General features: G+C 42.0%; 97 protein-coding genes, 1 other RNA gene and 3 pseudogenes. 8 read left to right on the forward strand and 93 right to left on the reverse strand.

The genetic code is table 11. The features are described from left to right. Positions 1-51: 51 nt before the first annotated feature. From DWY37_RS11195 to DWY37_RS11205, 3 genes are read right to left on the reverse strand one after another with little or no spacing between them, the layout of a single operon-like run. Complete coding sequence (locus tag DWY37_RS11195; protein WP_118173225.1) at positions 52-960, reverse strand: radical SAM mobile pair protein B; 909 nt, start codon at positions 958-960, stop codon at positions 52-54. Next, a complete protein-coding gene (locus tag DWY37_RS11200; protein WP_118173226.1) occupies positions 948-1,637 on the reverse strand; it encodes a radical SAM mobile pair protein A in 690 nt (229 codons plus the stop codon). The genes DWY37_RS11195 and DWY37_RS11200 overlap by 13 nt, the downstream gene beginning before the upstream one ends. Then, complete coding sequence (locus tag DWY37_RS11205; protein WP_117841969.1) at positions 1,634-2,071, reverse strand: radical SAM mobile pair system MarR family transcriptional regulator; 438 nt, start codon at positions 2,069-2,071, stop codon at positions 1,634-1,636. The genes DWY37_RS11200 and DWY37_RS11205 overlap by 4 nt, the downstream gene beginning before the upstream one ends. 460 nt (positions 2,072-2,531) lie before the next feature. Between DWY37_RS11205 and DWY37_RS11215 the strand changes: the two are divergent. Continuing rightward, positions 2,532-2,657: pseudogene (locus DWY37_RS11215) on the forward strand (DUF6061 family protein); the annotation flags it as partial. A gap of 143 nt (positions 2,658-2,800) precedes the next feature. Here the strand turns inward: DWY37_RS11215 and DWY37_RS11220 are convergent. From DWY37_RS11220 to DWY37_RS11240, 5 genes are all read right to left on the reverse strand, one after another. Continuing rightward, positions 2,801-3,763, reverse strand: coding sequence for a carbohydrate kinase family protein (locus DWY37_RS11220; protein ID WP_118173227.1), 963 nt, complete (start codon positions 3,761-3,763; stop codon positions 2,801-2,803). Next, positions 3,747-5,111, reverse strand: coding sequence for an MFS transporter (locus DWY37_RS11225; protein WP_117841972.1), 1,365 nt, complete (start codon positions 5,109-5,111; stop codon positions 3,747-3,749). The genes DWY37_RS11220 and DWY37_RS11225 overlap by 17 nt, the downstream gene beginning before the upstream one ends. An 18-nt stretch (positions 5,112-5,129) precedes the next feature. Then, entirely contained in the window at positions 5,130-5,522 is a 393-nt protein-coding gene (locus DWY37_RS11230; RefSeq protein WP_117841973.1) for a VOC family protein, read from the reverse strand. Between the two features lie 9 nt (positions 5,523-5,531). Then, complete coding sequence (locus DWY37_RS11235) at positions 5,532-6,560, reverse strand: zinc-dependent alcohol dehydrogenase (RefSeq protein WP_117841974.1); 1,029 nt, start codon at positions 6,558-6,560, stop codon at positions 5,532-5,534. Positions 6,561-6,812: 252 nt separating this feature from the next. Beyond that, positions 6,813-8,021 carry an ROK family transcriptional regulator gene (locus tag DWY37_RS11240; RefSeq protein ID WP_330414784.1) on the reverse strand — a complete coding sequence of 403 codons (1,209 nt, stop codon included), beginning with the start codon at positions 8,019-8,021 and terminating at the stop codon, positions 6,813-6,815. 1 nt (position 8,022) lies between these two features. On the opposite strand from DWY37_RS11240, the gene DWY37_RS16490 reads away from it, so the two are divergent. Beyond that, positions 8,023-8,175: a DUF6774 domain-containing protein gene (locus DWY37_RS16490; protein ID WP_416390273.1), complete on the forward strand. Its 153-nt coding sequence runs from the start codon at positions 8,023-8,025 to the stop codon at positions 8,173-8,175. A 584-nt stretch (positions 8,176-8,759) separates the two neighbouring features. On the opposite strand, the pseudogene DWY37_RS11250 reads toward DWY37_RS16490, so the two are convergent. From DWY37_RS11250 to DWY37_RS11485, 48 genes and pseudogenes are all read right to left on the reverse strand, one after another. Beyond that, a pseudogene (locus tag DWY37_RS11250) lies at positions 8,760-8,852 on the reverse strand (cytidylate kinase family protein); the annotation flags it as partial. Between the two features lie 13 nt (positions 8,853-8,865). Next, positions 8,866-10,233 carry an MATE family efflux transporter gene (locus DWY37_RS11255; protein WP_118173228.1) on the reverse strand — a complete coding sequence of 456 codons (1,368 nt, stop codon included), beginning with the start codon at positions 10,231-10,233 and terminating at the stop codon, positions 8,866-8,868. Between the two features lie 230 nt (positions 10,234-10,463). Further along, a complete protein-coding gene (locus DWY37_RS15850) occupies positions 10,464-10,628 on the reverse strand; it encodes a hypothetical protein (RefSeq protein WP_158561519.1) in 165 nt (54 codons plus the stop codon). A gap of 18 nt (positions 10,629-10,646) precedes the next feature. After that, a complete protein-coding gene (locus DWY37_RS11260) occupies positions 10,647-11,900 on the reverse strand; it encodes an ATP-binding protein (protein WP_022244062.1) in 1,254 nt (417 codons plus the stop codon). Positions 11,901-12,186: 286 nt separating this feature from the next. Next, entirely contained in the window at positions 12,187-12,771 is a 585-nt protein-coding gene (locus DWY37_RS11265; RefSeq protein WP_147403592.1) for a hypothetical protein, read from the reverse strand. A gap of 224 nt (positions 12,772-12,995) precedes the next feature. Further along, positions 12,996-14,069, reverse strand: a complete 1,074-nt coding sequence (locus tag DWY37_RS11275; RefSeq protein ID WP_118544536.1) for an alpha/beta hydrolase family protein — start codon at positions 14,067-14,069, stop codon at positions 12,996-12,998. 62 nt (positions 14,070-14,131) lie between these two features. Next, on the reverse strand, positions 14,132-14,305 hold the full coding sequence (locus tag DWY37_RS11280) for a hypothetical protein (RefSeq protein WP_022244059.1): 174 nt from the start codon (positions 14,303-14,305) through the stop codon (positions 14,132-14,134). A 415-nt stretch (positions 14,306-14,720) separates the two neighbouring features. Next, entirely contained in the window at positions 14,721-15,584 is an 864-nt protein-coding gene (locus DWY37_RS11285; protein WP_243092122.1) for a C39 family peptidase, read from the reverse strand. 130 nt (positions 15,585-15,714) lie between these two features. After that, the gene (locus tag DWY37_RS11290) at positions 15,715-16,755 is read right to left on the reverse strand and encodes a zinc ribbon domain-containing protein (protein WP_118173230.1); all 1,041 of its coding nucleotides are present in this window, start codon (positions 16,753-16,755) and stop codon (positions 15,715-15,717) included. Positions 16,756-16,906: 151 nt separating this feature from the next. Continuing rightward, positions 16,907-17,644 carry a YdcF family protein gene (locus tag DWY37_RS11295; protein ID WP_118541438.1) on the reverse strand — a complete coding sequence of 246 codons (738 nt, stop codon included), beginning with the start codon at positions 17,642-17,644 and terminating at the stop codon, positions 16,907-16,909. Then, positions 17,641-20,124, reverse strand: coding sequence for a YfhO family protein (locus DWY37_RS11300; RefSeq protein WP_118544535.1), 2,484 nt, complete (start codon positions 20,122-20,124; stop codon positions 17,641-17,643). Before DWY37_RS11300 ends, DWY37_RS11295 begins: the two co-directional genes overlap by 4 nt. Before the next feature lie 2 nt (positions 20,125-20,126). Continuing rightward, a complete protein-coding gene (locus DWY37_RS11305; protein WP_243092123.1) occupies positions 20,127-22,025 on the reverse strand; it encodes an LTA synthase family protein in 1,899 nt (632 codons plus the stop codon). 83 nt (positions 22,026-22,108) lie between these two features. Further along, positions 22,109-22,666 carry an elongation factor P gene (efp, locus tag DWY37_RS11310; RefSeq protein WP_022244047.1) on the reverse strand — a complete coding sequence of 186 codons (558 nt, stop codon included), beginning with the start codon at positions 22,664-22,666 and terminating at the stop codon, positions 22,109-22,111. 159 nt (positions 22,667-22,825) lie between these two features. Beyond that, a complete protein-coding gene (gene rpiB / locus DWY37_RS11315) occupies positions 22,826-23,266 on the reverse strand; it encodes a ribose 5-phosphate isomerase B (RefSeq protein ID WP_022244046.1) in 441 nt (146 codons plus the stop codon). Further along, a complete protein-coding gene (locus DWY37_RS11320) occupies positions 23,263-23,775 on the reverse strand; it encodes a YqeG family HAD IIIA-type phosphatase (protein ID WP_118057229.1) in 513 nt (170 codons plus the stop codon). The genes rpiB and DWY37_RS11320 overlap by 4 nt, the downstream gene beginning before the upstream one ends. A gap of 12 nt (positions 23,776-23,787) precedes the next feature. Continuing rightward, complete coding sequence (locus DWY37_RS11325; RefSeq protein WP_022244044.1) at positions 23,788-24,327, reverse strand: hydrolase; 540 nt, start codon at positions 24,325-24,327, stop codon at positions 23,788-23,790. A gap of 89 nt (positions 24,328-24,416) precedes the next feature. Further along, the gene (locus DWY37_RS11330) at positions 24,417-25,079 is read right to left on the reverse strand and encodes a J domain-containing protein (protein ID WP_022244043.1); all 663 of its coding nucleotides are present in this window, start codon (positions 25,077-25,079) and stop codon (positions 24,417-24,419) included. A 28-nt stretch (positions 25,080-25,107) separates the two neighbouring features. After that, a complete protein-coding gene (locus DWY37_RS11335; protein WP_117698087.1) occupies positions 25,108-26,007 on the reverse strand; it encodes a DUF5685 family protein in 900 nt (299 codons plus the stop codon). Between the two features lie 25 nt (positions 26,008-26,032). After that, positions 26,033-26,428: a hypothetical protein gene (locus tag DWY37_RS11340; RefSeq protein ID WP_118087563.1), complete on the reverse strand. Its 396-nt coding sequence runs from the start codon at positions 26,426-26,428 to the stop codon at positions 26,033-26,035. 198 nt (positions 26,429-26,626) lie between these two features. Further along, positions 26,627-26,970, reverse strand: an RNA gene (gene rnpB, locus DWY37_RS11345) — RNase P RNA component class A. Between the two features lie 126 nt (positions 26,971-27,096). Further along, positions 27,097-31,842 carry a DUF5057 domain-containing protein gene (locus DWY37_RS11350; protein ID WP_118541432.1) on the reverse strand — a complete coding sequence of 1,582 codons (4,746 nt, stop codon included), beginning with the start codon at positions 31,840-31,842 and terminating at the stop codon, positions 27,097-27,099. A gap of 30 nt (positions 31,843-31,872) precedes the next feature. Continuing rightward, positions 31,873-34,029 carry a type II secretion system protein gene (locus DWY37_RS11355; protein WP_117698084.1) on the reverse strand — a complete coding sequence of 719 codons (2,157 nt, stop codon included), beginning with the start codon at positions 34,027-34,029 and terminating at the stop codon, positions 31,873-31,875. Positions 34,030-34,056: 27 nt separating this feature from the next. Continuing rightward, entirely contained in the window at positions 34,057-34,647 is a 591-nt protein-coding gene (locus DWY37_RS11360) for a pilus assembly FimT family protein (RefSeq protein WP_117841983.1), read from the reverse strand. Between the two features lie 7 nt (positions 34,648-34,654). Next, entirely contained in the window at positions 34,655-36,871 is a 2,217-nt protein-coding gene (locus DWY37_RS11365) for a hypothetical protein (protein ID WP_118544534.1), read from the reverse strand. 12 nt (positions 36,872-36,883) lie between these two features. Continuing rightward, complete coding sequence (locus tag DWY37_RS11370; protein WP_118541426.1) at positions 36,884-37,987, reverse strand: type II secretion system protein; 1,104 nt, start codon at positions 37,985-37,987, stop codon at positions 36,884-36,886. Between the two features lie 55 nt (positions 37,988-38,042). Continuing rightward, positions 38,043-38,810 carry a hypothetical protein gene (locus DWY37_RS11375; protein WP_117841986.1) on the reverse strand — a complete coding sequence of 256 codons (768 nt, stop codon included), beginning with the start codon at positions 38,808-38,810 and terminating at the stop codon, positions 38,043-38,045. Further along, the gene (locus DWY37_RS11380; protein WP_117841987.1) at positions 38,803-40,506 is read right to left on the reverse strand and encodes a pilus assembly protein PilM; all 1,704 of its coding nucleotides are present in this window, start codon (positions 40,504-40,506) and stop codon (positions 38,803-38,805) included. Before DWY37_RS11380 ends, DWY37_RS11375 begins: the two co-directional genes overlap by 8 nt. 77 nt (positions 40,507-40,583) lie before the next feature. After that, a complete protein-coding gene (locus DWY37_RS11385) occupies positions 40,584-41,342 on the reverse strand; it encodes a prepilin peptidase (protein ID WP_330416538.1) in 759 nt (252 codons plus the stop codon). 31 nt (positions 41,343-41,373) lie between these two features. Next, on the reverse strand, positions 41,374-41,838 hold the full coding sequence (locus DWY37_RS11390) for a type II secretion system protein (RefSeq protein WP_118541424.1): 465 nt from the start codon (positions 41,836-41,838) through the stop codon (positions 41,374-41,376). Between the two features lie 77 nt (positions 41,839-41,915). Further along, complete coding sequence (locus tag DWY37_RS11395) at positions 41,916-43,130, reverse strand: type II secretion system F family protein (protein WP_118541422.1); 1,215 nt, start codon at positions 43,128-43,130, stop codon at positions 41,916-41,918. A gap of 118 nt (positions 43,131-43,248) precedes the next feature. Then, on the reverse strand, positions 43,249-44,307 hold the full coding sequence (locus DWY37_RS11400) for a type IV pilus twitching motility protein PilT (protein ID WP_117841989.1): 1,059 nt from the start codon (positions 44,305-44,307) through the stop codon (positions 43,249-43,251). 20 nt (positions 44,308-44,327) lie between these two features. Next, complete coding sequence (locus DWY37_RS11405) at positions 44,328-46,022, reverse strand: GspE/PulE family protein (RefSeq protein WP_117698074.1); 1,695 nt, start codon at positions 46,020-46,022, stop codon at positions 44,328-44,330. Between the two features lie 223 nt (positions 46,023-46,245). Further along, the gene (locus tag DWY37_RS11410) at positions 46,246-47,940 is read right to left on the reverse strand and encodes a nucleoside kinase (protein WP_117698073.1); all 1,695 of its coding nucleotides are present in this window, start codon (positions 47,938-47,940) and stop codon (positions 46,246-46,248) included. Positions 47,941-47,968: 28 nt separating this feature from the next. Further along, a complete protein-coding gene (locus tag DWY37_RS11415; RefSeq protein ID WP_117698072.1) occupies positions 47,969-48,754 on the reverse strand; it encodes a Nif3-like dinuclear metal center hexameric protein in 786 nt (261 codons plus the stop codon). Beyond that, on the reverse strand, positions 48,751-49,545 hold the full coding sequence (locus tag DWY37_RS11420; protein ID WP_117698071.1) for a tRNA (adenine(22)-N(1))-methyltransferase: 795 nt from the start codon (positions 49,543-49,545) through the stop codon (positions 48,751-48,753). Before DWY37_RS11420 ends, DWY37_RS11415 begins: the two co-directional genes overlap by 4 nt. 3 nt (positions 49,546-49,548) lie before the next feature. Beyond that, positions 49,549-50,661: an RNA polymerase sigma factor RpoD gene (gene rpoD, locus DWY37_RS11425; protein ID WP_117698098.1), complete on the reverse strand. Its 1,113-nt coding sequence runs from the start codon at positions 50,659-50,661 to the stop codon at positions 49,549-49,551. A gap of 136 nt (positions 50,662-50,797) precedes the next feature. Beyond that, complete coding sequence (gene dnaG / locus DWY37_RS11430) at positions 50,798-52,579, reverse strand: DNA primase (protein WP_117698070.1); 1,782 nt, start codon at positions 52,577-52,579, stop codon at positions 50,798-50,800. 3 nt (positions 52,580-52,582) lie between these two features. Next, positions 52,583-53,590, reverse strand: coding sequence for a deoxyguanosinetriphosphate triphosphohydrolase (locus tag DWY37_RS11435; protein WP_022244023.1), 1,008 nt, complete (start codon positions 53,588-53,590; stop codon positions 52,583-52,585). Between the two features lie 159 nt (positions 53,591-53,749). After that, positions 53,750-54,928 (reverse strand): aldo/keto reductase, encoded by a 1,179-nt coding sequence (locus DWY37_RS11440; protein WP_118541418.1) that lies wholly within the window; start codon positions 54,926-54,928, stop codon positions 53,750-53,752. 2 nt (positions 54,929-54,930) lie between these two features. Beyond that, positions 54,931-55,173: a hypothetical protein gene (locus tag DWY37_RS11445; protein ID WP_118541416.1), complete on the reverse strand. Its 243-nt coding sequence runs from the start codon at positions 55,171-55,173 to the stop codon at positions 54,931-54,933. Positions 55,174-55,390: 217 nt separating this feature from the next. Beyond that, positions 55,391-57,529: a beta-propeller domain-containing protein gene (locus DWY37_RS11450; protein ID WP_118541414.1), complete on the reverse strand. Its 2,139-nt coding sequence runs from the start codon at positions 57,527-57,529 to the stop codon at positions 55,391-55,393. Positions 57,530-57,594: 65 nt separating this feature from the next. Continuing rightward, positions 57,595-58,104, reverse strand: a complete 510-nt coding sequence (locus DWY37_RS11455) for an RNA polymerase sigma factor (protein ID WP_117698066.1) — start codon at positions 58,102-58,104, stop codon at positions 57,595-57,597. Between the two features lie 352 nt (positions 58,105-58,456). Next, the gene (locus tag DWY37_RS11460) at positions 58,457-60,052 is read right to left on the reverse strand and encodes a potassium/proton antiporter (protein ID WP_117698065.1); all 1,596 of its coding nucleotides are present in this window, start codon (positions 60,050-60,052) and stop codon (positions 58,457-58,459) included. A gap of 78 nt (positions 60,053-60,130) precedes the next feature. Beyond that, a complete protein-coding gene (locus DWY37_RS11465; RefSeq protein WP_117698064.1) occupies positions 60,131-60,874 on the reverse strand; it encodes a DUF6062 family protein in 744 nt (247 codons plus the stop codon). 91 nt (positions 60,875-60,965) lie between these two features. After that, positions 60,966-62,300: a methyl-accepting chemotaxis protein gene (locus DWY37_RS11470; RefSeq protein WP_117698063.1), complete on the reverse strand. Its 1,335-nt coding sequence runs from the start codon at positions 62,298-62,300 to the stop codon at positions 60,966-60,968. A gap of 58 nt (positions 62,301-62,358) precedes the next feature. Next, on the reverse strand, positions 62,359-63,666 hold the full coding sequence (locus DWY37_RS11475; protein ID WP_117698062.1) for an alpha-amylase family glycosyl hydrolase: 1,308 nt from the start codon (positions 63,664-63,666) through the stop codon (positions 62,359-62,361). Positions 63,667-63,890: 224 nt separating this feature from the next. After that, a complete protein-coding gene (locus tag DWY37_RS11480; RefSeq protein ID WP_117698061.1) occupies positions 63,891-66,524 on the reverse strand; it encodes a heavy metal translocating P-type ATPase in 2,634 nt (877 codons plus the stop codon). 14 nt (positions 66,525-66,538) lie between these two features. Further along, complete coding sequence (locus DWY37_RS11485; protein WP_117698060.1) at positions 66,539-66,853, reverse strand: metal-sensing transcriptional repressor; 315 nt, start codon at positions 66,851-66,853, stop codon at positions 66,539-66,541. 459 nt (positions 66,854-67,312) lie between these two features. On the opposite strand from DWY37_RS11485, the gene DWY37_RS11490 reads away from it, so the two are divergent. Continuing rightward, on the forward strand, positions 67,313-68,656 hold the full coding sequence (locus DWY37_RS11490) for an MATE family efflux transporter (protein WP_117698059.1): 1,344 nt from the start codon (positions 67,313-67,315) through the stop codon (positions 68,654-68,656). 58 nt (positions 68,657-68,714) lie between these two features. On the opposite strand, the gene DWY37_RS11495 is transcribed toward DWY37_RS11490, so the two are convergent. The 3 genes from DWY37_RS11495 to DWY37_RS11505 form a co-directional block, all read right to left on the reverse strand. Then, entirely contained in the window at positions 68,715-69,410 is a 696-nt protein-coding gene (locus tag DWY37_RS11495) for a LiaF transmembrane domain-containing protein (RefSeq protein WP_118541412.1), read from the reverse strand. Continuing rightward, on the reverse strand, positions 69,407-69,868 hold the full coding sequence (locus DWY37_RS11500; RefSeq protein WP_117698057.1) for a LytTR family DNA-binding domain-containing protein: 462 nt from the start codon (positions 69,866-69,868) through the stop codon (positions 69,407-69,409). The genes DWY37_RS11495 and DWY37_RS11500 overlap by 4 nt, the downstream gene beginning before the upstream one ends. 93 nt (positions 69,869-69,961) lie before the next feature. After that, positions 69,962-71,530 carry a phosphate--AMP phosphotransferase gene (locus tag DWY37_RS11505; protein ID WP_118541410.1) on the reverse strand — a complete coding sequence of 523 codons (1,569 nt, stop codon included), beginning with the start codon at positions 71,528-71,530 and terminating at the stop codon, positions 69,962-69,964. A 283-nt stretch (positions 71,531-71,813) separates the two neighbouring features. Between DWY37_RS11505 and DWY37_RS11510 the strand changes: the two genes are divergently transcribed. Both DWY37_RS11510 and DWY37_RS11515 read left to right on the forward strand, forming a co-directional pair. Further along, entirely contained in the window at positions 71,814-72,056 is a 243-nt protein-coding gene (locus DWY37_RS11510) for a hypothetical protein (RefSeq protein ID WP_117698055.1), read from the forward strand. Between the two features lie 116 nt (positions 72,057-72,172). Then, positions 72,173-72,928 (forward strand): exodeoxyribonuclease III, encoded by a 756-nt coding sequence (locus DWY37_RS11515; protein WP_117698054.1) that lies wholly within the window; start codon positions 72,173-72,175, stop codon positions 72,926-72,928. 56 nt (positions 72,929-72,984) lie between these two features. Here the strand turns inward: DWY37_RS11515 and DWY37_RS11520 are convergent, their stop codons facing one another. From DWY37_RS11520 to DWY37_RS11530, 3 genes are all read right to left on the reverse strand, one after another. Further along, the gene (locus DWY37_RS11520) at positions 72,985-75,645 is read right to left on the reverse strand and encodes a sensor domain-containing phosphodiesterase (protein WP_117698053.1); all 2,661 of its coding nucleotides are present in this window, start codon (positions 75,643-75,645) and stop codon (positions 72,985-72,987) included. Between the two features lie 5 nt (positions 75,646-75,650). Then, positions 75,651-77,129, reverse strand: a complete 1,479-nt coding sequence (locus DWY37_RS11525) for a methyltransferase (protein ID WP_118541408.1) — start codon at positions 77,127-77,129, stop codon at positions 75,651-75,653. Between the two features lie 86 nt (positions 77,130-77,215). After that, complete coding sequence (locus DWY37_RS11530; RefSeq protein ID WP_117698050.1) at positions 77,216-78,004, reverse strand: peptidoglycan recognition protein family protein; 789 nt, start codon at positions 78,002-78,004, stop codon at positions 77,216-77,218. A 222-nt stretch (positions 78,005-78,226) separates the two neighbouring features. On the opposite strand from DWY37_RS11530, the gene DWY37_RS16300 reads away from it, so the two are divergent. Next, complete coding sequence (locus tag DWY37_RS16300; RefSeq protein ID WP_022244007.1) at positions 78,227-78,361, forward strand: hypothetical protein; 135 nt, start codon at positions 78,227-78,229, stop codon at positions 78,359-78,361. Between the two features lie 21 nt (positions 78,362-78,382). Here DWY37_RS16300 and DWY37_RS11535 read toward each other — a convergent pair whose 3' ends face one another. The 30 genes and pseudogenes from DWY37_RS11535 to DWY37_RS11675 all read right to left on the reverse strand — a co-directional run bounded on the left by DWY37_RS11535 (position 78,383) and on the right by DWY37_RS11675 (position 110,178). After that, entirely contained in the window at positions 78,383-79,765 is a 1,383-nt protein-coding gene (locus DWY37_RS11535) for an MATE family efflux transporter (protein WP_158575687.1), read from the reverse strand. Further along, positions 79,755-80,204 (reverse strand): winged helix-turn-helix domain-containing protein, encoded by a 450-nt coding sequence (locus tag DWY37_RS11540; RefSeq protein ID WP_117842012.1) that lies wholly within the window; start codon positions 80,202-80,204, stop codon positions 79,755-79,757. Before DWY37_RS11540 ends, DWY37_RS11535 begins: the two co-directional genes overlap by 11 nt. Positions 80,205-80,298: 94 nt before the next feature. Then, a complete protein-coding gene (locus DWY37_RS11545) occupies positions 80,299-81,591 on the reverse strand; it encodes a C40 family peptidase (RefSeq protein WP_118541404.1) in 1,293 nt (430 codons plus the stop codon). A 95-nt stretch (positions 81,592-81,686) separates the two neighbouring features. Beyond that, positions 81,687-81,854 (reverse strand): hypothetical protein, encoded by a 168-nt coding sequence (locus DWY37_RS15855; protein WP_158575688.1) that lies wholly within the window; start codon positions 81,852-81,854, stop codon positions 81,687-81,689. Positions 81,855-82,072: 218 nt separating this feature from the next. After that, on the reverse strand, positions 82,073-83,059 hold the full coding sequence (locus tag DWY37_RS11550) for a Gfo/Idh/MocA family protein (protein WP_118544533.1): 987 nt from the start codon (positions 83,057-83,059) through the stop codon (positions 82,073-82,075). After that, complete coding sequence (locus DWY37_RS11555) at positions 83,056-84,402, reverse strand: MATE family efflux transporter (RefSeq protein ID WP_117698046.1); 1,347 nt, start codon at positions 84,400-84,402, stop codon at positions 83,056-83,058. The genes DWY37_RS11550 and DWY37_RS11555 overlap by 4 nt, the downstream gene beginning before the upstream one ends. Before the next feature lie 27 nt (positions 84,403-84,429). Then, the gene (larC, locus tag DWY37_RS11560; RefSeq protein WP_118541402.1) at positions 84,430-85,782 is read right to left on the reverse strand and encodes a nickel pincer cofactor biosynthesis protein LarC; all 1,353 of its coding nucleotides are present in this window, start codon (positions 85,780-85,782) and stop codon (positions 84,430-84,432) included. After that, positions 85,769-86,524 carry a nickel pincer cofactor biosynthesis protein LarB gene (gene larB, locus DWY37_RS11565; RefSeq protein WP_117698045.1) on the reverse strand — a complete coding sequence of 252 codons (756 nt, stop codon included), beginning with the start codon at positions 86,522-86,524 and terminating at the stop codon, positions 85,769-85,771. Before larB ends, larC begins: the two co-directional genes overlap by 14 nt. Continuing rightward, positions 86,503-87,387, reverse strand: a complete 885-nt coding sequence (locus DWY37_RS11570; protein WP_117698097.1) for a phosphatidylserine decarboxylase — start codon at positions 87,385-87,387, stop codon at positions 86,503-86,505. The genes larB and DWY37_RS11570 overlap by 22 nt, the downstream gene beginning before the upstream one ends. A gap of 49 nt (positions 87,388-87,436) precedes the next feature. Beyond that, positions 87,437-88,121 (reverse strand): annotated as a pseudogene (locus tag DWY37_RS11575) (CDP-alcohol phosphatidyltransferase family protein). Positions 88,122-88,129: 8 nt separating this feature from the next. Next, positions 88,130-89,170, reverse strand: a complete 1,041-nt coding sequence (locus DWY37_RS11580; protein WP_117698044.1) for a lysylphosphatidylglycerol synthase transmembrane domain-containing protein — start codon at positions 89,168-89,170, stop codon at positions 88,130-88,132. Continuing rightward, positions 89,160-89,861 (reverse strand): phosphatase PAP2 family protein, encoded by a 702-nt coding sequence (locus tag DWY37_RS11585; RefSeq protein ID WP_158552031.1) that lies wholly within the window; start codon positions 89,859-89,861, stop codon positions 89,160-89,162. Before DWY37_RS11585 ends, DWY37_RS11580 begins: the two co-directional genes overlap by 11 nt. Positions 89,862-90,018: 157 nt before the next feature. Next, on the reverse strand, positions 90,019-91,377 hold the full coding sequence (locus DWY37_RS11590) for an RsmF rRNA methyltransferase first C-terminal domain-containing protein (RefSeq protein ID WP_117698042.1): 1,359 nt from the start codon (positions 91,375-91,377) through the stop codon (positions 90,019-90,021). Next, complete coding sequence (locus tag DWY37_RS11595) at positions 91,355-92,527, reverse strand: class I SAM-dependent methyltransferase (RefSeq protein WP_330408290.1); 1,173 nt, start codon at positions 92,525-92,527, stop codon at positions 91,355-91,357. Before DWY37_RS11595 ends, DWY37_RS11590 begins: the two co-directional genes overlap by 23 nt. Then, positions 92,527-93,039 (reverse strand): shikimate kinase, encoded by a 513-nt coding sequence (locus DWY37_RS11600; RefSeq protein ID WP_022243993.1) that lies wholly within the window; start codon positions 93,037-93,039, stop codon positions 92,527-92,529. The genes DWY37_RS11595 and DWY37_RS11600 overlap by 1 nt, the downstream gene beginning before the upstream one ends. 61 nt (positions 93,040-93,100) lie before the next feature. Next, positions 93,101-93,874 carry a type I 3-dehydroquinate dehydratase gene (aroD, locus tag DWY37_RS11605; RefSeq protein ID WP_117698041.1) on the reverse strand — a complete coding sequence of 258 codons (774 nt, stop codon included), beginning with the start codon at positions 93,872-93,874 and terminating at the stop codon, positions 93,101-93,103. Positions 93,875-93,889: 15 nt separating this feature from the next. Further along, complete coding sequence (gene aroE / locus DWY37_RS11610; protein WP_022243991.1) at positions 93,890-94,765, reverse strand: shikimate dehydrogenase; 876 nt, start codon at positions 94,763-94,765, stop codon at positions 93,890-93,892. A gap of 83 nt (positions 94,766-94,848) precedes the next feature. Beyond that, the gene (locus DWY37_RS11615; protein ID WP_117698040.1) at positions 94,849-95,142 is read right to left on the reverse strand and encodes a hypothetical protein; all 294 of its coding nucleotides are present in this window, start codon (positions 95,140-95,142) and stop codon (positions 94,849-94,851) included. A 227-nt stretch (positions 95,143-95,369) separates the two neighbouring features. Further along, on the reverse strand, positions 95,370-97,958 hold the full coding sequence (locus DWY37_RS11620; RefSeq protein WP_117698039.1) for a translation factor GTPase family protein: 2,589 nt from the start codon (positions 97,956-97,958) through the stop codon (positions 95,370-95,372). 41 nt (positions 97,959-97,999) lie between these two features. Continuing rightward, entirely contained in the window at positions 98,000-99,328 is a 1,329-nt protein-coding gene (locus tag DWY37_RS11625) for an AAA family ATPase (protein ID WP_117698038.1), read from the reverse strand. Positions 99,329-99,357: 29 nt separating this feature from the next. Then, on the reverse strand, positions 99,358-100,653 hold the full coding sequence (locus DWY37_RS11630; protein ID WP_118544532.1) for a vWA domain-containing protein: 1,296 nt from the start codon (positions 100,651-100,653) through the stop codon (positions 99,358-99,360). A gap of 48 nt (positions 100,654-100,701) precedes the next feature. Continuing rightward, positions 100,702-101,652 (reverse strand): leucine-rich repeat domain-containing protein, encoded by a 951-nt coding sequence (locus tag DWY37_RS11635; protein WP_117698037.1) that lies wholly within the window; start codon positions 101,650-101,652, stop codon positions 100,702-100,704. A gap of 53 nt (positions 101,653-101,705) precedes the next feature. Beyond that, the gene (locus tag DWY37_RS11640) at positions 101,706-102,989 is read right to left on the reverse strand and encodes a M14 family metallopeptidase (RefSeq protein ID WP_117698036.1); all 1,284 of its coding nucleotides are present in this window, start codon (positions 102,987-102,989) and stop codon (positions 101,706-101,708) included. Positions 102,990-103,265: 276 nt separating this feature from the next. After that, positions 103,266-103,697 carry a flavodoxin gene (locus DWY37_RS11645; RefSeq protein ID WP_117698035.1) on the reverse strand — a complete coding sequence of 144 codons (432 nt, stop codon included), beginning with the start codon at positions 103,695-103,697 and terminating at the stop codon, positions 103,266-103,268. A 12-nt stretch (positions 103,698-103,709) separates the two neighbouring features. Then, positions 103,710-104,327: a DUF3793 family protein gene (locus DWY37_RS11650; RefSeq protein WP_117698034.1), complete on the reverse strand. Its 618-nt coding sequence runs from the start codon at positions 104,325-104,327 to the stop codon at positions 103,710-103,712. 216 nt (positions 104,328-104,543) lie between these two features. Continuing rightward, on the reverse strand, positions 104,544-106,799 hold the full coding sequence (locus tag DWY37_RS11655; RefSeq protein ID WP_117698033.1) for an ABC transporter permease: 2,256 nt from the start codon (positions 106,797-106,799) through the stop codon (positions 104,544-104,546). 14 nt (positions 106,800-106,813) lie between these two features. Beyond that, a complete protein-coding gene (locus tag DWY37_RS11660) occupies positions 106,814-107,512 on the reverse strand; it encodes an ABC transporter ATP-binding protein (protein WP_118542162.1) in 699 nt (232 codons plus the stop codon). 189 nt (positions 107,513-107,701) lie between these two features. After that, positions 107,702-109,576 carry a heavy metal translocating P-type ATPase gene (locus DWY37_RS11665; RefSeq protein WP_118542160.1) on the reverse strand — a complete coding sequence of 625 codons (1,875 nt, stop codon included), beginning with the start codon at positions 109,574-109,576 and terminating at the stop codon, positions 107,702-107,704. A 10-nt stretch (positions 109,577-109,586) separates the two neighbouring features. After that, positions 109,587-109,805: a cation transporter gene (locus DWY37_RS11670; protein WP_117698031.1), complete on the reverse strand. Its 219-nt coding sequence runs from the start codon at positions 109,803-109,805 to the stop codon at positions 109,587-109,589. Positions 109,806-109,818: 13 nt separating this feature from the next. Next, positions 109,819-110,178 (reverse strand): ArsR/SmtB family transcription factor, encoded by a 360-nt coding sequence (locus DWY37_RS11675; RefSeq protein WP_117698030.1) that lies wholly within the window; start codon positions 110,176-110,178, stop codon positions 109,819-109,821. Positions 110,179-110,356: 178 nt separating this feature from the next. On the opposite strand from DWY37_RS11675, the gene DWY37_RS11680 reads away from it, so the two are divergent. Together DWY37_RS11680 and DWY37_RS11685 are read left to right on the forward strand one after the other, a co-directional pair. Beyond that, positions 110,357-111,295: a tyrosine-type recombinase/integrase gene (locus DWY37_RS11680; protein WP_117698029.1), complete on the forward strand. Its 939-nt coding sequence runs from the start codon at positions 110,357-110,359 to the stop codon at positions 111,293-111,295. A gap of 248 nt (positions 111,296-111,543) precedes the next feature. After that, complete coding sequence (locus DWY37_RS11685; protein ID WP_118544530.1) at positions 111,544-112,560, forward strand: D-alanine--D-alanine ligase family protein; 1,017 nt, start codon at positions 111,544-111,546, stop codon at positions 112,558-112,560. Here the strand turns inward: DWY37_RS11685 and DWY37_RS11690 are convergent. Continuing rightward, positions 112,541-114,988 carry a tetratricopeptide repeat protein gene (locus DWY37_RS11690; protein WP_118544531.1) on the reverse strand — a complete coding sequence of 816 codons (2,448 nt, stop codon included), beginning with the start codon at positions 114,986-114,988 and terminating at the stop codon, positions 112,541-112,543. The two genes, DWY37_RS11685 and DWY37_RS11690, sit on opposite strands and share 20 nt — an antisense overlap. Positions 114,989-115,343: the final 355 nt, after the last annotated feature.

Here is a 115,343-nt window from a genome sequence, read left to right on the forward strand (position 1 = left end):
GGAATTCCACCGGCTTGACTACACACCCTTAGCTGGGCGCACAACTGGAATTTAGCGATTTCTTTTTCCGGTATTCTCTGTCCCACGGATTTCCTCATGATAGAAATAATCTACGATCACCGGATGCCCCTGCGGGACTCTGCCATAAGGCATTTCATTATCCACAAAGGCACAATCATACTTCTTAGCCATTTTCTCAGCTTTTACTTCAAGTGCTTCAAAGTAGCTGCGATTATGCTTGTTATAGATCTCGTCGTAAAGTGGTACAAGATCAGGATATTTTCCGGCGATATAATCCATAATTGTCTTTTTGAAACCGCCTCGAAGATTGAGATTTTCGAGCCAGAACAGATCGCACTGATTCTTTACCCGCTCAAAGATTGCTTCAAAATCCGTGATACCGGGGAATACCGGGGATACGAAACAGACTGTACGGATACCTGCCTCATATACCTGCTTCATAGCAGTGATACGGCGCTCAATGCTCGAAGCAGAGTCCATATCGTTCTTGAAATTTTCATCTAGTGTGTTGATCGACCATGAAACGGTTACACGTCCAAGCTTCTTCAACAGATCAATATCCCGTACCACAAGATCCGACTTTGTGCAGATCAGAATATCTGCGTCACTGCCGATCAGCTGCTCCAGAAGTTTTCTGGTATTCCCGAATTGCTCCTCCTGTGGATTGTAGCCATCTGTCACAGAACCGATGACCACCCGCTGTCCGGCATATTTCTTCGGATTTTTAATTTCCGGCCAATGCTTCACATCAAGGAAAGTGCCCCATTCCTCCTTGTGGCCAGTAAAGCGCTTCATAAAAGAAGCATAGCAATACTTGCAGGCATGTGTACAGCCCACATAGGGATTGACCGAGTAACCGCCTACCGGCAGACTAGACTTAGTCATGATATTCTTTGTTTCCACCTCACGAATGAGGATTCCATTTATTACTTCTTCCATGATTTCTGTACCTCTAACACTTTATTAAATTCTTCCGGCATTTCCTGAATCATATTTTCATCCCCTATGATAGGGACAAGGTCTTCCTTCATAAACACCGGAATGCCGAGCTTATGTGCCTGGTCCGTCAGAGACCATGCCCATTCCGGCTCCGTATGAATCTTCCTGCTCTGAGCTCCGGTCATGGTGCCGACAACGATCCAATTGATTCCAGAAAGGTCAACTGTGCCGAGATCATCGAATAACGGCTCAAAGGTAACATGGTAATGTTTTGCTCTGACGTTTTTCCGAAGGGCGTCGATACGCCACCGTTCTGCTTTCCTCGTCACCGTAACGCCAAACCATGCGTTTTCCAGATCGGTATCAAAATCCAGCAAATCAGGTCGCTTGGTAAGGAACAGGAACTGATGCTGTGGATTTTCACGGATCTTTGCAAATACCTCGTCTCTCCATTCCGGCTTCCATCCAGAGAGATCGCTCATGCCGGTAAGAAGAAAGTTCTGCGGACGTTTCTTTTCCATCATCTTAAGCTTACCCGGAAAGAATTCAGGGTCAGCGAAATCATCAATCATATGCCAGCGTTTCACGTTGTTGCGGGCATAGCAATATGTACACCCCACTGTGCAGCCAATGACGATATTCATGTTCTGAATCTGATCTTTGATACAAATACTCATGACTTCTGCCACTCCTCAAGATTCTTTCTGATGCGGTCGAGGCATTCCTCAAACCGGGTAATTTCTTCCTCTGAAAAACCTTTGTAGTAAATACTGCCCATCTCATCAGATACAGAATCGTACTCTCCCTTTAAGGCATGTGCTTTCTCAGTCAGAAACAGGAGTGTTTTCCTTTTGTCCGTTTCAGACTGAACACGGCTTATCAGCCCTTGATTTTCCATTCTTTCCAGCATCGTAGTAAGAGATGTTATCGCTAATCCGCATTTAGTCGAGAGTGACCTGATTGAGATACCATCCTCCTGCCACAGCACATAAAGAATACGTCCCTGAGCTCCATTAAACGCATCAATATCCTTTTCACTGAGAATCTTCTCGAAAATCCGGTCTCCAAGCTGTTTTATTTTGGTGACAAGAAATCCTCCATTCATTTCCATACAAAAGCTCCTATATAGTAGTTTATTAAAAACATACTATATAGGAGCTTTATTGTCAAGAGTTTATATGTCTTAATAGGTAAATTCCGTTTTTTTCAATTCTCCAAACTGGAATTGAGATTTCACCTGTTTTAAGAGATTTAATAACTGTTATATTTTGTTATTAAATTCTCCGCAAACCCTTGAAAATACTGAATTTATCGCAGGTGAGCTTTCCCTTATTGTTTCCCTTGTATTATATCATCGCACCAGTGTTTACGAACTCTGATAAGGGCAAATACAAGGGCACAAGAGGTCCAGTGGACCTCTGCTCTGTGCCGACCGAAGCGGCAGCGGAGACCAAGAAATCTGATAACACATTATAACACAAAATGAAAGTGACATGGTGAACTGATTGAAATGCTTCTGATTTTTGTAACAAATGATTGATTGAATGATAAGGAGATAAAATACGACGAGAATAATATTTGCAGAATACAATCCACAGCTTAATAGTATTGATGTTTATATATCTGCTGGCTATATGCTCCGCATTGATTGTTGGGAATCAGAAAAGCATTTAAAGACTACACCAGAATCAGACTGTACATGGGGCGAAGAACACAGGGAATAAAACTTATCGTAATTTACATAAAATACAAGCAGGAGCAAATATCGAAAGTTGTCCTGCTTATATTTTTGTTAAAAATAGGGGCGTTTTTATAGCCCCAATTTTGTCATATACATTCATTATTTCTGCATAAATTCAAACACTGCTTCTTTTGTCGGAATCGCAGGGATGCCACCTCTCTTTTGCACACACAATCCAGCAACTGCATTTCCCAAAACAGCACACTTTTTGATTTCTTCCCATTTCATTTTTTCAACATTCTTATTCATGGAAAGGATACTGCATAATACGCCTCCCCAGAATGAATCACCTGCCCCAGTCGTGTCGACCGCATGTATCTGAAATGCTTTGATGATTTCTTTTCTGCTTTTTGTTGCCATAAGAACACCCTGTTCTCCCAATGTAATGGCTACCAGCTTTGGTCCCATAGCAAGGAGTTGGTCTGCGGCCTGCTCATAACTTTCGGCCTCTGTCAACAAAATACTCTCTTCATCCGATACCTTCATGACATCTACCAATTCTATGACAGATCTCATTTTTTTCACTGCATCCTCTTTGCTCTTCCAAAGAGACGGTCGATAATTCGGATCATAGGAAATAAATGCACCCGCTGCTTTTGCCATTTTTACCGCTTCAATCGTTGTACTTTCTGCCGGTTCATCTGTCAGCGATAATGATCCAAAATGAAAAATTCTACAACCTGAAATTAATGTCTGATCCAGTTCTTCTTTTTTTAACTGTGTATCTGCACCTGGTTTTCTTGCAAAAGAAAAATTCCGTTCTCCACTTTCACCGATTTCCACAAATGCCAACGTTGTAAAATAACCCGGGTCTTCAACAATAGCATCTGTATTGATTCCTTCCTTTTGCAATGTCTTCTTTAAAAATTTACCATGCATATCGTTTCCAACTTTTCCAATAAAAGATGTGCGATACCCAAAGTGGCTTGCAACGGTTAGAAGATTTGCCGGAGCACCGCCGGGATTCTGTTCGAACAATTTTCTCCCATCCTGACTGTGTCCTGCTTCCGTAAAATCAATCAGCAATTCTCCCAATGCCACGATATCAACTTTTTCTTCCATTTTTCAGTTCCTCCACAATCTCGTTATAACGTTTTTTATTTAACCGGTAGAAAAATAATACAACCGCAGTCACAATCCACAGTGCACCCGGAATCGTCGTAAATGCATGTTTCATAATTGAAAGTACAGCCGCATTCTGTGTCTGATTTGCAATATAGCCACATTTTCCAAGTAATCCTGCTAAAAGTGCTGTTCCAACTGCCATTCCGATTTTATTTCCAAGTGAAATAAATGCATACTGAAAACCATCATTTCTAAGTCCGGTTTTCCACTCCCCATATTCCACACAGTCTGGAATAATTGCATAGATTGCAGTATTAAATCCAGAGAAGAAAAACTGTGTCAGACCAGATAAAGCATAAAAAATAGCCGGTGATTCTTTGGCATTAAAGAAAAACATAGACAACATGGAAATTCCTGTAAATAAAGCAAAGAGAGATGCTGTTCTTCCTTTGTTATTCAACTTGCGGAATAATGGTTGAAAACAGGCTGCCCCGATGATAGAAGGAATAATGATGCACATCGAATAAGTTGTGTAGTAGGAGGCATTCCCTTCCACATATGTAAAGTAATACAGAATATCTGCGTTTCTACCGTACAGTGTAAATCCAAATAATATCTGTCCTGCCAATGCAAGAAGATATGGTCTGTTCTGCATAACCGCTTTCAACTGAACCTTTACAGAAATTTTTTCTTTTTCCGGAGTAATCACTGCCTCTTTCGTCTTCGCAAAGCAGAAGAAATGACAGGCTGTAAAAATACATCCATATATGACCGCAACCGTCAGATATCCTGTCTTTGCACTATGACTGCCGAATTTGCTGAGCAGTGGAACTGTGATAATATTTAACACACCAATTGCAATCATCGCTGCAACCGAACGGGATGTATTTATTTTTGCACGTTCATCAATATCCTGTGTCATAGCACCACACAAGGTTCCATATGGAATATTCACACAGGTATACCCCAAAACCAGCAGACAATATGTAATTACCATATAAATAATCTTTCCATTCTGCGGCCAGTCGGGTCTTGCCCAGAATGTCATAACAAGAAGAATCGCTGTGATTGGTGCCGCTACTAACAACCATGGACGGTACCGTCCCCATCTCGATTTTGTTTTATCTGTAAGTCCCCCGACGATTGGATCATTGATTGCATCCCAGAATCTTGAAAAAAGCATAAGTGCTGACACAGCCGCCATACTGATTCCGAACACGTCTGTATAAAATATCATCAGAAAATTACTGACAAACATCCAGCTGAAATTACATCCAACATCACCAAACCCATATGCAATCTTACTGATCAGCGGTACTTTTCCATTTTTGTTTTCGCTTCCCATATGTCCCTCCTGTTTTTATCAGAGTTTCTGACAGAACTCTATTCTTTCCTCATTTGGTCCCTTAATCATAAAAAACTTCACACCATTTTCCCAAAATGGCAGTTCTTCGATTCCGTCTGTGATAACTGTGTATTTTTCATTGCAGATTTTCTGATATATACTCTCAATGTCTTCCACATCAAGAGCAACATGCTGGTATGCACCGTCTGACATTGCCGCCTGCCCATTTTCAAAAGTCTCTATACAGTAATTTTTTATCTGTAAAAATGCCACTTTTTCCCCTGCTTTTTCATTATAAGTCTGCATAATTACTTCAAATCCAAGACCCCTATAAAACTCAACTGTTTTCTGTAAATCGTTTGTCGGAAGCCCGACATGGGCAACTCCGACAATTCCATATTTATTTTCCATACGAACTCCTTACTTTTCACTGACGTTGATAATTACTTTCATCGTTGTCTCGCGGTTATCATCAATATACTGGTATGCCTTCAGATAATCTTTAAAAGCAAATGTCTTTGAGATAAGCGGTTTCAAATGAACTTTGCCCTCATTTACCAGTCTGATTCCATCTATATAATCATCATGGCGGTACATCATCGTGCTCTTAATGTCAAGTTCGTGGTCATTTGCCACTGCAAGATCTACTTCTGCCATTCCTGCAAAAACAGCCACCAGTACAATCGTGCTTCCTTTTCTTGCATATTTAATTGCCTGTCCCATTGTGATATTGTTTCCGGCACAGTCGTAGATTACATCCGCCTTATCCGGTCCAAATGCTTCGATCATTGCCTCACCAAAGTCTTTATCTTTGGTATTCACACACACATCAATTCCACATTCTTTTGCCTTTGCCAGTCTAAGATCACTGATATCTGTGATCATCACTTTCGCTGCCCCCATTCCTTTTGCTGCCTGTGCTACAAGATTTCCGATCGGTCCCGCTCCAAGGACTGCAATATTCATGCCAGCCACATCACCCATCTGTTTTACACCATGAACTGCCACAGCAAGAGGTTCGATCATAGCTCCTTCTTCATAGGACATATCTTCTGGAATAGGTGTTACTTTAGATGCATCCACTGCAAAATACTCAGATGCTGTTCCTGTCGTTTGAAATCCCATTACTTTTAATTCCTCACAGAGATTATACTTTCCATGACGGCATGGATAGCAGTGTCCACAATATACCTGTGGCTCTATCGTCACCTTCTGTCCCACATGAAACTCTGTGACATTTTTTCCAAGTTCTGTGATCTCACCGGAAACCTCATGTCCCTGTGTTACCGGATATTTTGTAAACGGATGTTTTCCATGATAAACATGAATATCTGATCCACAGACACCAATATTCATAATCTTTACCAAAACCTGATTTTCCTTTACCTCCGGAACCGGAACCTCTCTGAAAATAATTTCTCCTGGATTTGTCATTACCTGCTGTAACATAATTGCTTCCTCCTTTTTTATATTGTTTTATTTTATGTTTTATTAAATGTTTTATTAAAGTAATTACATTATCATCCTTTAAACATATTTTGTCAATATATTTCTCTCAATTTTACGCATTGCACAATTTGCAGATATGCTTTTTGTATATATTTTCTAATCAACGCACAAAAAAACGGAAAGAAAACCTCACTTATCGTTTCCTTTCCGTTTTTTTGCTCACACTTCACTCTGTTTTCACACTATAATAATTTATATTTCCATCATATGTTCCGCAAAAAAATATTTCGCAGCTCCAACAGCCGACGCTTCTTTCCTGTACGAACAGTTCTTCAGGTATGAAACATCATGTTCAAAACCATTATATGCCATCACTTTTTCTCCCAAAGGTATCATATAATCTGAGAGTACACCTCCGACATCGCCCCCCAGTATGATATCCATATCATATGCCATCCGTAGATTTGATATCAAAACAGCAAGATGATCCAGATACTCATTCCATATCTGTAAAACCTTTTTATCTCCACTTTCAAGATTTTCCATAAATGCATCCAGCGACTGCCTGTTATCTTCCGTCAGTACACTTGCAGCACAATATGCATCCGCGCATCCTGATTTACCACAATAACATTTTTTTCCACCGGGAACAAGTATCATATGACCAAACTCTCCTGCTTTCTGGTTTTGTCCGCGATACAACTTTCCATCTATGCAGAAAGCACCGCCTAATGTATGATTCAAAGACAGATATATCGCATTGGGATACTTCTGCTTTTTTTCTGCAAGCATGGCTGCATTGGCATCATTTTCAAAATACACCGGCATTCCCACAGCCTGCTCTAAAAAGCGGAGACTATAGTTCTCTATCCCTAACGCGTGGGATTTTAAAACAATCCGTTCTTTCTGATCGATAATTCCCGGGATCGCAATACCAATTCCAAGCAGTGTCTCCTTCGCAGGCTCGTCTGCCAGAAAAGTTTCAACCTTTTGTGCCACCTCTGTACAGTAGGATAATTCTGCCGTAAATTTTAAACGGATGCGGTCTTTTTTTACGATCTCATCTCCAAGATTTACCAGTACCATTTCGATATGATTCGCAGTGATCAAAAGCCCCATTGCATGACAATATGACTTATTAATTCCTATACTTTTTGCCTTTCGTCCGCCTGTCGACGCATACTCGCCCACTTCTTCTAACAGTCTTTTCTCCAACAGGTCATTTACGTTTGCTAACACAGTCGGCATACTCAGATTTAATTCTTTCGCGAGCTCCGCTTTGGACATAACCGGATGATTCAGCACATAATTGATGACTTTTTTTCTTGCTATATTTCTTTTATCTTTATTTTCCGTTTTTTTGTCCTCTTTTATTAAATATTTTATAAAAGAATTATATGCTTTTTTATTCTGTTTGTAAAGGGACGATCCGTTAACGCTAAATATCTTATGGACAACCACTATGTCAAACTGTACAAATCTTTTTTACCTCTCCACAATTTCCTGCCAGTTGTCCGAATGCCTGTCGACCGATGAGCTTACGCTTCTTGCCGCAGACCTAGTGGTATTAAGTGATATGCTTGCAAATCTTGCTGCCCGAAAATCAGTCCTTTGATATGCTATTCTTGCTGTTCCATTTTTTACATATATCGTACCGCATTTTATAAAACCATTCTTTTCAATCAGCCTTTGCATAGTTTTATTATCCGCATGAGTATCTACCCTGATATTTAAAGAAATCTTTTTACAATAGTTTAAAGCACACGGAAACAAGCCATGTACCTGACCATCTCCGGCAAGCCTGTGAATCGTCAGATATGGTTCTTCATTCAGCCAGTTACCGCCCTCAATATGCTTATAAGTAGGTTCTGTACCATCAAACAATGCAAATACCCCGTGGATTCCATTCTTGTCATATATTACCTTACATGCATTTTTATCAATATCAGATTTTATCAGATCTGCATCCGGGTAAAAATGTCCCCATTGAGTCGGATTTCCGGACTTTATCATATAATCCTGTGCATATCTGTAAATTTTAATAATTTGCTCTAAATCTGCTATTTCAGCATTTTTCACATTCAGCATGCCTTTTATTTACCTCCACATTTTTCTTATGTTACCCAATTCTTCTGTCGTCAAGCAGCTACTCTTCCTCTGTATCATACTTCACTTTCCAGAAAAAGAAAAGGTACTGCAAAAATACAGTACCAAGTTTTTTGCCACTTCTTTCCCCATAAACCGTCCGCCGCTTCCAAACTCTCTGCTGATTGTAATGATTCTTTTTGCCATAGCTGACTCCTCCTTAACTTAAACTTTCCACTTTATTCTTCCGGATTCTCTTTAAAAATACATATCCCACAAGGCATGCAGCAATCTCTGTTATCGGGAATGCCCACCAGATTAAGGAAACGTCCATCTGTCCATTTCTGACTAAACTGGAGAAAACACCTGCCAGCGGTAATATGATGACAAGCTGTCTGAGCAGTGAAATCACAAGCGACTCCAAACCGCCGTCCAATGCCTGATAAATTCCCTGATATGCTACATTGATTCCGGCGAAAATAAAGCTGATAGAAATAATTCTCATGGCTCCGATAAAATATTCCCTTGACTGTCCTGCATTAAATAATGTTGCAAAAGCCCCAGGGAAAATTTCTGTAATCGCCACACCCACAATCATAAGCACAATCGTATAGATTAAGCCATATCTGATTCCATCCTGAATCCTCTTCTTGCTATGCATTCCATAGGCAAATGCAATAATCGGCGTGATTGCATCTCTAAGTCCAAAGGCAAGGAAGAGTACAAACTGCTGTACTTTATAGAACAATCCATATGCGGTCTGAGCCGAAGGACTGAATTTTAAAATCAGATTTATCACATAAACCATAATAGACATAAGCGCCTGTCCAATAATTGCCGGAAGTCCGATTGCATAGATTTCCCTGATAATTCTGCCCTCTGGTTTCATAAACTTTACACCATGCTCAAATTCCTTATTTAATTTTACATGGAAAATAAATAACAATGCTGCTGATACCACCTGTCCGATTACGGTTGCATAGGCTGCGCCCTTTACTCCCATTTCAGGAACCGGTCCGATGCCATAAATCATAATTGGGTCAAGAATAATATTTACCACTGCTCCCACAACCTGACCAATTGTTGAATAAATGGAACGCCCGGTTGCCTGTAACATTTTCTCAAATAGCGAGAAGGAAATAATTCCAAATGAAATCACACAGCATATTCTTAAGTAGCTTGTCCCCATTGCAATGACTTCCGCATCAACGGTCTGGGATGAGATGTATGCTTTTACTCCAAACATTCCAAACAGCAGACATACTGCATAAATAATCACTCCAAGAAATAAACTGTTTCCTGCAACTTTTGCAGCTTTTTTACTTTTTCCCTCTCCCAGTGTTCTCGCGAGAAGTGCATTGGTTCCCACACCGGTTCCGATTCCCACTGCTACCATAAGCATCTGAACCGGAAACACCAGTGTAAGTGCATTAAGTGCTGCCTCACTTCCTGATTTCATGTTTCCTACAAAGGCACTGTCTACAATGTTATAAACCGCCTGCAATGCCATAGATAAAATCATCGGTATTCCCATCTGCACCATGAGCTTATTTACCGGCATTTCCTTCATCTTGTTACTTTCTGCCATCTTAACTTAATCCTCCTTTTTCCACCTGCAGAAGCTGCCACTGGCAGCTTCTTACGGATATTTGGCAATATAAAAAGTGCGCACCTATCTTATAAGTTGGACTTACGCTGATAAGCTACACACTTTTTCATTGCATTATAAAATTACAAAAACGAGTAACAAAACTGGATTTACGCAATTTTGCTACTCGTTCAGAAGTCATTATATTTTTCTTTTTGGAAAAAGTCAAATTATTTTTCTCTCGTTTTATACTCATCCCATGTTCCACCATATATGCAATTTTCAACGTAAGCCATGCCTAAATTGTAACCTCCACTTACCTTTCTCATTATTTCCTTATCCAAAATCTCAAAGTACTTACTATTATTTATTTCGGATCTATCACCAAAGAACACTTATCATCTCCTTCCATACTAAAACTCCAAACTATCCTCATTGAGCAGAAAATATTTCATGCCCATGATCACAAAGCCTTCCTCATTTCTCCAAGGCTTTTTTGTTCCATTTACTATAACAATCTTCTTAAATGAATCCGGAATATTTCGGAGTGAATTAAGTTCCTGTGTTTGTTTTTCCTCAGAAGTCATATCATAAGCCACCTGAATGTAATATCTCTGACTGCCCTGGTTTACTACAAAATCAACCTCTAGCTGCTTATGAACTCTCTTTCCGTCACTATTCTTTGCAAATACATCCACAATACCAACATCTACATTGTAGCCACGCACAAGCAACTCATTATAAACAATGTTTTCCATAATATGAGTCGGCTCCTGCTGTCTGAAGTTTAGTCTGGCATTTCTAAGTCCTATATCCGAAAAATAGTATTTCAGATTGGCTCCTACATATTTTCTCCCCTTAATGTCATACCGGTCCGCTTTAGAAATCAAAAATGCCTCTGCCAAATAATCAATATGATTGGATATAGTTTTATTACTGTAATTGATACCTCTCTCACTTTTGAAAGTATTTGATATTTTTGTTGGATTGGTAGGTGCTCCTATGGCAGAAGCAAGAATGTCCACCAAAGTTCCAATCTCATCAACATTTTGAATTTTATTTCGCTCTACCACATCCTTGATATAAACATTGGTAAAAATATTTTTAAGATACTCAGCCTTCTGGCGTTCTACAGAAAATTGTGCCACTTGTGGTAAACCACCGTATATCATATATTCTTCCCAAGCATCATCATAATCTCCATCATAAGCCGCATAGAACTCTGCAAAAGACAACGGATAAATTCTTATTTCATCTCCTCTGCCTCTAAATTCAGTTACAATGTCACTAGATAAAAATTTAGAATTACTGCCGGTTACATACACATCAATGTTACTGATACGAAGCAAACTGTTCAGCACTTCCTCAAATCGTGGCATAAACTGTACTTCGTCCAAGAGCAGATAATACTTCCGGTCATCTTCCACCCGCTCTTTAATATGCTGATAACACTTCTTTGGATCTCTCAGTTCCTCATTTTCAATGCCATCTAAAGCAATCTCAATGATGTGGTCATTATCTATGCCACTCTCCAGTAAATACTTCTTAAACAACACAAATAACAGGAATGATTTGCCGCATCTCCTGATTCCTGTGATAATCTTAATCATTCCGTTATCTTTTCTTATCTTTAACTGTTCAAGGTATGAATCTCTCTTAATCTCCATAGTGTCACTCCTTATTTTTGTGCATTGCACGAATTTTGGTAATGTTATTTTACTACTAAATTATTTTCACTTCAAGAGCCATTACTATTTTTTGTGCATTTGCACTTTTTTATGTAATGATTATAGATAATATGCAAAAAGGATACCTACACCATGTCCTGTAACACGATATAAGTATCCCTTTGCTTGATAACTACAACACATATAAATAGACTCTCAGAGATTAATCAATTTTTTCCAAAAATCTATAATTTGACGGGTATTCCAAACACCACAAATCTTCTCCTTATGGAATATCCAAAGTATGGTTTTCGCTTTTGGTATAATATTGTGTTGCTTCCCGATTCCCCATTCTAACAGTAAAGAAGCCATTTTCTATGCCTGCATGTTTCATAAATTCATCAATATCATCATTAGAATAAGTCAATCCTACATATACAGGATCATCGTTCATCATATACCGCCAAAAATGAGCATATCTCTGAGCAACTGCATCATGCTCTGCTCCCCGCATATGTTCCGAGTAGGGAACCCCAACACCCTTGTCATTTGTAAATAATGCATGCTCTTTTCCGTCTGAAGAAACATATTTGAAGTAATGATTCTGTCCGAAATCAATTATATTGTTACAAGCTTTTATTTCTAATAACTTATTTGTATCTATTTTAGGAATCTGGTCTGCTGTAAATCGAACACCTGCAACTTCATATGTTTCTCCATGTTTTCGTACCTTAGAGCTGTCATTATTGATAACCAGCAACAACAAATCAGAAATATAACTATTTTTTTCTGATGCAAACGATGAATATATCTCTGAATAAGCTACAGAATTATTACCTCTCACATATAAATCAATCATCCCATTTTGCATAGTTTGTTACCGTCTTATTGGTAACCTTAAGTTCTTTGCTGACTTCAATAGGCGTGAACTCTCTTTTGTAGTTCTTCATGAGCAGCAAGAGCAATTCTTTTTCTCTACTTTTTAGATACGAAAGGCTTCCTTCCAATTTTTCGCTGTTTGAGCTCTCCGGCAATTCACAAACCTTATTTGAATACAACAGTACCATGCGAAGGAAATATTACACTATTTTTTCACTATTTTACATTATTCTTTTCACTATCTTCTTCCTGCTCCTGCCCTTCCAGAAACGCCTTTATCTTCTCACCATCCTCTAGTCGGATTTCTCCGTGGGAATTTCCATCAAAGGTAATATATTCGTAGGTCTTTCCTGCCTGCTCTAATGCTTCTGTTAATTTATCTGCCTGTGCAACGGATACTTTTTCATCTCCGGTAGCATGAATGATAAGCAGCGGTGTATTAATTTCATCCGCCCAATAGGTTGCAGAACGTTTCTCATATTCCTCCGGCATCTCTTCCGGGGAACCGCCTACCAAAGAATCGAATATGGTCTGCATATCACTCCTTTCCTCATATGACATAAAGCAATCGGAAAGGCCAGATACGACAACTGCCTTATGCACCCGCTCATCCCTTCTTAACACTTCATAAGTCATCATTCCGCCTCTGGAAATACCCATCATATTTATGGCATCCTTATCAATATAGGAAAATTGTTCACACAAGTCTAAAAGCCGGATAACATCATCCACATCCGCTCCGCCAAACAGGTCTTTTCCTTCACTGTTTCCACAGCCCCTATAGTTTGATGCAATGCAAATGGTATGAAGCTGATATGCATAAAAGCAGGTTTCTATATTTTCCAATGCTCCGTAATCCTGATTTCCACCATGATTATAAATAAGACAGGAAGTCTTTTTTCCATCCAGTAAATCTTTTGGTGCACTGAAATATCCTTCAATTTTCAATCCATCGCTATCATAATAAAACCGATAAGATACATATTCTGATAAATCGATTCCTGCCTGGCTCTCATAATCTTCCAGATCTATTTTTTCATATTCTGTAATTCCAGCCTGACGAAAGTTCTCTTCTACCAGCTCGTCTGCGTCCAAAGACTCTTTATCCGCAGGTGCAGTTTCTGTTTCCGATTCTGATTCTGATTCCATCTGCGTCTCTGTTTCCGTTTTATTTTCTGTCTCAGTCTTCGTTTTATTTTTTCCCCGATTTCCTGCCACTACAACTACAATCACTGCCAGAATAACAATTCCAAGCAGTACCCCAATTCCAATAACCTTTTCCTTTTTCATAATTTTTGCTAAACCTCCCGCCTTGCCGCTTCGATTTTCATCTTCCCTAACGCCTTTATCCGTTATTCTATAATCTCATACTGCATTAGTTCGTATTTTAACTTGCTTCCCTCCATAATTTCTGCCGGAAGAAGTGCTCTTGCCACAAGTTTCAAATCATCTGAAGCAATGTCTGTCCTCTTTAAATTTGCATAGTCTCCATCGATGGATACGACTTCGTAATACCATGTTTCCATGTTCTATAGCTCCCTTCTTGTTAAAATATTTGTAAAGGAGTGGGAAATGTGATGCCGGTTTTCTTCCGGCATTCGTGCGATGTAATATCTGGCTTATTCTCCGAACCCGGATGCTCCATAAGAACTGCAAGAGGCACTAAGAATTTCGATTTCATTTTTATTTTCTTCTGGCAACCGGTGCAAATTCACATCCATGTTCATATGCACCTCGCTGGCACTTCCATGTGCCAGCGTTGCCGGACTCCATCCGAAATTTTAAGTGCCTCTAACAGTCCTTATCAGGCATCCTCACTTCGGAGAATAAGCCAGATATTTCAACATCACTGTCGGAAGAACCACTGCCTATCTCTTTCCCACTCGCCTTTCAAATCATTTTATCAAGAATTATAGCAGATTTTCGTAAAGAATGCCACTTCTACTGATACACCCACAAATCCCGGATCTGGCTCATAAGGTCTTCTATCTTCCATGCCTTATTACTGTTCTTTTTACTATTGGAATCATTCACTGTTATTTTTCCTTCGGAATCTACTCCTGTTAAAACAACAAAATGTCCGGATGTGGTAAAATCTCCCGGTCCCATGATACAGATAATCGGATGTCCCTGGGATAATTCCTGCCGGATGCTGTCTTCATTTAAGCTCAGTTCCTGCGCGGATAAGCCAAGCTTTGTGGCAAGTTCCGTCATCATACTCCAGGAAGATCCGCTTCCATTGACATAGAAGCCATCCTCCTGTGCCATCTGGGCAACGGCATAAGGATTCATGGAAGTATCTCCGGTCAGTCCCACATAGACCATGGACAATGCCGTCGGACCACATCCTGTAATTGCAAGGAAATTATCTCCATAGGTTCTATAGCCCCAACGCTCGTCCCACTGAAGGAAAAGCGGTATTTTACCATCTGTTACATCCGATGAAATATCAATCGGCTGCTCGTTGTTTCCATTCTTCTTATAATCAAGCACAAACTGTCTTGCTTCTTCATTTTTCTCGTAAAGTTGTACAAGGCTTTCCGGATACCCCTCTGCCGTAAGTGTTGCCTCTGATTTTACATTCCAGTGATTTAAGAAGCCTTGCACAAATGATGTTCTGCCCGCGGCAAAAACTACCAGCAGAATTATTGCTGCCACAAATATTCTTTTGATTCTTCGCATTCTTCTTGCTTTTTTCCGGCGCATGCTCCGCTTTTTTATGTTCGTTGCATGTTGTGTATTCCGCTGTCCGGCTGCTCCTGATTGTTGTAAATTTCGTTGTCCTTCCTGTTCTGACTGCATCATAAAAAACACCCCTTTTTCATTCTTTACTCTTAGTAAAGCACACGAAAAAGGAGTGTTCTTAAAGATATTCTATTTCATTTCTTAGATTATTCTTAACAGAAAAATAAATTTCTAAATGATATATTAATATTTACCAGTCGCTATCCCAGTCAGATGAATTAGAATCCCAGCTGTCATTGGAATCCCAGTCATATCCACTGTCTGAACTGCTGTCCGAGCTGTCTGAGCCATAATGCTCTTCATAATATCTGCTGTCTTCAAAATTGGTAATGCTGTTATCCCAGTCATAGCCATTCTGATAAGTCATTTCATAATCAGAACGGTTATTTAAAATATCATCCGGTACCTCATCGCTGTCTATCTTATCATAGTCATAACCATCATACTCGAACCAGTTATTGTGGCTGTGTACATAGACCGTATTTTGGTACTGGTAATAACTTGCCTTCTTGTAATTATGTATCGGAATCAGAACGATTAAAAAGCACATCAGGAAACAAACGGCACAGGTTAAGAATTTCTTTCCGGCAAATCCCTGATATATCTTTTCAAATACCGTACTTTTTTCCCTTAAACCACAAACAATAAGGTCTAATATCACTGCCACAGGTGCTGCGGCAATCAGTGCAATAAAAAGTGCTGTTCCAATTCCCCGGTATAATGTATCTAACACAAAGAGTACAAAGGAACCAAAGAAGAAAAGAAAGAATGCTCCAATCCCGGCAAAGGTTCTTCCTATTACCTTTCCTGTTGACATTGGCTTTCTGTTATTTCCATAACTGCTTCTTACATTTCCAGCCCGATTATGTTCCTTCTGGTTTAAGATTTCCTCTTTTAACTTAAGATACAGTTCATTTACCGCATAGGCTTCATCCGTTCCCTGATAGCGAATTGCCCGCTCGCCGTTTGCCTTGTTCTTATAGACAATGACATTCTGTCCTTCCCGGTAAATACCAAAGGCTTTGGGCTGTGTGTAATTGATTCCGATAAAGAATCTCGTCACTTCATACGGTGGCAGATTCCGCGCCTGATACCACTGCTGCAATTCTTCAATAGTCTTTGGCGTATGGTCTGCAGTACGCTTTACTGCCTGATTGGTGGCTCCACAGTAAGGACATTTTTCATCTGTTTCCTTAATGATGGAGCCACAGTATTCACATTTAATCTCCATAGCTATATAAACCCTTTCTCCATAAAACTCCTGTTACTTTTTATACTATTCTATTCTTCCACCCGATACAAGCCCATTTAGAACAACGAATGTGCCTTGGCACACATTAAAGTCTCCGGTCAGTCTTTGACTTTTCCATTCATCCGCATAATTACAGCAAAAATTTTATCTCTGCTAAAAATTCCCGCAGCATATTATTTGGAAGATAAACCGGTGTAGACTTTGCTGCTATTCCACAGACATTGTCCAGTCCGTATTTTCGTGCAATCTGCTTTGCCCGGAACAGATGAAAATCATTGGTGATAATTCCAACGGATGCCCCATCTTTTATCAGTGCCTTGCTGTACTCCATATTCTGCTCTGTATTTAAGGACTTATCCTCTAAGAGAATCCGGGACGCATCAATCCCCTGTTTTTTTAAATACTGTGCCATTCCTTCGGCTTCGGAATATGGTTCATTTGCACCCTGTCCGCCGGATACGATACAGATTGTCTTTGGATTATCCTCTAAATATTCCACTGCCTCATCCAGCCGGTATTTTAACGCAGCACTTGGTCCGCTTTCCCTCACCTGTGCCCCCAGCACAATAATATAGTCAAGTCCCGCTTCGCCTTTTTCATGCATCTGACTTATGATACAGCCTTCTACGATGAAAAATGCTGTAAATCCCACTGCAACGACAGCAATACAGATTCCCTTAACCAGCCGGGGAACTTTCTTCCAGAAAGATTTCCAGACAGAATACCCAAACAGGAAGGAAAGTACCGCCAGCCCAATCCACACAAGAAAAAATGATGTTCCGGAACCCGTTGCCAGTACCATCCCCGAATAAACAACACAAAGTACCGCCAGTACCGTAAATATCAGAAATGTTATTTTTTTCTTCATGCCCTCTCTCCTCGTTTCCTCACAACAACCGGTATCCAGGTAATGCAAAGGAATAAGAACAATGCTCCACCGGAAAGCAATGCTCCCAGTTTCAGATTCGGTGTTGTATATTTTAATATAATATCATGGCTGCCTTCTTTTAATGGAATGCTGATAAACGCATCGCAGAAATGCTCATAATCCACTTCTTCCCCATCCACAAAGACATGCCAGCCTTCATCATCCGGCACGGACAGCAAAAGAGTTCCGGCTTTTTTTTCGTTGATGCTGCCTTCGATTCTGCTGTCACTGTAGGATTTTAACTCCATGGTCTGCTGGGATAATGTATGATATGCTGCCTGAAATGCTGCATCATTTAACCGGTAGCCCTGCACCAGTATCTGATCCGTATCGGCAGAAGTCAGCGTAATATCTTCCCCAGCCTCACAATAGCCCAAATCCAGTAAATAGACATGATCACATTTAGAAAATGTCCGCGTGCGGTTTCCAGTGGTTGCGGTAATGGTTTTGGCATCCTTCATCGTATAATAACCATAATAATAGCCGGTTTCCGTTACCTGAATCACGGTTTTGCCATCATGTAATTCTGCATCCACCGGCTCTAAAAGATTCTCCGTTGCACCAAGGGCATAGGCGAGTTCATTCTGTGCCATTATCGGTGTTCCAAGGGTAAAATCCCACTTTTCCGTCAAATCACTATCTACCATAAAACCAAGTGGCAGTGTATAAGTATTTTCATATAAGTATATGCCATTCTGTTCTGATATCAGACTTCGATACGGACTTTCCTCTTCTGCACTGTCCGTCAGGATATATTTTACCGAAAGCAGCGAGGAAGTAAGCATCGTTGCACCATTATAGCAGTAATAATTCTTACCGCCTTCCATTCCCATCTCCCGGTAGAAATCTGCCACATCTTTATTTATAAGAGAAGAAAAAACAGATGCGGATGCATAGTTTGAAAGTGCCGACTCATTCTTCGTCATCCGGTTAAACTTATCCATACGGAAGAAACCGTCATCCTCTGCTCCTGCTGTCTCCGCCAGTGTTTTATAATCCTCTAAATGCTGGGTATACAGCGTCCGGCTGGTAGTAGAAATACTGGTCGTGTCAAGATTTACGCCTGCCTCGGCACATACCAGAATCACCGCAAATATCGATACGATAGTCCGCATCGTCTTATCCTTCCGCCGATAGAATAACAGCAGCAGTGTATAACCTAAAATCAAAAGACCTGTTAAAAGCATCTGCTCTGGTGTCACCTGTTCTAAATCTGTAAACCGGAAGCATAAAACCAATATCAGCTCCGCTAACAGGAATGCGAATAGGATTTTAAAAATACTATTGCCTTTTTCTTCCCGCACTGCCTCATAACCTAAGGTCAGCAGTAAAAATGCAAATAAAAAGGTCTGTCTTGCCGGAAGTCCATCCGGGAAATGAAATCCATGCCAGATAAAATCCAGCTTATTATTTGCAAAGCTCACAAAGAAAAACGCCACCAGTAAGAGTCTTGGAATCTTTGCACCAATTCGGATCCTGCGATTCAAAAGATAAAGGAATAATAATAATAAAATTGCCGCTCCGCAGTAAAGATTTGGCATATGTCCTACCGTAGAAGACGGCTCGACACCAATGCAGAACCTTGCTGCTTCATCCAGCAGGCCAAAATACCACTCCATTTTTTCCGGAAAAGAGATTCCACCGGAACCACTTCCGCTTAATGCCACTATCTCCGGCAGAATCAGTACTGCTCCCATACCGCCTGCCAGGATGGAGCCGGTCGCAAATTTAAGAATTGCTTTTCCTATCCCGCTTTTCTGCTCTAATATCAGAATCACAAAATAAAGCACCAGATAGATGCAGACCATAATGGAAATATAGTAGTTTGAAAGAATCGAAACCGCCAGTGTTACCACATAAAGCGTCATCTTCTTTCCTTCTACCAGTCTTTCCAGACCCAGCAAAATAAGCGGCAATAACACCACCGTATCCAGCCACATAATATCCCAGTTATAAGCACACATAAACCCGGACAACGCATAGAATACCGCAAATAAAGCAATGCGATATCCATTATCTTTATAATGCCGGTTTAAGTAAAATGCAAAAGTAAGTCCGCTAAGTCCAGTCTTAATTAGAATCAATACCGTCATAAATTCGATTACCAGATTAGACGGACATAATAATAACAGCCAGTTAAAAGGACTGGATAGATAATATGCCATCAGGGATACAAAATCTGTACCAAGCCCCAGATTCCATGTATATAATAACCCGCTTCCGCTCTTTAACTTATTCATGAATTCCGTAAAAAACGGTGCATACTGGTGATACATATCAATATGCAGAAAACACTGATTGCCAAAAGGATAAATCTCATGGCCGATGCAGACTCCCAGTGCAAGAAAAAACGGAATGCAAAAAGCCAGTATTAACGGCATCTTCTTATTGTTTTTGATTCGAAGTAATCTTTCCTTCATTTCTATTTTTCTCCATCCCAGTCAAATAAAAGATAATACTGCAACGTCTGATAATTAAGCCACGCATCACTGCCTTCTGCTTCCGTATGCTGCGTGGAAATCAATGGCATCTCCTTCTTCTGTTCCAGTAAATAATTCTGATAATCCGACAACGGAACTCCTGCTGCTTCCATCATCTGTGCCCCCAGATAGTTGGCACTGCTCTCCTGATTTACCGCCTCATCAATATCATAATTTGCCCAGATAACATAAGGCACCTTATAACGAAGCTGATTTTCTTTTTCTGTTAAATCAGAGGATGATTTGCCTTCTAAATTCCAGATTGGCTCCACCACCGCATCTGTCGGCTGGTGGTCACCAAAGAATACGATAACCGTAGGTTCGTCCTGTGTCTCAAAATAATCAATCAGCTTTTCCAATGCTGCATCCGATAATTTTACCAGTGTCAGATATTCCGATAATTGGGCAGATACCGTTCCATCTACTGTAACATTTCCCTGAAGATTCTGATAGCCGTCGGTATATGGGCTGTGATTCTGCATGGTTACATTAAAGATAAATGCCGGCGTTCCTGCATCCTTCTTCTCATATGTCTCAATAATCTTATCCACACAGGATGAATCATCAATATAGCCCCGCTCATAGGTGGAACCATAGAAATCCGTGGAAGAATAAAAGCTGTCAAATCCCAGCAGCGGATATATCTTATCCCGGTTCCAGCCGGACGCATAATACGGATGCATGGCATAGGTCTCATAGCCCAAGCTCTTTAGATAGGATGCCATGCTTGGTGTATCCTTCGTAATATACTGCTGATACGGAATACTACCAGCCGGAAGAAATGCCATGGTATCTCCCGTTAAAAATTCAAATTCCGTATTTGCTGTATTTCCACCCTTCACCGATACATTCAAATATCCGGTCTGGGTATTTTCTGCCCCCTGTTGCAGGCTGTGAATAAACGGCATATAGTCTTCATTTACCGGAAGTACCTCATCGGACAGGACCCCCAAATCGGAAAAGGCTTCATCCATAATGACGATAACATTCGGAAGCTGGTCTGTTGTTTCTTTCTGATTTGTGAATTCCTTTCCAACATTATTTCTCTGGTCGGATGCCGTCCAGTCAAGACCATCCTCATTTTCTAATAATTCCTTTGCCTTTTCAACAGAATATCCTTCCGGCTTCTCCACCTTAAGATACTGCATATCCATAAGAAACGTCACTGCAAAGCCATTTCGTTCATACATGACTGTAGGCGTAAAAAGGAACGGATAAAGCTGTAATTCACTTACCATTGCATCATCCTGTACCATCCAGCCAATTCCTGCCATACAGGCAACAGAAATCACAGCACTACCTGCGCGGAGCAATATCTTTTTCCGTGAAATATGAATCTTTGCATAACGCTCCGTAAATGCCAGAAAGAACATCAGAAGAATCAACGCAATCTGACGGGACGGCAACATATAATTATAGCCTCCGGCAACACTGGCTGCCGTTCCAAGAGACAGCAAATCCCATGGCACCACCGGAGAACCACGGAAGGAAATGACATAATAATTCGCAATGCTCAATGCAATTCCAAGAATTGTTTCCGTACGAAGTGCAATCACTGCACTTCCGGTAATTGCCAGTAGCAGCCACACAAAAGCCTCAAATAAAATGAGATTTAGAATTTGTGCTCTCCATCTGGTTCTTACAAAAGGATTATATGTCATAAATGCAGTAATATAAAAAAGCAGAACCGGATATCCGAATAATATCGCATATTTCAGCCATTTTGGTGCTTCTGCATGATAAATCCTTTTTATGAAATTTTTCTCTTTTCTGCTTTCTTCCTGCATAGCCTGTTTCCTCAACTTTCCATTCTCATTGCCATAACCTGCTGGTACTGCCACTGACAGTTCTTTCCTAATACCCGGCAACAGAAAAAGGAGTTTCAAAACAACTGTTTTGAAACTCCCACATATTTCGCATGAAATTATACTCTGGATAAATACTCACCAGTTCTTGTATCGATTTTAATGACATCATCCTGCTCTACGAATAATGGAACCATTACAGTTGCACCAGTCTCAACAGTTGCAGGTTTTGTTGCACCTGTTGCAGTATCACCCTTGAATCCAGGTTCTGTCTCTGTAATCTGAAGTTCAACAAACAATGGTGGTTCAACAGCAAATACGTTGCCATTGTGAGAACAGATTTTACACATTTCGTTCTCTTTTACAAATTTTAAAGTATCACCGATGGTTGTCTTATCTAAAGCAATCTGCTCATAGTTTTCAACATCCATGAAGTAATACAAATCTCCGTCAGAATATAAATACTGCATATCTTTACGGTCGATACGTGCCTGTGGGCATTTCTCTGTTGGACGGAAAGTTTTCTCAACTACACCGCCACTCTTGATATTCTTTAATTTGGTTCTGACAAATGCAGCACCCTTTCCAGGTTTAACGTGCTGGAATTCAATAATCTGATAAATATTTCCTTCTAATTCGATTGTAATTCCGTTTCTGAAATCTCCTGCTGAAATCATCGATATTCCTCCTAATTTTCGTTGCTAAGCACCATAAGACGCTGCCATCGGCAGGTTCTTACGGGTATTGGAAAAAATTCTCATTCCAAACTTGTCACTCACTCGTTCTATTCTATAATAAAACAAGCCATTTTTCAACCTTTTTTTTGTGACTTTACCCTATCTTGATTCAATTTCGTGAATCATGGCAATACGTTTTTCATGTCTGCCACCCTGAAATTCTGCATTCAGGTATGCTTTTACAATATCTTTTGCCTTCTCGATTCCAACAATTCTTGCTCCAAATGCGATGATATTGGCATTGTTATGTTCTTTTACCAGATGCGCAGTTGTTACATCAGAACATACTGCTGCACGGACACCTTTTACCTTATTGGCAGCCAAAGAGATTCCAACCCCGGTACCACAGATTAATACGCCACAGTCTACTTCCCCGGCTGCAACTGCGCGTCCTACTTTTTCACCATACTCCGGATAGTCACAGCTCTCGGTAGAATCTGTTCCGTAATTTACAACTTCATGTCCCATTTCCTCTAAATACTTTTTAATTGCGAATTTCATTTCGACTGCACTGTGGTCATTTCCAATTCCGATTTTCATAATTTTTCTTCCTTCTTTCTCTTCCTTGTATAAAAAAATAACACTATTTTCTCCAGGTATCTCTTTAAAACAATCTGTATTTCTTCTTTCGGATGTATCGGTTTTACCAGAATCGTACGGATTCCTGCGCGGTTTGCCCCATACACATCCGTAAATATCTGGTCTCCCACAAATAACGTATTCTCCGTGGTGGTTCCCATCTCTTCCATTGCCTTAAGATAATTTTTCGTTGACGGTTTTCCTGCCTTGTAAATATAAGAAACATTTACCGCATCATTGAACATCTTCACCCGTGGTTCCTTGTTATTCGATAACAGCATACAATGATAACCCAGCTCTTTTAAATGAGAAAACAGCTTTTTTGCCCGCTCATCCGCCGGTGCTCCGTGTGGAACAAGAGTATTATCAATATCAAAAATAATGCCCCGGTATCCCTCTTCATAAAGTTTATCAAAGTCTATGACATAGGTAGAATCCAGATATTCATCGGGATAAAATCTTTGCAGCATATCCTGTCTCCTTTATTTAATCAGTGCAGAAATCTGTTTAAATACCGGTCCGCCTGCCTTACGTGTCAATTCAAATAAAATAGCTTCCTTAGATGTAATCAGAATGCCTTCCTGTTCTGCTCTCTTTAAACCAAGTTCCTTATCCAGTTCTTTTCTTGAAGATACACAGTCTGCTACGATAACCGGCTGATATCCTGCTGCCTTTAAATCAATGGCTGTCTGAAGTACACAGATATGTGCTTCAATTCCGCAAATCAGGACATTTTTACGCTCTTTATCCATTGCTTCATATACAGCTTCTGTTTCATATGCAGAAAATGTGGTCTTGTCATATGCCACATCACTTCCAATTGCTTCACAAATCTCTGGAATATTATTTCCTAATCCCTTGGCATACTGTGTGGTCAATACCATCGGAATTTCCAATAAGTTCAATCCCTTTAATAATGCAGCAGAATTTGCCACAAGTTCCTCTCTGCCTGACATTGCCGGCAAAATCTTCTCCTGATAGTCAATTACGATACATGATGTATTTTCAGCTAAAATTCTCATTTCTAATCTCCATTTCTGTTTTTTCATTCTACAGTATAGCAGAAGTTTTCATTCTTGCAAATAAAAAAGAACTTCTAAAATATGATTTTCTAATATGGTCTGAAACAACAACAGTTACATAAAAGATTCAATAACAGCATACTCATGCACCAGCCGCTGCTGCCGGAATATGGCCGTTCATATTCACCGCCTCTGCTCTGATACCAGGTTCCGCCAAACTCTAACTGCTGCTGCAGCTGACGATATTCCATATTACTCGGTTCCATATTGACAGCCTGACTGGCATGCTCCTTTGCCGTTACATTATTACCGCTTCCGGCATTGGCAATTGCACTGTAATAATACCAGCGTGCCGTTCTGTCAGAAATGCCATCTAACACATGCAATGCTTCTTTAAAACAACGATTCCGGATGTAATTTGCAGCCGCCTGCATCTCTACCGATTCACCGGAAGCACTGCTGCCATAACCGCTGTTTCCATATGCACCATTGGTTCTGCCATAGCCAAAACCACCATAACCGTAGGCGCCACCGCCGCCGTAACCGCTTCCATAGCTGTAACCCTGCTGTTTCTGTTTCATAATCTGGTCATACGCCATCTGTACTTCTTTAAATTTTTCTTCTGCCTGTGCACGGTCAGGATTATTTACATTGGCATCCGGATGATATTTGCGGCTCAGATTCCGGTATGCCCGTTTGATTTCTTCATCTGTTGCTCCCGGAGCTATGCCCAGCACTTTGTATGGGTCCATACTACTTACTCCTTCTTAATTCTTAACTTCACTTTGTTGCACTTTTCCTGTCTGCCTTCTGTTTTTCGGCTTTCTGTTTTTCAAGAAGCTTCTGCTGCTTCCGCTCACGTTTCAGTCTGTTGTACTCATATTTCGTCCAGACTCCGGAATATAATACATTCCGCAGAATGTCCGCATGCATAAGAATTGGCAGACGTTCAAAGGACTTGGCACACTCTGACATCATACTGGTCAGCAACAGCTTCACAAAGGTATCCAGATTCTGCATATCCTCTTTCCGCTGTACCCGGAAAACATTGTATGCATTTTTACGCTTATCTGTTTCAAAATCCTCATAGGCATCCATCAGATAAACAAACTTCCCTAAATAGAATCCAAAATATCTGAGTTCTTCTGCCCATATATCTTCCCGCCATGCAAAAATTTCGCCCAGCATGGTTCCTGTCAGTCCTGATATTTTATCAATATTAGATTCCTGTGCATCCTCTGCCTTACCCAGTTCTTCGATATAGGTTTCTACTGCCTTTACCTGTCTTGGGTATTTTGCCATGATGCGATTATAATCTTTTCCCAGCATTCTGGCAAATGCTTTTTTCGAATAAGAACGATTGTCTCTCCAGTCATCTTCAAAATTCTGGTAGGAAAGAATAATATTCATATCAGCAGCATATTCTGTTGCTTCATTGATTCTGGCTGTCCGTTTTTTCGTCGGATGCAGTGCACATACAAAATCTGTGCTTTTATCCTCCAGCTCATAAAGTCCGGTCAGAAGCACTACCAGAAATGTCATGTCATAGTTTAAAAGCATCTGGCCTTTACGGCCGGAAACCTCCTTTAGTTTCTGACAAAGTCCGCAGTAATAACCCTGGTAAATCTTTTTATTTTCATCTGATAATTCATTACGATTGATATTTACATATCCAAACATACTGCTTCCTCCAAATAGCTACAGCTCAACTTTTCTTTATGAATTCCATTCTGCATTTTGGACAGGTAATGCAGATTTTACCTTTTCCTTTTGGAACACGAACCTTCTGTTTACATCCCGGGCAACGATAAAACCGGTAAATCTTACGCTGCTGCCACTGTTTCTTCCATGCATCCTTTTTTACCACCACACGATATTTTGCATTCAAATACTTCTGATTCTGTGCATACATCTTGGAAATGTTCTTCGAAAACATACGATAATAAGTATACACCAGAAGAACAATTCCAGCTATATAAAATATACCAAGGTGACTAAAAATTGAAACTACCAGTAATATCAGTGCAATTCCAAGATATAATCTTGATAACTGATCTACTCCATATCTTCCTGACATAAATCTCGCTAACTTCTCTTTCAAATATAAGACCTCTCTTCTTTTTATATCTACGCACTGCCACCGGCAGTTCCTTACGGATGCTTACGCAAAAATATGGTGATATGTATGTTCACATATCACCATACCCTGATATTCATCTTAAGTCCCCTGCTTTTCTGTGTCAACAGAGTTATTGTCTTTTAAGAAACATTTTAGAATTACATTAGATTTGATAGTAAGAAACCAAGCAGGGCTGTAAGCCGGGTTATGTTGAAAATGGTCATCTATCTAGGACGGCTGTTGCCAACCGCCTCAAGCAACCTACCTTAAGCTGGCGGGCCACGTCAATGCTTAAATCTGGTCTTGCTTCGAATGGGGTTTACAGAGCCATCTCTGTTACCAGAGATGCGGTAGTCTCTTACACTGCCTTTCCACCCTTACCAGTTACCTGGCGGTACATTTCTGTTGCACTTTCCTTGGAGTTGCCTCCACCGGACGTTATCCGGCATCCTGCCCTGCGAAGCCCGGACTTTCCTCGTCTGTATGTCTTTCGACAATGCAGCCGCGACCATTCACCCTACTTGGTTCTTCATGGTTTTATTATATGGTAACGTTACCAGTTTTTCAACCTTTTTTTGATTTTACGAATTGCTTTTCCGGTCTTATACGATTTCGTTCCCATTTTTCCAATAAAATTTTTTTCTTTTGTTCTAATCCAAATCAAACAGCGTTGTTCCTAATATTTTCATAGATGCACTGCTCTGTGGAATGCCCTGGGCATTTTCACCCAGACCATAGCTGTCTCCATAATAGTCAAAGGTACTGACTGCATGAACTGCAATCCGCATATTACCATTGGTAATTGCCTCCTGTACTTTTGTATCCGTCAGATTATGAACTGTGACTTTATACACTTCCCCGCTCTTTAAGCCTCTCAGTCTTCCGGCAGAATCTGTCGTAACCGTATCTCCGTTTACTGCTTCTGTTGTGATATACACCTGATTTTCTGCTACCTGTACCGGAATTGCAATACTGCTGCCATTTTTATCTACCATGGAATAATCCACACTGATTTCCTTATCTGATGTGACGAGATTCGAATCTGTTACGGTATAATAAAAATTTACTTCATTTTCCAGTGCCTTATTTCCGATGGCATTATCAGTATGTACATAAACAGCTTCCTTTTCTGCTGAAGTACGGCTTCCATTCTCTAAAAGCTTTACTACCGGATCTTTGATTCTTGTCTTGTACGCTGCAACAATGGTATTAAAGAATAACTGCTTCTCATTCACGTTACTTATTGTACTGTGTCCCACACCGGAATAGGTAATATTTCCAATGTTGTAAATATAATAATTGTTCCGCACATCATTCGGGGAACTGGTATATATCGCCGAACCATCACCGGATGCACCCAGACAGTACCACACTACAATATCACTGTTTTCATCTCCATCCATATCCTCATCCATATTCAGCTGATAATACTGGTAATGGGTATTAGCTATCGTAATCTGACTGCCAATCTCATATGGATAATGGGTAATCTGTCCATCATTTACCTGGGTTGCATACATGCTGGCATTGTTTTTCAGGTTTCCAAGAGAAACATCATTTCTTTGTGTTGGTAACGGAAGTGTACGCCACATCATGTACTGGTTATAAGCATACTTTGCTTCCGTTGTACACTGCCACGGAGCATTATAATAATAATGGAAATTGATTGCACCATAAGTATAACCCTGTGACTGTCCATAGGACTGCTTCTGATTCGTTCCCGGTACATACGCAATATCCTTATCACTTCCTAATACTGCAGAAGTCAGTGCCCCGCTGCCATCCGGATTCTCCCTTGTAGTTACGCCACCATGTGCCGTATCAATGGTTCCGGTTGTTATCTCATTGCCGGAGGCATCTGTAGTAGTACTGATGTCTAAAAGCTGTCCTTCCTTTAATAGCAGGGAACGAAGCTGTGCCGCCTGCGGGTCTTTGGAAGTCCTCTCATTATAAGTAATTCCATAACGGTCCATTCCAAGAACACCACGGAATTTCCGGTTTACCGTATAGCCCCAGTGACGTTCTACCTGGTTAAAATCTCCTGCATTACCCTGGTTGCTAAGCCAGCCCGGGTTCCATCCATTATCGCCATCCGGATTATCCTGACAGTACATCTGCTCGGTTGCCACATTGACAAAGGAAGAGGTATCATGGGTAAACAATACACTCCGTCCGCTGACTATATAATCATCTACTGCTGCCAGCGTGTCAGCATTGGTCATATCCGAATAACTGTCCTGGAAACCAAAGATTAACATCTGATAATCCTTCAGCTGTTCAAAGGATGTATATTTGCCATCGAAATTGCGTATTGGAATGGCGGTAATTTCAAACCGGACTCCCTCTGTATTTTCAAAATTGCTGATAAAATCCTGCATGTCTCTATCTTGAGAAAGATTAAAGTAACCGCCCCATTCATTATTATTTCCCATAATCTGAAGTACCTTAACAACCTGTACACTGTCATCACCAGCTGGTCTTGATACAATCGTATAACCTGTCTTAGCCGTACGGATATAGGCATTGGTGGTCTGGGTCAGTTCCAGTTTCCAGGTCAGCATACCACGATAGTCACCTGGAATGTCTTTCTCAAGATAGTACTCCTGTCCGCTGCTTAACTGATATTCTCCTGCTGCATCCCGGTTGACTTCATTGCCGGAAGCATCAAAAATGATGCAGTCCTTCTGCCGTTCGGAATAGGTATCATTTTCGATAAATTTACCATCGGCATTCATATCAAAATAAAGTCCTGCATGATATACCGTAGCCGCACTGGCATCTACGGAACTGTCAATCCGGAAGCGGTAACGCAGCGTATAGACTCCGGAATCCTTCTTATCGGTACGGATTTCTACTATTTTATTGCCATAATTGTTATCCGTAGTACGTGCTGTTCCTGTACTTAATGCCGTATCACTCTCTTCTACTCCGGTAGACGGATTGAGCATGGCAAGTTTAACCTTTGGCATATTAATATAGTACCGGAAGCTGCTCTCATCATTTGGCTTGCCTTCGGTATCCAGGTAAAAGACATTATCCTGTGCCAGATTTTCCTTTGCGAACTGATATAAAACAGAAGAATTATCTACCACCTTTGCATTGATTTCACCTTCTGTGGTCACAAAATTCTGTGCAAAAAGAACCGGATATTTCGCTCCGAGGAATTCTTCCAGATCACGTTTCTTGCTCTCTGTTATATCATTTCCGCTGGCACGGTATACTCCTACATTTCCTACTGTAACGGTAATTTCCTGACGGTCATTTCTATTCTTTGGATTATCATACTGGAAACCACTGATGGTCTTTGTTGCGGTAACGAGCTTACCTAATCCGCTGTCCCACTCATCCCGGTCACCGTATGGGTCTCTTGAGCTGTCCGGATTGCCTCCATAGAGATAATTCGATGTATTATTATCTACATAATCGGTATCTAAAAGTCCGCCAAGAATAGCCTTTCTTAAGAATGCATCCCCGGTATGTGCATAGACCAGTCCGTTCATCAGCGAATCATTATAAACCGTATTTCCTTCAGCATCACGGTTCATATAATCCCCCTGAAGCTTTGCATCAGAATTTCCATTCTCTCCGGCATAACCAAGCCCAAAGTAAACCAGGTCGTATTTCATATTCATGTCTTCGATTTTACCAATAAACTCCGCTGAAGTCATCCGGGTAATGCTGATATTTTCAATGGCAACACCTGTCCAGTCTGCCAGCTTCTTTTTGGTAAGAATCCTGTCATCAGCTGTATTTTCATCAAGATACAGTGCGCCCATTGCCGGTTCGATATCCAGCACCCGCAGCTCCTCTTTATCACTAAAGGTTCTCTCATACGGATAATTTAAAATATACTGTAAGACCATGTTCTTTGAAAGCGTGGTATCAATCGCATCCGCTGATGTACGGAGGGTATTCTCCTGTTCAATCAATGCCCGGACGGATGCAAATCCCTCCGCCTCCTGCAGCTCCTGTGGAAAAGCTTCCAGCAGACCGGTAAATACATGCTGACGTACCCCGTCTGCATCTGTCATTTTCATGCAGTAAACATTATTTTCCGCATAATTAGTATCATTGCCGGTGTAATTGCTGTTTAAAGAAGCGGTATCACATAATTCTGCCGCATCCACAGACTGCGGGTCATCCTTTAACTCCTTCTGGATGCTCCACACCACAAGCTTTGCAATATCAGAAGTATTATAATCAGTAAGTGCACTTTCTAAGACAGTGGAATCAATAAGAACCGGTGCTTTTCCTAAAATTTTCTTATATATTTTATCCACCTGTGCAAGAAGCTCCGGAGAAGAAAGCTGATATTTCATTCCGGTATCATAACCCTGTCCGCCGATATAAATAAAATCCATACTGGATACATCTACAGAAGCAAGTCCAGACTCTGTCACTGCCGTTACTTCCACCTTTAAATCATCCTTGGACAATGCTCCTAATACATAGTCCCGGAACAGGTTATTATTATAAAGTCCACCGGTATACCAGACAGAACCCATCTCCACCTGACAGGACTGATTTGCACTGTCCTCTTCCGCTGTTCCCGGTACAAATGCAAATGCACCATCCCCTGATGCAGTATATGAATATGGTTTTACAGCATCTAACTGTGCCAGATAATGCCCATGTTCTGAATCTGCTCCAACGTAGTAAAAATCTGAAATATAGTAATAATTACCACCTGTCATAGGATTTTCAACTGCTTCATAATAACCATCTGTTCCATTATCCCGGTACTCATATGGCTGGTTATATGGTGCTTCATCCCTAAGTGGTGTTCTCCGTTCAAATTCTACTGCATAATCCCCAGTTGCATTATAAGAGAAGGAAACTACATTGGGATTATAGTTTCCGTCATAATCCTGCCGGTAAGCATAATGTCCCTCAGCAGTAATTGTCTCATACTGTTCTTCCGGAAATACCAGCTTCTTGTAGTCCTTCTGCTGCTCCTCTGTCGGGAAAAAAGTCTCCTCATAAGCTTCTGCATAAAGTGGTGTCTTAGATGTATCACCGGAAGCTATCTTCCCGTCCTCCAAACGCTGCTTTAAGCTGTTGATATAATTCATTCTCTCCTGCTGCGTATTTTCGATACCATTCTCTGCAAAGTAAGCCAGCATTCCATCTGCTGCTAGGGCTACCGGCTCACTGCCCGCTGCAAGATAGCCCATTTCACTTTCTGCTCCATCCGGCATAATCTCTAAAATCCGATAGGTCTTATCTTCTGTTGCCATCTTCTGTGCAACGATACTTTCCACCCCCGGCAGTACTCCGTTTGCTGAAGTCTCTACCGGCCGGAATGCAGCAACCGCAACTGTTATACCTGCTACTGCTGCTACCGTTGCCTGAATGATTCTCTTTCTGGAATTTTTCAAAGAATTCTTCCGTTTCATATATCCTGTCCTCTTTTACTTCTCAACAAGCTAGTTTGCCTTCAATGTATTAACCAGATCCATTACACTGCTTTTTTCCATAAAGGAGAACTCCCTGTCTCCCCGACTATTTACATGCAAATTTTTTGCTATTACAACACCCCGGCAATAACCCGCCTGACCTTCAAAATAAACATCTCCTTCCGGTGCATAAATCAGCCCGTCAAAAGTAGTAATTCCTTTGAATTTCAAGCTATGTTCTCCCTTTATATAAATCACCGTATCACTATTACAACAAATAAAAGGTGCATCAAGTTCAACATCTTTATCAATAATAATAATTCCCTCTAAATTAAGTATCTTAGAACTTTCATACCTTCCCGGTCCGTCCTGTGTAAATTCATTTACGCCAGACAGCGTACGCTCATTCTCACCTGTATGCTGCTCCGATGGTGTAAGTTTATGCGGCTCGCCGGTATTTGCTATCAACCCATTGATTCCGGAAGTAAGATTCGTAAATTGTAATGTTGAATCTGCTATCATTACCGGTCCCCTGCAATGTACACTTGACCAGAACCAGTTCTCCTGATCTGGAAAATATGTTGTTTCCACAATATATGGGAAATCCAATTCCTCCGCCACATGAATTGTAACAGAATCATAGCCTGTATGCCATTGATTTCCAGCTTTGACTGTAACATAAATTTCACCATCCTCAGCTGTTTCATCAATACTTATTTTTATCTTTTCATCATCTGTTCCAGAGGTCTCAAAAGTATAGGAATCCTTATTTATATTCCCGCCTTCTTTAAATTCATAACTACGTTTTGTTCCAATATCGAACCTCTTTAATGCTGTAGACAAATTCACGGTGTCTCCAGGATGTACCCAATAATCCAAACCATTTGATTTATCAAAATATACAACATCACCTGCTCCAGCTATTTCAGGCGAATCCACCACCTCTATATAAACCATATCTTCATACGGCTGACCATCTACTATACCGCTAATCTTCACTGTATATTCTCCTAAAGGTGTCCCCGGATACTCTGTTTTCACACATCTCGCATTCATCAAATCCAATGATGGATATCCTCCTGCAACTGTTACAGAATCTGCGGGATTCACCGAAAGTAAATCCAATGGATTACTTTCCCAGGTAATAGAACCACTTAATGTTCCATTCACCCTTGCATAGATATACATTGATTTTCCTCTTTGCAGCCAGTATTTCCGAATCTGGCCTAAAGACAGCTTCTTGCCATGTACTACTGTTACTTCCGCCGTTCCTGACTTGGTGGTATCCTGTACCGATGTTGCTGTTACCGTTAAGGTCTTTGCCTTCTCATCCATGCTGATCCACAGCAGTCCATCCGCTGAAATAGTGGTAAGGGAAGACGTATTTCCGGAAAGACTCCAGGTTACCTCCTGGGATGGTGAATTATTACCATAAACAATTGCCTGAAATGCCTTTCTTCCGCCAGGCCGCATCATAACCGTCTGTGGCAGAACCTTAACGCTGAGTACGGATGAAATGACCGGTGCTGCATCCGGTGTATAAGGTTCCCCATTTACTACAATCTGGTTACGCAGATACACTGTAGTATCCGCTCCATAACTTTTCTCTCCACTGGCAAGAGCAACAGACACTGTTACCTGACGCAGTGAAGTTACTTTCGTCAGATCAATGGAAAAATCTGTTACATGCGTTGCCAGATCCTGTTCTTCTATATTTTCAGTTACCGTTCCTGCCGCATCAATAGTCTCCTGCTTATATGTCAGCTTCTCTGTGGATTTTGTCCACAAAACGGTCTCTTTTGTATATCCGGTATCGGTGGTCTTATAAATCTCCAGCCATTTTCTGGTCAGTCCTGCTGCTCCACCCGGATAAAGGCTGTCCTTTAAAATTTCCGTGCCGCTTCCACTCTCTGATACATCTGCATAATAACGAAGTGCACTGTCTGTATCGATAATATAACTATCCATCTGGGATAGGAGAATCTGTGCATCCTCCTGTAAGTCTGCTTCATCGGTTACTTTTCCATATGTTCTTGTGGAGAAAATCAAAAATGTGCCGATTAATCCACCGACAATTGCCACAATCGCAATTCCCACCAGCAGTTCAACCAGCGTAAATCCTTTATTATCATATATCCCGCATTTTCTGATTTCACAATACTTCTTTGAAGCTTTCCTGTGGTCCACTTTGTTTTCCTCCTCCCTGCTTTTTGCTTACTGTATCTCATGTCTGCCGGTGGCAGCACTTATTTTTATCTGCATATCACGGTCTGACAACTTCAAATATATACCAGTATAATAGCTTTCCACACTGTTTACCTTTACGGTCTTAACCGCCCCCGTACTTCTGTCATAGAGAAATTCTGCCGCACTGCTTAAATTACTCTCACTGCCCTGATTGGATAATGTAACATCTGATACTGCTGTCCCGTCTTTTCCTTTATAACTTAGCGTAATCGTCAACGGTTCTTTTCCAAGTGAATACTTTTCCAGCACCTTGTCCTCAGTTACACGGTAAATATTTCCGTCCCGGCAGGATTCCTTTATCATTGCTGCATAATATTCTCCATTTAATTCATAGACAATAAGACCTGCAGTATCACTCTTACTCATAGACTGAACCATAGCTTTATCCAGTGCCGAATCCAGTCTTTCCGCAGCATGACGCAGTTTCCATCCATTCTGTGAGCCGGTAAGCAGAAACGCTCCCACAGAAATAATTGCAAGAATCGCCACGGTAACAATCAGCTCTACCATCGAAAATCCACTATTCTTTTTTCCGCTTATACGATTCCCTTTCTGCATCTTATCTTTACTCCTTTGACCAGTTCTGATAGGTTACAAGCTTCGTTACATCCACGGCATCCTCTCCGGTATATGCCTTTCCAATACTGCCTACATAGTACTGGCTGTTCTTCAATACCTGTGACAGAATATAGGTATCTGACCCCTTCTTATATTCGGCATTCTGAATGACTCTGGCAGCATCCTGCATATCAGATGACACTGTTGAACTGCTGCTTCCCGGCATGCCAAAGGTCACCTGGCCACCACTTAAAATTGTGCCGGAGTAATCTGCTGTAACCTTCACATCTCCGGTTGCAATGATAAGCGGTACATTCTTTCCACCCAGAAATGAAGCATCCACCTCCAATGCTGATGCACCTTCATTATCTGTTACGTATGCCACCTGCCGGACTCCATCCCCATCGGTAAATTCAAATTCTACTGCTCCGGATGTGCCGGTAATTTTTTTCAGTCCGTCTACATCCACCAGATTTTCAAACACAGTGGCTGCTTTCTGCTCCGTTGTAAGCCTCTCATAATCCTTTGTCAGTGAAATATTATAAGAAGCATACATATCCTGCCAGCCGCTCTGCAGTCCGGCATAATAACCATCCTCGTAAATATCGTCTAATCCATTACTTATGGTTGTCGGCTCAATGGTTCGGATTCCTTTTGTATCCCAGACAAGAATGCTTCCGTTGGTAATCTTCTCCACAGTGCTGCTCTCCCGGATAGATAATTCTGCGTCATCCACATAAAGAGACAGGTACTGCTGCCTTGTGGCTGCATGGTCTGCATCATTGTAGTATGCAAGGTCAAATGCCGCAGCTTCCTTTGCATTCTCGAATTTTAAGAAATAATAAACCAGACCATCTTTATATAATGGTGTGATATCAAAAGCATGATAATTTTTTAACACTTCATAATTAATATATTTTTCCGGAGCTGTTGCAAAATCACTCTTTGCCATAAAATCTTCCGCTACCGTTGTGGGATTGGTAGTCTTTATAAGGAAACAGTCTGCCGGTGCAAGATATGCTGTCTGGCTGCTCTTTACAGCCAGGGATTCTCCCATCATGGCATTGCCGCTTCCGATATAGGCATTTCCTGCTAACATCAGTGTCTTTAATCCATTCATGCGGATACTTGCCTTGCCACTGTCTGCAATTCCATTGATAATCATGGCACTGCTGTATGCCGCCTTATTGGCATTGACTTCTTCTGTAACTACAGATGCCGCTGCCTTGGCAGTCTCCGGATTACCGTAGCCATAATATTCTCCACGCAAGGTAACATCACCGCTTCCGGTAATCGTCAAATCATCCGATACATATGTACTGCCGGATAAGGACAGGGCTGCGTTGCTGTAAACATTGAGATTATCTGCCCATATCGTAGCTTTGGTATCTGTTGTAAAAGAGCCTTGGTTTTCTACCGTAAGTCCACCTCTGGTAATCAGCGTCTTGCGCAGTCCAAGCATTACACTTCCACTGTTATCAATGTGGAATCCATTCCGGTCACTGCTGCTCCCGGTATAATAATCGCCTGCGTATACATTGCCATTCATGGTAAGTGTGCGGTTTCCATTGTTTACCCAGACACCTTCATCTGCTACCACACAGTAATTCAGCAAATCCGGTACTGATGTTGACTGGATAAAGTTTACCTGTGGATAGCTTAATACAAGATCTGTATCTACAACTGACTCATAAGCATCTGCATCCTTATAAGAAAGCTCCAGATTCATAATCACAAGACCGGACTGTGTTACCACAAAATCTGCATCTTTGCCATCCTGTGTTGTAAGTCTGGCTCCGGTACCGGTTGCTGCTTCATAACGGTGGGACGCACCGATATAATTCTCAAGATAGCCGATATCATAATGGGTATCATCCATGGTCTGCCCGATTTTCTTCTTTAACTCCTTCCGGTACAATTCCCGGAAGGTGCTCTGGCGCACAGCATCCTGATAACTGCTGGCAGAATATTGTGACATAACAGAAAGATATGCCGTGGTTGCTGCATCTGCTACATCCTGCTGCAGACCGGTACGTATCTCATCCATTGCTGCTTCTGCATCATAGAAATTATCCGCAGACTTCTTATATACTGACTTCATCTGTATATTCATCAGAGAAAGAGACAGTACTATAACCACCAGTATGCTTACCAGTGCCACTGTTCCAATGACCATGACCAGTGACATTCCTCGATTGTCCCGTGATTTCTTCCATCTGTTCATTGTTTTCCCGCCTTACTTCATTGCCGTTCCTGTTAAGGTAATTGATTTTTCCGAATCTACCGGTTTAACGGTTACTTCTACTGTATAAAGTCTGGCTGCATCTGCCTTTGCAGCCTCGCCCATCTTCTGAAAACCAAAGGCGCTTTTAGCTGTAGCTGCTGTAATACTGCTTCCATTTCGTTCTATACTACCGATGTCTGTCTTATCATCTACAGAAAGATTTGTATGAATCTGTGTTGCTGCCACTGTTGATGGAGCACTTTCTATAATACTGACTGCAAGTGGTGTATCCTGCGAGCCCTGACGGATAAGATATACATCAACCGGAATATCCTGTCTGTTTTCGATTACCACCTTCTCCTGCGTTCTGTACATATCACCGGCTGTTCGAAGTGCCGGAATATAGCACACATAAAGACTTCTGAGATCTGCTCCGGTCAGCACCGAATCAAATATGGTCAGGGTCTGGGGTGTTCCGATTGTATTTCCGGAAGCATCACTGTATGTTACCGTCTGGGTAACGGTATATCTGCCGTGATTTTCCTTTACTGCAAAGCGATATTCCGTTCTGCATGCATTCAGCAGTTCTTCCGCCTTCATGCCCAGCGAATCCGCATTTTCATCTATTATGTCAAATCTTGCATTCTTGTCCTCTACATAAACAGCATCCCGGCTGTCATCCATAACAGAAATCTCCGGGATACCCTGTGCATTATATGCTTTTTCATCCGTACCATCCAGATAGGTCTCCTGCGATGGTGTCATTACTGCCTTAACATCATATGCCCTGCCATCAAAGCTGTAATTGCTATACTCAGCCTCATAAACCGGAAGATCCACACCATCTATCGTAACCGTGTCTCCCGATTTCACACCATAGCCTTCAACACCTGCTGCTTTTATTTCTTCCATAATATTTTCAGCCAGCGTAGTCGCATTTAAATTCTGTCTTGCCCTGGCATTGGTCTGGGCAGATGTTACAAATGCTTTCAGCAAAGGAACTGCACACAGTACGAGAATCGCTACGGCAATCAGAATTTCCACTAATGAAAATCCCCGGTTATTTAAATTACGTTTTAATTTATGTTTTAACTTTCTGCTATTATAACCGCTCATACTGTCTCTGCTCCTTTCTGCTTTTCACATTTTCTTCTATACTGTCCGGCTTTTCTTACCGCCTGGTATCCGTTCCTGTGGTACCTGCTGTTCCTGTAGTACCTGTTGTTCCTGTGGTATCTTCCGTACCTGCGGCATCCGATGGAGCTGACGGAGTAATCGTTCCCGTTCCAAAAATATTATCTGTTCCTAAGGATACCCCATCAATAGTTAATGGTTCATATGGTTTCTCACTTCCGTAAAGATAATACATATTTACCGTCATGTTTCCTTTCAGTTTTCCGGTTTCTTCATCCGGACCGAAGCTTGCTGTATCCACAGACATCTTGAAATTATTCTTCTTTAATCCACGCAGGCAGTTCTTAAGCTGTGTATAATCACAGTCACAGTCAAGATTTACCACGGTACGATATAACAATTTACCATCATCTGCCGGATTGCTTCCATCTTCATTCATTTCATAAACCATTTCGTCTGACTGAAGACCTACACCGGTAACATGAAAGCCATACTCTTTTTCAAGGCTTCTGGCAAACATAATCTTATCCTCCGAACGGATCTCTGATGGAATTGCATCCATTACCTCCTGCATTTCCTGTGTCATGGAATCTGTATATGCCTTATAAGTCTCCTCGTTCTGCTTCATGGTCTGCATAACCTTTACTTCTCCACGCACCTCATCTACCTGGCTCTTTAAATTTTTATTTGCCTTCTGGACATTCAGATATCCAAACTGGTAGATTAAGAAAAATAATACTATGCCGCCTAATACAAATATCAGTTTTAATTCCCTGTCGTTTACTTTCTTATTTTCCTTATTCATTGTCTGCCTCCCCACTTTCGGTACTGCCTTCCATATCCGGATAAATATACTGGTCACCATTCATATAGGTCTCGACATCTTCTTCCGGTGTGGTCTCGGTATCAATGGAATCATCTGCTGTACCATTTACATAGGTACACATCACTGAAAATGTTACCGTAATTTTACCGTTCTCATCTGTGGATTCTGTAATTCCGTTGGTCGTTACACTGCGGAAAGCATCGAAGGTTGCAAGATTCTGCAAAATCTTTGCTGCTTCTTCCTTTGTAGATACTTCAATGTCCATGGAAATTCCCTCTCCATTACTGGTAAGGCTTGTTACCTTTACACCGGATGGGAATTTTTCTTCCATTTCTTCAATGGCATCTGCCAGTGCATCACTGACTGTCTCTGTCTTGCCATTCATTTTTGTCACATCATCATACTGGCTCTTGGTATCCACATATGCATTATAAATATCCTGTATATATTCCAGTTCATCCTTCTGCTTATTCAGAGTATTCAGTTCGTGGGATAATGCAATCCTCTGTACTCCGGATAATGCCAGCAATATCACAGCACATGCCACGCAAAGCAGACCAATCAGCTTTGCCGCAAGCAATTCGCGTTTTTTCTTCTCTTCTATAATCTTTGCAGTCTGTGCCGAACCAAACACAAAGTCTAATGGCTGTATTGCTGCTCCATAGCAGGCTTCATACATGGCATCAAATCTGCCTCCGGATGTACGGAAACCGTTTAAAACATCTTTTTCCTGTAAATGTACCGGAAGATTCAATTCCATGGACATCAGCCTGTCCAGTCCCTTGATATAAGCTCCGTTACCAATCAGGAAACACTCTTTTACTTCTGCCCCATTATTTCTGGACTGATAATAATCTAATACACGCCGGATATTGCCAATCATCGGACGCAGTGCTTCTACCGCTTCTGCCCGCATGGCATTCATGGCATCTTCCGGTGCCGCCTGGTTTGTATCCAGACAGTCTGTCTGCTGTAATATATCCATCGCTGCCGGATACTGTTCCTTCGGGAAAAGACCGGAATCCACTACAACCTTCTCTACTTCTTCAAAGCCATAAAATACTGTTCTTTGTAATACAACCATTCCCTGATTGATAATCGTAATCATGGTTGCATTATTGTCTAATTTTACAGAACAGCAGATATTATTTCCTACCGCTTTATGTATCATCTGGAAAATACTGTTTCCCACATAATCAAGTGCTGTAAGTTCCAGGGAGCAGAAATCTGCCAGCTCTTCATAAGACTGTACCAGATCTCCCGGCACAGCAAATACATATAATTTTCTCTTCTTTACCGTGTCCTGCTGTACCACACCTTCATTCCGGTATACCAGCTGGTACCGGGATAAATCTACCGGGAAGAAATCTGCTGAATTTGTATTCAGGAAATCCTTGATACGGTTTTCTTTTATCATCGGAATCAGCACTTCACGGCTTGCTATCTTACCGGAATTAACTACGAATAAAGTTTTCCGTGTCTTAATCTTATTTGCATCCAGAAGCTTATGTAAGGCTGTGCGGAATTCCTCACTCTTACGCACACCGGCTTCTCCAATTACACCTACCGGAGTCTGAAAGCTAAAGCTTCGATATACTTTCGGATTCTTCACCCGGTAATCCATCTCCAATACATGGGTTACATCAACACCTATTTCTATACTTAATATCTTCATCCTTCACTCACCTTTCGTGATTATAACTGGAAAGCATACCTATGCTTCATACACTTTCCACTTATAATCACTCTTTTCTACATAAAAAGTCCCAGATACCAGTCTATCATCCCATTCCCCCACAGGGCGGCAATAAATATCCCGACCGATAAGTATGGACCCAGCGCCAGCATTCTGCCGGCACCACATGCCTTCATCCGGAACAGATGCACCACAGAGCCCGCAATACATCCCATCACAAATGCAAGAATAATCAACTTCCATCCGAGAAGCAGCCCGGCAGCCGCCATCAACTTGATGTCTCCACCACCGATTGCTGCTCCTCTGGTAAGAAGTGATAATAACAGCAAGAACAAGCTCACTGCAAAGAAACCAATCATCAAGGTTCCTCTGTCCCCTTTCCCAAATACGCACCGGATAACCCCCAGTACAAACAGGAACACATTGATTCCAAAAGGAATCTCATAGGTGCGGTAATCTATCACACTAAGTACGATTAACGCAGAAGTCATAAGGCAGTATAAAATACTGTCCCAGCTAAAATCTGTTGCATAAAATACAACTACATAAAGGATTCCATTGAGTGCTTCGACGATAGGGTACTGCTTTGACAGCTTCGAACCACAGTAACGGCATTTTCCCTTTAAGAAAAGATAACTGAACAGCGGCACTAAATCATACCATTTCAACCGGTGCCCGCAGCTCATACAGTGGGAACTCTCCCGGACGATATCTTCTTTCTGCGGTATCCGGTAGATACAGACATTTAAGAAGCTTCCGATGACGATTCCATATATGAAAATAAATACTGTAATGAGTGCAGGCATTGGTGTCATGGTATGTAGTGTCCTTTCTTAACTCAGTGGATTATTTTTTCCACTTATCTGCATCTTTACCTTCGATGGATGGAGATATCTTGGTATCGGTAGTAGCACTATATTCTGAACCATCCGAGCTTTCTGGTGCAAGATATACAGCAACCGTACCCTTGTCATCACAGCTATACATAAATTTATAGGTGGAATCTACTTTACATGTAGGTGCTGCTTTTCCCATATCTAATGCCTCTGCAACATCTTTGTCTACTATATGCTTGTTTCCATCATAAGTCATACCTGTTGGTGCATTCCCCTGAGAATCTGCGTACTGAGCTGCTACTGCATTGTAGATGTTCTCTGCCTGCTGGATATCTCCGGATACTTTGGAGCTGCTGATGTACTTAACAAACTGAGGAATTAAGATTCCTGCTAAGATTGCCATGATGGCAATAACGATGATTAACTCAACTAATGAAAAGCCTTTGTTGTTCTTTCTGTTTCTAATCTTGTTCATAATGCTATTCTCCTTCTTGTATAAATATAAATATTTTATCTTAAAATTCCGCCCCTATTACGGAATCTTAATTCGTTTTACATGTTGCCGAGCTGGTTGTACATAGAAAGCATCGGCGCATATATTGCTGCAATCAGAATGACTACGATAATTGCCATTACTACGATAATCATTGGTTCCATTGCCGCCATAACCGTCTGGGTAGTCATCTCAACCTCTTCATCATAATAATCGGCCAGCTTGTCTAACATGCCCTCAATATCACCGGTTTCCTCGCCGATAGAAAGCATGTGGATTACCATAGGCGGAAACAGTCCGCCCTTCCGCAGCGGTTCTGATAACGGAACACCCTTTGCCACTTCCTCTCTTGCTGACTGCAATTGCAGCTGGAAGTGACGGTTCTTCATCAGCTTGGTGACTGCATCAATTCCATGAATCAATGGAATTCCTGCATACATTAAAGTACTTAATGTACGGGCAAACTGTGAAGAATATGTCTTTATGTTTAACTTACCAAACATTGGAAGCTTCATGGCTATTTTGCCAAAGAACAGCTTTCCGCTCTCTGTCTTGCGCCATTCCCGGATACCAAGCGCAATCAGCAGGATTCCTCCCACGAAAAGATACCAGAATTTTGTAATTACATGGCTCATGCTCATCATTGCCCGGGTGATGCCCGGCAGCTGCATGCCTGCCTGCTCAAAGGTTGCTGCATATCCCGGTATTACCTTTACTACCATCAGAATGACGATTAATACTGCTACAATCAGCAGTACTACCGGATAAGCCAGTGATTTTTTCATTAAGCCGGACAGTTTTGCCGTCTTATCAAACTGCACTGCCATACGGCTGAAGGAAAGCTCGATATTACCGGAGGTCTCTCCTGCCGCCACCATATTCACTAACATTTCCGGGAAAATCTCTCCCTGATGTCCCATAGCTTCGGATAGTGTCTGTCCTTTTTCCACTTCGGTACGTACTTCATGAAGTGCAGCGGAAAGCCTCTTATTTTCCGTCTGTTCCTCTAACATTCCAAGGGCATCAATTACCGTAACCCCGGCTTCTATCATACTGACAAACTGCCGGCAGAACACGCTTAAATCCCTTGGTTTTACTTTCCGCCCAAAGCTTAATTTAATATCCTTTTCCAACATTCCGACTTCCTTTATGGATATTAAAGTAAGTCCGTTTTTCTTAAGCTGGGCTGCTGCCTTGTTCTGATTTTCTGCATCAATGGTTGCCTTCTTCTCTTTTCCCATGGCATCCACTGCTATATATGAATAACTGGGCACCTTCTCATCCCCCTTACAGTATATTTATCGGTTAAATTTCAAATTTGTTAACCATTTTTCTCATTCTACGGTATCCACGGAAGCTGCTGTTAACAGTTCCCTGCAGATGCTCCGCAGTTTAGAATAGCGTTACCTTCTGCTGCATAACTGCCGGCTCCTGTGCAAAACTTACGGCATCTTCTGCTGATATCTTATTCTGCATATAAAGGTCATAAATAGCATCATCCATTGCCTGCATGCCAAGCTTCTTGCTGGTCTGTATCATAGACTGTATCTGGAAGCTCTTTCCTTCACGTATCAGGTTACGGATTGCCGGAGTGGCAAGCATGACCTCGTAAGCTGCCACACGTCCGCCGCCTTCCTTCGGCAGAAGCTGCTGGGCGATAATTCCTTCAATAACACCTGACAGCTGTATCCTGGTCTGCTGCTGCTGATGCGGTGGAAACACGTCAATGACACGGTCAATGGTTGCTGCTGCACTGTTGGTATGCAGGGTTGAAAATACCAGATGTCCGGTCTCTGCCGCCGTAATCGCAATACTGATTGTTTCTAGGTCACGCATCTCCCCCACCAGAATTACATCCGGGTCTTCACGCAATGCGGCGCGAAGTGCTGACGCATAACTCTTACTGTCGTAACCGATTTCCCTCTGCAATACAATTGACTTGCTGTGAGGATGCAAATACTCAATCGGGTCTTCCAGTGTAATAATTGTCTTAGCATATGTTTCAGAAATAATATGTATCAAAGACGCCAGTGTGGTAGATTTACCACTTCCGGTCGGTCCTGTTACCAATACCAGCCCACGCTTGCGGTTGGTCAGGTCAACCACAGATGGTGGAATACCAAGCCGCTTTGCTTCCGGTATCTCAAACGAGAGTATACGGAGTGCTACCGCATAAGTACCTCTCTGACGGAACACATTAAAACGCACCCTGTGAAAGCCTGCGATAGAATACGCAAAATCCAGTTCTCCATTTTCCTTCAGCTCTGCCTTCTGCTCTTCCGTCAACAGCGGTTCTATCATTTCTTCTATTTCAAATGGTTTTATCTTCTCATCTGATGCAGGAACCAGTTCTCCATCAATCCGGAACATCACCGGGCTTCCCGGTGCAAGATGGATATCGGATGCCCCTTTTTCATTTCCTTCCCGCAAAAACATTTCTATTCTGTTCATTGTAAAATCCCCAGTTCTCCTTAATCCTCAGCAGATACTCCCACCAGCTCTGACACAGAAGTAATTCCTTCTAAAACTTTACGTCTGGCTCCCGCTGCAAGAGTTTCCATTCCATTTTCTACTGCCAGATGTTTGATTTCGGCAGTGGAAGCATCTTTTGCTATAGCGTCTTTCATTTCCGTGCTGATTTCCATCATCTCATAGACACCGATTCTGCCCTTATATCCTGTATTGGCACACATCGGGCAGCCCTTTGCTTCAAAAATCATCGTCTCATCCAAATCATCCAGATTCAGAAGCTTGCGTTCGTATTCTGTCGGCTTATGCGGCTGTTTACAGTTCGGACAGAGTCTCCGCACCAGACGCTGGGCAATTACACCAATTATGGAATCCGCAAGGAGGTATCCCTCTACGCCCATATTTAACATTCGGGTAATGGTTCCTGCCGCACTGTTGGTATGCAGGGTACTTACTACCAGATGTCCAGTAATAGAAGCCTGTACCGCAATCTCTGCAGTTTCTTCGTCTCGGATCTCTCCAATCATGATAATATCCGGATCCTGTCGCAGGATTGAACGCAGTGCAGATGCAAAGGTCATATCCGCTTTGGCATTTACCTGTACCTGATTGACGCCGTCCAGATTCGCCTCTACCGGGTCTTCTACTGTGATAATATTAATATCCTCTGTATTCAGTTCAGAAAGTGCTGTGTAAAGCGTCGTTGATTTACCACTTCCGGTTGGTCCTGTTACCAAAAGGATTCCATTCGGATGCTTTAACATACGATCAAAGCTTTCCAGCTCCCCCGGGGTAAATCCAAGTTCCCTCTTATCCTTGGTCAGTGCTTTCTTCTGTGCAAGACGAAGTACACACTTCTCTCCATAAACCGTTGGCAGGATTGATACACGGATATCATATTCCACACGATCTACCACAAGGGTAATTCGTCCATCCTGTGGTTTTCTTTTTTCTGATATATCCATGCCGCCAATAATCTTGATACGTGCTGTAATTGCATTCAGAAGCCGGATGTCGTAGCTCGCCTTCTCATATAACACACCATCAATCCTGTAGCGGATTCTTACACGGCTTTCCAATGCTTCTATATGTATATCACTGGCACGCTGTCTTGCTGCCTGCTCAATCATGGCATTTACCAGAAGGACAATCGGGGAATTTGCAATATCTTCATCATTCTCCTTCTCCTGTTCCCTCTGCTCTTCCTGCCGGCGCTCCAGTGCATATGCCTCAGCCACCTTCCTTGCTTCACTGCTTCCATAGAAACGGTCAAGGGTAAGCATAATATCATGGGTTGTGGCAATTACCGGTGCGACCTGCAGATTAGTAATAATAGAAAAATCATCAATTCCACGCATATCCATCGGGTCGGCCATTGCCACACGGACTTCATTCATATTATTCGGTGAAAAGCCAATTGGTACCATGACATATTTTCTCAGAACTGCCACGTCCACCAGCTTTAGCACATTTTCTTCTATCTGTATTCCACTAAGCGAGACTATTTCCAGTCCAAGCTGGCTTGACAGTGCCTTGGCAATATCCGTCTCATTGGTATAACCCAGCTCTACCAGAACCTCACCCAGCCGCTTTGTAGTCCCCTTTTTCTTCTCTAATGCATCTGAGAGCTGCTCATCTGTAATAATCTGTTCCTCAATCAGCATATCCCCCAGACGTTTCTTCTGTCTGCTTTCCATTCTCTGCCACTCTCCAAATCATTCTTCACATATCATGATGTGACAAAAATCATCATTATTTTATTATAGCCATTCTTTATATGCTTTTCAACAAAATTTCTATTTTTATTCGCTTTTTTTCGTAATTTTTGTCTATTTTTTTGTGTTTTTAAGTAAAATTCAGGGATAGACAAATGTCTCTTTTGTACAAGAAACACGGTCTATCCCTCATATAGCTTCTATATCAGACATTAAAACAGCTTCCACCGATAAACTCACGGATAATCGAATTGTTATTGATATTATCTGCCGGTACCGGAAGGAAATAATCTAAGAACTTCAGCAGCCGCTTCGCTTCAAGATACTCCGGGCAGTCCCGTTCAATTGCAAACAGCAATGGCTCTGCATACTGTTTTAGCACAGCAAGTTCATAAATTAAAGCTGAATTAAACATTACATCAGCACCTTCCTGAAATGGGAAGATATTTTTTTCTTCTCCCCGCCTTACCGAATCCCACATGGCAATGGTCTCCCTCGCTGATGTAGCCCTGGTTCTTGCATCCCTTACAATTCTCCGGATCAGTCTGCCATCTGTCGTCGGCAGGCAGTTATGTTCATCAATATCCAGCTGGGTCAGCGCACTGATATAAATACGGAATTTGCTTTCCTGCGGCAGAGAGTAGGAAAGCCTGTCATTCAGTCCATGGATGCCTTCAATAACAAGTACATCTTCCTCTCCAAGCTGCATCATTCTGCCTTTTGCTTCCCGTTTTCCGGTTTTAAAATTAAATACCGGCAGTTCCGTTGCATCTCCATTTAAAAGACTTGTCATATCATTATTAAAACGGTCAATATCCAATGCCTCCAGGCATTCGAAATCCAGTTTTCCATCTGCATCTTTCGGTGTCTTATCCCGGTCTACATAAAAATCATCCAGCGGAACCGGATGCGGTTTCATGCCATGGGCGGCAAGCTGTATGGACAGCCTGTGGGAAAACGTTGTCTTCCCGGAAGAGGACGGACCTGCTATCATAATGAATTTCTTATGATGTCCCTCTTTAATCTGCTCTGCCAGCTGTCCTATTTTCTGTTCCATCAGAGCTTCCTGTATCAGAATTATTTCCTGTATTCTGCCGGCAGAAACTGCATCATTCAAAGCTCCTATGGTTCCTACTCCCATGGTATGTCCCCACTCTGACGCTTCTTCCAGTGTCAGGTACAGTTTATCCGATGGGGCAAAAACATCCACCGTCCTGGTATCTTTTCCCGGAAAGAGTAGCATAAAACCTTCTTTATATAATGTCAGGTCAAAATATTTCAGATAACCGGTAGACGGTACCATATATCCATAGAAATAATCTTTGTAATGATCCAGCTCATAAATATTGACTCTTGAGCTTCTCCGGTAGCGGAACAGTCTTTCTTTATCGGTCATTCCCAGTCTCCGGAAGAGTTCTACTGCATCTGCCGTCGGCAGACTGTGCTTTTCAATCAGAAAATCGGCTTCTACCAGACGCTGCATCTCCTGCTTTAAATTCCTTAACATCTGTTCATCGACAGCTACCCATTCTGCCTGCTCTGATGCTCCGTTCTTTTCCTCATTCCGCTTCAGTTCACAATAATATCCCTGGGCAATGGAATGCATGATACGGACCGTAATCTTTTCTTCCCCATAAAGATTATGCACTGCCTTCTGCATCAGTAACGCCGTACTTCTCCGGTATGCTTTCCTTCCATCCTTGTCTGCTGTTGTAATAAAGGTAAGATTTCCCGATTCTACCTTCTCACGCAGCTCCCGCAGGCGGTTGTTCACCAGCACCAGGACAATATCATCCGAAAACTGTTTCTGATATTCCTTGGCAAGCTGCTTGTATGTGGTTTCCGGCACATACTCCCTTACATTTCCGTGAATATTAATTCTACATCTAATTTCTCCCATAGTAGTCCCCCATTTCTTTGATTACTATTTATACAATATAGGAAAACGGAGATTGTAACTTCTGGCTGTATATGTTCAGTTCCGGTAATTTTTCCTTGAAATATTCTGCCATATAGGTTACAAAAATATGCTCCAATCCATAATGTCCTGCATCTAAGATACTTAAGCCTCGGGCTGCTGCGTCGATTCCCGTATGGTGGTCAATATCTCCCGTTATCAACACCTGGGCACCCTTTGCAATCGCTTCATCCACTTCACTCTTTCCGGAGCCGGGGCAAATTGCTGCACGCTGTACCATGCGGCTGGTATCACCAAATACTTTTACCGCTTCTGTCTGAAACCGGCTTCTTACAATCCTGCCGCAATCCTCAAGGCTTATCTGCTGCGGCAGCATTCCTACTTTACCGATACCACAGGATTTTCCCTGCCACTCCCCGGTTACTTCCAATGGTTCTGTCTCCATTAGTTCCATGTAATCTGCTGCAAGGTCCGCCATGACGCAGATATCAAAATTCGTATGCATCGCACAGTAAACCATATCCTGCTGTGCCAGTCCGTAAATTCTTCTGCCGATAAAATCACTGGTAAGAATATTTTTTATTCCACCAAAGATTAACGGATGATGCGTCAGTATCATATCAGCCTTAAGTTCTTTTGCTTCCGCAATTACTTCATCGGTTGCATCTACCGCCAGATAGATACTGTTTATCTCTTTCCCCCATCTGCAGACCTGAAATCCTGGATTATCCCATTCACAGGCCATTGCTACAGGAGCAAGTGTCTCTAATATTTCCCGTATCTGTTCACACTTCATATATTTTCTCCCATGATACGCTCTGCTTCTTCTATCATTGCAAGTTTCTCTTCCAGTTCTTTCTGCCGTTCAAAGCGTCTTGTACTGCCATCTTCTTTCTGCTGCAATTCATCCTGTTGCGTTGCAGATTGTTGCAGCAATTCTGGTTTCTGCAATACAGTTTGCTCCGGCATAAGCTTCTGGATTTCAAGTTTCTTTAAGATTTCCGAGAACTGCTGTCTCTGTTTTGTTAAATATTGTTTTAATATTTCATTTTTTGTCTGCAATAAATATCCACCATAACGAAAAGCAACATCCGTCAACGGTGCTGCTTTTCCCGGTACGCATCTTAACATCACGTAATATTTGCCTTCTTCTTCCACCATATCTTCTTCTTCAATGTGAAAGCCTTCCGCATAAATATAACGGCGTACCTCTTCTATTTCAGACTGTGGCTGTAACACAAGATTATTCATCTTCTTCCAGACTTCCGGATGCTCTGCAAGAATCCGTTTTGTCAACGCTCCACCCATTCCGGCGATTACCACGCCATCGGCTTCGGATGGAGCCAGTGCCGTAAGTCCATCGGACAATCTGGTTTCTATGTAATCTTCTAAATGAACTTCCCGGATATGCTCCTCTGCCCGAAGAAGCGGACCCCGGTTCACATCCATTGCAATGGCATGCCCAATACATTCTGACTGAATCAGATAAATCGGAACATAACCATGGTCACATCCTACATCTGCAAGGCAGGTGGTATTCTGAACCAATGCTGCAACTGCCTGCATTCTTTTTGAAAGTTTATTCATATATTACTCCAGATAGTCCTTTAATTTGCGGCTTCTGCTTGGATGACGCAGTTTACGGAGTGCCTTTGCTTCAATCTGACGGATACGCTCCCTGGTTACATTGAATTCTTTTCCAACTTCTTCCAGTGTACGGGCACGTCCATCTTCCAGACCAAAACGAAGGGTTAATACCTTCTGCTCCCGCTCGGTCAGTGTTCCAAGCACTTCCTCCAACTGCTCTTTTAACAGGGTAAATGCTGCTGCATCAGCAGGTACCGGTACATTATCATCCTGAATGAAGTCTCCTAAATGGGAATCTTCCTCTTCACCGATTGGAGTCTCTAAAGAAACCGGCTCCTGGGAAATCTTTAAGATTTCGCGTACACGGTCTACCGGCATATTCATTTCTGCTGCAATCTCTTCCGGGGTCGGTTCACGTCCCAACTCCTGCAGTAACTGTCTGGAAACGCGGATCAGTTTGTTGATGGTCTCAACCATATGAACCGGGATACGGATGGTTCTTGCCTGGTCTGCAATGGCTCTTGTGATTGCCTGACGAATCCACCATGTTGCATAGGTAGAGAACTTATAGCCTTTCCGGTAATCGAATTTTTCAACGGCTTTAATCAGACCTAAGTTACCTTCCTGAATCAGGTCTAAGAATAACATACCACGTCCTACATAACGTTTTGCAATACTTACCACCAGACGAAGGTTGGCTTCTGCCAGACGTTTCTTTGCTTCCTGGTCTCCTAATTCCATTCTCTTTGCCAGCTCGATTTCTTCTTCTGCACTTAAAAGAGGTACTTTACCGATTTCCTTTAAATACATACGGACCGGATCCTCAATGGATACGCCGTCCGGTACCGATAAATCAATCTTTTCTACCTCTACCTCGTCTTCGTCATCTAAGATGATATCGTCATCGATATCGTCATCATCCATGATTCGAAGCACATCAATGTTATTGGTCTCAAGGAAGTCTAAGATTTTCTCAAACTCATCTGCATCCAGTTCCATGTCCTTGAAGAACTCGCTGATTTCCTGATACTCAAGGCTGTTCTTTTTCTTCTTTGCCAGTGCAAGGAGTTCCTGGAGTTTTTCCTGCAATTTTGCTTTTTTCTCCTCAATGCTCATCTTTTCGTCTTTTGCTGCCGGAGCACTTTTTGCAGCTTTTGTTGTCTTTTTCGTAGTCTTTTCCATCTTTTCATCCATTTTCTTGTTCATCCTCTCATGATTCGTCATATAAACGGGACTAAATAGTATTTTGTCCTCAATCTATAGAAATATGCATTTTCTCCATATTCTGCAAGGTTCTCTTATCTGCCACAATCTGTTGCAAGCCCTGTATATCCGTAGGTTCTAAGTGTGCCGAACGGCAGGAGATGCTGTTATCCTTCACCCGCAGAATCGTCTCTTTTAACGCCTTATCCCGCTCTGCAGCAGAATCTACTTCATGGATTCTCGCATGGAAGAGCTCTGCAACTTCCCGCTGTTCCTCTTCTTCTGCAAATAAACTAATAATCTGTGCCGGATTGACAGTACCCGACTTCTTCTGCTCATAAAGAAGCTCTGCCACCTTACGGAAAATGTCTTCCGTAAAATCTTCCGGTGTAATGATATCTTTGATTTTATCGTACAGATTATCATATTCTATGAGCCAGGTCAAAAGCAATTTCTGGGACTGCTTCATGCCGTCCTCTTTCTTATGCTTCTTCTCATTCAGCCCACTCTTAAGCGGTGTCCGCTCTTTTACAAGTCCTCCCTGGGTGCCCAGCTGGTTTACCAGATTCCGGAGTGCTTCAAAGCTCATATGATATTTATCCGCCACAGCTTCCATATAATTGTTCCGTTCCAGTTCCGTGGTAAAATCAAGCAGTTTCTTTGCCACTTCTGTCTGGAATGCGGTCTTTCCTTCCGGGTCCTTCATATCATATTTCTGCTCTAAAATCCTGATTTCAAACATAAAGCTGTTTTCTGCCGCATCAATCCGCTTCTGGTATTCTTCCGCTCCAAGTGCCTTGATGAATTCATCCGGGTCTTTGTACGGCTTCATGTTGATGACTTTGGCAGTCAGCCCTACTTCTTTTAAAATCGGGATTGCACGAAGTGCCGCCTTAATTCCGGCGCCATCGCTGTCGAAGGTAAGATAAACCTCCTTCGTATATCGCTTCAGCAGACTGGCATGTCCACTGGTAAACGCGGTTCCTAAGGATGCCACTGCATTGTCAAAGCCTGCCTGATGCAGCGCAATCACATCCATATAGCCTTCACATAAGAGCATCTGCGGTTTCTTGGTCTGTCTTGCGAAATTCAATGCATACAGATTCCGGCTCTTATCAAAGACTTTGGTCTCCGGCGAATTCAGATACTTCGGTTCGCCGTCTCCCATGACTCGTCCACCAAATCCGATTACTTTATTATGCACATCCATAATCGGAAACATGGCACGATTCCAGAATTTATCATGTCCACCCCGGACTTCGTCAATGGACACAAGACCGGATTCCTTTAAGATTGCATCATCATATCCAAGCTTTCTTAAATAGCGGTACAAATCATCACTGTATTTATCCGAATAGCCAAGCCCAAACTTCTGCATGGTGGCATCCGATAATTCTCTCTTTTTAAAATATTCATACGCCTGTTTTCCGTGTCCACTCCTCAGCAGCATATAATAATATTTGCCAGCTGCCTTGTTAATCTCTAACAGAATCTGGCGTTTGTCTGCTTCTTTCTTTGCCTGGGCACTCATTTCCTGCTTCGGCAGTTCGATTCCGGCACGCTCTGCCAATGCCTCCATCGCTTCCGGGAATGAAAAGTTCTCATACTGCATCAGAAAAGTAAATACATTTCCGCCTGCTCCGCATCCAAAGCAGTAATACATCTGCTTATTCGGTGATACGGAAAAAGAACCTGTCTTTTCATTATGGAAGGGGCACAGTCCAAAATACGTGCTGCCTTTTTTTGTCAACCGTACATATCCGGAAATCACATCTACAATATCATTTCTGGAACGTACTTCTTCTATTAATTCATCTGAATAATATGCCATTCCTTAATTCACCTGCCAAGCCTTCGGTACAAAATATTCTGAGAATTTGGCAATTGCATACTGGTCGGTCATTCCTGCTATATAATCACATACTACCCGTTCTTCCTCTTCGCCTTCTGCAATCATATCGGTATACTGCGCCGGCATTGTCATCGGATGTTCCATATAATATGTAAACAGTTTGCTGAGTAAGCCTTCTGCCTTTGTCTCTTCGCCTTTGGCAATGGAATTGGTATATACGCTTACAAACATGAACTTCCGTAAATCCTGCATTGCCTGGAAAATTTCATCGGACATAATGATATCCGGCTTATCCATGCTGTTGGTAATAATATCATGAATCAGTGTATCCAGCCGGTCTGCCGAATTCTTTCCCAATACCTTCCGTATCTCAATTGGAATATCTTCTTCCACCATTATCTTTCCACGCACCGCATCATCGATATCATGATGAATATAGGCGATTTTATCGGAGAAACGGACGATTTTGCCTTCCAGTGTATGCGGCATCGTACTGGTCTGATGATTTAAAATGCCATCCCGCACTTCCCAGGTCAGATTCAGTCCCTGTCCGCCTTTTTCCAATTTTTCTACGATACGTACGCTCTGTTTATTATGTTTAAAACCACCGGAGCAAAGTTCATTTAACACCCGCTCTCCGGCATGACCAAATGGCGTATGTCCCAAATCATGCCCTAATGCAATGGCTTCCACCAGATCTTCATTCAGCCGCAGTGCCTTTGCAATGGTTCTGGCATTCTGTGATACCTCTAAGGTATGCGACATACGGGTACGATAATGGTCACCCTTCGGTGTTAAGAACACCTGCGTCTTATTCTTCAGACGGCGGAATGCCTTACAGTGGAGAATACGGTCTCTGTCTCTCTGGTATACGGGACGTATATCACAAGGTGCCTCCGGATAATCCCGTCCTTTGGAATTCTCGCTTAATGCTGCATAAGGGCTTAACATCTCATGCTCCATGCGCTCCATCCGTTCCCGAATTGTCATATCCTTATCTTCTCCCTTCCTGTCACATCACCATTTCATGATGTAAATGCACTGCCATCATCTTTACCATTATGAGGACGTCATTCGACCTCTGCTATTATAATTCTGTGTCCACCTTCAAATTTCCTTTATTTTTTACAAAATTTCATAATATTTTTTCTAATACTTTCCAATGTGCTTCGAAATCGCCCTTGCTACCTTATAAACCGGATTCTCCATCTTCTTTGCCACCTGTTTTAATTCCTGCCGGATGGCAATGGACTGCGGGCAGTGTTTCTCACATTTTCCGCACTGACGGCATTTTGAAGCATTGGTCGGATTTGTCTTTAAAGTGGTACACATAATATATGCCTTCATACCGGAATAAAAGCTGTCGGTATAGCGTGTATTATATGCTGCAAAACAGGTTGGAATATCTACTCCATGCGGGCATGGCATACAGTAGCCGCAGCCGGTACAAGGTACCTTCATATGCTGGTTAATGGATTTCTTTACCTTTTCAAAGATTTCCAAGTCTTTCTCTGTTAATGCATCTGCTGTGGCATCCGATGCTATCCGCACATTTTCTTCTACCTGTGCAATATCATTCATTCCGGAAAGTACCACAGTTACTTCCGGATGATTCCATATCCAGCGGAGTCCCCATTCTGCCGGGGAACGATGTGGTTCTGCGGATGCAAATATGGCTCTGGCATCCTTTGGCAGTGCGTTGACCAGTCTTCCTCCCCGCAGCGGTTCCATGATAATCACCGGAATTCCCTTTGCTGCTGCATATTTTAAGCCTTCTGTTCCTGCCTGGGTATGCTCATCCATATAGTTATACTGTATCTGGCAGAAATCCCAGTCATAAGCATCTATAATCTTCTTAAACTGATTTGCTCCTCCATGGAAAGAAAAACCGATATTTCCAATCTGTCCTGATTGTTTCTTCTCTGCAATCCAGTCCTGTATACCAAGTTCTGTAAGACGCTCCCATGCTGCAATATCATTTAACATATGCATCAGATAATATTCCACATGATCCGTCTGAAGGCGTTCTAACTGCTCCTTAAAATACCGTTCCATATCCCCTTCTGCTTTTATGTAATAATGCGGCAGTTTGGTTGCAATCTTCACTTTATCCCGATAGCCTTTTGCCAAAAATTTTCCCAGACAGGCTTCACTTCCACCGTAAGTATATGCGGTATCAAAATAATTGACCCCGGCTTCCACTGCCGCTGCCATCTCCCGCTCTGCCTTTTCCTGGTCGATTGCGGTTCCTTTCTTAGAATAACGCAGGCAGCCATAGCCTAAGATGGACAGCTGGTCTTTGTTTCCCGGATTTTCTCTATATTGCATGTTTATTCTCCCTTGCACTTGTTGTTATGGCTGCTGCGAAATGGAAAATGATAATAAGGATATCTTACCACTGCTTTGACGGGATGCGCCTTTTGTTCACCTATAGCGAATACCACTCCGGCTGCAAGGGGCTCTAATAATTTTAGGACAATTCTTTTATATATGGCAAACGGTGCAAAGTCACATCCATGTTCCTCTGCACCTCGCTGGTACATCCCTGTACCAGCGTTGCCTGGTATTACCAAAATTCTAAGAGCCCCTAGCAGCCTGCGCAAATGTATTCGTCTACAGGCGAACAGAAGACTGCATCCTGACAAGTATTAAGAAAACAGACATCCCTATTTATCATTTCTCCATTTCGCAGTCACCGATTCTGCATAAGTTGCCGGGTGATGATATTTTCATACCACCACCCGGCACATATACTGTCATTATAAAGCTATCGGGAAAGTTTTGCAAGAATCACTCCCGCTCCTTTATCTTTTTAAATCCATCGGTCATGTCATAGGATGTAATGTTATCATAAATCCAGAGGTAAAATACATTGCCACTATACATTCCACGGACATTCTCGTAATTGGCTCCGTTAATACCCGGAATTTCTGCCTGTTTCTTAAAGGCTCCGTTTTCATAGGAATATATCTGATAGGTCTGTTTTATTCCGCTGCCGCTATAATCCTCACAAACCAGACCGATTAAATTCTTATCCTTTGAAATGATGACACTCTTATAATCATATAATGCTTCGCTATAATCTACATCCTTTAATACCAGCTTTGCCTCTTCGATTACTTCTCCCGGATTTTCTATATTAAACATGGAAATCTTAATGTTTTCTATATTTCCGGTCTTCTCATCAGATTCGTAGCCGATTCCCAGTAAGTGTGTATCATCCCAGAAATGCAGATATTCGGAGAAGCCGGTCACCTTGAGTTCGCCGATAATTTCCGGTTTTGCCGGGTCTGATAAATCCACGGTAAACAGCGGGTCGGTATTCCGGTAGGTTACAAAGTAACCAGTGTTTCCCATAAAGCGGGCGGCATAGATTTCTTCTCCCGGTGCAATGCCCGTCAACTGTCCGGTTAATTTCAAGTTCTCATCCAGAATATAAAGTGCATTCACCTCATCCTCTGTACTATAATCGGTGGTCAATACCCTGAGATATCCATCACTGGCATTGATTGCAAAGGTATCTCTGACATAACCCCTTACTGCCGTTGCCGCCACACCACTGATTCTGCCCTCATCCAGTGCAAATTTTGCAATATTGGTAATCATTGCCCCATCATAATCTTCCTCATATAAATACAGGGCATCTTTGCTGATATAAGTCTGGGCATATCCAGAGATTACAAGCTTACTGTCCAGCACTTTATCCGGCTTATTTACATCCAGTGAAGAAACCAGTATACCACTTTCTCCTGATGACTCCGGCAGATAAATTTCACCGGCGGCAACCTTTTCTCCATTTACCTTCGGAATCACTGAGGTATATTCCTTTTCTACATATCCCACCACATCGGATGTCATATGATACTGTGTAAAAAGATAGACTACATCTCCGATTTTCCGGGAAGTATTATAATAACCATCCTGGATTAATCTTCCTTCAAATTCCGGATTCCTGCGGTCTACGATACTGTATACCTGAATCTGTGTGGTGCTTTTTCCATTCATTTTATAGCAGAATGCACTGTCTTCAGAAGCATCTGATACAGCAATTTCTTCATCTGAGCTTTCTTTATCTGAGTTTTCCTTATCAGAGCCAGCTTTGCTGCTTTCGCCCAAGGATGTCTCATAGCCCTGCACAACCAGAATCAGCTGGTCTCCATCCACATAAATTTCCATCACCCGGTCTGCTGCGCCACAGTCTTTCGGGAGAAATCGTGTTACTTCTTCTAATTTTCCATCCCGGATATCCGTTATAACAATGTATTTATCCTCTACCGTATAAATGTAACTGCCATCAATTTTAGCAATATCACTCTCGTCTACACCTTCCATCTGCAGATTTGTCGTAGAATAATCTTTTCCGCCTTCCTTGCTGCTCTCCAGCAAATCGGCATCGGCACTTCCGTACTTAGCTTCATCACTGTAGTAATATTCGTCACTGCCGGAATTCATTGCTCCCGATGCAGCTTCGCTTGTCTCCGCACTTGTTTCCAGATCTTCTATCCAATTCTGCTGATACCCCTTAAGAAGGGTCTGATATACCTCCTTATAATCCGATGCAGGATGATACATTGTTCCAAGAGCTGCCACATCCACATACCCTGTTTCATCTGCTTCTCCCACAGTCTGCTGCGTATCTGTCATTGCTACGGAATCCGTCTGCCCTGTACCGGAATTCTTATCGAAACGGGTCACTGTTATATAAATTCCGCTGCATACTACCAGTGCCAGCACTGCCACCATACTTCCAAGTCTGCGCCATGGAATTATTTTCTTCGATTTTTTCGGTTCCAAGTGCTGATTTTCCTGCTGCTGTTTTGCTTTCTGTTCCTGTAATTGTTTTTCTATCTGTTCCGGTTTCAGAGTCTCTGGTATCTCTATCTCTTCCGCCGCTTTTCTTAACTGGGTTAAAATCTCCTGTTCATTCATACCGTCACCTCCATCTCATCTGAATTTTCTGTTGTTTTTCAGACTTTTTGCATATCTTCCGTTTCTCACTTCCAATATTTCTCCACCATTTTCTTTATTCCCCGGCTCTCTTTTGAGCGGACGGTATTTTCGTTAAGGTCTAACAGTTTTCCGATTTCCTTGCTGCTATACCCACAGAATAAATGCATGGCGATAATCATTCGTTCCTCGGAAGGCAGCTCAAAGAACAGGCTCCGCACTGCTGCATGCTCATCCATTCCGGATTTTCCCAGATGCTCTAAAAGCTCCGGTGTCAGCTCTTCCGGACGGGTCGCATACTCTTTTAATTTACGTTTGCACTTATTACTTAAAATACGGAATATCCACGCCCGGAACGCTTCTGTCTTTCGAAGCTCCCCGATTTGTGCAAATGCATCTGTCACGGTATCGCTGACCACATCCTGTGCATCCTGCGGATGCTTCAGCACATATAACGCAAAGCGATACAAGTCCTGATAAACGCCTTCATATAATTGTGCAAATGCACCGGTATCCCCACTTTGTGCCCTGCACACCAGCTGCAGTTCCTGCTCCATATGCTCACCCTATACCTTCCTAAGTCCTTTCCTTTGACCGGTCTCATATATATAGTGTCGCTGAATTCCATTCTGTTGCATATATTTTTAAATTTTTAAAAATAGCAGTACTCTTCACCGAATACAGATGCTGTCTAAGTGCTGTAAAGGGCACTAAGAATTTCGAAAAATCATTTTTATATCCGGCAACCGGTGCAAAGTCACATCCATGTTCCTATGCACCTTGCCGGCACATCCTTGTGCCGGCATTGCCTAATATCTAACGAAATTCCAAGTGCCCTTAACAGCCCTTAAAATGCATCTGCACTTCGGCGAACACTCCTGCTATTCTTCAAAATTCAAAAAAACATATTTATAACTGGCTGATTACCAGCACATCATTTTCACGAATCACAGTATTTCCGTTCGGTATCACAACCTTCTCATTCCGCTTTAGAACAAGAACCAGCTTCTCTTCTCCCAGTTTTATTCTGGATAATGGCTTTCCAATCCACTTGCTGTCTTTTTCGATTGGGATTTCTGTCAGACAGATGCCAAGATTTTCTTCCGGAGATAAAGCACTTAAGACAATCTTGTCTCCGGCAAGCACTACCGTGTTGCCATTTGGAATGATACGCTCCTCGCCTCTTAGAATCAGCACCAGTAATAAATCCGGCAGGGAAGTAAGGTCTTTTATCTTGCGGTTCTCCCATGGATGTCCCGCCTTGATGCTGATTTTAACAAACTCCACCGGCATTTCATCGGAGTAGTCACTGAAGGTCTTCATGACGTTGCCATTTTCGTCTATCATGTCAAGCTTCTTTGCCACCAGTCCAAGCAGTGTACCCTGAATACTGATAGAGAACAGGACAATGAAAATAACTATGTGGAACAAATCATTTTTCGTATATGCTGGGCTTACTGTTGCCATAATTGCAAATACTATGGATGCCGCTCCACGAAGCCCCGCCCAGGACACCAGAAGCTGCTGCTTTACCGGGCAGCGGAATGGCATCAAGATAGCAAATACAGAAACCGGCCTTGCCACAAATGTTAAAAATACCGCAATTGCCAGTGCAATCGGCAGTATCTTCGGCAGCTGGGATGGATATGCCAGCAGACCAAGCAGGAAGAAAATCAGCATCTGCATCAATCCGGTGATTCCGTCAAAGAAATGCACCAGTGATTTTTTGTGATGAAGTGGAGTATTGCCAAGGATAATTCCGGCAATGTATGCTGCCAGATAACCATTTCCATTTATCATGGATGCCCCGGCGTAGGATACCAGTGCCATACTGAATACAAATATCGTATCAAATCCATCCGTTGCAAAATTCACTTTTTTTAAAATGAATGCTGCTGCCAGTGCCACAACTACCCCCACTAATATGCCAAAAATAATCTGCGAGAATATCATGACAACCAGCGAAGAACCACTTAATTCTCCGCTCATTATTGTTAATATAATTACGGTCAGCATATAAGAACATGGGTCATTACTACCGCTTTCCACTTCCAGCATGGATGCAGTATTGTTCTTAAGATTCAACCGTCTGGAACGAAGGATTGAAAAGACCGATGCCGCATCCGTAGAACTGATTACAGAGCCAATCAGCATACTTTCCCAGAAATCCATTTTCAATATAAAATGACAGAATGCTCCGGTTGTTACTGCGGTCAGTATAACACCCACTGTTGATAATAATACTGCTTTACCAGCCACCGGCTTTGCCTGTTTCCAGTTGGTTCCAAATCCACCGTAAAACATGATAAAGATTAAGGACACCGTACAAATCTGTTCGGCAATCGTAAAATTATCAAAAGGAATCTTTAAAATTCCATCTGTTCCAAACATCATGCCAAGAAGAATATATGCCAACAGCATTGGAATTCCCAGTTTGTTGGACATTTTATTCAATGACAGGCACAATAAAATCACTGCTGCTACCAGTAAAATATAACTTGTCATAAATACCTCTCTTTCCTGTTTTTATTTACCTGTTGCTCTTACGTCTTCTTCTATCCCCTTTTCTTTTATTACCTCTACCTATTCCTTCTTTTCTTCTGCCTCCATGATACTTCCTGCCTTTACCAGTCCTCTCTGCAGTGCATCCCTTGCATTCTTCCAAGGCTGCTCCTTATAACGGTAATCATTCTTACAGATGAACCATTCTAAATCATCCCGCACCCTCTCATATCCGTTAATAAAAGTCTCATTTAAAGTCATCAGAAATTCATTCAGGTATTTCTTACCCATATATTCCGGGGCACCGGAAAACAGAACTTTATAATGATTTACACAAAAGCCTTTGGATGCTGCAAACTGTTTGCGGAAGTCCTCTTCTTTTTCATATAAATAGTAAATGGTATTGATATAATTTGTAAAGCTGTGATTAATGTAATCACACACAAAGCACTTTTTCTCTTTTTCTTCCACAAAGGTAATCACCGGATGGACCGTCTGGCTCTTTTTCCTGAAAAGTACAGCTGCCTGAGGCAGTGGTGCTTTCATTGCTTTTTTTAACTCCTTAGCTGTCTTATCCATATGGGTCTTTAACATCATGGCAAGTCCTAATTTATTCGGATATTCATATAACATTTCCAAATGCTTCTGACAGAAGCCCTGTTCATCGCTCTGCTCCCGGATATCTTCCTCCATATAACTTGCACCCGGTCCAATGGTATAATTGATAGCATTTTCTTCTAATTTCTGATACATTCTGCAGACCGGACATTCGCTTTCCTCTGCAAATGCATCCTGTATTGGTATCGTATAAATCTCTGTTTTCATTTTAATCTCCTTAAAGATACACAAAAGGGTATTCCATATGCACTCCTTCGGCCTGTGGAATACCCTTCTCTTTGCAATTGTATACCGTTTATTACATCATGTTTTTCTCTACTTCTTCTTTCATGGAAGAAACGTTAAACTTACGGATATTTTCATCCAGTTCTGCTACTACAGAAGTAATTCTGGCAGTTGCATTCTTACATTCTTCTACCAAAGCTTCAAACTCGTTCATTGCCTCAGATGTATCTCTGGCACTTGTTGTATTTATCTCTGCTGCTGCAGCAAGCGAATCCATTTTCTCTTCAATGGCACTCTTATGTTCATTCAAGCCACCGACTTCTGAATTGATTCCCTGAATAGAAGTGCTGACACTTTCAATTTCATGATTCAAGGCAGTAAAGATTGTCTCTGTCTCGCGAATCTTTGCATTCTGCTGTTCAAATGCTTCTGATACTTTTCCGGTAATGTCTACACTGACATTAGAATTATCAATCAGTTCATTAACAATTTTATTAATCTGCTCTGAAGACTCTCTGGACTGGTCTGCCAAGGTACGGATTTCTTCTGCAACTACGGCAAATCCTTTTCCCTGTTCTCCTGCCCGTGCAGCTTCAATACTTGCATTTAAAGCAAGCAGATTTGTCTGGCTTGCAATTCCTGCAATAATCTCTGTTGCAGTACGAATCTGTAAGGCAGACTGATTGGTTCTGTCTGTCTGGCTCTGCACTTCATCAATAGACTGCCTGTTCTGTCTGCTGATTTCCACCAGCTGCTGCATAATCACCTCTGCTGATTCATTGCAGTCTTTCATTTTTAATGCACTGTCCGAAAGAAGTGTAATATTGCTGGCAATCACTTCAATGGCATTACCGATTTCTGCTACTTTCTGCTGTACATGCTGTGTTTTCTCTGCCTGTGAAACGGTATTATCTGTAATGGAAGCAACTTCACCGCTCACCTGATCCAACGCTTCATTCATAGTGTCAAAGGACTGGCTGAATGTCGTAGACAGTTCGCTTAATTCCCTGCTGGCTCTACGGATTCCGGTTACAATCTGTGCAAAGCTTCTTACCAAATCATTGGCAGAGCCTAACAATTTGCTGATTTCATCATTTTTTTCATTATGTTTTGGTTCTTCTAACTGAAGGCTTCCATCCGCAATCTTATCCATACTTCCAATTACAGCTTTCAGTTTTCCGGCAATTGCTACTGCAAGCCACAGGGAACCTGCCACAAATACCGCTAAAACCACAATTAAAATAATCGTTCCCACACCTGCATTTAATGCTGTATTCTGTACCAGATGCATTATGATAATTCCGGCAAGTCCAACCAGAAGAATCGGGAGTGAAATTACTGCAATTAATCCAAGTGCCAGTTTCTTTCCTATATTACTTTTTTCTGAAGATTTACGTTTTTCTGCCATTACTGCACTTCCTCCTTATAGCTCTTATCTCTTATTCTTATTCTTATGTATTATCTTTTTATCCGGTTATCTTTAAATAAGCTGCGGAAAATGCCGGCATATCGAGACCACCCTGAAATACCGCTTTTTCTCCGGTCAGCAGGTCAACTGCTTCTGCTGCTCCTGCATCAAAGGATGCATGGAAGGGATTCTCTTCCAGATTGATTGCTACAAGAATCCGCTCACCTTCAAAGCTTCTCTCAAATACAATCTGCCGGTTTGTTAAGAATACCTTTCGGTAGCTACCATAGCAAAGTGCTTTTTCCGATTTATGAACCTTCGCCAGTCTGGAAATATAATCGGTAAGTTCATTCCATTCCGGTGCTTCAAAGGAAGGACGGAGTGCTTCATCCCCGCCATTTTCCTTCTTTCCCTCTGCTGCCCATTCACCGCCATAATAGACACATGGAATGCCAGGAATTGCAAACAGCATTGCATATACCAGTGGAAGATGTTCTTTTTCCTTTAAAGTGCTTGCCAGACGGTTCACATCATGGTTATCCAGAAAATTTAATAAATGTTTGCCCTGATACATTCCACAGAAATGCTGCTCCAGGGTATAATTGATTTCAAAGAGGTTGCGGTCATTAAAGCTGGACCACATTCCCTTATATGCCTGATAATTTGTTACACTGTGCAGCATATTCTGTTCATCCAGAAGACGGTTATAATCACCATGAATCATCTCGCCCAGGAGATAAAAATCATCCTTTTTCGAATCTACGAACTGACGTAATCTTCTTACAAAATCCATATCCAGACTGTATGCAACATCCAGACGCAGTCCGTCAATATCAAATTCTTTTATCCATCCCTCTACTGCTGAAAAGATATGCCGGATTACTTCTTCATTCCGCAAATTCAGTTTTACCAGCTCATTATGTCCTTCCCAGCCTTCATAGGAAAGTCCGTCGTTATAATTATTATTCCAGCCAAAATTCACATTTGTGAACCAGTCCTTATATGGAGAATTCTCTCTGTTTTTCAGTAAATCCTGAAATGCAAAGAAGCCTCTTCCCACATGATTAAACACTCCGTCCAACACTACTTTGATATTGTTGTCATGTAATTTTCCACATACTTCTTTAAAGTCCTCATTGGTTCCAAGTCTTACATCTAACTTTGTATAATCCCTGGTATCATAACCGTGACGGTCCGATTCAAAAACCGGACAGAAATATATTGCATCCACTCCAAGCTTTACCATATGCGGAATCCAGTCTTCCACTTTCTTTATCCGATGAGCCAGAACACCATCATTTTCTGTTGGAGCCCCGCAAAATCCCAATGTTGAAATCTGATAAAATACACTGTCATATGACCACATAAAAACTGTTCCTCCTGTCTGTCCATCATGTGCTGTGGTTTTTCCCGCTACTCGCGTAAATAAAAGAGGACGGTTCCTTTTGCGGGAACCATCCTCCTAACTTCTTCCCTCTACCTTCGCCCATGTTGTTTCAATTACGCTTATTATAACATAACTTTATAGCATAAGGGAATTTTTTTCTTGCATTTTTCCTAATTTTTTTTGATTTTTATAACGTTATTTTGTTATTTTTCAACACCGGTAAGCTGATATCCTGCTTTTTCAATCACTTCTGCAAATGCTGCATCCGGAATCTCTTTGTCCATGGTTACTTCAGCACTCTTTGTCTCAAGGCTGACAGCTGCCTGTACTCCTTCCATGGCATTTAATGCTTCTTCCACATGTTTCTTGCAATGTTCACACATCATTCCTTCAATTTTAAGTGTTTCTTTCATTTTATTATCCTCCTTATCATTTTCATTATTATCTGTCACTTTTTCGGTCGTCTGTTCTATCTGACTTCCTGCTGCTTTTTCCGCTATCTGTTCTGCCACATTTCCTGCCGTCTGCTCTAATCGCTGCGGCTTAAAAAGCTTTAACCGGAGAGCATTGCAAACAACACAGACGCTGCTTAAACTCATGGCGGCTGCACCGAACATCGGGTTTAATTTAATATGAAATGCCGGGTATAAAACGCCTGCTGCCAGTGGAATTCCAATACTGTTATAGAAGAATGCCCAGAACAGGTTCTCCTTGATATTGCGGATAACCGCTTTACTTAACCGGATAGCTGTTACGGCATCCATCAGATCATTCCGCATCAGTACCGCATCTGCACTTTCGATTGCCACATCTGTTCCTGCTCCAATGGCAATTCCTACATCAGCTCTTGCCAGTGCCGGTGCATCATTGATTCCGTCTCCAATCATGGCAACCTTATGTCCCTGCTGCTGCAGTTTGGCAATATGCCGTTCCTTATCCTCCGGCAATACTTCTGCAATTACTTTTGGAATTCCAAGCTTCTTACGAATAGCTTCGGCGGTACGTTTATGGTCTCCGGTCAGCATTACTACCTCAATGTGCATCTTACGGAATGCTTCAATAGCATAGCGGCTGGTTTTCTTTTCCACATCTGCTGCTGCAATGATACCCAGAAGGCTGTTGTTTTTCGCAAAGATTAATGGAGTCTTTCCTTCTTCTGCCAGCTTGTCCAGAGTATCTCCAAGGTCATCCAATGACACTCCCTTTTCTTTCATAAAGGCTTCGTTTCCCGCATAATAAGATGCATTTTCGTCTTCTGCCTCAATTCCTCTGCCCAGAATTGTCTTAAAATTCTTCATGGCAAGGGGCATAATCTCCTGCTCCTTCGCATACTGCAGAATTGCCTGTGCCAGTGGATGCCCGCTTCCCTGCTCAACGCCTGCTGCAATTGCCACAAATTCTTTTTCGTTTAATTCTGTGGTTCCAACACTCACATCTGTAACCCTTGGCTTACCTTCTGTTATGGTTCCGGTCTTATCCATAACTACAGTATCGATACTGTGCGCCGTTTCCAGCGCTTCGCCAGACTTAATCAGGATTCCGTTTTCTGCACCTTTTCCGGTTCCTACCATAATAGCTACCGGTGTTGCAAGTCCAAGGGCACACGGACAGGAAATAACCAGCACTGCGATTCCAATAGAAAGTGCAAATTCAAAGGTTGCCCCACTGATGAGCCAGATGATTGCAGCAATTAGGGCAATTGTAATAACCACCGGCACAAATACTCCTGCAATCTTATCTGCCATCTTGGCAATCGGTGCTTTACTGGATCCAGCTTCTTCCACCAGATGAATAATCTGGCTGATGGTGGTATCTTCCCCGACCTTGGATGCACGGATTTTCAAGAAGCCATTCTGGTTAATGGTTGCGGAAATTGCAATATCCCCCACTTCCTTATATACCGGAATGCTCTCCCCGGTAATGGCAGATTCATCGAGGCTTGACTGTCCCTCTTCAATTACTCCGTCCACCGGAACGGTTTCACCGGGACGAACCAGCACCAAATCACCTTTTACCAGTTCCTCTGCCGGAACCGTAACTTCTTTGCCATCTCTTAAGACCTTTGCCTGCTTCGGAGCCAAGTCCATCAGCTTCTCAATAGCTTCACTGGTCTTTCCTTTGGAACGGCTCTCTAAATATTTTCCAACTGTAATCAATGTCAGAATCATTCCTGCAGACTCAAAATAAATATCCATGCTGTACCGGCTTACCAGTGCCATATCCTGATGTCCCAGGCCATAACCAATCCGGAAAATGGCAAATACACCATAGATAACGGAAGCCGATGCCCCAAGTGCAATCAGCGAATCCATATTCGGGCTTCTGTGTACAAAAAGATTCTTAAATCCTACAATAAAATATTTCCGGTTCAGATACATAATCGGAAGCAGCAATAAAAACTGGGAAAAGGAAAATGCCAGTGCATTCTCATCTCCGTGAAATGCAGCCTTGATAAATCCCGGTACCGGAATTCCAAACCATTCATAAAACATATGGTGCATGGAAATATACATCATCGGAATCAGAAAAATAACAGACCAGATCAGACGGATTTTCATCTCATGAATTTCCTGCTCTGCCTTATTTATCTTTTTCCCTTTGCCGGTACGTTTCTCATTTCCGGCATTTGCCAGTGCAGCACCATAACCTGCCTTCTCTACTTCTGATACAATGATATCTTCATTGACCTTATTCTCGTCATAGGACACCTGCATACTGTTGGTCAGCAGATTTACGGATACATTTTCCACTCCGTCAATCTTTGACACACACTTTTCCACACGGGAAGAGCATGCAGAACACGTCATACCTGTGACTTCATAACGTTCCTGTTTCACACTTTTGTCCTCCTCTATTTCATCAGTTTCTGAAGGGTCGCACAAAGCTCATCCACCGCTTCTTCCTTTCCGGCACGGATGTCTTCCACCACACAGGATTTGATATGCTCCGCTAACAACACTTTATTAAAGGAGTTCAGTGCAGAATTAATTGCAGACACCTGCGTTAAAATATCCACACAGTAGCGGTCTTCTTCCAACATTTTCTTTACACCCCGCACCTGTCCTTCAATCCGGTTCAAGCGTTTTAATAAATCCTGATATTCTGCTTCCTGTCTGTGCTTCTTCCGTCCACAGCAGGATGGGCACATCTCTTTTTCTTCTGCCATAGTCAGGCTCCCTTCTATCTTCACATTCCAATACACATTTCCCGATAGTCATATACCCCCTACCGGTATGCTTATATTATACCCCCATAGGGTATTTGTCAATCATTTTTCCATTGAATGTTCCAATTCATATTCAAGCCATCTTCTTCCGCTCTATGATATTATCTTGACTTTTCCTATGATTTATGCTATTTTCATAACGCTAAAACTGGTGTGGATTTTTCTAGTCTGACTACTTTTCGCCACACAATTATCCTTGCGATAATTGTGTGGCGTTTTTTACTTTACAGGAAATTGCTTTCCTGTAAAGTAAAAAACGCTCCGCGAGGATGCACACTTCGGCGTATAAGGTAGATGTCGCAAGCGACCGCCGCAGGCGCGAGAATGTGCCAAGGCACATTCTTTGTTCTTTCTCACACTTTGGATTAGTGAGAAAAAAGAAAAAAAGGAGCAATTATTATGAATGAAGATTTTATGAAAGAAAAACCGATTTTACCACTGCTGACTACCATGGCACTTCCTATGGTTATCTCCATGCTGGTAAATTCTCTTTATAATATTATAGACAGTCTGTTTGTGGCTAAAATCAGTGAAGATGCCATGACTGCCCTTTCCCTGGTCTATCCGGTGCAGAATTTTATCAATGCTGTGGCAATTGGATTTGGTGTCGGAATTAATGCTTTAATTTCTTTTCACCTTGGTGCAAAAGAAGGGGAAAAAGCCAATATTGCTGCAACCCATGGGTTCTTCTTTTCTATTTTGCATGGTGTCATTTTAACGATTGGAAGCATTGCCCTGATTCCTACGTTTTTAAGCCGCTTTACCACCGACAGTAATGTTCTTAAGTCAGGTGTAGAATATGCAAATATTGTATTTGTATTCAGTATCATTATTATGATGAATTTAACCTTTGAAAAAGTCTTTCAGTCTGTCGGCAGAATGAATGTCTCCATGATTGGACTGATGCTAGGCTGTATTGCCAATATCATTTTAGACCCGCTTTTGATTTTCGGAATTGGCATCTTCCCGAAAATGGGAATGCGCGGAGCTGCCCTTGCCACCGGTATCGGACAGCTGCTGACTCTTATTTTTTATCTCTTTGCCTATTTTCTGCGCCCAATCAGTGTACGGATTAGCAGAAAATATCTTATCCTGGATAAACATCTTGATTTGAAATTATATGGTATCGGCATCCCTGCCATCTTAAATCTGGCTCTGCCGTCCTTACTGATCTCATTTTTAAACGGACTCCTTGCCGCATATGACCAGTGTTATGTGGTAGTCGTCGGAATCTATTACAAGCTGCAGACCTTCCTCTACCTTCCTGCCAATGGAATTATCCAGGGGATGCGTCCGCTGGTGGGCTTCAATTACGGTGCCGGTGAAATAAAGCGCGTAAAGAAAATCTATCATCTTACCCTCTGTATGAACGGTGTCATTATGCTTCTTGGTATGATTATCTGCTTTACTGCATCACCTTACCTTATCGGAATGTTTACAGACAATGCCACCACAATTTCCGCGGGAAGCAATGCCCTTCGGATTATCTGCTGTGGTTTCCTGATTTCCACCGTATCCATTACTGCCTCCGGTGCTTTGGAAGGGCTTTCAAAGGGCGGACAGTCCTTAATTATTTCACTGCTCCGTTATATCCTTTTTATCATTCCGATTGCCTTTGTTCTCTGCAAAGCCTTTGGTCCGCAGTATGTGTTCCATGCTTTCTGGATTACGGAAATTCTCACCGCTGCAATTGCTGCCCTGCTGATGAAATCAAGCCTCCGGCTTCCGGGCACACAGGCATAAAATAGCATAGAGAAAGCTGCCAGCAAAATTTTGCTGACAGCTTTCTCTATGCTATTTCTTATACATATATAATTGTTACGCCGGAAAAATTACATTCTCCAGTAAGTATCACACTGTGCACACCATCCGGTACATTCTGATTTTTCTCTTCCACTGCACCAAATGCTGCATGGACTTTATTTATCATTGCCCAGCTCTTTGGAATATAAAGCTCTACTCCGGAAAAGGATGCATCCAGATAAATCGTTGCCTGTGGCTGCTGCATCATCGCATTATCAAAATACACTTTCATACTGCCAAAGCTGCAGTCCAAGGAAGCAGACTGGAGATCATCCGTATTCACATATTTGATGGATGCGCCAAAGGAGGTATCGAAAGAAATCCGGTTACCATCCTCTTCATCTATAATGGTCTCATAGTCCGTATCTTTTTTCTTTTTCCAACATTTTGTGGTATTCTTCTTAAAAATGATACCGAAGCCGATGGATAAAAGCAGTGCCGCTCCAAGTATCGGCCATGGTGTAATCGCCTGTATGCCAAGCTGTTCATCATAAATAATTCCTAGAAATGCCAGTGAAAAAAAGATTCCGGTAAATCGAAGCTTTATCAGGCTGCTTAATAAAATACAACCGAAAAATATTGTTCCGATTACCGTCCAGAAGCCAATGCCTTCCACCAGTCCCAGTTTGCTTACAATCAGGAATACCGCTCCAAAAATCAGAAACAGTCCCCAGAAGATTCTCTCTTTTTTCATTTTCTTATCCTCTTTTCTTCCAGTTTACATTTTAATGGTTTGTAGTAATATCTTGATACATATACCTGTTTATGGCTTCCCATAAATTCCACCACACTTGATGCCGTAAGATTTCTTGTAATGGAGTAAATCCGGTTGGTATTTAAAATTGTGGATTTGGAAACCCTCATAAAATGTCCCGGCAACAGTTCTTCCAGCTCATACAGTTTATATCTGGTCTGATACATCTTATCTGTTGTATGCACCCATACCTCTTTGGTCTCTGTCTCAAAAAACAGGATTTCATCCAAAGACAGATAGTATTCCGTATCTTCCTTATAACAGATTAACTGCTGTTTTCCGGTAAGCACCTGTGACACGGCTTCCTGTATTTTCCTTACATTTTCATCTAAGGATCTGCAGCGAATCAGCACTTCATCCTCTATTAAGTTTTCGTCTAATTCAATCCGTATCTTCATTGTCGTTCCTTCCTATGTCACTCATTATACACAAACACATTTTTCTGTAAATGCCTTTGGAATAAGTGGTAAGAAATACGAACCAAGCGGTAATTATTTCCGTTCTTTTTCTTCTTTCAGCCGCTTCTCAATTGCTTCTACCACCGTACGAAGCACTTTAATTCTGGCATAATACTTGCAGTCTGCCTCTACTAAAATCCATGGTGCATAAGTGGTAGAGGTACGAATCAGCATTTCATCCACTGCCTTTTCATAAGCACCCCATTTCTCACGGTTGCGCCAGTCCTCATCGGTAATCTTCCACTGCTTTGCCGGGTTTTCCATACGCTCCTTAAAACGACGCTCCTGCTCATCCTTATCAATGTGCATCCAGAATTTTAAAACAATGGTTCCATGATGCGCCAGCTGCTCTTCCATTTCGTTCATCTCATGGTAAGCACGCTTCCATTCTTCTTCCTGACAGAAGCCTTCGATTCTCTCAACCATAACGCGGCCATACCAGGAACGGTCAAATATTGCTACATGACCATCCTTTGGAAACTGTTTCCAGAAACGCCACAGATAATGATGTGTTTTCTCCGCATCATTGGGTGCTGCCACCGGATTTACCTGATAGCCCCTTGGATCCAATGCCTGGGTCAGCCGTTTAATGGCTCCGCCTTTTCCACCAGCATCCCAGCCTTCAAATGCCAGCACCACCGGAATCCGGTATTTATAAAGTTCATTATGAAGCTCGGAAAGTCTTGCCTGAAGACGTGCAAGTTCTTTTTTATACTCTTCTTTTTCCATCTTCTTTGAAAGGTCGACTCCAGCCAGTACGGAACTCTTAAGCACCTGTTCCTTTTGTGCTGTAGTCTCTGCTTCCTGTAAAGCATTCTTTTCCTGCTTTATTTCCTGCGCTTTCTGCTGCGCCTTTGCTTTCTCCTGCTCCCTCTTCTCCTGTTCGGCTTTCTTATCTGCGATTGCCTGTTCCAATACAGAAACTACGATTTCCGTCATTTTTGCTGCCGCATATTCCCGGTCGGTACATTCTAAAATATGCCACGGTGCATATTCAGAATCCGTCTTTTCCAGCATTTCTTCATTCATGGCAAGGTATTCTTCATAATGCTTATTCCTTGCCAAATCGTCCTTTGTTACCCGCCACGCAGTCTTCTTATCTTCCAGAAGCTTATCAAAACGCTTCTTCTGCTCCTTCTTTGACACATCTGCAAACAATTTGATAATTACCATGCCATCATCCGTTAATTGCTTTTCAAAGGAGCAGATTTCTCCAAACGCATAATCAAGCTTCTCCTTTTTGGTCACACCGTCAAAGCGGTCCACCAACACTCTCCGGTACCAGCTTCTGTCAAAAATTGCAATTCTTCCCTGTGATGGAATCTTCGTCCAGAAACGCCACAGGAACGGATGCATTTTTTCTTCCTTTGTCTCCACTGCAGTAGCGTACACCGAAAATCCCCTCGGGTCTAAAGGCTCAATGATTTTATTAATCAATGTTCCTTTTCCTGCTGCACCAAATCCCTCAAATACAATCATAACCGGAATCTTCTGTTCCTTACAGGCTCTCTGCAGATAAGAAAGTTTCGGCTGCAAATCGTCCATCCACTCCTTATATTCCTTTTTCCCCATCTTCCGGTTTAAATCTACCTTCTCTAACATCGCATATCCTCCTTCGCTTATAACTCCACAATACGTTGCATTTTTATATATAGAAATAGTATAATATTTTTCTTGAAGAATATCCAGTCTAATGGGTATAATGAAACAAATATGTGATTGCGAAAAGAAATTATTATTTCAAAAGACTGTATTCGAAGAATGTTGGCTTTAATATGAAATACCGCAGTTCTAAGCTGCATATTTTTCTTTTTGTGATAGAAAGCAGTCTTTCCAATGTTTGACAAGATGCCGGTACTGTCCGCCGGAGTACGGATGCCTTTTAATGGCTGTTAGGGGCACTTGGAATTTCGTCCGGCACCCGGCAACGCTGGCACAGGGACGTGCCAGCGAGGCACATATGAACATGGATGTGAATTTGTGCCGGTTGCCGGACCTGACAAAATATGTCTCGAAATTCTTAGTGCCCCTTGCAGTTATTATGTGGCATCCGCACCTGGCGGACAGTGACGGCATCCGGTCAAAGCAACGGAAAGACAGTTTACCATTAAGAAAAATATGCAGCTAAGAATTGCTGGCATTTCACATCACATAAGCCACCAATTCTTCGAATACAGATCTTTTTCAAATAAAACACCGCTTTTTCGCAATCACCGATATGTATCAATAAAAAGGAGACTCACTATGAAATTTATTTCTTGGAATGTAAATGGCTTACGTGCCTGTGTCAATAAAGGATTTTTAGATTTCTTCCATGAAATCAATGCAGATGCATTCTGTATTCAGGAGACTAAACTGCAGGAAGGACAGATTGACCTTTCCCTTCCGGGCTATTACCAGTACTGGAATTATGCGAAGAAAAAAGGCTATTCCGGCACTGCCATCTTTACCAAAAAGGAACCTCTTTCTGTAAACTATGGCATTGGCATCCCGGAGCATGATGAAGAAGGACGTGTTATCACATTAGAATATGAAAACTACTATCTCATCACCTGCTACACGCCAAACTCCCAGAGCGAACTGGCAAGGCTTTCCTACCGTATGGAATGGGAAGATGCTTTTTTACAGTATTTAAAGGGATTAGAAGAAAAGAAACCGGTTATTTTCTGCGGTGACCTGAATGTTGCCCACAAAGAAATTGATTTGAAGAATCCGAAAACCAACCGTAAAAATGCCGGATTTACAGATGAAGAACGGGAAAAATTCTCTGTTCTTTTAGAGAATGGTTTTATCGACACCTTCCGTTATTTCTACCCGGAACAGGAAGGCATCTACTCCTGGTGGTCCTACCGTTTCCACGCAAGGGAAAAGAATGCCGGATGGCGTATTGATTATTTTCTGGTTTCCCAGTCCTTAAAAGAGAAGTTAAAGGGAGCTGCCATTCATACGGAAGTTCCTGGTTCCGACCATTGTCCGGTAGAACTGGAGATAGACTGCTAAACTTAAAATGAGTAAAAAGCTTTCCTTCCATCAGCTTTTTACTCATTCTTTTATTTCTACAGATACTTCTTTTCAAAGTCCTCTGCACGCATTGGCTTACCATAATAATAACCCTGAATATACTGCACCTTCATGCTGCGGAGCTTCTCCACCTGTTCCGTTTCCTCTACCCCCTCTACACAAATCCGTACTCCGATGGTCTCTGCCAGTTCTGATACCATCTTTACAAAGGCCTCTGCATACTCATCTTTTCCAATGTCAATGATAAAGCAGCGGTCTATCTTGATAATGTCAATCGGCAGCTCACGGATATGGTTCAAGGAAGAATAACCTGTTCCAAAATCGTCCAGTGCAACCTTTACTCCAAGGCTCTTGATATCCGAAAGAATCCTCTTCATACGCTTCATATCGTTAATTGCAAGGCTCTCTGTTACTTCAAGGGTAAGGTTTGCCGGATCCATCTTTGTCTCTTCCAACACTTCCCTGACTTTTTCTTTCATATCATTCTGCAATAGCTGTACCACCGAAAGATTTACATTGACATGATACTCCGGATGTCCCATGTCATTCCAGTATTTACAACGGTGGCAGGCTTCTTTCAATGCAAAGCTTCCGATTGGATTGATAAGTCCTAAATATTCTGCCAGTGGAATAAATTCAGACGGGGAAATCATCCCCATTGCCTCGGAATTCCAGCGGATAAGTGCCTCTGCTCCACTACATGGATCTCCCGGTCTGGAAATATCCACAATCGGCTGATAATACACCTCAAATTCCTGGCAGGAATTTGTAGTGGCATAACGCATATTCTTCTCTAAATCAAGCCGCTTAAAGGATGTTGCTTCTACATTCTCATCATAGAATTCTATACGGTTTTTACCGCCTTTTTTTGCTTCGTATAAAGCAATATCTGCTTTTTTGATTAATTCCTGTACATTGTCTCCGTCATCCGGGAAACATACCACCCCCATACTCATGGTACAGTAGTAATCTCCACCTTTTAAGAACCACGGCTTGGAGAAAATATTCCTAATCTCTGTTAAAATCTCATCCAGACGCTGATATTCTTCCTGATTAACAATGATGATAAACTCATCACCACCCATGCGGTAGCAGGTAGAATCCAGTCCGGTCACTCCCTGCAGGCTTCTTGAAATCGTCTGCAGCAGAATATCCCCATACTGATGTCCCAGACCATCATTAATATGCTTAAAGTCATCCAGGTCAATATAGCAGAGTGCTCCCTTGCCACCCTGTTCCCTGGCTCTCTGGATATAGATTTCCACATCATGCTCACAACGCATTCTGTTATAAAGTCCCGTCAGGAAATCATTATTCGCCTGGCGTTCAATCTTCTGCTGATAAAGCTTTTTATCCGTCACATCATAAACCGTCAGCAGCATAACCCTTCTGCCATCCACCCAGTTAATCTGGGTATGATAAATGTCAAAATACCGGTTATCCTCTTTGGAATAATATTCTACAAAATTACCATTTCCATAACGCTTATTACCGGAACGGAAAATCTCATCCTGCTGCTTTTCAAACCGGCCATCTGCAAATAACCTGTGAAACTGCTGGTTCGTATAAAGAATCTTCTCCGAAAGCATATCCCTTACACAGATTCCACAGCCTACATTTTCAAGGATTGCCTCTAAGGATGCATAAGAACTTGCCAGCGAATTCTTTGTAATCCGCTTAATCAAAATACTCTGCACAATCTGTTTTACTTCATTTAAAAATTTAATATCGGAAACATCCCAGATACGGCGTTTCCGCAGTTCAAAGAAGCATAAATACATGGCAGCTTCCCCGTTAATCTCTACCGGCAGGCTGATTGCCGCCTGAATATTCCATTTTTCAAAAAACTGTGCAAATGCGGGCGGCAGTATGGAATCTGCTGAAATCATATAAGGCTTGCCATTGGTAAAAGGAAATTCTGATGTGGAAATGCCCTGGCATTTTGCAATCAATGCATCCTCTTCCTCCAGACAGCATTCACTTATCATATCCGCAGTCTCGCCATCCCGGTTAATACGGAGCAATGCTGCATTACTGATTTTCAGATAATTGCATACATCTGTCAGAATTTCGTCTGCAATTTTGGAAAAGCCATTTTCACTCTCCAGCATTTTCACGATAGAAGTCATGACCTCTGTACGCTGTAATTCTGTCTTAATCTGCTCCTGGCTTTCCCTGTTTTTGGCAAATGCTTCCTGTGCCAGAAGCTCATCCAACTTTGTAGCAAAATACTGTTTGGATATATAGGTTAAAAAATCAAGTGAATTGTAATACTGCTTTGTCGTAGTCTTCTGGATATTCTCCGGAATCTCCTGTTCTGGTGCGGCTATATCAGAAAGCACACCAATGACAATCCAGATTGCTGCAATCTTACCGCCTACACGGATTGCAACACCGTTCATTTTCAAATAATCCTCTTCCAATGGTTCTTCCACTACATCTTCCATCTCAGAGGTAATCAGTCTGTTCAGCAGCACAATATGGCGTGCCATACCGACTTTTTCATGAATATAATTCAGTTCTTCCTTGGAACCATATGCCTTGGTCACAACCCCCTGCATCTGGCTTAAGCATACACAATATAAATTATTACAGGCACAGAAACGGTCCTGTAATCCCTGAAGCACTCTTCCGTCGAGTAATTCCGCTCCAAACATTAACTCATTACTCCCCTGCATGTCCAACTTCTGCTTCATTTTTGTTACCCCTTTTTACCGACTATAAATAAATAAAAACCTTCTTTTTCCCGTATACAGAACTCGTCTAATAGACGATATTCCATATGTCTCCGCAGCTGTTTCTTTACAAAGCCGCCCTCATTGGAATATAAAATCATATGACCACCATTTTTCAGGAATTTTCCTGCACAATCAAAGAACTGACTGTAAAAGGCATCCTGTTCTTCTCTTGTTTTCTTCCCTCTCAATGGCATATTGGAAATGATTTCATCAAAAAGGTATTTATGTGTAAAATCAAAAAAATCACGATTAATATAATTAATCTGCCTTCCTGCCGCTTTGGCATTCTCTCTTGCCTTTATCACAGCCTCTCCAAAAATATCCAGTCCGTACATATCTCCCGCCGGCACCAGAAGGTCACGTTCTATTAACATGGTACCAACTCCGCAGCACGGATCTAATACCTGTGCACCCTTTTTCAGATAAGGTTCTGCCAGCTTCATAAATAATGCTGCATTTGCCGGATGAATGGATGCTGCAACTGCTTCCTTCCGGTAAGAAAATCTCCGCATTGGAATCGTAAATAATTTACAGGATGGATATAATGTGCCATCCGTATTCTTTGTAAGCCGCAATTCTATTTCATAGCCATCTACCGTATTTAACAGCTGATGTCCGGTTAAATCTTCTAATGCTGCTGCCGCTTTCCGGATAAAGCTGCCTTTTTCTTCCGGAGCAATGCCCCTTACTTCCATGCGGAAGCGAAATGGTGGATTGCCCTCATGCAGCCTGTTTAATAACTCCATAAGATTTGATTTTACATATGCCTCTGCTACCGCTTCCGGTTCTGCAGCAATCCGGTGTCCCCCGGACAACAGCAACAGCATCTCCCGGAAAGTACGAATCTTTATCACATCCCTAAGATGTGTCGTCTTTACTTTTACACCTGCCGGAACCAGCACCGGACGATCTTTTTTTATCTGTTCTGCCGTAATCTCACGATATGCAGGATTGGTTGTCAGAAGCACTTCTACCTCTTCTTCATATCCAGTAAAACGATGCTTCTTATTCTGGTTCAGCCCACCTAACAATTTATCCAGAGCATGCAGTTCTTCCGTTCTGTGCTTCTTTTCGCTTTCTGCCGGAACTTCTGCTAACAATTCCTTGTAACGCTTCCCGAATGCGTCCTGATAAATCTCTATATCAAGTCCATTCATTGCAGTAAGATAAGAACTTTTCACAAAGCGTGTATTCTCCCTCTGGTATGCCTCAAACAGTGCTTTTGCCGCCCCTGATTCATTTGTCTCACCCAGAATAAGTGCTGCATTTTTCCGGATTTTAGCATCTTCGGAACTCAAAAAAGCATACAAAACCGGATGCGTTGCATGGTATTCTTTCCATTCCTTCAATGCATCCTGATTTTTTATGCTTTTCTTTAATTCTATCAGATTTTCACGTATATTCGTCTCTTCGGTCAGTGCCTTACAAATCTCTTCTAACATGTTTTTCCTTCTTACAACCAGTGGACTTTTCGTCTCTCCACTATCAATGATTTAATATTACTTGAAATCAGAAGATTTGGCAAGACTTACTCCTTGTCATTTTTTAGATTTTCCGGGGCAACTCCATTCTTTTCTATATAATCTGCCACATCCAACTTAAACTGTTTCCAGGCATCCTCATGTTCCACATAATATTTCGGACAGTTTTTTCCGGTTACGTCATAATGACGGATGACATCATCCATGGTCAGATCATATCTGCCACAAAGCCATGCCACCAGATGCACTAATGTCTGGTAGGTGGCATCGTTGAATCTTCCGGTATCGTCCGGGATACAGCATTCGATGGAAATAGTATCACTGTTCCTGTCATTGGATGCATAGGAAATTTCTTTGCATGGGATGCATTGAATCAGTTCACCATCCAGTCCGATGACAAAATGACTGCTGGCATGTGTTTCATGGCTGTCCTTTAAGCCTTCAAAATAATCACGGTTCTGCTGTGCTGTGGTTCCCGGATTTGCAGTATAATGCACCACAATGCCATTTACCTGATCAATTGCAAGTCCCGGTCTGGAATAATCATTTATCGTAAGAAGCTGCACATCATAATCCGGCGGATTTTCTACCACTTTGGTAACGGCTGCCGGCACATCTGCTGCTGCCAAATGTTTTCCCCTTATCCAGCGGAGCAATTTCCCACCTAATACAAATATGAAAATTACTACAAGAACAATTCCTAAAAGCAGCAGCATTCTCTGAATCCGCACCTGCTGCTGTCTTCTTCTGCGCCGGTATTCTGCTGCTGTATGTGGTTTCTCATATGTATATTTTTTTCTTCCTGTTTTTCTCTTTCCTCTTCCGGTCTGTCTCATTTATTTTTATCTGCTCCTATATGCGTTATCTGTTATTTCATTCCTTATCATCATACACCAAATGTTCCTTACATTTTATTAACAAAAACTTAATTTTCTTTTATGGTAATTTTACACAATTTTTTCACATCTTTTTTGTTGACATTTACCAAAGGTAAGTATATAATACTAAATGAACAAAGAGGTTTGTTCAGATAATAAATTGCATAAGGAGGGATTTGTATGTTCTTAGAGCAGGATGCAGTGCTGGGTCTTTCCAGGTTCGTAGCAAAATACGAAGCATATGTAAGAGAGATGAAAGCACAGAAGAAAGAACCTGTTACCATGTTAGCTTATCTGGTAGAAATGGTTCAGTAGACCAGTTGACCAAACGGCGCTTCATAGCCGCCGCTTTCCGTCACTGGTCTTTTTTTTTGTTCTTTTTTTCTCACTCTTTTGGAAATAACAAAACACAAATGGAATGCTGATGATTGCAGTCAGCCCATCTGACAATGCCTGCGCAATCTCCACTCCCGCCAGTCCGATCCATTCCGGTAGAAGGAAAATCAACGGAAGAAATACAATTCCCTGACGGCACGCTGATAGAAATGCCGCCTTCCCCTGCTGCCCGATTCCCTGAAACAGCATATTACTTAAAATTCCTATCGGAATCAGCGGAAGAATCAGGCACTGGCTTCGAAAAGTAAAAATGCCGATTCGTGCTGCCATATCCTCTTTTAAAAAGAAGTTCATGGTCATCGGTGCGAAAAGGAATCCTGCCAGACCGATTCCTGCCGCCGCTATGGTGCTGCTCCATAAAGTAAAAATAAATGCCTGCTTTAACTTTTTTTTATTTTCAGCTCCAAACTGATACCCTGCCACCGGCTGAAAACCCTGACCATATCCGATAAAAAGGCTGAAAAATACCATAAATAACCGTCCGTCTACAGACATTGCTGCTACTGCCGCATCTCCATATCCTACCGCCTGCCGGTTTAACAATACAGCTGCCACGCTGGCAAATCCCTGCCTGCAAAGCGACGGCAGACCATTTTTTATAATGCTACCATAGTCCTTTATTTTAAAAAAATTTTTACTTTGTTTCTTTCCATTCAGTTTCATTCTGCCATGCCAGAAACAGCCTCCCAGTACCATCGCTGCCACTGCCTGTCCGATAAATGCCGCTAATGCGGCTCCTTTTACTCCAAGATTTAAGACAAACAGAAACACCGGTGTCAGTATAATATCAAGAATTCCACCGGTTACCATTCCTGCCATGGATGCTTTCGCCCTGCCTTGTGCCCGAAGAAGCGTACCAAGTACCAGTGTCTCTATGGTAAAGGGTGCCGACAGCAATACAAAGAGAGCATATTCCCTTGCATATGGAAGCAGCTCTGTTGTTGCACCGGAAAGCTTCAGCAAAGGTGTCAAAAAAATCAGACCTGCCCCCAGACTTATAAGTCCAAGCAGCAGCCCTGACATAATTGCTGAATTTGCAATCTGCTCTGCCTGCTCTTTTTCTTTCTTTCCAAGGAGCCTTGAAACAAGGCTTCCCGCTCCCATGCCAACAGTATAGCCCACTGCCTGTATCCATGCCACCAGTGCAAATGTAATTCCGACCGCTCCGGTTGCCCTGCTTCCAAGTCTTGTTACAAAGAAGGTATCCACGATACTGTAAGCAGAAATTACCAGCATACTAAATACCGTAGGTGCCGCCAGTGACAAAATCACACGATGCACCGGTTCTGTTTCCATCCCCTGTTCCAGGCTCTTATTCTCCATGAGTGCCCTCACTGTCTGATGGAACATATTTATATCCGACTCCGTGCACCGTTATGATATAACGCGGCCGTCTGGGATTCTTTTCAATTTTCTTCCGGATACTCTTAATATAGGAATCTATTGTTCTGTCATAGCCATCAAAGGCATCCTCTAACGCATAAGTAATCAACTGGTTTCTGCTATATACCCGGTGGGGAGATTTCACCATGGTATATAAAATTTTATATTCATTAGGTGTCAGATGAATCTTTTTCCTGCCTCTTCTGATACAATGATTGTCTACTTCTAAGATGCAGGCCGTTCCAATTTCAATCTGACTTCCTGCCCGCCTGTCTTCTTCGTATACAATGCGGTAGCCCTCTTCTAAAAGCTGCTGGCAGAGTTCCTGGGGCATCCTTCCTTCTGACTCCTGAATGATAATGGTTCCCTTTGTTCCCATATATCTTCTATCCTTCCTGCTACAATCTTTTCTACTAATTTATACTCTTTTCTATTGTAGTCAGTATCTCCACGGATAAAATTTTTTATTCTCTTTATACAATTCTTCGGATAGAAAGAATCGTCCGGTAGCCTGCATTTGATACTTTAATTCCGGTCTTTGCTGAACTTGCATGCACAATCTGTCCGCTTCCGATATAGATTCCGATATGACCGGAATACCAGATTAAATCTCCCGGCTGTGCTTCTGCCAAAGATGCCACTGCACTTCCGCAGGCTCCCTGCTCACCGGAAGTTCTTGGCAGATTAATTCCAAAATTCCTATATACACTCTGCACAAAGCCGGAACAGTCCGCCCCATTTGTAAGGCTGGTTCCACCATATACATATGGATTTCCTACAAACTGCAATCCATAATCTGCAATCTGCCTGCCTAAACCGGCATCAGATGCAGACGCCCCTGTTCCGCTGTTTCCGGATGCAGCATTTCCAGATGTTGAAGCTTTAGATGTTGCATTCCCCGCTGTTGTATGATTGGTGCTCTGCTTCGCTGCTGCCTTCTTTTGTGCTGCTGCCTGCTGCTCTTCCTCTTTTCTTCTTTCTTCTGCTTCCTGTGCCGCTCTTCTTGCGGCTTCTTCTCTTGCTAACCGTTCTGTTTCTTCCTGAATGGATTCTGCATGGGGATATTCCGTATAGGTTTCTACATAATCTGCTGCCACATAGCCCTCCCCTTCCTCTGCATCAACCTTTAACCAGCCATCCAGTGTCTCTGTTACCGTTAGTATATCGCCTCCCGGTACCAGTCCTAATACGGCAGCCTCTGTGGATGCTTCCGTACGCACTTTTAAAGTTGTTGTAGTTACCCGGGCAAGCTGTGTGCCAATTTCTTCCGCAAGTGCTCTTGCTTCTTCTCCCACACAGACATATTCTGCACTGACATATCCGCTGACTGAACCGGAAGTAATATAATACCAGCCCTCTTCTGCTGCCTCTATCACACCTACCGTATTACGGTAAAGTTTTCCAAGCACTTCTCCTTCTGTAGACGGTTCTTTTCGAATATTCACATAATTCGGTGCGATTGCAACCGCAAGTTCCGGCTGGTCTGCTGCCGGCATTTCCTCTTCTGCATTTCCAAGTGAAAGTTCTGTCACACCATTTACATCTGCTCCGCCTGCTGCTTCATGCTCTGCCAATTCACCTGCTTCTGTCTGTATCTGCTGAATCGCATACTGTTCTGATAAAATACGCTGCTCATTCAGTGCACGGATTACACCTGCACCAGATACAGCTGGTGCCTCCATGGCATTGACATTGGTCCATAATGAAGTTGTAGTTGTCAGGATTGCGGCTGCAAACCATAATTTTTTTACTGTTTTGTATTTCATATCTGTCTCCTTACCTATGTAATCATCAGGTATTGCAGAAGAGATATTCTATTTATTTTTACTAAGTAAGAAATAGCCGGGCAGCCCGGCAAGTACTAAGGCTGTATCATAACTGCAAGGGGCACTAAGAATTTCGGATTATATTCTTTTTTATCCGGCAAGCGGTGCAAATTCACATCCATGTTCATCTGCGCCTCGCCGGTACTTCCATGTACCGGCGTTGCCTGTTTCCATACGAAATTCCAAGTGCCCCTAACAGCCATGAAAATGCCTTCGCACTTTGCCGGACTGTCTGGCTATTGTTCATTTTCTAAAATAAATTCAAATAATTTTCTCTTCTCGCAATTTCCTATGTAATCATTCGCAAGTTGTTACGAACTTGTTACATCTTATTACATAGATTTGGAGATAGTGTGGAGATAGAAGGATTACCTTCGTCAAATACAATTTAGTCAAGTACGATTGACTAAATCATACTTGACTAATTTTCATCACACGGAAATACAATTCCGGCATCCGCTCTTGCCCGGGTCAGTATCCGGCTGACCGCAAGGCTGTGGTCGAGCATTTCGTAGCAGGTTTCAGTGTCCTTTGATGCTATCTCATTTACAAAGGAAACAAACTCTGCATACATCCGGTGTGCATCTCCATTTCCATCATAGGATACCTCTCTTCCATCCCGGTAATGGATGGTCACTGCGCCGCAGACATTACACGGGCTGTTCTGGGCAATGTAGCCTTCGCTTCCTTCAATGCGATATTCCGGCTGTCCCTGACAGTCCTTTGCACCTATTGCAACTGCCTGAAAGCCGGGATAAGATAAAATTGCAACACCGCTGGTGTCAATTCCTTTTTCCGTGTTTGCGGTATAATGCACAGACTGCGGTTCTCCAAAGAAGCCTTCTAAATACTGGATATTATATAAGTTTAAATCCATCAAAGCTCCACCTGCCTGCTTTGCATCAAAAACAGGAATGTTTTCTCCATTCTGGAAACGGTCATATTTTCTGGAATATTGGCTGAAATTGCAGACTGCCATTTTAATTTTGCCAATCGTCGGTAACTGCTCTTTGATAAACTGATAGTTCGACTGATACCGTGTGGTAATAGCTTCAAATAAAAATACTCCCTGCTTCTTTGCAAGGGCACAAAGCTCCTCTGCCTGTCTTTCATTGGCTGTCATGGGTTTTTCTACAATAACATGTTTTCCACGAAGAACTGCTTCTTTTGCCATTTCAAAATGTAAAAGATTTGGCACAGCAATATAGACAGTATCAATTTCCGAATCCAGAAGCTTTTCATAATCACTTACTGCAAGCTGCATCTGATACTGTTCTTTTAGTTTTTCTGCTTTTGCTTCACTGCGCTTTGTTCCACAAATTCCATAGCAGGAAAGCCCTTTTACCTGCTGCAATACCGGAAGTACTTCTTCTACGATAGTTCCTGTTCCTACGATTCCAAGCTTCATTTCTTTTCTTCCTTTCCACGGATATACGGGTCTCTGTAATAGGATATGACAAGCTGGATACACATCAGGCACCAGATAACCGGCTCACAGATAATTACACCAAAATATTTCAAGATTGGGATAAACAATAGAACAAATGCAATTTTTCCTACCAGCTCTATCATGCTTGAAACCAGTGGCACTACCTTTTTACCAAGTCCCTGTAACACATTTCGAAGTACCAGCAGAATTCCAAGAACCGAATAAAACGGTGTATTCCAGCGGATATATCTGGCACCATTTTCAAGAACTACACTTTCGGATGAGCCGGAGAGCAATGCAATCAGGGAAGGTGCGGCAAATGCAACAATAACGGTAATAAATACTGCCCAGCCAACAGACAGTATCATGGCATACCGTACTACCTTAAGGATACGGTCACGCTGGTCTGCTCCCCGGTTCTGGGATACAAAGGTTGCTGTTGCCATTGCCAGTGGCATTAATGGCAACGAACAAAAACTGTTTAATTTTCGTGCTGCTGTATGTCCCGCAATAATCAGATAACCCAGCTGATTGATAGCATATTGCAGGATTACTGTTCCTGCAGATACAATAGCTAACATAAAGCCCATGGAAAGCCCCTGGCCTGTCAGTTCCAGGTAAAGTGGTCCATCTACTTTAAAATGCTCCCGTGCCGGTATTAAAATCTTACATTTTTTCATAATATAAATGGCACATAATACTGCAGAAATTCCCTGTGCTACCACCGTTGCCACTGCTGCACCGCGGATTCCCATCTGAAACTGTGTAATAAAAAGAACATCCAGTACAATATTGATAACGGACGAAATAATCAGAAATGCCAGCGGCATAAAACTGTTTCCAATTGCACGAAGCAATCCGGACAACAGATTATATGCAAACATTACTCCAACACAGATTGTTACAATATAAATATAAGAATAGGATTCCTCAATGATTTCTGATGGTGTATGTAACAAGACCAGAAGCGGACGAAGTCCAATCTGTGCAATCAGCATTACACCAACCGTCACCGCTGCTCCAATTACCAAAGAGCCTGCAACTGCACGCTTTAACAAGTCTTTATCTCCTACACCAAAGCTTCTTGCCACTACCATGCTAAGTCCATTTCCAAACCCCAGTGCAAATCCTACCAGCAGTTCATAAACCGCTGCACATGCACCGATTGCTGCCAGTGATTCATCACCCAGAAAATGGCCTACTATCATGGTATCTGCCGCATTATAGAGCTGCTGAAATAAATTGGAAATAATAAGTGGAATTGCAAATAAAATCAAAGATTTTAAAATATTACCCTCTAATAAATCTGTTTTTGTATGCATCCTTTTAACCTCATCCTTTTCATATCCTTATTTCAACTCCTGCAATACATCATCATATACCTTCTGAAAAGGAAGTCCTCTCTCTCTGCATACCTCCCGGATGGATTCATACTCCGGAGTAATACGCACTTCTCCTTCACCCTCACATATTTTAACCGCCACCTCACCATAGGAGGTCTGCCGCTTTTCTATCCTTCTTGGCAGAATCGTCCGCACCATTTCTACATAGCGGATTCCAATGGTTGTTGTCTCACGAAATATAATTGCTTCTAATTTTTCCCGGTCTTCTTTCCTGCAGATTACTGTCAACTGATATGCCGGGCGGTTTTTCTTCATATAGACCGGTATATAATGGACATCTCTTGCGCCATTTTCCAGTAAAAGCTCCATGGCATAGCCCAGTGCTTCCCCGGTACAGTCATCGATATTACATTCCAGTTTTAAAATAGAATCACTTTCATAGACCGGTTCTTCTGTTTCCAGCAGCAATGCCCGGAGCAGTCCCGGCCGCTTATAGTCCCGCTTTCCGGCGCCCAGTCCGTTTCCCACAATCCGGTAACATTCCGGCAGCTCTCCTGACGTACAGATAGCCGCTGCAATTGCAGCCCCTGTCGGAGTCACATATTCTCCCGCTTCACCTATTTTTCCAAGCGGGATTCCATATTCCATCACTATGTTAGTCACTGCCGGAACCGGAACCGGCAGGATTCCATGCTGACAGCGCACCGTTCCTTCCCCTTCCCACAGGGCAGGTATAATGACCTCATCTACTCCAAGATTATCAACACAAACTGCCGCTGCAATAATATCTACGATTGAATCCAAGGCTCCCACTTCATGAAAATGTACTTCTTCCACCGGAACACCATGGGCTTTTGCTTCCGCTTCTGCTAAAATCCTAAATATTTTCTTAGCAAGTGTCCTGGCACTATCAAGCATATTCGTGCCATCGATTATGGAATAAATTTCCGTCAGACCGCGGTGTTCGTGATGATGATGTTCCCCATGGGTGTATGATTCTTCCGTATGGGAATGCTCTCCATAGGTATGTGATTCTTCCGAATGGAAATGCCCTCCATGTGCGTGCGATTCTTCCGAATGGAAATGCCCTCCATGTGCGTGCGATTCTTCCTTCCCATATAAATACTTCATATCATGATCATGATTCTCATGGGCGGCATCTAAGATGACCTTAAAATCACATGCCGACAGGGCCGCCTTTTGTACTCTGCTGATTGCAATCCCAAAGCCGGATACCGGAATGCTCCTTAAAACAGTTTCTAAGACTTCTCTGTCTGCTCCTGCATCCAGTAAAGCCGCCACTACCATATCACCACTGATTCCGGTATGGCAGTCCAGATATAAACTACGCTTCTTCATCATGCACCCCCAGTCTGTTTATCTGTGTTGCAAGACAGCCTGCACCATAACCATTATCAATATTTACCACTGCAACACCATTGGCACAGGAATTAATCATGGTAAGCAATGCAGAAATGCCTCCCATATTCGCTCCATAGCCTACGGAGGTTGGTACACCGATTACCGGCCTGCTTACCAGTCCGCCTAAAACACTTGCCAGTGCTCCTTCCATGCCAGCCACTGCAACAACACAGTTGGCTTTCTGGATTACCTCAAGCCTTGAAAGGAGACGGTGAATTCCACTGACTCCCACATCATAAATACGTTCCACATTGGCTCCGAAAAACTCTGCCGTCTGCGCAGCCTCTTCTGCCACTGCAATATCTGCCGTTCCAGCCGTACATACTGCTATCAGTCCACTGCGTTTTTTATCCTTTTTTTCAATTTTTAATATACGAGAAACAGGGTCATAGGTAACCTGCGGTAATTCCTTGTGCAACAGCTCATACTGTGCCAAAGACGCCCTGGTTCCCATGACCTCGCCTTCATCCTTGTATATTCTCTGAAAGATTTCAAGAAGAAACTCATCCCGTTTTCCCTGACAGAATACCACTTCTGCAAAACCGGAACGCACTTTCCGATGGCTGTCTATCTTTGCATAGCCCATCTCTTCAAATGGTTCCCTTTTAAAAAACTGCTCCGCTTCTTCTACGGTCATCTTTCCGCTTTTCACCTGTTCTAATACTTCATGCGCTTCCATTCTGACATCCTTCCAATCTTTTCCCCCTGCCGGACTTTCGTCTCGACTCCTTTATTGGAATTATACACAATATCTGCGTCCAGTTCTACCCTGTCTTTTTCCAGGCACAAAATTACCGTAGAACCGCCAAATTCAAATTTACCTTTTTCTTCTCCACGGTGCACCGGGCAGTTTTCTTTCTCATTACAGATTCTGCCTACCATAAGTGCACCCACTTCCATCATTAAAATATTGCCAAAATGCTGACTTTTCAGCACAGAAAATTCTCTGGTATTTTCCTTATAAATCGGATATATTTCTCCCGCCAGCGGATTTACCGTATGAAAAACACCCGGAATCCTATAGATGTACCCCATTCTGCCATCATCCACAAAGCTGTAATGATGATAATCATCTACCGTCAGACGGAAAATACAAAGGGTTCCGCCCTCATAATGATGGGCGATTTTCCTGCTGCGGAAAAGACTCTCCATGGTATATTCCGTATCCTTGACGCGGACTTTTCCCTCTGCTGTAATGGGATATATACTGAGCCTGCTGTCGCAGGGTGCACAGAAATTCTCCTTAACACGGTCAAATTTCCGGTGTCCCGGCTTGACTTTCCTGGTGAAAAAATCATTATAGGAACGGTATTCCCGTTCCTCATAATCTGTCATATCTATATGATTCTTTTTTATAAATGGTGCAATTGCAGCCTTTGATACCGGCTGGTTCAAAAGGAATCCACCTGCTTTGGAAACAAAAGGTTTCACCAGAATTCCAAGTAAAATTCTTCCGGCAGCCGTCTCATACAATGCCTTTAACACTCTGCCCTGTGCTGCATTCTCACCAATTTCATTTCCATTCCGATCTACACAACGCATCCTCGTTTCCTCCTCATTTTTCCTTATTGCAGGAAATGTTACGCAATTTCTACCTCATCAGACGGTCTAAAATGGAATTCTCCAGTCCCGGAAAGCACAGTGAAATATGATATTTTGAGAATAAGAAGATTGCAATTACTGCACATGCCACAAGGATAACCAAAACTGCAAGAAATGCATTAGATGGCTTTCTCAATTTAAAATCTACAATGAATAATGTGCCAACTACTGCCAAAACAAAGAGTAGTAACACACTGAATTCACGCTCCGCAATTACAAAGTTCAGCATAAATGCCAGTGGCAGTACGATTGCCATCGTTGTAATCGGCAGTCCGTGATAATATTTATTGGCACCCTCTTCTACTCTCTGGCGGTTGGTTTCCAACACATTGAAGAATCCAAGACGAATCACGGAGCAGACACAATAATATGCCAGAACAATGGTTCCAAGAATACCTCTTACACCAAGCACATAACAGATTACTGCCGGGAACGCACCAAAGCAGACTACATCGCAAAGGGAATCAATCTGAACGCCAAATAACTTTTCATCATCAGTACGGTTCTTTTTGGTTCTTGCAATCTTTCCATCAAACATATCAAATAATCCGGATAATGCCAGACAGATAATTGCTGTTCTATAATGTCCTCCAATTGCCTGAGTGATTCCAAAAAACAGAACACATCAGACTAATATATGTAAGTACTACTGTATAATCATAAAAACCTATCATTTTTTCCTCTACCTTTCTTCCCTCTTCTGTTTATGCGGTCTTCCTATCGTAAAATGTGCTACGACTGTCATAACTGCGCTTAAAATTAATTCTGTGTAATAACTGAGTCCCCTGCTTACCACCATCGCCGGCAATGTCAGTGTGCCGCAGATTGGTGCAAAAATAGATAAAAACAGTGATTCACTGATTCCCATTCCTCCCGGTAACGGAAGCATATCCACCGCAACGGAAATCATTCCCTGTAATACAACAATGGTTACCATCCCTGTTCCATTGATTCCGAAGGAACGGCAGGTCAGATATGTTACAAAAAAGAGTAACAGTCTTTGTACTACGGTAATCAGAAATACATTGGTTACGACCAATTTATGGGTACGGAAATATCCTGCCACATCCTGATACTGCTTCATGGCATTTGCCATTTTTTCCCGGTAATATTCAGTACGCTTCATCAGATGAATTTTGCCAAGTCCTCTTATGATGGCATCCATCATATTAGCTGCCAGTGTCGGATGGAAAACCAGAAACATCATAAATGCCACACAAAAGACATTTAATAAAAGTCCCAGATAACACCATCCCAGCACAGGTTCAAGATAATGCATAATCTGTGCCGGACGAATGATTACAACCAATGTGCCGAGTACCACAAGTACCAGCTTATAGGTAATGGTTACAATCATTAAAACCAGTGTCGATACCGGTATGGACAGCTTATCCTTTTTCATATAATAAATCTGTGCCGGCTGTCCTCCGGTTGCCGATGGTGTAATACAGCTGAAAAAGAATCCAACAAAGGAATACAGGAAACAATGCATAAGTTTTATCTTCTGCCGGATGCTTCGCATCATATAAAATATAATAACAGATTCACTGCAGATAAAGAATACCACGCAGACCACCGCAACAAGCCAGTACCGGTAATCCGTATTCCGGATATAGCCGAACAATTCACCTAAATCCTGTCCATGAAAGATTGCATATATGGTAATTGCAAATACGGTAATAAGAAAAACTGCATTCAGTATTCCTTTTTTCTTACTCATCATAATGCTTCACCCCAAATATCTTTCTTCCGATTTTATCAAAAACTTTCATTACCGGACGGTACATTCCGGTATGCTTTGATACAAACCAGCAGAATTCTGCCAGAAAAATGCCTGCTACCAGGTCAATCATATAATGCTGTTTGGTAAACTGGGTGGATGCACAAATCAATGCTGCCATCACAAAAGAAAATCCTTTGTACCAGCCCGGCAGCTTACAGCTCTTTCTTACCCCGATGAAGCAGAACCAACTTACCAGACAATGGATGGATGGAAAGAGATTCGTCGGTGCATCCGATGCATAGATAAAACGCACCAGCCAGCTGCAGAAATCATGCCCTGTCACTTCCGGTCTAATATTCGTGGTTGGAAGCAATATAAATAAGATGCAGCAGATTACTCTTGACAACATATCCGCTGTTGCAAAACGGAAAAATGTTTCCTTATCTTCTCTCGATACCAGAATATAATTTATTAAACTGAACGCAAAAAATAAAACATACAGAATAATCCACTCTTTTACAAAAGGAATACTCCTGTCCAGATTGCTGGTCAGGTCATAATGCTTTGCATTTGCCATCAGCCTCTGGGTGCCCCAATAAATAATGGTATTAAAAATGGCACACCATGCCAATGGCAGTGGTCCATATGATGGTATCCATTTTGCTATGTATTTTTGATAAAATTTTCCCAACTTTGTCTCTTCACACATAATTTTCTAACTTTCTATTTTTTCCGACTTAATAATCATATTCGATTTTCTTTTAAATCACAAGCAGATATTCCCGGTGTTTATTAATATTTCCTTAATTTTGTTTTATTTTAAGCAGCTTTTTTCAGATTCTCTCTTTTTAGGTAATATCCACCATACGAAGCCCTTTCGGATAATGATTCTTCATAATTCCACCTGCCAGCTTGCCCCAGCCGATGCTGTAGCCATCTACGCAGATTAAATACCAGCCCTTTTCTCCTCCCCATGAAAAAGTCTGTCCCATCAGATACTGTCTGATTTCCTGGCTGCCAGAAGAAAGCATGGCAACATGAAATGCCTCTTGTGGCTGCATGGCAAGTGCCAGTGCATGGGATGGTTCAAAACGGTTCTTTTTTAAGGTGCCAAGATGCAGTCCCGGCCGTAATACCTTCAGCCCCTTTAAAGCAGGAAATCCTTCCGGCATCAGATAGAGCTGCTCTCCAAATTTAAGCAATGCTCCCTGAGGTTTTTCTTTTAAATTCTCTTTTACAAAAGAAAGATATTCCGGGCAGTCTTTTTCCTTTATGCCCTTTTCCGTCAGTCCAAAGCCGCCATAACCTTCGCCTGCTTTCGTTATCACTGCTGCAAAATGTCCTTCGCCTTCGATTTTATGCGGAAACAGTCGGATGCAGCCTTCTTTGTCATGAATGAAGCCTTCACTGTCAATTCCTTCTGCAATCTGGCAGTCCGGATGACGTTCTAAGAAACGGTGCACACTTCCTTCATCCTCTTCCGGTGCAAAGGTGCAGGTGGAATATACCATCCTGCCGCCGGGCCTTAACATCTCATACGCACAGTCTAAGATGCCGTCCTGCCGGTCGGCACATAATCTGACATTTTCTATACTCCACTCATTTCCGGCCTCTTCATTCTTCCGGAACATGCCTTCCCCGGAGCATGGTGCATCCACCATGATTTTATCAAAGCAGCCTGGAAAACGCTCTGCCAGATGCTCCGGTGTCTCATTTAATACCAGTGCATTTTTAATTCCCATCCGCTCAATATTTTCAGATAAAATCTTCGCTCTCGCCGGATGAATCTCATTACAGATTAAGATTCCTTCCCCTTTCATAGCTGCCGCAATCTGGGTGCTCTTTCCACCGGGAGCTGCACAGAGGTCTAAAATGATATCCCCCGGCTGTGCCTTAAGACATTCTGCCGGTACCATTGCCGACGGCTCCTGAATATAATACACACCAGCATTGTGATAAGGATGTTTTCCCGGACGAATCTCTTTTCCATAATAAAAACCGGTCTCACACCATGGAACCGGTTTTAGCTTCCAATCTGTCTGTTGTAAAAATCCTGATACTCTGGTTTTCCCTGTATTAATCCGGAACGACTGCTGCCGCTCCTGCCCTAAGCTTTCAAAAAATGCCGGGTACTCTTCCCCTAACATTTCTTTCATTCTCTCTAAAAACTCTACCGGGAAACTATTATTTTCCTGTTCTGAATGCATCCGTATTTCTCCCTTCATCCACTTGCAGTAATCCGTAGAGTAACGGTTTTAGCTGGAATTCTTCGCACATGGCATCCACTTCTTTTAAAAGCTTATGCTTATGCTCCTTTGAAATCTTTGCCTTTCTCGCCCGGATCAGAAGATTCTTTGGCGTATGGGACAAATCCACAAATTCTAAGACCTGGCTCTTGTATCCGCAGCACTCTAAGAGGTTGGCACGGATTGCATCCGTTGTCAGTGCTGCAAAACGCTCTTTGATAATGCCATAACGGGTCATCAGATGCAGCTTTTCGCTCTCCATCTGCTCATTTAATTCATGCTGGCAGCATGGCACGGAGAAAATCATTTCCGCATCCCAACTGATAGCATTGTATAAGGCAAAATCCGTTGCGGTATCGCAGGCATGCAAAGATACTACAATATCCACCGGAAACGGTGCTTTGTAGCCATTGATATCTCCCAGTTCAAAATGCAGGGTGTCATATCCGTATTTTTTTGCTGCCTGATTACATTTTTCTATGACATCTTTCTTTAAATCCAGTCCTACAATCTCTACTGGAATCTTGCGCACTTCCGTAAAGTAGTAGTACATAACAAAAGTAAGATAGGACTTGCCGCAGCCGAAATCAATGATATGAAGCTTCTCCTTTTTGCAGTCCTTCACATAATCATCAATGATTTCAACAAAACGATTAATCTGCTTAAACTTATCATACATGGTGCGGACGATTTTGCCCTCTGCAGTAAAAATTCCCATATCCACCAACGGCGGAATGACCTTACCTTCTTCTAAGAGATAATTTTTCTTCCGGTTATGGGTTGCAGTCTCATTTACTGCATTCTGCAGCTTTTTCTTTTTATAAGACGGCACTCCTTTTTTGGATACCAGAAGAATATGCTCTGCTTCTATATCAAATCCATTGAGCTGGCGAAAATGATTCTGCATCAGTTCTTCCAATGCTGTCTCTAATTCTTCTACAGATAGATTCTCATGAAATACCTGCTTGTCCGTATATTTTTCCATCTGGAAAAAGGCTTCCTTTTTCTGTACGATAATTTTACGATACTCTTCCTGCTTTGTGGCAGGCTTACTGATAATCAGCTTCCTGCAGCTTTCTGCGATTGCTTCTATATACTCTCTCATTTCCATTATGCTTCTCTTAACTTTGCAATAATCTCATCTGCGATTGTCTCTGCACTCCTGCCGTCTGTTGCCACCGCAAGGTCTGCAACACTTTCATAACGGCTGCGACGTTTCTCCATCAGTTCACGGATGTACTCCACATTCATATGGCCATTTAAAATCGGGCGGTCCTTGCTGTAGCGGACTCTCTCATAAATGGTTTCCGGTGTAGCAGATAACAGAACGATTCTGCCATTTTCTTTCATAAAAGATACATTTTCTTCCCGCAGCACTGCACCGCCACCGCAGGATACGATGACACCGTCTTTTTCTGAAATATCTTTTACAAGCTGTGTCTCCAAATCTCTGAAATGTGTTTCACCATACTGTGCAAAAATGTCAGAGATAGCCATTTTCTGCTGCTCTGCAATCATTTCATCCATTTCGCAAAGAGGAACATTTAATTTCTCTTTTAATACTTTTGCTATGGTGCTCTTTCCGGCTCCCATAAATCCAATCAGAAAAATATTCTCTGCCATTTTCTAATTCCTTTCCATATGTATGATTCCAAATATCGATTGAAATTCTTCTCTATTATTTTTACTGTCTATTGCTATTCTGATGTATGATTTCCAATATCCGCCGCAGTTCTTCTGCATCTATCTGTCCCGGTGCGCTGCTCTTTCCGGCTGCGCCAAAGGTAACTGCCGAGCCAAAGATTTCTCCGCAAAGACGGCTGATTAAGCCCTCTCCTGCCATAGACATGGTAATAACAGGTGTCTTCCCTGTTTCCTTCCAGCTTTCCGTTACCGTAAGCAGTGTTAAAACATCCTTGCTGCTTTGTGGCATAACGGCAATCTTTGGAATATCTGCGCCAAGTGCTTCCATTTTCTGAAGTCTGGCAAGGAGTTCTTCTGCTGCCGGTGTTTTTTCAAAATCATGATTGGATGCAATGACTTTTACATTATTGCTATGTGCTGCCGCTACTACTGCCTTTACAACAGCATCCCCGGAAAATAATTCCACATCCACGCAGTCCACAAAGTCGGATGCAATTGCAGCTTCATTTAAGCTTTGATATGCTCCGTCGCTTAAGGCAGCTTCTCCGCCTTCCCTGCTGCTTCGGAAGGTAAATAAAACCGGCAGTTCTCCCAAACATTTACGAAGCTTTTCTAACAGTGCTACTACTTTTTTACTGTCTGCAGCTTCTTCATACCAGTCCACACGAAATTCCACCAGATCCGGTTTTGCATCCTTCGCCCGCTCTGCGCCCTCTAATATTTCTTTTTCCGTCTTTCCTACAACCGGAACACAAATCTTTGGCATTCCGCTTCCGATTTCCAATGTCCTGATTCTGACTACCGTCTGCTCCATTTCTTACTCCTTATCCTACTGGAAAAACTTCTCTTTTACTTCCCGTACTGGCATCTCTTCTCCGGTGTACAGGCGGAATGCAGCAACACCCTGCCACAGTAACATTCCTTTTCCATTGAGGCAGGTGCAGCCTGCTTCTTTTGCTTCCCGGAGTAATCTTGTCTCTTCCGGATTATAAACGGCATCTGCAACCACCAGTCCCGGACGGAATGCGGATGTATCTTTCACAACGCTTTCTTTTTCCATCGGTTTCATTCCAACGATGGTTGCATTGGCAAAAATGTCAGAGCTTTGAATCTCTTCTGTCATCTTTGCAGTATCTGCAATGTCATACACATTTACCACAATGCCCGGCACTTCTTTTCTAATCTTCTCTGCTGTTTCCAGTGTTCTTTCGAAGAAGTCATCTTTGATATTGAAAATGCTGATTTCTCTTGCCCCGTCCAGCGCACACTGTACCTGAATGGCAGTGGCTGCTCCGCCGCCTCCTGCTACTGTGATTTTCTTTCCTTTTATCTCAATTCCATGGTCTCTTAAATTGCCTACAAATCCTTCACCGTCTGTCATATGTCCGATTAATTTTCCATCTTCATTTACTATGGTATTGACTGCTCCGATAATCCGGGCTGCCGGTGAAAGCTCATCCATATATTTTGCAGCTTCTGTCTTACATGGCATCGTTACATTGCAGCCACGCATGTGGAAAAGGCGCATGGCATCCAAGGCTGCCTTTACTTCTTCTACTTTTATATCGAATGCTACGTATGCATAGTCTAATCCTAATTTTTCAAAGCTATAGTTATACATTGCCGGGGAGCCTGAGTGTCCTACCGGGGAACCGATCAATGCCAATAATCCTGTATGTCCTGTTATTCTTCCTTTTCCTTCCATGTCTTTTCTCCTTCTGCTAAAAATGATTCTGTTCAGGTGATTACGATAACGCAAAACAACGATCAAACGATTGTTGCTGCCATTTAACGATGTTTTCTTTTGATGAACAGGAAATGTCCTATCGTTCTTAGATACGCATTTTGCTTGTAGTAGACTGTCTTTCCACCTGCTTTGACGGGATATCTGCACTGTCCGCCGGAGGCGGATGCCACAGCAAACCTGCAAGGGGCACTAAGAATTTCGATAAAGTTACGAATTCGTCCGGCAACCGGCGCATATTCGCATCCATGCTTAAGATGCGCCTCACTGGCACATCCCTGTGCCAGTGCTGCCGGTTTGCCGCCGAAATTCCAAGTGCCCCTAACAGCCTGCTTCATGCATCCGCATTCCGGCGCACCGTACAGATATCTTGTCAAACATTGGAAAGACCGGCTAAATCACAAAAGCAAAATGCAGTGTCTTAGAACGATGACATTTCCTATTACAAAAGAAACATCTGTCAAATGGCAGATACAATGGTTGCATCCTGTTTTCCTCTATCGTAATCACCCGAGTGAAACTCTTTTTCTATCATAGCTTTTTTTCCATGCCATGGCAATATTTATCAGAAAATATTCTGTCCATTCCGGTAATTATCCCACATAGCGCTGTTCGCCCGTTTTACTTCCTGTTCAAACTCCCGGGCAGATATCAGCTTGCAGTCCTGGCCGCGGATAATCATCTGCTCTAAGCCATCGGAGGTTGCAACCGTTACATCATAATGATTGTGATGTTCGTGGGCAAAGCGTTCAATGTACTGGTCTGCCGTTTCTGCTTCCTTCGTAAAGACAATATGGATATTGTGATAGTCCAACTGTTCTGTCTTATGTCCGGTCAGGCGGTATGCATCAAACACCACAATGACTTCGCCACCAAAGATGCCCTGATAGTTGCAGAGAATGTCCTGCAATTTGCCTCTGGCTCCATCCAGATTCACTTCTGCCAGTTCATGTAAATCCTTCCAGGCATAAATTACATTGTAGCCATCCACCAGTAGATAGCGTTCCAGTTTTTCCGGCTTGTGGTAAGTACGGACGGTTGGTGCATTGTTTTCTGCTTTGCGTTTTCGCACAACACCGTTTTTGCGTTTTCCTTCCTGCCGGTTGGCATAGAAGGTCTTTTCTAAAATAGCATCGATTTCATCGGTATCTACCCAGTCCTCTACTACGCCGGGACGGTGGACTTTTATCCGTTCTTCTTTTGTGCCGCCATCTTCTTCTAAAACAGATGGCATATGCATGTACTCTTTTACTTCATACCACGGCACCAGATAGCCCGCTCCGTGGGCACAGAATACGGAATCTGATGTATTATATAAATCTGCCTCCGGCTGATAACCGATAGCTTCTACCACCTCATCCTGATTCTGGCACACCTCGTAGCCCTGCAATGTGCAGAAGAATTTGCCACGCCCTTTGGCATAGGTATTTAATTCCTTCTGATAATCCGAAAGCTTCGATACCGGGCCGCTTCCGGTGAGCAGTGCCATTCCATTTTCTATCTGCGGAGCGTCCATTCTGCTATTACGCTGCTCCATATCATGCATTGCACGACCCAGACATTCTTCCGGTATTTCCAGACGGAATGCATAATATGGCTCTAACAATACAGAATCTGCTTCCATCAGCCCCTGCCTTACCGCCCGGTAAGTAGCCTGTCTGAAATCACCGCCTTCCGTATGTTTCGGATGTGCCCGTCCGGACACTACGGTAATCTTCATATCTGTAATGGCAGAACCGGTTAATACGCCCTTATGTTCCCGCTCTGCAAGATGGGTCAGTATCAGCCGCTGCCAGTTCTTATCTAAAATATCTTCACTGCAGTCTGTCTGAAAACACAGTCCGCTTCCGCGCTCACCCGGCTCTAACAGAAGATGTACTTCCGCATAATGGCGCAGTGGTTCAAAATGTCCGACTCCTTCTACAGTATTGCGGATGGTTTCTTTATAAATAATCTTTTCTTCGCCAAAATCCACTACTACGCCGTAGCGTTCTTTTACCAGTTTCTGTAAGATTTCAAGCTGTACTTCGCCCATCAGCTTAATGAGAATCTCTCCGGTTTCTTCCCGGTATACAATATGCAATTCCGGATTTTCTTCCTCTAACTGCTTTAATTTTGGCAGCATAACCGCCACCGGAACTTCCTTCGGCAAAACCAGTTTTACACTGCGTACCGGCTCTAAGACCGGAAGTATGGACTCTTCTTCAATGCCAAGTCCTTCTCCCGGATACGTCTTTGTCAGTCCGGTAACAGCACAGACTGTACCTGCTGCCGCCTCGGATACTGCCTCATATTTTTCTCCGGAATAAATACGGATCTGATTGACCTTTTCCGCCCACTCTTCTTCTCCGGCTTTGCCATTAAGCATGTCCTTTACACGAAGAGTTCCTCCGGTCACTTTAAGATAAGTCAGCCGGTTTCCCTGTTCTTCTCTTGCAATCTTAAAGATTTTAGCACCAAATTTATCCGGATACTGCGGTGTCCTGCCATATTCGTAAAGTCCGTCTAACAGTTCTTCCACACCCTGCACCTTTAATGCAGAGCCAAAATAGCAGGGGAAAAGCTCCCGCTTTGCAATCATTTGTGCAAGGTCATTGGATGCAAGACTTCCTTCCGATAAGAATTTCTCCATGGCTGCTTCTTCGCACATAGCCGCCTCTTCATAGAAGCCTTCGTTCTGCTCCTGTGTAAAGTCAATGCAGTTGCTGTCCAAATGCTCCTTGATTTCCCATAAAAGAGCCTCTTTATCCGCTCCCGGCTGATCCATTTTATTGATAAATAAGAATACCGGAACCTGATAAAGTTTTAACAGACGCCACAGCGTTCTGGTATGTCCCTGCACACCATCGACTCCGCTGATGACCAGCACTGCATAATCAAGCACTTTAAGGGTCCGCTCCATCTCCGCAGAAAAGTCCACATGCCCCGGTGTATCCAACAAAGTGATTGCCATATCTTTCCAGGAAAATTCTGCCTGCTTTGAGAAAATCGTAATTCCACGCTCCCGCTCCATGGCATTATTGTCAAGATATGCATCCTTATTATCCACTCTTCCCAGATGGCGTATGCTTCCGCTTGTATACAACATACTTTCCGATAATGTTGTCTTTCCTGCATCTACATGTGCAAGAATTCCGATTACCAGCTTCTTCATGTTTAAAGGTATCCTTTCTGACATTTTTTTACGCTGTACAACTAGTCCCGGTTCAGCTCGGCTAAAAGCTCTGCCCGCTTGCTTCCAATCAGCAGCTCCTGATTATACTGTAAATAGCGGTCGCAGTTGTGCTCGGCTAAGAATCTTGCGGATTCTGCCACGGTAGCAAGATCTGTTACAAATACCACCATTTCCTGGCCGCCCTCAAATGCCTGCTCCATAAAATCAAACGCATGCTCTAAGGCTGCTGCGGTCTTTTCTTCGATTGTTTCTAATGTCTTTCTCTGGATATCAAAGGCTGCCTTTTTTTCCTCAAAAACTTCTTTCTTTGCCCCTTCGGAATTACGGTACTCTTTCAAGGCTGCAAAGTCGCGGTCTGTCTTAGCCTTTTCTTTTCCATAGCTTCGGAACAGATTCTGTAATCCGTCCAACAAAAGATTGACCACGCTGAGTCTTTCATCAAAAGCTGCATCATAAATCCGGGCAAATACTTCCGGCCGAATCTTTCCTTCCAATATTAACGGAATTCCATAGTCATCCTTATACTTCTGGTATAAATCAAAATATGCTGCCGCATCCTCTGCCACATCCTTATGGTGTAAAAATTCTCCTACAACGGTCTCATCTACCGGAAGCCCCATTTCTTCATAGGTCTTCATCAGAATGCTTAAATCCTCCCAGCCTCTTGCTGTGACAAACTGCAAGCCGTCTACATCTGCTTCCACCCGGTAGAAATTCTTTGGACGAAGCTCAAGATAGCTTAAAATTGCACCATGGATATGTCTTGTTCTGGCATAAGCTTTCCAAACACCAAGGTCTGCCTCTACCTGCATACAGCGGACACGGTCCAAGGTTACCATATCAAATTCCCGCACCGATTTATTGTATTCCGGCGGATTGCCTGCTGCAACAATAATCCAGCCCTCCGGCACTGCCTGATTACCAAAGGTCTTGCACTGCAAAAACTGCAGCATGGTCGGTGCCAGTGTCTCAGACACACAGTTAATCTCATCAATGAAAAGGATTCCTTCCGGACAGCCTTCCTCGATTTTCCGGTATACGCTGGCAATAATCTCACTCATGGTATATTCCGTTATGGAATACTCTTTGCCTGCAAATTCCATTTCTTTGATAAAAGGAAGTCCCACTGCACTCTGTCTGGTATGATGGGTAATCGTATATGCTACCAGTCCGATTTTGCACTCCTCTGCAATCTGCTCCATAATCTGGGTCTTGCCGATTCCCGGCGGTCCCATTAATAAGACCGGTCTCTGACGAATCAGAGGAATCTTATATCTGCCCTCATCATCCTTTTTCAAATATGCTGTTACGGTATGTTTGATTTCTTCCTTTGCCTGTTTGATATTCATCTGTTTTCTTCCAATCTATATTATTTCTCTCATGCATTCTGTTCCAGCTCTTCCGGCTCCAGCTGCAGCCGCATTGCCCATGGCGGTACTGCCGTCTCATCATAGGCTCCCAAGAATAAAAATGCGGTCTTATATTCCGGCTTCTTTACCGGATAAATGCCCTTGCCATCGGTAAAGTACAAGAGTCCATCCAGATGCCGGATGTTTCCTTCTTTGATTAGTTGGTTTACATAAGTAAACGCCGGTCGAAAATCTGTATTTCCGCCGCCCACTACCTGAAAGCTTTTTAGCAGCCGCTCCATTTCTTCCTGACTGCTGATTACCTCATCCATTTCCACTTTATCATCGCACTGGATAATCCGGATTCTGCATCTTCGAAAGAAGCTGTTCTGCTGGGATAAAATGCCAAATGTCTCATTTAAAAAGCCTTTGATTAAACTGCCGCTGGTAGAATAACTGGTGTCTACCACCACTACAAATTCCCGGATTTTCTTTACTTCCCGGCTCTCCACCGGTTCTATCAGGGGCATATTCTTATAAAGCCGCAGCCCATAGGTATAATAATTCAAATCATACTCATCGGGATTGCATTTTAATTCTTCCTGTAGTATGGAAAATTTCTGTAAAAATTCCTTATAACTCCGGCGGCTTTTCGCAGCACTGATCTGTGTCATCAGAAGTTCTTCTCCCTTTTCCGGCTCATCTCCATGCCGCTTCTTCGCCATACTGGTCTGCCTTGCTATCTTATTCCATTTATTTCTGGCCGCAGATGCCGCGCCATTGCCGGTTTCCTCTTTCCAGAAACGGTGGTCATCCGTATAAAATTCATGATTTAAGGTAAGAAGCTCTTCCATGGATTTTCCCCGCAGCCAGCGGTATACCACTGCTGCTGAAATCCGCCCCTCACCCTTCAACGCTTCATAGGTCTGCTGCCGCAGAAAGCTTAATGCGCGCCTGGTACAGGGCTTGTCCATGCCGTCAATGGTCTGCTCCACTACAATATCGCAGGCAAGATTCCAAAGCTTCGTATCTCTGTTTCCTTTTAAAAATAAGTGTGAAAAAATACAGTGCAATATCGTGTGCAGGTACGCCCGGTTCATAAATGCCGGATTATTCCGGAATACACGTATTACCTGTCCTGCTGAGAAAAAGAGACTCTCTCCGTCCGTAGCCATTGTCTCTAAGCCTTCCATTGCCTGAGGCTTCAATGCAGAAAGTGCCACATCAAGATATCGCAAATCCAGATAGATTTCACTTCTTGCATGCTGCAAGATTTTTACAGACATATCATTTTCCCATTCGGTCTGGGTCTTAATATGCGCCATCTTCTACTCCTTTCTGCCACTGCATATTTTCTTAATTTTCTGCTGTTTTTACCACTCAATATCATAACAGGAAGAAGCTGCTTCTTCCTTATAATATTTCTGCTGCCAGCTGCTTAAGCTGACACTGCCTTCTGCCCAGCCGGCTTCTGCCGCCTGCTCGATTAATGCAGTGATTCCACTCCGCTCCACCACCTGAAGCCGGCATATCAGCTCTAATAATGCTAAATCTTTTTTCTGAATCAAAACATCGCATACCTCACTGGCATGTTCTTTTAAATAAGAAAGATAACGTTCACGGGCTTCTTCCTTTAATTCCACCGGATATGCCAGTCTGCAAAGTGCCATTCTGGCTGCAGTCCACATCTTCTCCTCAATGCAGATCCGCTCAAATATCATATCGTATGCGGCGGCATCTACCATCCGCTCATGAAAACACTGTCTTGCCCGGAAACCTTCCCCCGCAATATTCAGTGCAAATATATGTGCCGGTCCGATTTCTTCATAGGAATCGTAATATTCCGGATAGAAAAATAAGGCTTCCTTAAATTCCACTTCCAAATCAGCCCGAACCTGATTTAAGATAAGCTGTGCGCCACTGGCTTCTTCCATGGAAGAACGAAGCACCAGCCGCTTTAAGCTCCGGCAGTTCATAAAGGCATCGCTTCCTAATTCTTTTAAGAAACGCCCCAAGGTAAGTGTTCGTAATTTGCGGCAATTATAAAATGCCAGATTCCCGATTTGTTCCACGGAATCCGGCAAAGAAATTTCTTCGATATCATTTCCACATAATGCCTTCATAAAACTGTCCACTTCGCCGATGGTAACGGCATCTGCCGGAACATGTTTGCTTTCCGAAAAACAATATGCGCCTATTCTCTTTACTGTGAATCCATCTATCTGTTCTGGAATTACAACAACCGGTGTCGTCCCATATACACGCTCTATGCTTATGGAATGTTCATCCAGCGGCTGTATCTCATAGCTGTATGCTGTGTTCATCTTACGCTCCAGTTTCCTCAACTTTTCTCTGCTACAATATAACACATCCCCGGTTATCGCACAAGTTCCGTCATTCCGCCTTCTAAAATCAGACGGTTATCTTCATAGATTCCGGCAAACTGGCTCATTGGAAGCGGGCTTACACCCATTCCCACCTCAATGGTATAGCCGGGACGATTGTATTCCTGAATAAACCAGTCTTTGAAACCAGCATAACCCGACGCAGATGGTGTCTCTTCCACCCGGTATCCGCTGACCTCGCCAAAGTATTCTGCAATTCTTCTGGAATCTGCCGGTTCATAGTCAAGATACCGCCAGTAAATCACTTCTCCCTGTGCATGATATGCCAGAATTAACGAAAAATTATGGGCTCTTGTAAATTCATAGACACTGCGGCTTTCCGGTGCCACAAGGGGAGCCTCTCCCACATAATCTCTTGGTGCCGGTGTTGTAAATCCCATGGCAAATTTAATGTTTCTGGCATTTTCCCAGCCCGCCGGAAATTGCAGATTCAAATCAATTCCTTCTATATTGGCTTTCCATCCATTCGGAAATGGAATCTTCGGATAATCAGCTGCAATGCGCTCTGCCTCTTCTAAGGATGCACCCTCTTCTAATACTCCATTCACTAAATCCACGCCATCCGGGTTTACCAGGGGAACAAGATACAGGGAAAATCCATAAAAAAGCCATGCCGCCTGCACAGTATAAAGCATGCGTCCCGCTGCAAATGCATGGGCATATTCTTCCGCAAATTTAAGCAGGACCGGTGTGGTAATCCATTCGTTGGCATGATATGCTCCACTGTAAAAGACTTCCCGCTCTCCTGTTCCAATCCGAAGATAGGGAATTTCCTTTCCCATCGCACTTTTTCCAATATTTCCCTGAACCAAGAAAGGATAGCGTACCGTAAGCCCTTCCAATATCCAGTCATTGAGATAAGAAGTGTAAGCCACATCTTCTGCTACAAGCGAAAAAGAGAATGGAATTGCAAGAATACTTCCGGTCCGCAGTGCCAGCGGATTTACTGTTGGATTGGCTGTCATAATCGCTGATACACTGGTGTCATAATTTGCCGCAATACCCCATAATGTATCACCGGATTTTATTTCATGCATCGTATATCCTTTTAAATAAGGGAAAAGCTTTCCCCACACTACATCATCTATTTTACAGTTAAATTCTTCCCCGCTCTTTTTCCTTAAAAACTGCCGCAATGCCCTGCAGGTATTCTCTCCCAAAATTCCATCTTTCCTTATATCATATCCCGCACGGTTTAATGCCAGCTGCACATACTGTACCAGCACGGAGCGTTCTCCCAGATTCAATACTTTCATTCTTTCACCTGTTTCCAGTCCTTCTTATCAGTATATGCAGCTGTTTTCAAAACGTAACAAAGAATGTGCCCTGCCACATTCTCGCGCCTGCGGCGGTCGCTTGCGACATCTACCTTATACGCCGCAGTGCGCATCCTCGCGGAGCGTTTTTCACTTTACAGGAAAGCAATTTCCTGTAAAGTGAAAAAGCCTTGCAGTTTTCTGCAAGACTTCTTCTGGTTATGATATATAATACAATTTGTTTGTACCCTACGGAAATGTTTTTGTTTTTGGAATTTACATTCCTGCTAACTGTTTGCCTAAACTTTCGCATGTAGCGACTGCATCGTCATCCGGTGCTTCCTGACAAATCACACCTTCGCCATTTACAACGGTTGCTCCTGCACTTGTCATACGGTCTACCCAGTCACGCATCCACTGTCCATCGCCCCATCCGTAAGAACCGAATAATGCGATTTTCTTTCCTGCTGCAAAGCCTTCTACTTCTTCAACGAATGGCTCCATCTCGCCTTCTTCTAAGACTTCTGCACCCATTGCAGGACATCCCATTGCAAATACGGAAGAAGCTTTTAATGCATCCATATCAGCTGTACTTACATCAACAACCTCTGCTTCTTTGCCAGCTGCTTCAATTCCTCTTCCAACAGCCTCAGCCATTGCCTGTGTGTTTCCTGACTGTGTCCAATAAACTACCTGAATCTTACTCATTTTTTCTACCTCCTAAACAGCCGCTTTCTGCGGCATGCTGTCATTATAAATACCAATGATGTCCCGCATTCCCACTCCATTGGAGAGAAGCTGGATGATGGTCTCTTTTTCCATATCATAGCGTGCGAAAAGACGTTTCTTTTCCGGAACATGCGCATACACTTTCCAGTAACCCTGATAGAGTGCATTCTGTCCATTCTGTTCCATAAACCCTCTTACATCTTCTACCGGATAGCCAAGCAGCAATCCCATTTCATGAGGAAAGCCAGGTTCTCCGCACATATAACCCTGGTAACGTTTCTGAAACGTACTGAGAATATTTCCGAGCGTAAAGTCCTGATAACCGGACTCCTGCAGCAGCTCCCATATCTCTTTACGCATCAGATACGCCTCCAACGGTTTCTTCCGAAAAAGAAGGTAACGAGCTTTTTCCCTGGTCCTGAGCAGTAGCAGGAATGAAATTCCGGATTTTCTCAGGCACTGTTTTACCGCATCCTCCATGCCTGTTGAAACGACTAAGAGATTGGATATCTTTACTCCTGCGATCAATGGGGCACATTGTAACGCTAACTGCGTCTCTGCATTGTGTAAATCCATCTGTTGTACAATTTCCAGAATCTCTGTACTCATAGTTTCTTTTCCTTTCGTTCTAGTTAGCTGTTCCTAACTTGTGTTTATCATAACTAATTACATTTCTGTTGTCAACATAAAATGTGCGTGGTGAGAATTCTTTATCATATTAAGAATTTCAGTTAGTTTGATATGGTTTTAGTTTGGCTGGGTGGGATGAAAATATACTTGTATAAAAATACCAGCAGTTTCGCTGCAATATTACATTTTCAAGTTCTACTCTACATTCTTCAAAGCTTCGTCCATTGGTATCTTCCGAATCTTACCCAGGCAGAAGAATGCAACTACGAAGTATGCCGCCAGTACCATCAGAAGTATCTTCCAGTAGATGTTCGGGTCATAGTAGATGCTCAGCCAGCCGGAGTAATCACTCATCATTGCCCGGTAGATGACATTAATGGTCTCGGTAGCAATTGCTTCACCCAGGATAACGGATATCACCACAATCCAGGTGGTGGCTGTCAGATACAGTTTCCCAATTTCTCGGGTGTTGTAACCCAATATCTTAACCATGGATATGGATGAAGCATTCCGCTCGATAATCAGCTTTGTCATCAGGTAAATAAGGATTGCTGCCAGTGCAACAGAAAATACATTCATCAGATAGAACATGCCGCCCATAGATACATCAAGCTGTCTTGATACCTTGGTGAGGTCATCTTCTGTAATGGTCGTCATGATATAGGCATCCTCAATATCGGTAATCTTCTTATCGGAGAAATATCCATTGAAATAATCCTCCTCTTTGTCAAATACATCCCGATATTCCTCTTCCGGCATAAAAATTGCCACCGCTGCCGGATACTCATAGATTCCAGCCACCTTAAACTTGTATTTCTTATCTCCATAAGTTTCCTTTAACTCAATGGTATCGCCTTCTGCAAGCCGGTATTTTTCTGCATAACTATCCGAAATATAAACACCTTCTTTTGGGAAATCAATATCAACATAAGCACTGTCTTTTTCAATTCCATAGACGCTGACCTCTTCGCTGCTGAATTCTGTCGGCATTGTCTTTAAACTACCGGCAAGATAAGTCTCTGCGCCATCTGTTTCCGTTGGAACCGGTGCTTTTAATACATACTGATAATCTGCAAGCATGTGGGACAGCACTTCATCCTGATAATGCTCTAAAAGTGGTGACATCATCATGCCGAAAACCAGCAGAATTTCTGCAAAAGCAATACCGATAAATAAAGTCAGGTAGCCCGCACGGTTCTGTAAAATAATACGGATACGGAACCGGTTAAAGAATTTGAAATGCGGCAGTTTTACTGCTTTTTTCCGCTTTCTTCTGCCCAAATCCCTGCGCAGGAAATTCAGTGGTGAAATACGCAGTTTGGAAGAAATCAAAAGCAGATTTATAACAATCATTATGATTGCCGGAATCACCGTTGTCAGGATAAACGCATCCCCATTCCAGATGGTATGGTAGGTCGGCAGACTATAGCTTCCATAGTACAAATCTGCTACCATATTTTTAAATACGGTATAGCCAAGTATATTTCCAATAATTGCTGCTACGATTGTCACCAGTACCGGAAGATGCAGATAATGCCGCAGCAGTTCTCCTCTGGTATAGCCGGATGCACGCAGCGTTCCGATGACTGCCGCTTCTTTTGTAATCGTATTATTGGTGGTAACTGCAAAGACAAATGCCATAATCGCTATCAGGATATATAACAACGTCATTACCATTGTTTTGTCTCCACCCATATCATCTCCCGTAAAATGAATTGCCTGATTGGAAAATGCCGGTATGTATGCTGCTATTGCTGCCTTACTGCCCAGCACTTTCATAAAATCTTCTGCTTTCTCTTTTGCTTCCGTATCATCAGCCGGAGTTTTTTCATATTTCCAGGAATAGCTGTAATGGAGATTTCCGGTACCATAAGCATCAAAGGCACCCTCTGTGGCAATGGCAACGCCAAATTTTATGGCATCAAACATCAGATCCTTGCTATCGGAAAACAGAGCACTGTAATCTGATAATGCCACAAGACCACTGATGGTCTTTTTCTCACCGCCTACTTTAATGGTATCTCCTACTTTTAAGGAATTATTGTCCGCATACATCCGGTCAATTGCAATTTCATCTTCCTGCTGCGGCATTTCTCCATCCATCAGACATACTTTATCCACTTCGTTTCTCGGTTTAAAAATACGGAGGGTACTGTCTGACTTGCCATTTACCACCTCTTCTTCCAGATAGTAATTCTCATAAATTGTTACGCCTTCTTTTTCCAGTTCTGTAAGCAGGGTATCGTCAGCTTCTTCCATCAGCTCGAAATTACCGTCTTCAATATTGTACTTTTCAAAACTCTCATTATAGGCAGTTATCATACTGCTTCCTGCCACCAGAAATCCCGATACAAATCCGATAGTAGCTATCAGGAACAGGAAAATCACAAGATATTTTCCAAAATCTGTTTTCAATTCCCTTGGAATTCGTTTTCTTAATGGACTCTTCACTTTCATCACCGCCTTTACCAGTCAAGTTCCTGTGCAGGAATCTTCACTTCATTGGTGTAATCCTTTCGAATCTGTCCATCACGCAGCTTAATGACACGGTCTGCCATGTTTTTGATGGCATCATTATGGGTAACCATAATAACGGTATTTCCATATTTCTGATTTACATCCTCAATCAGCTTCAAAATCTCTTTGGATGTATTGTAATCCAGTGCTCCGGTCGGCTCATCACAGAGCAGAATATCCGGGTTCTTTACAATGGCACGGCCAATGGCTGTACGCTGCTGCTGTCCACCGGATAACTGGTTTGGCAGCTTATGACGATGCTCATAAAGTTCCAGTGTCTTAAGCAATTCGTCAATGTCTAATGATTTATCACTCAGATATGCTCCTACCTCGATATTTTCCTTCACATTGAGGTTTGGGATCAGATTATACATCTGAAATACATATCCTAAATGGCGGCGGCGGTAATTCGTCAGTGCCTTTTCGTTCATATCTGCTGTTTTCTCTCCATTGATGGAAATATAGCCGCTGTCTGCACTATCAATTCCTCCAATAATATTCAAAAGTGTTGATTTACCGGAACCAGACGGTCCTAACAATACGCAAATCTCACCTTTTTCAACAGAGAAATTAATTCCCTTCAAAACTTCTGTTTTTGCCTCTCCCTGTCCAAAACTTTTTTTCAAATCCTGAATCTCCAGAAACATATTCATCCTCCTTTTTCTTTTCTGACTCTTTTTTCAGTTCTTTTATTTTGTTACTCCTGCTTCCCTCTTTCCCAATGCTGTACTATTTCCGACTTCCTGTTAGATTTTTGTAACTTTTGTTAGTATAGACTATCTGTTTGGTAAAAGAAAGGCGTTTACTGATTCTTTTTCTCAATAAACGCCTTTATACTATTTCTTTGCAATGCGCAGTGTCCGCATGGAATTCAAAATTGCAATGACAGATACACCTACATCTGCAAATACTGCTTCCCACATATTGGCAATACCAAATGCACCGAGTATCAGCACAATTGCTTTTACGCCAAGTGCAAATACGATATTCTGGTGCACGATGGAAAGTGTCTTTCTTGCAATCTTCACAAGAGATGCAATCTTTCGTACATCATCATCCATAAGAACTACATCTGCAGCTTCGATTGCCGCATCAGACCCCATACTTCCCATTGCAATTCCAATGTCTGCTCTGGTCAGTACTGGTGCATCGTTGATGCCATCACCCACAAATGCAAGTTTTTCTTTCTCATGCTGTTCTTTCAGAAGTGCCTCAACCTGACTTACCTTGTCACCCGGCAGTAATTCTGCATGCACTTCATCCAGTCCCAGTTCATCTGCTACTGCCTGTGCTGCTGCCTTACGGTCTCCGGTCAGCATAACGCATTTCTTCACGCCTACCTTCTTCATGCTATGGATAGCTTCTTTTACGCCCTCCTTAATGGAATCGGAAATTACAATGGTTCCGGCAAATGCTCCATCTACCGCAACATAAATCACGGTTCCAGCACTACTGTTTTCGGTATAGGAAATATTCCGGGCTGCCATCATTTTGGCATTTCCAAGCCATACTTCTTTTCCATCTACAAATGTATGAATTCCATGTCCGGCAATTTCTTCTGTTCCATTTACCCGGTTCATATCCAGTTCTTTGCCATAGGCTTCACGCACGGAATTAGCAATTGGATGATTGGAATATCCTTCTACATGGGCTGAAAGCTCTAAGAGTTCCTCTTTGCTTCCATTTACCGGAAGTACCTCAGATACCTTGAACTCGCCTTTGGTCAGTGTACCGGTTTTGTCAAATACGATAGTGGTCATCTCAGCCACTGCCTCTAAATAGTTACTTCCTTTTACAAGAACACCTAAGTTAGAAGATGCTCCGATACCGCCGAAGAATCCCAATGGGACGGAGATTACAAGGGCACACGGGCAGGAAATAACAAGGAAAATACAGGCTCTCTGAATCCACTCAGCCCAGCCGCCGCCCAAAATAATCGGTGGCAGGATTGCAAGAATTACTGCTCCAATGGTAACAACCGGAGTGTAATATTTTGCAAATCTGGTGATAAAGTTCTCCACTCTTGCTTTCTTGCTGCTTGCATTCTCCACCAGTTCCAGAATCTTGGATACTGTGGAATCTTCGAATGCTTTTGTTACTTTTACCTTTAAAGTACCGCTTCCATTGACACAGCCGCTGATGATTTCATCACCTTCTGCTGCTCTTCTTGGAACAGATTCTCCGGTCAGTGCCGCGGTATCGACCATGGACTCACCTTCTACTACAATTCCATCCAGCGGAATACGCTCGCCCGGTTTTACCACAATGACAGTGCCGATTTCCACATCATCCGGATCTGCCTGGACTAATTTGCCATCCTCTTCCACATTGGCATATTCCGGACAAATGTCCATCATATCTGCAATGGACTGTCTGGATTTTCCAACGGCATAGCCCTGGAAAAGTTCTCCAATCTGATAGAACAGCATAACTGCAACACCCTCGGAATACTCCCGTACTCCAAATGCTCCAAACGTTGCAATCATCATCAGAAAGTTCTCATCAAATACCTGTCCATGACTGATATTCCGGAATGCTTTAAATATAATATCATAGCCAATCAAAAGGTATGGTACTAGATAAATAATAAAAATCAGGACTGGCTGTGTAATCTGTTCTAAGACACCAACGTGTTCCAATACCAGAAGTGCTACAAACAGCACTGCAGTAACCAGAATACGTTCCAGCATTTTTTTCTGATTCTTTGTCATAAGCTATCTCCTATCGCAGAATCCGGCAGTCCGGTTCTACCTTTGCACATACTTTGGCTACTTCATCCATAATTTCTTCAAAACGCTCATCTTCTGCATCGATGGTCATCTTCTGTGTCATGAAGCTTACTACAGCATCATTGACTCCTGGGATTTTCTTGATTGCATCTTCCATTTTTGCTGCACAGTTTGCACAGTCTAAGTCTTCCAATTTAAATTTTTTCTTCATTATAATATCCTCCTCATTCTTCAATATGTTCTCTGCCCTGGTCGATAATGGTTCTTACATGTTCATCTGCCAGTGAATAAAATACGGATTTTCCTTCCCGCCTGCTGCTTACCAGCTTCGCCTGTTTTAAAATCTTAAGCTGATGGGATACTGCTGACTGCGTCATGTTCAACGTCTCTGCCAGATCACACACACATACTTCCGAGCCAAATAATACAAACAGGATCCGGATTCTGGTAGAATCACCAAATACTTTAAAAAGCTCTGCCAGATCATATAATTCATCTTCATCCGGCATCTTCTCCCGTGCCTTCTTAAGAAGCTCTGCATGAATGCAGTTTTCTTCGCAGCATTCTACATCGTTCATTGCCATCTTCTCACCTCCAGGTCGTTTTAACATATGAGCATTTGTTCATATGTTCATAATACGCTTGGGATTTCAAATTGTCAATATGAAGTTGGAAATTTTTATAAAAAATTTTTCTATGATATACTCTTATATCTATATTCAGGCAGGACAGCCTCCTGCCACATACAAAGGAGTATTTATTATGCATGATTTTAACTTTGAAATGAACCAGTATTTAACCTACTGCCGCACCCAGAAACGCCTTGATGGCAAAACCTTAAAAGCATACCGCATCGACCTTACACAGTTTGGTACCAGCCTTGCGGCTGCTTTTCCTTCTGCTTACAGTATATCTGACATCTCTCCTGCCATATTAGAGTCCTATGTTGCCTCCCTTCATGAACAATTCAAGCCCAAAACCGTAAAGCGAAAGCTTGCCTCCCTCAAAGCCTTTTTCCACTACCTCGACTACCGCGACCGCATTGTCTCCAACCCTTTTAACAAATTGCATATCAAATTCCGGGAACCGGTGATTCTTCCTAAAACCATTCCGCTTCCTACGATTGAACTGCTTTTATCTTCTATCTATCACCAATACTCCTACGCCGCTACCGATTTCCAGCGTAAAAATGCGCTCCGGGATGCTGCTGTTATCGAACTGCTCTTCGCCACCGGCATCCGAATCTCTGAGCTGTGTTCCATCACACCGGATGACATCAACCTTTCCAACCGGACTCTGCTTATCTTCGGCAAAGGTTCCAAAGAGCGGCTCCTCCAGATTGGCAATGACGATGTTGTCCACACCCTGCTGGAATACCGGAAATATTACCTTCCTGATATTAAGCGTACCAACCGCTTCTTCGTCAACCAGGCAGGACGTCCTCTCTCCGACCAGTACGTCCGCCGAACCATCCGGAAATACTGCAGCCTTGCTTCCATTGATATGCACATCACTCCGCACATGTTCCGCCACACCTTCGCCACCAGCCTCTTAGAAGCCGATGTGGATATCCGCTACATCCAGGAAATGCTTGGTCACAGTTCCATCCACATCACGGAAATCTACACCCATGTTTCCACAGCAAAGCAGCGGGACATTCTGATGAACAAACATCCAAGGAAGGATTTCAGGGTGGGGTAAAAGATAAAAAGGACTGTTAGAATTGGCAGTATTGCTTTTCTGGCAGTTCTTTTTATTCATATACTTATTCATTCTTTTGTTTTCTTTGTTTCATTCTTGGAAGGAATGTTGTCATTGTTTGTATAACAGGATTTAAATGAACTATAACTGATGGATAATCATGTATTATCTTTCAAAAATAGACAGGACAATCAGACACTGCCTGTCAGATTAAATAATATTCTGATGTATATGCGGAGAAATGACAAATGCAAAAAATAAAAATAATATGTGATTTTCGAGAAGACTTTGAAAATTTAAGTACTGGGAACACGATATTTAATGATCATCCAACTCGAAATAGCATTGAAGAAATTTGTAAGATTTTAAATACTGGTGGATATACTTGTGAGATTTTTGGTGGAGTAAACCAACTAATTGATGCATATATTCAAAAAAAATCCTTTACTGATTGCATATTTATAAATATGTCTGACGGACTAACACAGCCATATAGTAGGATACAAGTACCTATGTTATGTGAAATGTTAAATGTTCATTATTCAGGTTCTCCAACATTTACAGTTGCATTGATGAATAATAAACATTATTCTAAATTATCTGTCAAAGAAATAAATATAAATATTCCAGAGGGTATTTTGATTAATCGCCTTACCAATAAAAATATTTCTTTACATGACATAGAATTACCGAATTATCCTCTTATTGTAAAACCTAATACCGAAGGGTCTTCACTTGGCATTTCAGATACTAGCGTATGCCACAATATTCAACAATTAGAAACTGCTTTAAAAAAATTGAATAACTTTACCGAAATTGTTATAGAAGAATATATTCCTGGCTATGAAATAACGAATCTAATCATAGGAAATCCTAATGACTATCGCTTTAACGAAGTGATACTTACAAGTATTAATGACAAGATTTATTTTTCGCAAGAGGTTTTGGGACTTAAAGAAAAGTCCCAAAAATTAAGGAAACAATATACTGCCTCTGATTTTATCGCTGCAAGTATGTGCCAGAAAATACAGCAAACATCACAACAAATTTTTGAACATATGGGAGCTAGAGATATTGCGCGCATTGATTACCGTGTTACTGAAAAAGGGGAACTATATTTTCTTGAAATAAATTCAGTCCCTCGTGTCAGTAGTACTTCCGAATGCGCTATTATTTGTAAAAAATATAATATTTCATTTAAAGATATCTTATTCGAGTACATGGACACAATTGATAAACGCATTTCTAATCGTGAGAAAATATAGTAAGCCAATGATCAAAGTAATATTTTGTACAATATTGATTTTGTAATGTAGATAGATCTTTAGTTGGTCTTCCACCATATTTCTCATAGATTTTCGCTGCTCTATATTCAGAAGAAGTATTCGTAGAAAAAACATATGCTTTTTCTGCACATTCTTTTGCATAACTTTCTATCTGCAACTTGTCAAAATTTATAGCCAAATTTAAATAGACTTTTCTCAAAATAACTGGATCATTTATTTTACCAGATTCAAGTTTATCCAATAGGCATTTAGCTATTTTGTATGACTCATTATTTTTCCCGATTTGTTCATAGCATAACATTAAATGTGTATTAAGTACATATTCCAAGTAATTAGAACAGTTCCAAAAAAAGGCTCGATTAATTAACGCAATTGCTTCATCATACTCCTGATTAATCATATGACAAACAGCCAAATTGCTCAATGGATATGCACTTTCGTGTATTTTGGTCTGTTGTAAAATATTGATGGATTCTTTATATAAAGTTCTGCATTTTTCGTAATTGTTTAGCTTAAATTGCTCGTACCCCATGTTATTTTTTATAAATGCAATTTCGACTAAATCATTATTTTTTTCGCTTATTTCTAAGGCTTTTTTAAGTAAACTCAATGCTTGTTTTCCAGTATAGTAATTTGAACAATTTTTCAATAATGTTGCAAGTGCTTGGGAATTCTCCGGGTACTTATCAAGATGTTTAGATATAGAATAAAAAATTTCTTTTGCCTCATCTTTTCGTCCGACCACTTCTACTAATATAAGTTGAAGCATATGCTTTACCAAAATTTCTTCTTCACTCTGTGGCAAAATATACTTTTGCGATAATATAAGTTCCTTCTCCGCACTTTCTTTATCCATCATCATATTGAATATTTTCCCAGATAAGTAGTAGTATTGAAAATAGTTTTTATCTGAATTCAATTTTTTGTGTGTATAATTAAGAATATTTCTTGCTTTGTCGTATTTACCACAATTATAAAAACATTCCGCTAAAAATAATAAATCAGACGTCTCAAAACACGTCAGGCTTCTTTCTAACCGACTTATTATGATACTTATATTTTTATAATCTTTTTGTTCAACTAAGATTTTTAAACAATCTAAATTTATTTGTTGCCATGATTGTATATCTGCTTTATAAGAATACAAGGCATTGTTAAGATCAAAAAAAGATTGAGAATACATGTCAACCACTTGTTTTTTATTAGAATTTATATATTCATACAATTTACTATAGAGTATAGCTTCTGGTATTGCAGCATACTTCGGTAGAAAAGATAAATACACCAAATCATGTTTTACTCTTACCCTATTCTCACATAATTCAAGAATATTAAGTGAGAATAAATTGTATATACTTGCCATTATTTGTGACTTCAATTCACTTGGCAAATATAATACTTCACCAGCAATATATTGGGATATTTCATTTAAAAGTGAGAGAGGCATAGAATCATTCCAACATATAATTATATTGAATACTAATTTTTCAAGAAGATTTAAAGCTTCTAAATCTGTGCTATCTACGCCTTTGCACAATACATCTTTAAACTTGCCTGGTATTAGACGTGCTTGACTGCTATCTTTATAGTATTCTATACCATCAGCAAGATACATATTTCTCAAAAAATTCTTTAGTTTCTCTGGTATGCCATTACACGCTTCATAAAGCTGATCCATTTCTGTAGTAGTAATTCCATCAAGAGTATAAATATTTAATAAAATATCTAAGAAAAAATCTTTATTATCAAATGGTTCAATTGAAATAGAAATTAAAGAATTCTTTTCAAGAAGAAATTTGATTATTTCCGAATCAGATGATATTGTGTGATCCGTTGTTATAAAAATAAACTTTATATTTTCTTTTCCCCAAAGATTTTGAGTAATTTCCTGTATTCTTTCTAATGATTTTGTATCACATTGCTGAAAATTATCAAAAACAAAAATATATTTTTCCTTTTTTGAGATATATTGAATATATTGGCCAAGTACATTTGCAGTCGAAAAAAAATCATCCTTTGCATCTATAAAAATGCTTTCACCAATTTCTAAAATCCCCATCAAAATCTTTGTTTTAATGTTGATATCAGAAATCGTATTATTAGAAATATTCTTAATTTTTTTATAATTTTTAAATATAAAACCAGCTAATGAAGTGTTCTGTTTTTCTAGTTCTCTTATAAACAAAGAAAAGTAACTTGTTATTTGTTTTTTAATAGGATTAACATGAATAAATTTATATGGGAAGCAACTCATAAAATACTTTATTAATTCAGTTTTTCCAACTCCACTTTCTCCATGAATCCATAAAATATTTTCGGTATTAGAATCTAAAAGAAAATTCCTTACAATTTTTCGTTCTATCTCACGATCCACAAACTTAAACACAAATAAATCTTTATTATTCATAAATTATACCTAGTTTCTTTTGTTTGTTGTCATTTCTCCGCATATACATCAAAATATTATTTAATCTGACAGGCAGTGTCTGATTGTCCTGTCTATTTTTGAAAGATAATACATGATTATCCACCTATTTGTAGCAACTACCATTCTCTCTTTAAACTATATTTGCCTACTAAATCATCAACTTACATAAGAAAATTTTTATGTAAATTAGATTTTCATAATTTTTTAATATGCAAATAAAAGCTCACAATACACTAACATAATAACTCTCTTTGCCTGCATATATTAACTAGTCTCAAATGGGGATTACCGCTGGAGAATTCCAACATATCTGAATTATGTGATATTTGTACTA

This window comes from Roseburia sp. AF25-13LB (genome assembly GCF_003478915.1).
GTDB lineage: Bacteria > Bacillota > Clostridia > Lachnospirales > Lachnospiraceae > Roseburia_C > Roseburia_C amylophila.

Bases quoted from the DNA above. Each gene is read 5' to 3' on its own strand.
- DWY37_RS11360 (WP_117841983.1), bottom strand. From the start codon at position 34,647: ATGCAGAAAGGGAATCGTATAAGCGGAAAAAAGAATAGTGGATTTTCG.
- DWY37_RS11690 (WP_118544531.1), bottom strand. From the start codon at position 114,988: ATGAATAATAAAGATTTATTTGTGTTTAAGTTTGTGGATCGTGAGATA.
- DWY37_RS11230 (WP_117841973.1), bottom strand. From the start codon at position 5,522: ATGGAAAATAAATATGGAATTGTCGGAGTTGCCCATGTCGGGCTTCCG.
- DWY37_RS11515 (WP_117698054.1), top strand. From the start codon at position 72,173: ATGAAATTTATTTCTTGGAATGTAAATGGCTTACGTGCCTGTGTCAAT.
- dnaG (WP_117698070.1), bottom strand. From the start codon at position 52,579: ATGGCATATTATTCAGATGAATTAATAGAAGAAGTACGTTCCAGAAAT.
- DWY37_RS11615 (WP_117698040.1), bottom strand. From the start codon at position 95,142: ATGAAGCAGGCTGTTAGGGGCACTTGGAATTTCGGCGGCAAACCGGCA.
- DWY37_RS11470 (WP_117698063.1), bottom strand. From the start codon at position 62,300: ATGGCAGAAAAACGTAAATCTTCAGAAAAAAGTAATATAGGAAAGAAA.
- DWY37_RS15855 (WP_158575688.1), bottom strand. From the start codon at position 81,854: ATGGCTGTTAGGGGCACTTGGAATTTCGTATGGAAACAGGCAACGCCG.
- DWY37_RS11685 (WP_118544530.1), top strand. From the start codon at position 111,544: ATGCAAAAAATAAAAATAATATGTGATTTTCGAGAAGACTTTGAAAAT.
- DWY37_RS11465 (WP_117698064.1), bottom strand. From the start codon at position 60,874: ATGAAAACAGAGATTTATACGATACCAATACAGGATGCATTTGCAGAG.
- larB (WP_117698045.1), bottom strand. From the start codon at position 86,524: ATGGAAGCGCATGAAGTATTAGAACAGGTGAAAAGCGGAAAGATGACC.
- DWY37_RS11285 (WP_243092122.1), bottom strand. From the start codon at position 15,584: ATGATGCAGTCAGAACAGGAAGGACAACGAAATTTACAACAATCAGGA.
- DWY37_RS11645 (WP_117698035.1), bottom strand. From the start codon at position 103,697: ATGAGTAAGATTCAGGTAGTTTATTGGACACAGTCAGGAAACACACAG.
- DWY37_RS11510 (WP_117698055.1), top strand. From the start codon at position 71,814: ATGGCTGTTAGGGGCACTTGGAATTTCGTCCGGCACCCGGCAACGCTG.
- DWY37_RS11320 (WP_118057229.1), bottom strand. From the start codon at position 23,775: ATGCTGCAAAGATTTTATCCCGATGAATATCTGGATTCTACCTATGTC.
- DWY37_RS11545 (WP_118541404.1), bottom strand. From the start codon at position 81,591: ATGAAATACAAAACAGTAAAAAAATTATGGTTTGCAGCCGCAATCCTG.
- DWY37_RS11555 (WP_117698046.1), bottom strand. From the start codon at position 84,402: ATGCATACAAAAACAGATTTATTAGAGGGTAATATTTTAAAATCTTTG.
- DWY37_RS11665 (WP_118542160.1), bottom strand. From the start codon at position 109,576: ATGACAAAGAATCAGAAAAAAATGCTGGAACGTATTCTGGTTACTGCA.
- DWY37_RS11300 (WP_118544535.1), bottom strand. From the start codon at position 20,124: ATGAAGGAAAGATTACTTCGAATCAAAAACAATAAGAAGATGCCGTTA.
- DWY37_RS11440 (WP_118541418.1), bottom strand. From the start codon at position 54,928: ATGCAATATAGAGAAAATCCGGGAAACAAAGACCAGCTGTCCATCTTA.
- DWY37_RS11390 (WP_118541424.1), bottom strand. From the start codon at position 41,838: ATGAACAAGATTAGAAACAGAAAGAACAACAAAGGCTTTTCATTAGTT.
- DWY37_RS11260 (WP_022244062.1), bottom strand. From the start codon at position 11,900: ATGGAGATTAAGAGAGATTCATACCTTGAACAGTTAAAGATAAGAAAA.
- DWY37_RS11500 (WP_117698057.1), bottom strand. From the start codon at position 69,868: ATGAAGATACGGATTGAATTAGACGAAAACTTAATAGAGGATGAAGTG.
- DWY37_RS11595 (WP_330408290.1), bottom strand. From the start codon at position 92,527: ATGGAAATGAGAGAGTATATAGAAGCAATCGCAGAAAGCTGCAGGAAG.
- DWY37_RS11455 (WP_117698066.1), bottom strand. From the start codon at position 58,104: ATGGAGCAGGAACTGCAGCTGGTGTGCAGGGCACAAAGTGGGGATACC.
- DWY37_RS11280 (WP_022244059.1), bottom strand. From the start codon at position 14,305: ATGGAAACATGGTATTACGAAGTCGTATCCATCGATGGAGACTATGCA.
- DWY37_RS11195 (WP_118173225.1), bottom strand. From the start codon at position 960: ATGGAAGAAGTAATAAATGGAATCCTCATTCGTGAGGTGGAAACAAAG.
- DWY37_RS11450 (WP_118541414.1), bottom strand. From the start codon at position 57,529: ATGAATGAACAGGAGATTTTAACCCAGTTAAGAAAAGCGGCGGAAGAG.
- DWY37_RS11600 (WP_022243993.1), bottom strand. From the start codon at position 93,039: ATGGCAGAGAATATTTTTCTGATTGGATTTATGGGAGCCGGAAAGAGC.
- DWY37_RS11335 (WP_117698087.1), bottom strand. From the start codon at position 26,007: ATGTTTGGATATGTAAATATCAATCGTAATGAATTATCAGATGAAAAT.
- DWY37_RS11225 (WP_117841972.1), bottom strand. From the start codon at position 5,111: ATGGGAAGCGAAAACAAAAATGGAAAAGTACCGCTGATCAGTAAGATT.
- DWY37_RS11200 (WP_118173226.1), bottom strand. From the start codon at position 1,637: ATGAGTATTTGTATCAAAGATCAGATTCAGAACATGAATATCGTCATT.
- DWY37_RS11680 (WP_117698029.1), top strand. From the start codon at position 110,357: ATGCATGATTTTAACTTTGAAATGAACCAGTATTTAACCTACTGCCGC.
- DWY37_RS11650 (WP_117698034.1), bottom strand. From the start codon at position 104,327: ATGAGTACAGAGATTCTGGAAATTGTACAACAGATGGATTTACACAAT.
- DWY37_RS11365 (WP_118544534.1), bottom strand. From the start codon at position 36,871: ATGAACAGATGGAAGAAATCACGGGACAATCGAGGAATGTCACTGGTC.
- DWY37_RS11220 (WP_118173227.1), bottom strand. From the start codon at position 3,763: ATGGAAGAAAAAGTTGATATCGTGGCATTGGGAGAATTGCTGATTGAT.
- DWY37_RS11295 (WP_118541438.1), bottom strand. From the start codon at position 17,644: ATGAAGAAAAAAATAACATTTCTGATATTTACGGTACTGGCGGTACTT.
- DWY37_RS11385 (WP_330416538.1), bottom strand. From the start codon at position 41,342: ATGACACCAATGCCTGCACTCATTACAGTATTTATTTTCATATATGGA.
- DWY37_RS11630 (WP_118544532.1), bottom strand. From the start codon at position 100,653: ATGGCGCATATTAAGACCCAGACCGAATGGGAAAATGATATGTCTGTA.
- DWY37_RS11490 (WP_117698059.1), top strand. From the start codon at position 67,313: ATGAATGAAGATTTTATGAAAGAAAAACCGATTTTACCACTGCTGACT.
- DWY37_RS11505 (WP_118541410.1), bottom strand. From the start codon at position 71,530: ATGTTAGAGAAGGTAGATTTAAACCGGAAGATGGGGAAAAAGGAATAT.
- DWY37_RS11535 (WP_158575687.1), bottom strand. From the start codon at position 79,765: ATGGAGAATAAGAGCCTGGAACAGGGGATGGAAACAGAACCGGTGCAT.
- DWY37_RS11205 (WP_117841969.1), bottom strand. From the start codon at position 2,071: ATGGAAATGAATGGAGGATTTCTTGTCACCAAAATAAAACAGCTTGGA.
- DWY37_RS11550 (WP_118544533.1), bottom strand. From the start codon at position 83,059: ATGAAGCTTGGAATCGTAGGAACAGGAACTATCGTAGAAGAAGTACTT.
- DWY37_RS11380 (WP_117841987.1), bottom strand. From the start codon at position 40,506: ATGAAGATATTAAGTATAGAAATAGGTGTTGATGTAACCCATGTATTG.
- rpiB (WP_022244046.1), bottom strand. From the start codon at position 23,266: ATGAAAATCGGAATTGGAAATGACCACAGTGCAGTCGAAATGAAATTC.
- DWY37_RS11265 (WP_147403592.1), bottom strand. From the start codon at position 12,771: ATGCAAAATGGGATGATTGATTTATATGTGAGAGGTAATAATTCTGTA.
- DWY37_RS11620 (WP_117698039.1), bottom strand. From the start codon at position 97,958: ATGAAGAAGCTGGTAATCGGAATTCTTGCACATGTAGATGCAGGAAAG.
- DWY37_RS11590 (WP_117698042.1), bottom strand. From the start codon at position 91,377: ATGCATTCAGAACAGGAAAATAATAGTTTCCCGGTAGAGTTTTTAGAG.
- DWY37_RS11660 (WP_118542162.1), bottom strand. From the start codon at position 107,512: ATGTTTCTGGAGATTCAGGATTTGAAAAAAAGTTTTGGACAGGGAGAG.
- DWY37_RS11460 (WP_117698065.1), bottom strand. From the start codon at position 60,052: ATGACAAGTTATATTTTACTGGTAGCAGCAGTGATTTTATTGTGCCTG.
- rpoD (WP_117698098.1), bottom strand. From the start codon at position 50,661: ATGAGCATTGAGGAGAAAAAAGCAAAATTGCAGGAAAAACTCCAGGAA.
- DWY37_RS11290 (WP_118173230.1), bottom strand. From the start codon at position 16,755: ATGGAGATTAAATGTGAATACTGTGGCTCCATCATTAAGGAAACAGAT.
- DWY37_RS11570 (WP_117698097.1), bottom strand. From the start codon at position 87,387: ATGCGTTGTGTAGATCGGAATGGAAATGAAATTGGTGAGAATGCAGCA.
- DWY37_RS11370 (WP_118541426.1), bottom strand. From the start codon at position 37,987: ATGAGCGGTTATAATAGCAGAAAGTTAAAACATAAATTAAAACGTAAT.
- aroD (WP_117698041.1), bottom strand. From the start codon at position 93,874: ATGGAGCAGACGGTAGTCAGAATCAGGACATTGGAAATCGGAAGCGGA.
- DWY37_RS11670 (WP_117698031.1), bottom strand. From the start codon at position 109,805: ATGAAGAAAAAATTTAAATTGGAAGACTTAGACTGTGCAAACTGTGCA.
- DWY37_RS11525 (WP_118541408.1), bottom strand. From the start codon at position 77,129: ATGTTAGAAGAGATTTGTAAGGCACTGACCGAAGAGACGAATATACGT.
- DWY37_RS11255 (WP_118173228.1), bottom strand. From the start codon at position 10,233: ATGGCAGAAAGTAACAAGATGAAGGAAATGCCGGTAAATAAGCTCATG.
- DWY37_RS11640 (WP_117698036.1), bottom strand. From the start codon at position 102,989: ATGAAAGTATTGAATCTGGGAGAACGCTCCGTGCTGGTACAGTATGTG.
- DWY37_RS11415 (WP_117698072.1), bottom strand. From the start codon at position 48,754: ATGAAGTGTGAACAGATACGGGAAATATTAGAGACACTTGCTCCTGTA.
- DWY37_RS11520 (WP_117698053.1), bottom strand. From the start codon at position 75,645: ATGAAGCAGAAGTTGGACATGCAGGGGAGTAATGAGTTAATGTTTGGA.
- aroE (WP_022243991.1), bottom strand. From the start codon at position 94,765: ATGGAAGGAAAAGGAAGAATAACAGGACATACAGGATTATTGGCATTG.
- DWY37_RS11540 (WP_117842012.1), bottom strand. From the start codon at position 80,204: ATGGGAACAAAGGGAACCATTATCATTCAGGAGTCAGAAGGAAGGATG.
- DWY37_RS16300 (WP_022244007.1), top strand. From the start codon at position 78,227: ATGTTCTTAGAGCAGGATGCAGTGCTGGGTCTTTCCAGGTTCGTAGCA.
- DWY37_RS11325 (WP_022244044.1), bottom strand. From the start codon at position 24,327: ATGAGAATTTTAGCTGAAAATACATCATGTATCGTAATTGACTATCAG.
- DWY37_RS11375 (WP_117841986.1), bottom strand. From the start codon at position 38,810: ATGAATAAGGAAAATAAGAAAGTAAACGACAGGGAATTAAAACTGATA.
- DWY37_RS11485 (WP_117698060.1), bottom strand. From the start codon at position 66,853: ATGGCAGAAGAAAAAGAGATGTGCCCATCCTGCTGTGGACGGAAGAAG.
- DWY37_RS11675 (WP_117698030.1), bottom strand. From the start codon at position 110,178: ATGGCAATGAACGATGTAGAATGCTGCGAAGAAAACTGCATTCATGCA.
- DWY37_RS11475 (WP_117698062.1), bottom strand. From the start codon at position 63,666: ATGTGGTCATATGACAGTGTATTTTATCAGATTTCAACATTGGGATTT.
- larC (WP_118541402.1), bottom strand. From the start codon at position 85,782: ATGAAGAAGCGTAGTTTATATCTGGACTGCCATACCGGAATCAGTGGT.
- DWY37_RS11530 (WP_117698050.1), bottom strand. From the start codon at position 78,004: ATGAGACAGACCGGAAGAGGAAAGAGAAAAACAGGAAGAAAAAAATAT.
- DWY37_RS11420 (WP_117698071.1), bottom strand. From the start codon at position 49,545: ATGAATAAACTTTCAAAAAGAATGCAGGCAGTTGCAGCATTGGTTCAG.
- DWY37_RS11580 (WP_117698044.1), bottom strand. From the start codon at position 89,170: ATGATGAGTAAGAAAAAAGGAATACTGAATGCAGTTTTTCTTATTACC.
- DWY37_RS16490 (WP_416390273.1), top strand. From the start codon at position 8,023: ATGTCAAACTGTACAAATCTTTTTTACCTCTCCACAATTTCCTGCCAG.
- DWY37_RS11400 (WP_117841989.1), bottom strand. From the start codon at position 44,307: ATGAACAGAATAGAAATGTTTTTGCGGGAAGGAAATGAAAAAGGGGCA.
- DWY37_RS11435 (WP_022244023.1), bottom strand. From the start codon at position 53,590: ATGACAATTCGGGAACGGATGGAGCGCATGGAGCATGAGATGTTAAGC.
- DWY37_RS11330 (WP_022244043.1), bottom strand. From the start codon at position 25,079: ATGGACCCATACAAAGTGCTGGGCATAGCTCCGGGAGCAACAGATGAA.
- DWY37_RS11495 (WP_118541412.1), bottom strand. From the start codon at position 69,410: ATGAAAAAAGAGAGAATCTTCTGGGGACTGTTTCTGATTTTTGGAGCG.
- efp (WP_022244047.1), bottom strand. From the start codon at position 22,666: ATGATTTCAGCAGGAGATTTCAGAAACGGAATTACAATCGAATTAGAA.
- DWY37_RS11410 (WP_117698073.1), bottom strand. From the start codon at position 47,940: ATGGGAGAAATTAGATGTAGAATTAATATTCACGGAAATGTAAGGGAG.
- DWY37_RS11625 (WP_117698038.1), bottom strand. From the start codon at position 99,328: ATGAATATCAAACAGGCAAAGGAAGAAATCAAACATACCGTAACAGCA.
- DWY37_RS11350 (WP_118541432.1), bottom strand. From the start codon at position 31,842: ATGAAACGGAAGAATTCTTTGAAAAATTCCAGAAAGAGAATCATTCAG.
- DWY37_RS11235 (WP_117841974.1), bottom strand. From the start codon at position 6,560: ATGTTACAGCAGGTAATGACAAATCCAGGAGAAATTATTTTCAGAGAG.
- DWY37_RS11275 (WP_118544536.1), bottom strand. From the start codon at position 14,069: ATGAAAAAGGAAAAGGTTATTGGAATTGGGGTACTGCTTGGAATTGTT.
- DWY37_RS11405 (WP_117698074.1), bottom strand. From the start codon at position 46,022: ATGGAAAGCAGACAGAAGAAACGTCTGGGGGATATGCTGATTGAGGAA.
- DWY37_RS11635 (WP_117698037.1), bottom strand. From the start codon at position 101,652: ATGAACACAGCATACAGCTATGAGATACAGCCGCTGGATGAACATTCC.